This is a genomic window from Xanthomonas sp. DAR 34887 (genome assembly GCF_041245805.1).
GTDB classification, from domain to species: Bacteria; Pseudomonadota; Gammaproteobacteria; order Xanthomonadales; family Xanthomonadaceae; genus Xanthomonas_A; species Xanthomonas_A tesorieronis.
Map to the genome: position 1 here is coordinate 2,031,247 of NZ_CP162490.1, position 112,665 is coordinate 2,143,911.

Annotated in this window: 101 protein-coding genes, 2 tRNA genes and 2 pseudogenes (2 of these 105 cut by a window edge); 69 read left to right on the plus strand and 36 right to left on the minus strand. The window is 66.3% G+C overall.

Features of this window, described 5'->3' with window-relative positions; genetic code table 11:
- Positions 1-581: the 3' portion of a DUF1684 domain-containing protein gene (locus AB3X08_RS08605; RefSeq protein ID WP_369937615.1), read on the plus strand. It extends 352 nt beyond the left edge of the window; 581 of the gene's 933 nt are visible here — the last part of the coding sequence; its start codon lies off the left edge, out of view; it ends in the stop codon at positions 579-581.
- Positions 582-715: 134 nt separating this feature from the next.
- On the opposite strand, the gene AB3X08_RS08610 is transcribed toward AB3X08_RS08605, so the two are convergent.
- Positions 716-1,309 carry an N-acetylmuramoyl-L-alanine amidase gene (locus AB3X08_RS08610; RefSeq protein ID WP_369937617.1) on the minus strand — a complete coding sequence of 198 codons (594 nt, stop codon included), beginning with the start codon at positions 1,307-1,309 and terminating at the stop codon, positions 716-718.
- Positions 1,310-1,331: 22 nt separating this feature from the next.
- Between AB3X08_RS08610 and AB3X08_RS08615 the strand changes: the two genes are divergently transcribed.
- From AB3X08_RS08615 to rlmKL, 5 genes are all read left to right on the plus strand, one after another.
- Positions 1,332-1,823, plus strand: coding sequence for an MOSC domain-containing protein (locus tag AB3X08_RS08615; RefSeq protein WP_369937619.1), 492 nt, complete (start codon positions 1,332-1,334; stop codon positions 1,821-1,823).
- The gene (locus tag AB3X08_RS08620; RefSeq protein ID WP_369937621.1) at positions 1,820-2,347 is read left to right on the plus strand and encodes an alpha/beta fold hydrolase; all 528 of its coding nucleotides are present in this window, start codon (positions 1,820-1,822) and stop codon (positions 2,345-2,347) included. Before AB3X08_RS08615 ends, AB3X08_RS08620 begins: the two co-directional genes overlap by 4 nt.
- Before the next feature lie 46 nt (positions 2,348-2,393).
- Positions 2,394-2,903 (plus strand): GNAT family N-acetyltransferase, encoded by a 510-nt coding sequence (locus tag AB3X08_RS08625; RefSeq protein ID WP_369937623.1) that lies wholly within the window; start codon positions 2,394-2,396, stop codon positions 2,901-2,903.
- Positions 2,904-3,068: 165 nt separating this feature from the next.
- Positions 3,069-4,682 carry an ATP-binding cassette domain-containing protein gene (locus AB3X08_RS08630; RefSeq protein ID WP_369937625.1) on the plus strand — a complete coding sequence of 538 codons (1,614 nt, stop codon included), beginning with the start codon at positions 3,069-3,071 and terminating at the stop codon, positions 4,680-4,682.
- A 201-nt stretch (positions 4,683-4,883) separates the two neighbouring features.
- Positions 4,884-7,064, plus strand: coding sequence for a bifunctional 23S rRNA (guanine(2069)-N(7))-methyltransferase RlmK/23S rRNA (guanine(2445)-N(2))-methyltransferase RlmL (rlmKL, locus tag AB3X08_RS08635; RefSeq protein WP_369937627.1), 2,181 nt, complete (start codon positions 4,884-4,886; stop codon positions 7,062-7,064).
- A gap of 132 nt (positions 7,065-7,196) precedes the next feature.
- Here rlmKL and AB3X08_RS08640 read toward each other — a convergent pair whose 3' ends face one another.
- The 4 genes from AB3X08_RS08640 to AB3X08_RS08655 form a co-directional block, all read right to left on the minus strand.
- On the minus strand, positions 7,197-8,240 hold the full coding sequence (locus AB3X08_RS08640) for an HD domain-containing phosphohydrolase (RefSeq protein WP_369937628.1): 1,044 nt from the start codon (positions 8,238-8,240) through the stop codon (positions 7,197-7,199).
- 58 nt (positions 8,241-8,298) lie between these two features.
- A complete protein-coding gene (locus AB3X08_RS08645) occupies positions 8,299-12,384 on the minus strand; it encodes a CHASE domain-containing protein (protein ID WP_369937630.1) in 4,086 nt (1,361 codons plus the stop codon).
- Between the two features lie 178 nt (positions 12,385-12,562).
- The gene (locus AB3X08_RS08650; protein WP_369937631.1) at positions 12,563-13,864 is read right to left on the minus strand and encodes a DUF445 domain-containing protein; all 1,302 of its coding nucleotides are present in this window, start codon (positions 13,862-13,864) and stop codon (positions 12,563-12,565) included.
- Between the two features lie 254 nt (positions 13,865-14,118).
- The gene (locus AB3X08_RS08655) at positions 14,119-14,979 is read right to left on the minus strand and encodes a plasmid replication/partition related protein (protein WP_369937632.1); all 861 of its coding nucleotides are present in this window, start codon (positions 14,977-14,979) and stop codon (positions 14,119-14,121) included.
- 154 nt (positions 14,980-15,133) lie between these two features.
- Here AB3X08_RS08655 and AB3X08_RS08660 point away from each other — a divergent pair, with 154 nt between their 5' ends.
- Both AB3X08_RS08660 and AB3X08_RS08665 read left to right on the plus strand, forming a co-directional pair.
- A complete protein-coding gene (locus tag AB3X08_RS08660; RefSeq protein ID WP_369937635.1) occupies positions 15,134-15,463 on the plus strand; it encodes a hypothetical protein in 330 nt (109 codons plus the stop codon).
- 61 nt (positions 15,464-15,524) lie between these two features.
- Complete coding sequence (locus tag AB3X08_RS08665) at positions 15,525-15,917, plus strand: DUF2809 domain-containing protein (protein WP_369937636.1); 393 nt, start codon at positions 15,525-15,527, stop codon at positions 15,915-15,917.
- 99 nt (positions 15,918-16,016) lie between these two features.
- On the opposite strand, the gene AB3X08_RS08670 is transcribed toward AB3X08_RS08665, so the two are convergent.
- The 5 genes and pseudogenes from AB3X08_RS08670 to AB3X08_RS08690 all read right to left on the minus strand — a co-directional run bounded on the left by AB3X08_RS08670 (position 16,017) and on the right by AB3X08_RS08690 (position 20,921).
- A complete protein-coding gene (locus tag AB3X08_RS08670; protein ID WP_369937638.1) occupies positions 16,017-16,331 on the minus strand; it encodes an EthD family reductase in 315 nt (104 codons plus the stop codon).
- Between the two features lie 132 nt (positions 16,332-16,463).
- The gene (locus AB3X08_RS08675) at positions 16,464-16,826 is read right to left on the minus strand and encodes a hypothetical protein (protein WP_369937640.1); all 363 of its coding nucleotides are present in this window, start codon (positions 16,824-16,826) and stop codon (positions 16,464-16,466) included.
- A gap of 10 nt (positions 16,827-16,836) precedes the next feature.
- Entirely contained in the window at positions 16,837-18,330 is a 1,494-nt protein-coding gene (locus tag AB3X08_RS08680) for a CoA-acylating methylmalonate-semialdehyde dehydrogenase (RefSeq protein WP_369937642.1), read from the minus strand.
- Positions 18,331-18,355: 25 nt separating this feature from the next.
- Positions 18,356-19,467: pseudogene (gene ald / locus AB3X08_RS08685) on the minus strand (alanine dehydrogenase).
- Positions 19,468-19,532: 65 nt separating this feature from the next.
- Entirely contained in the window at positions 19,533-20,921 is a 1,389-nt protein-coding gene (locus AB3X08_RS08690) for an aspartate aminotransferase family protein (RefSeq protein ID WP_369937643.1), read from the minus strand.
- Positions 20,922-21,167: 246 nt separating this feature from the next.
- Here AB3X08_RS08690 and AB3X08_RS08695 point away from each other — a divergent pair, with 246 nt between their 5' ends.
- Both AB3X08_RS08695 and AB3X08_RS08700 read left to right on the plus strand, forming a co-directional pair.
- Positions 21,168-21,716 (plus strand): cupin domain-containing protein, encoded by a 549-nt coding sequence (locus tag AB3X08_RS08695; protein WP_369937645.1) that lies wholly within the window; start codon positions 21,168-21,170, stop codon positions 21,714-21,716.
- An 88-nt stretch (positions 21,717-21,804) separates the two neighbouring features.
- Positions 21,805-23,307, plus strand: a complete 1,503-nt coding sequence (locus AB3X08_RS08700) for an aldehyde dehydrogenase (protein ID WP_369937646.1) — start codon at positions 21,805-21,807, stop codon at positions 23,305-23,307.
- Positions 23,308-23,561: 254 nt separating this feature from the next.
- Here AB3X08_RS08700 and AB3X08_RS08705 read toward each other — a convergent pair whose 3' ends face one another.
- Complete coding sequence (locus AB3X08_RS08705; protein ID WP_369937647.1) at positions 23,562-24,032, minus strand: DUF1203 domain-containing protein; 471 nt, start codon at positions 24,030-24,032, stop codon at positions 23,562-23,564.
- Between the two features lie 180 nt (positions 24,033-24,212).
- Between AB3X08_RS08705 and AB3X08_RS08710 the strand changes: the two genes are divergently transcribed.
- Complete coding sequence (locus AB3X08_RS08710) at positions 24,213-24,848, plus strand: CPBP family intramembrane glutamic endopeptidase (RefSeq protein WP_369937648.1); 636 nt, start codon at positions 24,213-24,215, stop codon at positions 24,846-24,848.
- A 45-nt stretch (positions 24,849-24,893) separates the two neighbouring features.
- On the opposite strand, the gene AB3X08_RS08715 is transcribed toward AB3X08_RS08710, so the two are convergent.
- Positions 24,894-25,487: a hypothetical protein gene (locus tag AB3X08_RS08715; RefSeq protein WP_369937649.1), complete on the minus strand. Its 594-nt coding sequence runs from the start codon at positions 25,485-25,487 to the stop codon at positions 24,894-24,896.
- Between the two features lie 337 nt (positions 25,488-25,824).
- Entirely contained in the window at positions 25,825-26,922 is a 1,098-nt protein-coding gene (locus tag AB3X08_RS08720; protein ID WP_369937650.1) for a substrate-binding domain-containing protein, read from the minus strand.
- Positions 26,923-27,075: 153 nt separating this feature from the next.
- Between AB3X08_RS08720 and AB3X08_RS08725 the strand changes: the two genes are divergently transcribed.
- From AB3X08_RS08725 to AB3X08_RS08745, 5 genes are all read left to right on the plus strand, one after another.
- Positions 27,076-28,758 (plus strand): OFA family MFS transporter, encoded by a 1,683-nt coding sequence (locus tag AB3X08_RS08725; RefSeq protein ID WP_369937652.1) that lies wholly within the window; start codon positions 27,076-27,078, stop codon positions 28,756-28,758.
- A 22-nt stretch (positions 28,759-28,780) separates the two neighbouring features.
- Positions 28,781-29,620: a formate dehydrogenase accessory sulfurtransferase FdhD gene (gene fdhD / locus AB3X08_RS08730; RefSeq protein ID WP_369937654.1), complete on the plus strand. Its 840-nt coding sequence runs from the start codon at positions 28,781-28,783 to the stop codon at positions 29,618-29,620.
- A complete protein-coding gene (locus AB3X08_RS08735; protein ID WP_369937656.1) occupies positions 29,617-31,965 on the plus strand; it encodes an FdhF/YdeP family oxidoreductase in 2,349 nt (782 codons plus the stop codon). Before fdhD ends, AB3X08_RS08735 begins: the two co-directional genes overlap by 4 nt.
- Entirely contained in the window at positions 31,955-32,203 is a 249-nt protein-coding gene (locus AB3X08_RS08740) for a hypothetical protein (RefSeq protein WP_369937658.1), read from the plus strand. The genes AB3X08_RS08735 and AB3X08_RS08740 overlap by 11 nt, the downstream gene beginning before the upstream one ends.
- Positions 32,204-32,277: 74 nt before the next feature.
- Positions 32,278-33,558 (plus strand): MFS transporter, encoded by a 1,281-nt coding sequence (locus AB3X08_RS08745; protein WP_369937660.1) that lies wholly within the window; start codon positions 32,278-32,280, stop codon positions 33,556-33,558.
- A gap of 22 nt (positions 33,559-33,580) precedes the next feature.
- Here AB3X08_RS08745 and AB3X08_RS08750 read toward each other — a convergent pair whose 3' ends face one another.
- The 3 genes from AB3X08_RS08750 to AB3X08_RS08760 all read right to left on the minus strand — a co-directional run bounded on the left by AB3X08_RS08750 (position 33,581) and on the right by AB3X08_RS08760 (position 37,752).
- Positions 33,581-34,885 (minus strand): diguanylate cyclase, encoded by a 1,305-nt coding sequence (locus tag AB3X08_RS08750; RefSeq protein WP_369937663.1) that lies wholly within the window; start codon positions 34,883-34,885, stop codon positions 33,581-33,583.
- Between the two features lie 100 nt (positions 34,886-34,985).
- The gene (locus tag AB3X08_RS08755) at positions 34,986-36,260 is read right to left on the minus strand and encodes an NAD(P)/FAD-dependent oxidoreductase (protein WP_369937665.1); all 1,275 of its coding nucleotides are present in this window, start codon (positions 36,258-36,260) and stop codon (positions 34,986-34,988) included.
- 112 nt (positions 36,261-36,372) lie between these two features.
- Positions 36,373-37,752: a glutamine synthetase family protein gene (locus tag AB3X08_RS08760; protein WP_369937667.1), complete on the minus strand. Its 1,380-nt coding sequence runs from the start codon at positions 37,750-37,752 to the stop codon at positions 36,373-36,375.
- A 258-nt stretch (positions 37,753-38,010) separates the two neighbouring features.
- On the opposite strand from AB3X08_RS08760, the gene AB3X08_RS08765 reads away from it, so the two are divergent.
- Positions 38,011-38,766, plus strand: a complete 756-nt coding sequence (locus tag AB3X08_RS08765; protein ID WP_369937669.1) for a gamma-glutamyl-gamma-aminobutyrate hydrolase family protein — start codon at positions 38,011-38,013, stop codon at positions 38,764-38,766.
- Between the two features lie 11 nt (positions 38,767-38,777).
- Positions 38,778-40,160, plus strand: coding sequence for a glutamine synthetase family protein (locus AB3X08_RS08770; protein WP_369937672.1), 1,383 nt, complete (start codon positions 38,778-38,780; stop codon positions 40,158-40,160).
- 122 nt (positions 40,161-40,282) lie between these two features.
- On the opposite strand, the gene AB3X08_RS08775 is transcribed toward AB3X08_RS08770, so the two are convergent.
- Entirely contained in the window at positions 40,283-41,113 is an 831-nt protein-coding gene (locus tag AB3X08_RS08775; protein WP_369937674.1) for a hypothetical protein, read from the minus strand.
- Here AB3X08_RS08775 and AB3X08_RS08780 point away from each other — a divergent pair.
- The 10 genes from AB3X08_RS08780 to AB3X08_RS08825 all read left to right on the plus strand — a co-directional run bounded on the left by AB3X08_RS08780 (position 41,066) and on the right by AB3X08_RS08825 (position 54,232).
- Positions 41,066-42,430 (plus strand): aspartate aminotransferase family protein, encoded by a 1,365-nt coding sequence (locus tag AB3X08_RS08780; protein WP_369937676.1) that lies wholly within the window; start codon positions 41,066-41,068, stop codon positions 42,428-42,430. The two genes, AB3X08_RS08775 and AB3X08_RS08780, sit on opposite strands and share 48 nt — an antisense overlap.
- Before the next feature lie 98 nt (positions 42,431-42,528).
- Entirely contained in the window at positions 42,529-43,653 is a 1,125-nt protein-coding gene (locus tag AB3X08_RS08785) for a polyamine ABC transporter substrate-binding protein (protein WP_369937677.1), read from the plus strand.
- A 157-nt stretch (positions 43,654-43,810) separates the two neighbouring features.
- The gene (locus AB3X08_RS08790; protein WP_369937679.1) at positions 43,811-44,938 is read left to right on the plus strand and encodes an extracellular solute-binding protein; all 1,128 of its coding nucleotides are present in this window, start codon (positions 43,811-43,813) and stop codon (positions 44,936-44,938) included.
- A 354-nt stretch (positions 44,939-45,292) separates the two neighbouring features.
- Positions 45,293-46,516 (plus strand): HlyD family secretion protein, encoded by a 1,224-nt coding sequence (locus AB3X08_RS08795; RefSeq protein ID WP_369937681.1) that lies wholly within the window; start codon positions 45,293-45,295, stop codon positions 46,514-46,516.
- Positions 46,513-48,090 (plus strand): DHA2 family efflux MFS transporter permease subunit, encoded by a 1,578-nt coding sequence (locus tag AB3X08_RS08800; protein ID WP_369937682.1) that lies wholly within the window; start codon positions 46,513-46,515, stop codon positions 48,088-48,090. The genes AB3X08_RS08795 and AB3X08_RS08800 overlap by 4 nt, the downstream gene beginning before the upstream one ends.
- Positions 48,091-48,097: 7 nt before the next feature.
- Entirely contained in the window at positions 48,098-49,588 is a 1,491-nt protein-coding gene (locus AB3X08_RS08805) for an efflux transporter outer membrane subunit (RefSeq protein ID WP_369937684.1), read from the plus strand.
- Positions 49,589-49,752: 164 nt separating this feature from the next.
- The gene (locus AB3X08_RS08810; RefSeq protein WP_369937686.1) at positions 49,753-50,877 is read left to right on the plus strand and encodes an ABC transporter ATP-binding protein; all 1,125 of its coding nucleotides are present in this window, start codon (positions 49,753-49,755) and stop codon (positions 50,875-50,877) included.
- Positions 50,874-51,830, plus strand: a complete 957-nt coding sequence (locus AB3X08_RS08815; protein ID WP_369937688.1) for an ABC transporter permease subunit — start codon at positions 50,874-50,876, stop codon at positions 51,828-51,830. The genes AB3X08_RS08810 and AB3X08_RS08815 overlap by 4 nt, the downstream gene beginning before the upstream one ends.
- A complete protein-coding gene (locus tag AB3X08_RS08820; RefSeq protein ID WP_369937689.1) occupies positions 51,827-52,672 on the plus strand; it encodes an ABC transporter permease subunit in 846 nt (281 codons plus the stop codon). The genes AB3X08_RS08815 and AB3X08_RS08820 overlap by 4 nt, the downstream gene beginning before the upstream one ends.
- 195 nt (positions 52,673-52,867) lie before the next feature.
- On the plus strand, positions 52,868-54,232 hold the full coding sequence (locus AB3X08_RS08825; RefSeq protein ID WP_369937691.1) for an NAD-dependent succinate-semialdehyde dehydrogenase: 1,365 nt from the start codon (positions 52,868-52,870) through the stop codon (positions 54,230-54,232).
- A gap of 216 nt (positions 54,233-54,448) precedes the next feature.
- Here the strand turns inward: AB3X08_RS08825 and AB3X08_RS08830 are convergent, their stop codons facing one another.
- The 11 genes from AB3X08_RS08830 to AB3X08_RS08880 all read right to left on the minus strand — a co-directional run bounded on the left by AB3X08_RS08830 (position 54,449) and on the right by AB3X08_RS08880 (position 64,264).
- Complete coding sequence (locus tag AB3X08_RS08830) at positions 54,449-55,441, minus strand: magnesium and cobalt transport protein CorA (protein ID WP_369937693.1); 993 nt, start codon at positions 55,439-55,441, stop codon at positions 54,449-54,451.
- 25 nt (positions 55,442-55,466) lie between these two features.
- A complete protein-coding gene (locus tag AB3X08_RS08835) occupies positions 55,467-56,552 on the minus strand; it encodes a DUF4105 domain-containing protein (protein ID WP_369938486.1) in 1,086 nt (361 codons plus the stop codon).
- A 215-nt stretch (positions 56,553-56,767) separates the two neighbouring features.
- A complete protein-coding gene (locus AB3X08_RS08840) occupies positions 56,768-57,649 on the minus strand; it encodes an HlyC/CorC family transporter (protein WP_369937695.1) in 882 nt (293 codons plus the stop codon).
- A 112-nt stretch (positions 57,650-57,761) separates the two neighbouring features.
- Positions 57,762-58,328 (minus strand): hypothetical protein, encoded by a 567-nt coding sequence (locus AB3X08_RS08845; RefSeq protein WP_369938488.1) that lies wholly within the window; start codon positions 58,326-58,328, stop codon positions 57,762-57,764.
- An 80-nt stretch (positions 58,329-58,408) separates the two neighbouring features.
- Complete coding sequence (locus tag AB3X08_RS08850) at positions 58,409-58,879, minus strand: hypothetical protein (RefSeq protein WP_369937696.1); 471 nt, start codon at positions 58,877-58,879, stop codon at positions 58,409-58,411.
- A 47-nt stretch (positions 58,880-58,926) separates the two neighbouring features.
- A complete protein-coding gene (gene ybeY / locus AB3X08_RS08855) occupies positions 58,927-59,412 on the minus strand; it encodes an rRNA maturation RNase YbeY (RefSeq protein WP_184410341.1) in 486 nt (161 codons plus the stop codon).
- Positions 59,413-59,468: 56 nt separating this feature from the next.
- On the minus strand, positions 59,469-60,341 hold the full coding sequence (locus tag AB3X08_RS08860) for a hypothetical protein (RefSeq protein ID WP_369937699.1): 873 nt from the start codon (positions 60,339-60,341) through the stop codon (positions 59,469-59,471).
- Positions 60,342-60,465: 124 nt separating this feature from the next.
- Positions 60,466-61,026 (minus strand): hypothetical protein, encoded by a 561-nt coding sequence (locus AB3X08_RS08865; protein ID WP_369937700.1) that lies wholly within the window; start codon positions 61,024-61,026, stop codon positions 60,466-60,468.
- Between the two features lie 2 nt (positions 61,027-61,028).
- The gene (locus tag AB3X08_RS08870) at positions 61,029-62,015 is read right to left on the minus strand and encodes a PhoH family protein (protein ID WP_369937702.1); all 987 of its coding nucleotides are present in this window, start codon (positions 62,013-62,015) and stop codon (positions 61,029-61,031) included.
- Between the two features lie 134 nt (positions 62,016-62,149).
- The gene (gene miaB, locus AB3X08_RS08875) at positions 62,150-63,565 is read right to left on the minus strand and encodes a tRNA (N6-isopentenyl adenosine(37)-C2)-methylthiotransferase MiaB (RefSeq protein ID WP_369937704.1); all 1,416 of its coding nucleotides are present in this window, start codon (positions 63,563-63,565) and stop codon (positions 62,150-62,152) included.
- A 72-nt stretch (positions 63,566-63,637) separates the two neighbouring features.
- Entirely contained in the window at positions 63,638-64,264 is a 627-nt protein-coding gene (locus AB3X08_RS08880) for a glutathione S-transferase family protein (protein WP_369937705.1), read from the minus strand.
- A 75-nt stretch (positions 64,265-64,339) separates the two neighbouring features.
- Here AB3X08_RS08880 and AB3X08_RS08885 point away from each other — a divergent pair, with 75 nt between their 5' ends.
- The 8 genes from AB3X08_RS08885 to AB3X08_RS08920 all read left to right on the plus strand — a co-directional run bounded on the left by AB3X08_RS08885 (position 64,340) and on the right by AB3X08_RS08920 (position 70,582).
- Positions 64,340-65,305 carry a helix-turn-helix transcriptional regulator gene (locus AB3X08_RS08885; protein WP_369937707.1) on the plus strand — a complete coding sequence of 322 codons (966 nt, stop codon included), beginning with the start codon at positions 64,340-64,342 and terminating at the stop codon, positions 65,303-65,305.
- Positions 65,306-65,408: 103 nt separating this feature from the next.
- A complete protein-coding gene (locus AB3X08_RS08890; protein WP_369937709.1) occupies positions 65,409-66,347 on the plus strand; it encodes a transglycosylase SLT domain-containing protein in 939 nt (312 codons plus the stop codon).
- Between the two features lie 138 nt (positions 66,348-66,485).
- Positions 66,486-67,109, plus strand: a complete 624-nt coding sequence (gene petA, locus AB3X08_RS08895; protein ID WP_145706523.1) for a ubiquinol-cytochrome c reductase iron-sulfur subunit — start codon at positions 66,486-66,488, stop codon at positions 67,107-67,109.
- Between the two features lie 3 nt (positions 67,110-67,112).
- Complete coding sequence (locus AB3X08_RS08900; RefSeq protein ID WP_184410330.1) at positions 67,113-68,375, plus strand: cytochrome b; 1,263 nt, start codon at positions 67,113-67,115, stop codon at positions 68,373-68,375.
- 4 nt (positions 68,376-68,379) lie between these two features.
- Positions 68,380-68,520, plus strand: a complete 141-nt coding sequence (locus tag AB3X08_RS08905) for a hypothetical protein (protein ID WP_369937711.1) — start codon at positions 68,380-68,382, stop codon at positions 68,518-68,520.
- An 11-nt stretch (positions 68,521-68,531) separates the two neighbouring features.
- Positions 68,532-69,263, plus strand: coding sequence for a cytochrome c1 (locus tag AB3X08_RS08910; RefSeq protein WP_369938490.1), 732 nt, complete (start codon positions 68,532-68,534; stop codon positions 69,261-69,263).
- A 169-nt stretch (positions 69,264-69,432) separates the two neighbouring features.
- Entirely contained in the window at positions 69,433-70,068 is a 636-nt protein-coding gene (locus tag AB3X08_RS08915; RefSeq protein WP_009598113.1) for a glutathione S-transferase N-terminal domain-containing protein, read from the plus strand.
- 79 nt (positions 70,069-70,147) lie between these two features.
- Positions 70,148-70,582 (plus strand): ClpXP protease specificity-enhancing factor, encoded by a 435-nt coding sequence (locus AB3X08_RS08920; RefSeq protein WP_369937712.1) that lies wholly within the window; start codon positions 70,148-70,150, stop codon positions 70,580-70,582.
- A gap of 252 nt (positions 70,583-70,834) precedes the next feature.
- Here the strand turns inward: AB3X08_RS08920 and AB3X08_RS08925 are convergent, their stop codons facing one another.
- The 4 genes from AB3X08_RS08925 to AB3X08_RS08940 all read right to left on the minus strand — a co-directional run bounded on the left by AB3X08_RS08925 (position 70,835) and on the right by AB3X08_RS08940 (position 74,098).
- On the minus strand, positions 70,835-71,179 hold the full coding sequence (locus tag AB3X08_RS08925; protein ID WP_369937713.1) for a DUF3301 domain-containing protein: 345 nt from the start codon (positions 71,177-71,179) through the stop codon (positions 70,835-70,837).
- A 600-nt stretch (positions 71,180-71,779) separates the two neighbouring features.
- Positions 71,780-72,889 carry a DUF2272 domain-containing protein gene (locus AB3X08_RS08930; protein ID WP_369937715.1) on the minus strand — a complete coding sequence of 370 codons (1,110 nt, stop codon included), beginning with the start codon at positions 72,887-72,889 and terminating at the stop codon, positions 71,780-71,782.
- A 64-nt stretch (positions 72,890-72,953) separates the two neighbouring features.
- Entirely contained in the window at positions 72,954-73,832 is an 879-nt protein-coding gene (nadC, locus tag AB3X08_RS08935) for a carboxylating nicotinate-nucleotide diphosphorylase (RefSeq protein ID WP_369937717.1), read from the minus strand.
- Positions 73,829-74,098, minus strand: a complete 270-nt coding sequence (locus tag AB3X08_RS08940; RefSeq protein WP_369937718.1) for a Trm112 family protein — start codon at positions 74,096-74,098, stop codon at positions 73,829-73,831. Before AB3X08_RS08940 ends, nadC begins: the two co-directional genes overlap by 4 nt.
- A gap of 58 nt (positions 74,099-74,156) precedes the next feature.
- Between AB3X08_RS08940 and purE the strand changes: the two genes are divergently transcribed.
- Together purE and AB3X08_RS08950 are read left to right on the plus strand one after the other, a co-directional pair.
- Positions 74,157-74,660 (plus strand): 5-(carboxyamino)imidazole ribonucleotide mutase, encoded by a 504-nt coding sequence (gene purE / locus AB3X08_RS08945; protein WP_184410324.1) that lies wholly within the window; start codon positions 74,157-74,159, stop codon positions 74,658-74,660.
- Positions 74,657-75,808 (plus strand): 5-(carboxyamino)imidazole ribonucleotide synthase, encoded by a 1,152-nt coding sequence (locus AB3X08_RS08950; protein ID WP_369937720.1) that lies wholly within the window; start codon positions 74,657-74,659, stop codon positions 75,806-75,808. Before purE ends, AB3X08_RS08950 begins: the two co-directional genes overlap by 4 nt.
- A gap of 167 nt (positions 75,809-75,975) precedes the next feature.
- Here the strand turns inward: AB3X08_RS08950 and AB3X08_RS08955 are convergent, their stop codons facing one another.
- Positions 75,976-76,554, minus strand: coding sequence for a superoxide dismutase (locus tag AB3X08_RS08955; protein WP_369937722.1), 579 nt, complete (start codon positions 76,552-76,554; stop codon positions 75,976-75,978).
- Positions 76,555-76,682: 128 nt separating this feature from the next.
- Between AB3X08_RS08955 and grxD the strand changes: the two genes are divergently transcribed.
- The 6 genes from grxD to ppnN all read left to right on the plus strand — a co-directional run bounded on the left by grxD (position 76,683) and on the right by ppnN (position 86,423).
- Positions 76,683-77,003, plus strand: coding sequence for a Grx4 family monothiol glutaredoxin (gene grxD / locus AB3X08_RS08960; protein WP_179565437.1), 321 nt, complete (start codon positions 76,683-76,685; stop codon positions 77,001-77,003).
- Between the two features lie 89 nt (positions 77,004-77,092).
- A complete protein-coding gene (locus tag AB3X08_RS08965; RefSeq protein ID WP_369974786.1) occupies positions 77,093-77,740 on the plus strand; it encodes an SDR family NAD(P)-dependent oxidoreductase in 648 nt (215 codons plus the stop codon).
- Positions 77,737-78,336, plus strand: a complete 600-nt coding sequence (locus AB3X08_RS08970; protein WP_184410320.1) for a YhgN family NAAT transporter — start codon at positions 77,737-77,739, stop codon at positions 78,334-78,336. Before AB3X08_RS08965 ends, AB3X08_RS08970 begins: the two co-directional genes overlap by 4 nt.
- 280 nt (positions 78,337-78,616) lie before the next feature.
- Entirely contained in the window at positions 78,617-80,998 is a 2,382-nt protein-coding gene (locus AB3X08_RS08975) for a TonB-dependent receptor (RefSeq protein WP_369937725.1), read from the plus strand.
- A 761-nt stretch (positions 80,999-81,759) separates the two neighbouring features.
- Positions 81,760-84,927, plus strand: a complete 3,168-nt coding sequence (locus AB3X08_RS08980; RefSeq protein WP_369937727.1) for a TonB-dependent receptor — start codon at positions 81,760-81,762, stop codon at positions 84,925-84,927.
- 107 nt (positions 84,928-85,034) lie between these two features.
- A complete protein-coding gene (ppnN, locus tag AB3X08_RS08985) occupies positions 85,035-86,423 on the plus strand; it encodes a nucleotide 5'-monophosphate nucleosidase PpnN (RefSeq protein WP_369937730.1) in 1,389 nt (462 codons plus the stop codon).
- A 37-nt stretch (positions 86,424-86,460) separates the two neighbouring features.
- On the opposite strand, the gene AB3X08_RS08990 is transcribed toward ppnN, so the two are convergent.
- Complete coding sequence (locus tag AB3X08_RS08990) at positions 86,461-87,483, minus strand: sensor histidine kinase (protein ID WP_369937732.1); 1,023 nt, start codon at positions 87,481-87,483, stop codon at positions 86,461-86,463.
- Positions 87,484-87,640: 157 nt separating this feature from the next.
- On the opposite strand from AB3X08_RS08990, the gene AB3X08_RS08995 reads away from it, so the two are divergent.
- Genes AB3X08_RS08995 through AB3X08_RS09020 form a run of 6 tightly spaced genes read left to right on the plus strand, consistent with a single transcriptional unit; the run spans position 87,641 to position 94,119 of the window.
- Positions 87,641-88,231, plus strand: a complete 591-nt coding sequence (locus AB3X08_RS08995; RefSeq protein WP_369937734.1) for a GspH/FimT family pseudopilin — start codon at positions 87,641-87,643, stop codon at positions 88,229-88,231.
- A 5-nt stretch (positions 88,232-88,236) separates the two neighbouring features.
- Positions 88,237-88,707, plus strand: a complete 471-nt coding sequence (gene pilV / locus AB3X08_RS09000; protein ID WP_369938492.1) for a type IV pilus modification protein PilV — start codon at positions 88,237-88,239, stop codon at positions 88,705-88,707.
- The gene (locus AB3X08_RS09005; protein ID WP_369937736.1) at positions 88,704-89,714 is read left to right on the plus strand and encodes a prepilin-type N-terminal cleavage/methylation domain-containing protein; all 1,011 of its coding nucleotides are present in this window, start codon (positions 88,704-88,706) and stop codon (positions 89,712-89,714) included. The genes pilV and AB3X08_RS09005 overlap by 4 nt, the downstream gene beginning before the upstream one ends.
- Positions 89,711-90,244: a pilus assembly PilX family protein gene (locus AB3X08_RS09010; RefSeq protein WP_369937738.1), complete on the plus strand. Its 534-nt coding sequence runs from the start codon at positions 89,711-89,713 to the stop codon at positions 90,242-90,244. Before AB3X08_RS09005 ends, AB3X08_RS09010 begins: the two co-directional genes overlap by 4 nt.
- Before the next feature lie 15 nt (positions 90,245-90,259).
- Entirely contained in the window at positions 90,260-93,640 is a 3,381-nt protein-coding gene (locus tag AB3X08_RS09015) for a pilus assembly protein (protein WP_369937740.1), read from the plus strand.
- A gap of 44 nt (positions 93,641-93,684) precedes the next feature.
- A complete protein-coding gene (locus AB3X08_RS09020; RefSeq protein ID WP_369937741.1) occupies positions 93,685-94,119 on the plus strand; it encodes a type IV pilin protein in 435 nt (144 codons plus the stop codon).
- Positions 94,120-94,159: 40 nt separating this feature from the next.
- On the opposite strand, the gene AB3X08_RS09025 is transcribed toward AB3X08_RS09020, so the two are convergent.
- A tRNA-Asn gene (locus tag AB3X08_RS09025) sits at positions 94,160-94,236 on the minus strand.
- 56 nt (positions 94,237-94,292) lie between these two features.
- Positions 94,293-94,820, minus strand: coding sequence for a GspH/FimT family pseudopilin (locus tag AB3X08_RS09030; RefSeq protein ID WP_369937742.1), 528 nt, complete (start codon positions 94,818-94,820; stop codon positions 94,293-94,295).
- Between the two features lie 146 nt (positions 94,821-94,966).
- On the opposite strand from AB3X08_RS09030, the gene uvrB reads away from it, so the two are divergent.
- The 19 genes and pseudogenes from uvrB to AB3X08_RS09125 all read left to right on the plus strand — a co-directional run.
- Complete coding sequence (uvrB, locus tag AB3X08_RS09035) at positions 94,967-96,988, plus strand: excinuclease ABC subunit UvrB (RefSeq protein ID WP_369937744.1); 2,022 nt, start codon at positions 94,967-94,969, stop codon at positions 96,986-96,988.
- Positions 96,989-97,080: 92 nt separating this feature from the next.
- Positions 97,081-97,155: transfer RNA gene (locus AB3X08_RS09040), tRNA-Val, on the plus strand.
- A gap of 164 nt (positions 97,156-97,319) precedes the next feature.
- Positions 97,320-97,577, plus strand: a complete 258-nt coding sequence (locus tag AB3X08_RS09045) for a hypothetical protein (RefSeq protein WP_369937745.1) — start codon at positions 97,320-97,322, stop codon at positions 97,575-97,577.
- Between the two features lie 35 nt (positions 97,578-97,612).
- Entirely contained in the window at positions 97,613-99,286 is a 1,674-nt protein-coding gene (locus AB3X08_RS09050) for a type IV secretory system conjugative DNA transfer family protein (protein WP_369937747.1), read from the plus strand.
- Between the two features lie 391 nt (positions 99,287-99,677).
- Positions 99,678-100,091 carry a TcpQ domain-containing protein gene (locus AB3X08_RS09055; RefSeq protein ID WP_369937749.1) on the plus strand — a complete coding sequence of 138 codons (414 nt, stop codon included), beginning with the start codon at positions 99,678-99,680 and terminating at the stop codon, positions 100,089-100,091.
- An 81-nt stretch (positions 100,092-100,172) separates the two neighbouring features.
- A complete protein-coding gene (locus AB3X08_RS09060) occupies positions 100,173-101,087 on the plus strand; it encodes a virB8 family protein (RefSeq protein WP_369937750.1) in 915 nt (304 codons plus the stop codon).
- Complete coding sequence (locus AB3X08_RS09065; protein WP_369937751.1) at positions 101,084-101,854, plus strand: TrbG/VirB9 family P-type conjugative transfer protein; 771 nt, start codon at positions 101,084-101,086, stop codon at positions 101,852-101,854. Before AB3X08_RS09060 ends, AB3X08_RS09065 begins: the two co-directional genes overlap by 4 nt.
- Positions 101,851-103,104 carry a TrbI/VirB10 family protein gene (locus AB3X08_RS09070; protein WP_369937753.1) on the plus strand — a complete coding sequence of 418 codons (1,254 nt, stop codon included), beginning with the start codon at positions 101,851-101,853 and terminating at the stop codon, positions 103,102-103,104. Before AB3X08_RS09065 ends, AB3X08_RS09070 begins: the two co-directional genes overlap by 4 nt.
- An 11-nt stretch (positions 103,105-103,115) precedes the next feature.
- Positions 103,116-104,150, plus strand: coding sequence for a P-type DNA transfer ATPase VirB11 (gene virB11, locus AB3X08_RS09075; protein WP_369937755.1), 1,035 nt, complete (start codon positions 103,116-103,118; stop codon positions 104,148-104,150).
- 78 nt (positions 104,151-104,228) lie between these two features.
- The gene (locus AB3X08_RS09080; protein WP_369937756.1) at positions 104,229-105,128 is read left to right on the plus strand and encodes a lytic transglycosylase domain-containing protein; all 900 of its coding nucleotides are present in this window, start codon (positions 104,229-104,231) and stop codon (positions 105,126-105,128) included.
- 61 nt (positions 105,129-105,189) lie between these two features.
- The gene (locus tag AB3X08_RS09085; protein ID WP_369937758.1) at positions 105,190-105,585 is read left to right on the plus strand and encodes a TrbC/VirB2 family protein; all 396 of its coding nucleotides are present in this window, start codon (positions 105,190-105,192) and stop codon (positions 105,583-105,585) included.
- The gene (locus AB3X08_RS09090) at positions 105,585-105,890 is read left to right on the plus strand and encodes a type IV secretion system protein VirB3 (protein WP_369937759.1); all 306 of its coding nucleotides are present in this window, start codon (positions 105,585-105,587) and stop codon (positions 105,888-105,890) included. Before AB3X08_RS09085 ends, AB3X08_RS09090 begins: the two co-directional genes overlap by 1 nt.
- 93 nt (positions 105,891-105,983) lie before the next feature.
- A complete protein-coding gene (locus tag AB3X08_RS09095) occupies positions 105,984-108,449 on the plus strand; it encodes a VirB4 family type IV secretion/conjugal transfer ATPase (protein WP_369937761.1) in 2,466 nt (821 codons plus the stop codon).
- Between the two features lie 39 nt (positions 108,450-108,488).
- Complete coding sequence (locus tag AB3X08_RS09100) at positions 108,489-109,265, plus strand: type IV secretion system protein (protein WP_369937762.1); 777 nt, start codon at positions 108,489-108,491, stop codon at positions 109,263-109,265.
- 91 nt (positions 109,266-109,356) lie between these two features.
- Complete coding sequence (locus AB3X08_RS09105; protein ID WP_369937763.1) at positions 109,357-110,490, plus strand: type IV secretion system protein; 1,134 nt, start codon at positions 109,357-109,359, stop codon at positions 110,488-110,490.
- A 14-nt stretch (positions 110,491-110,504) separates the two neighbouring features.
- Complete coding sequence (locus AB3X08_RS09110; protein WP_369937764.1) at positions 110,505-111,011, plus strand: DUF4189 domain-containing protein; 507 nt, start codon at positions 110,505-110,507, stop codon at positions 111,009-111,011.
- A gap of 239 nt (positions 111,012-111,250) precedes the next feature.
- Positions 111,251-111,613, plus strand: a complete 363-nt coding sequence (locus tag AB3X08_RS09115; protein WP_369938493.1) for a DUF4189 domain-containing protein — start codon at positions 111,251-111,253, stop codon at positions 111,611-111,613.
- Positions 111,614-112,064: 451 nt separating this feature from the next.
- Positions 112,065-112,331 (plus strand): annotated as a pseudogene (locus tag AB3X08_RS09120) (DUF4189 domain-containing protein).
- Between the two features lie 51 nt (positions 112,332-112,382).
- Positions 112,383-112,665, plus strand: partial view of a DUF4189 domain-containing protein gene (locus AB3X08_RS09125; RefSeq protein WP_369937765.1) — the 5' portion only. 269 nt of this gene lie beyond the right edge of the window; only the first 283 of its 552 coding nucleotides appear in the window; the start codon lies at positions 112,383-112,385; the stop codon falls past the right edge of the window.

The window sequence follows — 112,665 nt, forward strand, 5'->3', positions numbered from 1 at the left end:
GGCAGCCGTTCCGCGCCGGTCGCCTCGGCACCGATGCGGCGCACGGCAGCGAGACGCGGCTGGCGCTGGGCGAGCAGGAGTTCTACGTGGTGCGTACCGGCAATCTGTTCGGTTGGCGTTTTCGCGATCCGCATGCGGCTGCGCGCGGCAGTTTCCGCGGCATCGACTATTTCCCGATCGATGCGCGCTGGCGCGTGGTCGCCGACTGGCATCCGGCGCCGCTGCCGCGCGCGATCGTGCTGCTCACCTCGATCGGCACGCCGCAGCCGCTGGCCCTGGCGGGCAGCGCCGAGTTCACCCTGGGCGGCCGCCGCTACCGCTTGCAGGCGCTGCGCGACGACGACGGCAAGCGGCTGTTCTTCCCGTTCACCGACCGCACCAGCGGCCGCGAGAGCTACGGCGGCGCGCGCTATCTGTTCGTGGAGCCGCCGCAGGGCGATCGCATCGTGCTGGACTTCAACCTGGCGCAGAACCCGCCGTGCGCGTTCACCGCACACGTGGTGTGCCCGTTGGCGCCGGTCGGCAATCGGCTGGAGCTGGCGGTGACGGCGGGCGAGAAGAACTACCTCGGTCCGCGCTGAGCGGCGTGAGGCGCGGCAGCAATGTGTGCGGCGTGGCGGGTGCGTCTTTGGCGTCTTTGTAGGAGCGGCTTCAGCCGCGACACACGCCATCAGGTTGCCTGTCGCGGCTGAAGCCGCTGCTACAGAGAACAGCGTCAGCGGTCGAAACGTTCATCCGCCGGCGGCGCATACGGCGTCAGCGTCACCGCCTGCAGCACCTGCGTCCACGGAAAGCGCGGGCCGGGATCGAGCTTGCGCTGCACCTGCAGCGCCGGATCGTCGCTGGCGGGTTCGCGGCTGCGGTCCAGCGCGTCGTGGCCGGCGATGTGGCGCAGCTGCGGCAACTGCGCCTGCAACTGGCGCAGCAGCGCGATCAGCGCCTGGATCTGCGCCGGCGGATACGTTTCGTCCAGCGTCTGGTGGCGCGAATCCAGCCAATGCGGATAGCGACCGCGGTTGACCAGTTCGATGCCCAGCGAGCGTTCGTTGTAGCCGCGCACGTGGTGCGCCGCCCGCTGCAGGGGCACGTAGCGGTGCACGCTGCCGTCGCGGTCGATGTAGAAGTGGCCGCTGTTGCCGGTGCCGGACGGATACAGCACGCGTTCGCCGTAGGCGCGTGCGCTGGCCAGATCGGGCAGTTCGGTGCAATGGATCACCGCCAGATCGATCGCATCCAGGCTGCGCGCCTGCAGCCGTTCGACGTAGGGCAGGGGAGCATCGTGGATCGGCAACGGCGGGGTCTGCGACATGCGCGGATGCTAGCATTCGCCGATGACTCTGAATCCCGATAGCCCGCTGGCGACGCTGCTCGCCACGTTGCCGCGCGCCGGACGCGTGGACTGGATAGGCCTGCGCCCGGCGCGCGACGTGCCGATGCTGGAGGTGGCGCAGGCGGTGGCGCATGCCGATGGCGGCCTGTTCGGCGACCGCTACGCCGGTCGCAACGGCAAGCGTGGGGTGACCCTGATCCAGGCCGAACACCTGCCGGCGATCGCCGCATTGGCCGGCCATGCGCAGGTGGCGCCGGCGACGTTGCGGCGCAACCTGGTCGTCTCCGGCATCCCGCTGATCGCGCTGAAAGGGCGGCGTTTCCGCATCGGCGAGGTCGAGCTGGAAGGCATCGCGCCATGCGACCCGTGCTCGCGCATGGAAGACGCGCTGGGCCCGGGCGGCTACAACGCGATGCGCGGCCACGGCGGCCTGTGCGCGCGGATCGTGCACGGCGGCACGCTGCGGCGCGGCGATGCGGTGGTGGCGCTGTGAGCCGCGGCCACTGCATTCTGGCGCACGGGTTCGAGAGCGGTCCGGAGGCGATCAAGGTCGCGGCATTGGCCGAGGTCGCGCAGCGCCTGGGCTGGAGCCACGAGCGTCCGGATTTCACCGACCTGGACGCGCGCCGCGAGATCAGCCAGCTCGGCGACGTGCCGGCGCGGCTGCAGCGCCTGCTCGCGTTGACTCAGGCCGCCGCGCAGCGCGGGCCGGTGGTGCTGGCCGGATCCAGCCTGGGCGCGTACATCGCCGCGCAGGTGTCGCTGCAGGTGCCGGTGCGCGGCCTGTTCCTGATGGTGCCGCCGACGCGGATGGGGTGGATGCCGGCGCTGGACGCGGCGCCGGTGCCGATCTCGATCGTGCATGCCTGGCACGACGAACTGATTCCCGCCGCCGAGGTGATCGCCTGGGCGCAGGCGCGCGCGGCGCGACTGCTGCTGGTCGACGATACGCATCGGCTCGGCGGCCACGTCGAGACTTCGGCGCGCGCCTTCGCCGAATTGCTGGAGACGCTGTGAGCGGCGTGGTTCGCACGGCAGGCGTCAGCAACAACCGGAGTCACCGATGGAACTGAACATCCGCGCCGAAACCCAGGCCGACCACGCCGCGATCGAGGCGCTGACCATGGTCGCGTTCTTCCGCGTCGCGCACAGCCGCCACGACGAGCAGCAGATCATCGAACGGCTGCGCGCGGACGGCGCGCTGACCCTGTCGCTGGTGGCCGAGCACGACGGCTACATCGTCGGCCATGTGGCGGTGTCGCCGGTGCAGCTGTCCGATGGCGGCCGCGGCTGGTACGCGCTGGGGCCGCTGTCGGTGGGGCCGGGCCACCAGCGCCAGGGCTTGGGCACGCGGCTGGTGCGCGAGGCGCTGGCGCAGCTGCAGGCGCTGGGCGCAGCCGGCTGCGTGGTGCTCGGCGAACCGGCGTTCTACGCGCGTTTCGGTTTCGCGCCGGAACCGGGGCTGGTGTTGCCCGGCGTGCCGGCCGGGTACTTCCAGGCGATCGGTTTCGGCGACCGCCTGCCGCCGGTGGCCGAGGTCGAGTACCACGCGGCGTTCCTGGCCGGCGGCTGAGCGCCGCCGCCGCGGCGCTGCATGGCCGCGCGCATGCGGGTTACCATCGTCTCCCCGATGCCTTAGCCGAGGATGCCTCCGATGCGCCATTGATGCCGCCGTCTTCGACGGCCTTGTCCGTTCCTGCCGAACTCGGCGGGCGTGACCGGCATCGCTGGAGTTCCCATGACGCATCCGTGGCTCGCGCTGGACAGCGCGTCGTATGTCCTGCCCGACGGCAGGACCCTGTTTTCCGATCTCGATTTCGCGCTCGATGCGCGCCACACCGGCCTGGTCGGGCGCAACGGCGTGGGCAAGAGCGTGCTCGCGCGCCTGCTCGCCGGCCAGCTGACGCCCAGCGCCGGGCACTGCCGCCGGCTTGGCCGCGTGCATTACCTGCCGCAGCAGATCGTGCGCGCCGCCGGCGAGACGGTGGCGTCGCTGGCCGGGGTGGGCCCGGCGCTGCAGGCGCTGGCGCGAATCGAGGCCGGCAGCGCCGATCCGGCCGATTTCGACGCGCTCGGCGAGCGCTGGGACATCGCCCAGCGGCTGCGCGCCGAACTGGAGCTGTGCGGGCTCGGCCAGCTGGCGCCGGAGCGGCCGGCGGCCGAACTCAGCGGCGGCGAGGCGATGCGCGTGGCGCTGCTCGGCGCCTGGCTGTCCGACGCCGATGTGCTGATCCTGGACGAACCGAGCAACCATCTCGACCGTGCGCAGCGCATGCAGCTGCAACGGCAACTGCAACGCTGGCCGCGCGGGATGCTGGTGGTCAGCCACGATCGCGCGCTGCTGCAGGACATGCAGCGCATCGTCGAACTGTCGTCGCTGGGCCTGCGCGACTACGGCGGCGATTACGCGTTCTACGCGCAGTGCAAGGCGCAGCAGCAACAGCAGGCGCTGGCCGAGCTGGAACGCTGCAAGTACGAGCGCCGGCGCCAGGGCGATGTGCTGCGCGAACAGCAGGCGCGCCAGCAGCGGCGCAGCGCGCACGGCCGCCGCCAGGCGCAGGACGCCAACCAGGCGCCGATCCTGCTCGGCGGGCAGCGGCAGCGCAGCGAACACAGCGCCGGCAAGCAGCGGCAGCAAACGGCTGCCGCGCACGCGCGGCTGTCCGCGCAGGTGCGCGAGGCGGCGAGCGCGGTCGAGGCCGCGGCGCCGGTCGCCTTGTTCGCGCCGATGCCGGCGGCGGCGGCCGGGCGTCGGGTCGCCGCATTGCGCGGCCTGCGGCTGCCATACGCGCCGCCCGCGCGCGCCGCGCTGGAGTTGTGCATCGGCGGCTGCCAGCGGATCGGCGTGGTCGGGCCGAACGGCAGCGGCAAATCGACCCTGCTGCGGGTACTCGCCGGCCAACTGGCGCCGTTGGCCGGACGCTGCGAGGTGGAGGTGCCCAGCGCCTACCTGGACCAGGCCTTGCACCTGCTCGATCCGACGTCGCCGGTGTTGGCGCAGCTGCAGCAGGCCAATGCCGTTGCCGATGCGGCGGCACTGCGCACGCGGCTGGCCCTGCTCGGTCTGGACGCGCAGCGCATCGGCGTGCCCAGCGGCCGGCTCAGCGGCGGCGAGCGCTTGAAGGCGGCGCTGGCCTGCGCGTTCTACCGCGATCCGCCGGCGCAGTTGCTGCTGCTCGACGAGCCGGACAACCACCTGGACCTGGACGCGCGCGAGGCGCTGCGGCTGGTGCTGTTGCAGTATCCGGGCGCGCTGCTGGTGGTGTCGCACGATGCCGGCTTCCTCGACGGCCTGCGCCTGGACACGCGCCTGCAGGCCGACCCGGACGGCTGGCGGCTGGCGCCGTGGTGAGCGCGCACCGTGCGCCGCGGGCGTCCACTGCCGCGTGCGGACCGCGCCCGGGCTGGTAATGGCGGGCGCGATGGTCGACCATTCGCGTCTTCCCGTCCGTTGCCGCCGCCCGCCCGCCGTGGGCCGCGTGGCCGCGATACGCGCGGGGCGGGCCTGGCGCCTGCCCGTGCATCCCTCCTTCTTCGTGTGGTCCGCATTCCCGTGAAATTCTTCGTCTCCTGCGCCAAGGGCCTGGAATACCTGCTTGTCGACGAGTTGCTCGCGCTCGGCGTCGCCAAGGCCACCGCCACCGTGTCCGGGGTCAATGCCGAGGGCGAGCTGCGCGACGCGCAGCGCGCGGTGCTGTGGTCGCGTCTGGCCAGCCGCGTGCTGTGGCCGCTGGACGACTTCGAGTGCCCCGACGAGACCGCGCTGTATGCCGGCGTGGCGGCGTTGCCATGGCGCGAGCACCTGACCTCGCAGCACACCCTGGCGGTGGACGCGCACGTGTCCGGTACCGCGATCACGCATGCGCGCTACGCCGCGCAGCGGGTCAAGGACGCGGTGGTGGACACGCTGCGCGGCGAAGGCCTGGAGCGGCCGTCGGTGGACGTGGAAGACCCGGACCTGCGTCTGAACCTGTCGCTGCGCAAGGGCCGCGCCACGCTGTCGGTGGACCTGGGCGGCGGCTCGCTGCACCGGCGCGGCTGGCGCCAGGTGCAGAACGCCGCGCCGCTGAAGGAGAACCTGGCCGCGGCGGTGCTGCTGCGCGGGCAATGGCCGCAGTTGTACGCGCAGGGCGGCGGCCTGCTGGATCCGATGTGCGGCAGCGGCACGTTGCTGATCGAAGGCGCGCTGATGGCAGCCGACGTGGCCCCGGGCCTGCTGCGCGGCGATCTGGCCGCCGCACGCCGTGGCGATGCCGGCCCGCTGGAATTCAGCGCCGCGCCGAGCCGCTGGCTGGGCTTCGACCAGGAGGCCTGGCGCGCCCTGCTGGCCGAGGCGAGGCAGCGCGAGGCGGCCGGCCGCGCCGCGTTGCGGCCGGTGATCCATGGCAGCGACATCGATCCGCATGCGATCCGCGCCGCGCGCGAGAACGCGCAGGTGGCCGGGGTCGCCGCGGCGATCGTGTTCGAGGTGCGCGATGTCGCCGACCTGCGCGCGCCGGCGCAGGCGCTGGGCACGGTGGTGTGCAACCCGCCGTACGACGAACGCCTGGCCGCCGACACCGCGCTGTACCGGCGGCTGGGCGAGGCGCTCAAGCGCGCGGTGCCGCAGTGGCGCGCCAGCCTGCTGTGCGGCAATGCCGACCTGGCCTATGCCACCGGCCTGCGCGCGGCGAAGAAATACCAGATGTTCAATGGCGCGCTGGAATGCCCGTTGATCGTATGCGATCCGATCGCGGTGGCGCAGCGTGCGCCGGCCGAGGCGCCGCGCGCGCTCAGCGACGGCGCACAGATGGTCGCCAACCGGCTGCGCAAGAACTTGCGCAAGCTCAAGACCTGGCGCGCGCGCGAGCAGGTCGGCTGTTTCCGTGCCTACGACGCCGACCTGCCCGAATACGCGGCGGCGATCGACGTGTACCAGGAAGACGGCGGCCAGGCGCGCACCTACCTGCACGTGCAGGAATACGCCGCGCCGGAGGAGATTCCCGATGCCGACGTGCGCCGCCGCCGCAACGAGTTGCTGGCTGCGGCGCGCGAGGTGTTCGAGGTCCCGGCCGAGCGGGTGGCGCTGAAGTCGCGCGAGCGCGGCAAGGGCGGCAGCAAGTACGGGCGCTTCGAGCAGCGCGGCGAGTTCCTGGTGGTGCGCGAGCATGGCGCGCTGCTGCGGGTGAATCTGTTCGATTACCTCGACACCGGCCTGTTCCTGGATCACCGCCCGCTGCGCGGGGCGATGGCGCAGCAGGCGCGCGGCAAGCGTTTCCTCAACCTGTTCTGCTACACCGGCGTGACCAGCGTGCAGGCCGCGGTGGCCGGCGCCGATTCCACCACCAGCGTGGACCTGTCCGGCACCTACCTGCAGTGGTGCGCCGACAACCTGGGCTTCAACGGCAAGGGCGGCGCCCAGCACCGCCTGGTGCAGGCCGACGCGCTGACCTGGCTGGAGGCGGAGAAGAACCGCTACGACGTGATCTTCTGCGACCCGCCGACCTTCTCCAACTCCGCGCGGGCCGAGGATTTCGACATCCAGCGCGAGCACGTGCGGCTGCTGCGCGCGGCGGTGGCGCGGCTGATGCCGGAGGGCGTGCTGTACTTCTCCAACAATTTCCGCCGTTTCAAGCTGGACGAAAACGCGGTGGCCGAATTCGCGGCGTGCGAGGAGATCACCGCGCAGACCATCGCGCCGGATTTCGAGCGCAATCCGCGCATCCATCGCGCCTGGCGGTTGCAGCGGCGCTGAGAGGCGCGCTGTTGTAGGAGCGGCTTCAGCCGCGACAGGCTCCACGTTTACGGATCGCGACAGGCTCTACGGATGGGGGTCTGTCGCGGCTGAAGCCGCTCCTACATTGGGTGCGGACAGCGTGCGTGTGGCTCAGCCGTCGCTGTGCCGCGCCGAGGCATGCGCGCTGGCGCGGTGCGGCACGTCGTCGCCCGGTTCGCGTTCGCTCCAGTAGTCCTGGATCTGCAGGATCTGCGGCAGGATCTCGGTGAACAGGCCGACCAGGCGCGGTTCGAACTGGATCCCGGCCTGTTGCTGGAACAGGTCCATCACCTTCGCCAGCGGCCACGGCTCCTTGTACGGGCGTTGCGTGGTCAGCGCATCGAACACGTCGGCCAGGGCCACGATCCGCGCCGACTCCGGAATGCGTTCGCCGGCCAGCCCGGCCGGGTAGCCGCTGCCGTCCCAGTGCTCGTGGTGGTACAGCGCGACCTCGGCGGCGAGCCGGAACAGCGGCGCGTTGCTGCGGCTGAGGATGTCGTAGCCGATCTGCGGATGCCGCTTCATCACCGCCCATTCGTCCGCATCCAGCGGCCCGGGTTTCTTCAGGATCGCGTCGGGGATACCGATCTTGCCGGTGTCGTGCATCGGCGCGGCCTGTTCCAGCAGGTTGGCGTCCTCGCTCGACCAGCCGGCGGCCACCGCCAGCGCGCGGGCGTAGGCCGCCATCCGCCAGATGTGGGTGCCGGTGTCCGAGTCGCTGTAGTGGCCGGCCATGCCCAGCATCTGGATCGCGTCGCGGTGGCTGCTGGCCAGGCTGGCGGCGCTGACCAGCGACAGGTGGGTGCGCACCCGCGCGCGCAGGATGCTCGGCGAATACGGCTTGGTGATGTAGTCCACGCCGCCGGCCTCGAAGCCGATGCTCTCGTCGGCGTCCTTGTCCTTGCCGGTGACGAAGATGATCGGGATCGCCGCGGTGCGCTGGTCCTGTTTCAGGGTGCGAGCGATGGTGTAGCCGTCCAGGTCGGGCAGGTCGACGTCGAGCAGGATCAGCGCCGGGCGGTGCTTGACCACCGCGCGCAGCGCCTCGGTGCCGTTCTTGGCGAAGGTCAGCGCGTAGTCCTCGCGCAGGATCTGACGGATCAGCGCGAGGTTGCTGGCTTCGTCGTCTACGCACAGGATGGGAGGCTGGACCATCGTGGTTCCTTGTCATGTGCGCCCAACGGCAGCCGGCCCGGGCCGGCTGCCGTTGGTGCTACTTGGATGCATCGGCCTGCCAACGCCTGACTTTAGCCTCGGCCTCGCGGAACGAAAAGCTCTCCACCAGCTGGCGCAGGTCCGCCGCCATCGCCGCGGGCAGCGAGGGGGTCAGGTCGTGCAGCACCCGCTCGACGCGGTCCGGGTCGTCGCTGTCCAGGGCCTGCAGCAGGTGCTGCAGGCGCTGCTGCAGCGGGACCGTAGCCGCGGCGCCAGCGTCGGCGAGGGCGGGGACGGCTGGCGCCGCCGGCGCGGCTGCCTCGGCCGCGGCCACGAAGTGCCGGATCGCCGCGGCGGTGGCGCTCATGGCCGTGCCCAAGGCCGCGATCGCGGCGTCGGCCTGGTCCGGCGCGCCACCGAGGCGCTCCTCCAGCGCGGCGCTGGCCGCGACCAGCGCCGGCAGCGCGAGCGAGCCGGCCGAGCCGCGCAGCTTGTGCACGTAGGAGATCGCCGCCGCCGGCGTCTGCGCATCCAGCAGCGTCTGCAGCGTCGCCGCCGGATCGGGGTTGTCCTGCAGCAGTTTCAGCAGGTAGCGCTGGTAGGGTGCGCGCTCGTTCCACAGGCGCTGCGCCTGGGCGGCGTCGAGCAACTGCGGATCGGCGTCCGGCCAGACGTCTTCGGTGGCGGCCGGCAGCGACTCCAGCGGCAGCGGCAGGCGCAGCGGCAAGAACTGGCGGATGACCGCGATTAGCTCTTCGACCTGGAACGGCTTGGCGATGAAGCCGTTCATGCCGCTGGACAGCGCCAGCTCCTGCTGCTGGCGGTAGGCGCCGGCGGTCAGCGCGATCACCGGCAACCCGGTCAGGCGCGGGTCCTCGCGCAGCAGGCGGGTGGCCTCGTAGCCGTCCAGGTTTGGCATCTGCACGTCCATCAGCACCAGCTGGAAGCGGCTGGGATCGCGCCGCAGCCGCTGCAGCGCCTGCTCGCCGTCGTGGGCCAACTCCACCAGCGCGCCTTCGCCCTCGAGGATGCGCTGCGCGACCTCGCAGTTGATCTCGCTGTCGTCCACTACCAGCAGCCGGGCGCCGGCCAGGCGCGGCATGCCATCGCCGCTGAGCAAGGGGACCGGGCCGTCGCCGCGGCGCCGCGCCAGCAGCGTGGCGATGGTGCGGTATAACGCAGAGGCGGTGACTGGTTTGGTCATCACCGCGTCCACGTCGCTGGGCGCGTAGTGCTGCTCTTCCAGCAGACGGCGCTCGTAGGCGGTGACCATGACGATGATCGGTTGCCGGTCCGGCGCCGATTGCGCGCGGATGCGCTGCGCCACATGCAGCCCGTCCAGGTCGGGCATGCGCCAGTCGAGCAGGATCACGTCGAAGCCATCGTGTTCCGGGCCTGCGGCGGCGATCGCATCGGTGCCGTTGGCGACCGCTTCCACTTGCCAGCCGAAGCCGCTGGCGATGCTGCTCAGGTTGCTGCGCACCAGATCGTGGTCGTCGGCGATCAGCACCCGCCGCGCTTCCGGCGGTTCGACCTCGGCGGCCGGCGCCGGCAGCACCGGGAAGCTGATCGCGAAATAGAAATCGCTGCCGCGGCCCGGGGTGCTTTGCACCTCCAGCTGACCGCCCATCAATTCCACCAGGCGCCGGCTGATGGTCAGGCCCAGGCCGCTGCCGCCGTAGCGGCGGCTGGTGGAGGTATCGGCCTGCAGGAACGGCGAGAAGATCAGGCTCTGCTTGTCGCGCGCGATGCCGATGCCAGTATCGCGTACCGAGAAGAACAGCTTGATCTTGCCCGGTTCGCCGCTGGGGAAGCTGCGCACCGACAGCGCCACTTCGCCCTGTTCGGTGAACTTGATGGCATTGCCGACCAGGTTGATCAGCACCTGGTTCAGGCGCAGCGCATCGCCGCGCAGCCAGCGGCAGCCGGCCGGCAGCGGCTCGACGATCATCTCCACGGGCTTGGCGCTGATCGCCGAGGTCATCAGCGCGGCGATGTTCTCCAGCAGCTGGTTCAGGTCAAACGGTTCCGATTCCAGGTCGATGCGCCCGGACTCGATCTTGGAGAAGTCGAGGATGTCGTTGATGATCTCCAGCAGCGCGCGCGCCGACGCGTCGCTCTTCTGGATCATGTCCTTGGCCGCCTGTGGCAGTTCGCTGTGCTGCAGCAGGTACAGCATGCCCAGGATCGCGTTCATCGGCGTGCGGATCTCGTGGCTCATGTTGGCCAGGAAGTCGCTCTTGGACTGGTTGGCGGTTTCCGCCGCGTCGATCGCCAGGCGCAGCTCGCGCTCGTGGCGCTTCTGCTCGGTCAGATCCACCGCGATGCCGAGGTAGCCGATCACCTGGTCGTTGTCGTCGCGCAGCGTGCTCAGCGTCAGCAGCACCGGAAACGGCCGGCCGTCCTTGCTCACATAGGTCCATTCGCGGGTGTCGCTGCGGCCCAGCGTGGACAGCGCGGCCACCGATTCGAACGCCGGTTCCACCGCCATGCCCGATTGCGCGGCCATCCGCTCGGCGCGGCTGGCCAGTTGTTCGGGATCCAGGAACAGGCCGGTGGCCTTACGCCCGATCATCTCGTGCGCAGAATAGCCAAGCATGGTTTCGGCGGCCGGGTTGAACAGGGTGATGGTGCCGTCCGGGTCGGTGGCCACGATCGCATAGCCGGCGTTGGCCAGGATCGCGCGCTGCAATGCGGAATACGTGACCAGTTCGCTGGTGCGCTGTGCCACCTGCTGTTCCAGGGTGGCGTTGAGTTCCATCACCCGCGCCTGGGCGCGAACTCGTTCGGAAACGTCGTGCAGCAAGTGCGAGTGGCCGACCGTGTCGCCGTCGGTATCCAGGATCGGCGAGGCGCTGGCCAGCGCGTTGACCGCATGGCCGTCGCGATGGCGCAGCTCGCGCACCTGCGCGCCACCGCCCTCGCTGACGGGGTCGCGCACCTGCATGCCGAGCAGGTCCTGCAGCGGCTGGCCGATCGCCTGTGCCGGGGTGTAGCCGAAGATGCGTTCGGCGGCAGGGTTCCAGTGGGTGATGCGGCCGTGCAGATCCTCGGCGACGATCGCCTCGCTGGTACTGGAGACCAGCGCAGCCAGCTCGCTCTGTTCGCGCAGGATGATGTCGCGGCGATGGCGGCTGGTCAGGTACAGGTACAGCAGCGCGGCCAGCAGCAGCGAAATGCCGCCGATCAGGCCGCCGGCCAGCAGCGGCGAGGTCTGGTTGAGCGAGCGCACGAAGCCCGGCGTCGCCTGCGCGTTGAGCAACCAACGGCGGCCATAGATCGGCAGGCTACGCTCGGCATACAGCTGCGCGGCCGGGTCCTGTGCGGCGCTGTCGCGATAGAACGGCTGCGTGGGGTTCTCGCTGTCGGCCAGGGTCAACAGCAGTTCGTGTGCATGAGTGGGTGAGGACACCAGCACTTCGGCGATGTTCAGCGGCGCATAGGCCCAGCCGGTGGTGGCCTGCCAGCGCTGCTCCGGGGTCTGCAGCGGCAGGCCTTCGCGGTAGACCGGCAGCAGCAGCAGGAAACCGCTGTTGCCCACGCCCGGCGTCTGCACCAGGCGTACCGGTGCGGTGATGGTCGGTTTGCCGGAGCGCGCCGCGGCGATCGCCGCCGCGCGCCGCGACGGTTCCGAAGCGATGTCGAACCCCAGCGCGGAGTTGTTGAACCGCCGCGGTTGGATATGCAGGATCACGAAGCGGTCGCCGTCGTGCGGCGCCAGCTGGTGGATCTGCAGCGACGGGATGCCGTCGTTGCGCGCCTGCTGCAGGAAGGCGGCTTCGTCGGCTTGCGCGACCCGGCGGATATAGCCGAAGCCGCGCACCCCGGGAAATTCGCGCCGGTATTCGCGCGAGTCGCTGTAGCGCTCGAAGCGTTCGCGCGAGATATGGTCGCCGCCGGAGGCGATGACCGCGCCGCGCGCGCCGCGCAGCCCGTGTTCGTAGATGTTCAGGCGTTGCTGCAGTTCGCCGGTGACGTGGGTGGTCAGTTGCTGGAAGCGGTCGTTGGCCTGCTGGCGGTTGCGTTCGTGTAGGTTGTACGCGAGCAGCGCCGCAGCCAGCAACCCCAGCAGCAGCACCGCCAGCGCGGCGCCGAACGCCGACCGCGCAGGTCCGGCAGCGGGTGTCCAGCGGTTCTTCGACATGCGCCCCTTTCCTTTGGCGAACGCTGATGCACAGGCATCGGCGTCCTTCCACTCCGTACGGGATGGCTTTTACGATTGAAGCGACGGTCCTGCCCCGACCCGCGCATTCAACGCTAGCGCGATCGTTGCGGCTGCACCAGCCCCCGCGGCGTATTGCGGGAGCAACCGTCTACGACCTTCATGGAATCAGCGTGACGGTTGCGTGCAGCGCGACCCCGATCAGGCCGCCGACCAGGGTGCCGTTGAAACGGATGTACTGCAGGTCGCGGCCCACGCTCAGTTCCAGTTGTTCCACCAGATGGCGTTCGTCCCAGCCTTTCACGGTCTGCGCGATGTGCTCGGTGACGCCGCTGCGCAGGCGTTGGGTCAGCTTCTCCGCGCCGCCCAGCAGGTGCTGGTTGAGCGCATCGCGCAATGCGCTGTCCTGGGCCAGCGACTCCCCGAGCGCGGCCAGCGAGCGCTGCAAATGCTGCACCAGCACACCGTCGTTGCGCGACAGGTCCTCGCGCAGGCTGGCGTGGATCTGGTCCCACAGGCCTTGCACGTAGTCCTGCACGCCGGGGTGCTCGATCAGGCGCTGCTTCATCGCCTGCAGCTTGTCGGCGGTGGCCGGGTCGCTGCGCAGCCGTTGCACATAGCCGCCGAGCCAGCGCTCGTAGTCCTGGCGCAGCGGATGCTGCGGTTGCGACAGCACGTCCTGCAGTTCGTCCAGCAGCGCGTGCGCCAGGCGTTCGGCCAGGGTGTCGGCGATGCCTTCCACCGGCTTGACCCATTCCACCGTGCCGACCAGCTTGGGCCATTCGCGGCGCGCGTATTTGACGATCATCGCCGACACGCGCTGCTTCACCGCCGCATCGTCCAGATGCCGGCCGAGCCGGGTCAATGCTTCGTCGAGCAGGGCCTGGTGGCGGCCATCGGCGGTGAGCAGGCCGAGGATCTCGCCGGCGGTCGCCGCGGCGTTCCATTCGCGCAGGCGCGCCACCACGAAGCCATGGATGCGGCGCCGCACCGCGGCCTCGTCGAGCAGGTCCAGCGCCTGCAGCGCCCAACCGCGCGCCAGGTCCGCCAGCTGGCCGGCCTGCGCCGGCTCGGCCAGCCACTGGCCCAGCCGCTTGGCCGGATCGAACGCGCTGAGCTTGGCCAGCAATGCCGCCGGTTCCAGGAAATGGTCGCGCACGAAGACCGCCAGGCTGTCGGCGATGCGCGCCTTGCCATGGGGGATGATCGCGGTGTGCGGAATCGGCAGCCCCAGCGGATGGCGGAACAGCGCCACCACCGCGAACCAGTCGGCCAGCGCGCCGACCGTGGCCGCCTCGCAGAACGCGCCGATCCAGGCCCAGGCGCCGTGCATGCCCATGACGTGGCTGAGCAGGAAGCCGGCCAGCATCGCCAGCAACAACAGCGCGGCCAGCAGTTTCATGCGCCGCAGCTGCGCGCGGCGCGGATCGGGCGGCATCGACGGGTCGGAAGAAACGCTCATGTCGCTCAGTGTACGCAGCGCTGGGTTAGCGGGATTTCATCGTGCGGACGAGGAGGGCCGCGCGTCGCCTGGCAAGCGGGGACGAACGAAGGCCTTTGTCATTGTCATCGATGCGCGCGGGTCTCAGCGGCACGTGTGCGGCGTACCTGTGGGAGGGACTTCAGTCCGACGCGGACCCCCAGAAAAAGCTTCCTGACGGAAATCCCTGCCGCGCAGGTTGCGCATGAACCGATGCGCGGCGGGCCGATGCCGAATCACTCCTGCAATTGCGCGCGCAACGCCGCCACTTCCTCGCGCAGCGCGCGATTCTCGGCGTCCAGTTCGGCCACGCGCACGCGCAGCGTGGCCAGTTCGGTGTCGCCTTGCCCGGCGTCGGCATCGCCATCCTGCCCGGTGGCCGGTGTCTCGCGCGGTTTGCGCTTGGATTCGCGGGCGCGCTTGGCCGCCTGCTTGAGTTCGTCCTTGCCGGCCATGGCCGCGGCGCGCTGTTCGTCCTCGGGCAGGCTGGCCACCGCTGCCGCGGCGTTGATCGAGATCGCGCCGGATTTCACCGCTTCCACCACTTCGGCGGTGGCCTGCTTCTGGATCTTTTCGATCTGCACCACCTGGCTGTTGCTCAGCCGCGCGGCACGCGCCAGGTCGGCGCGGCTCAGCGGCGCCGGCATCGCCTCGCTGCGCGCGTCGTCACCGGCAGGCGCATCGGCCCAGGGCGCAGCGTCGTCGCGCTCGTCGGCCGCGTCGGCAGTGTCGCCGTCGGCGGCGATCGCGGGCGCCGCGGCGGCGCGGCTGCGGCGTTCGGCCAGGATCTCGCGCTTGCGCAGCGCCAGCACGCCGCGCTGGAAATCGGACACGCTGCGCCGGCCCAGGTGCTGGTCGATCATCCACAGGTGCACGTCCTGCAACGACTGGAAACGGGTGTTCTGCACGGTCTGGAACGGCAGGCCGTGCTTCTGGCAGATGCCGTAGCGGTTGTGCCCGTCGACCAGGATCTCGCCCCACAGCACCAGCGCGTCGCGGCAGCCTTCGGCGAGCAGGCTGCGCTCCAGCGCTGCGTATTCGTCGGCGGTGAGCGGATCGATGTAGGCCTTGAGGTCTTCTTTGACGACGATGTTCATCTGGGGGAGGGCACGGCGTTGCGACGGGGGCGGCATTGTAGAGAGTTGCGCGCGGTCGCGCCGGCGGCCGCCGTTGACGCTGTATCGCACGCGGCACAGAATCCGCACGATCCGGCGATCGGAGGATCGCGGCCCTGCCGAAGGAAACGCAACGATGATCTTGTGGGGCTGGGGCGAGCGCAATGTCGCCTGTGGCGTGGAAGAGCGCGAGTTCTGCAAGAACTGCGAGCAGGAGCGGGCATTCGCGATGCGCCTGCACTATTCGTACGGGCACTTCTACCATCTGTTCGGCTGGGTACGCGAAAAGCAGTACCAGCTGGTGTGCCCGGTGTGCTGCCACGGCTGGCTGCTCAACCAGGCCAGCGCCGAAAGCAAGTTGCAGGCGGTGCCGATCCCGTTCCACCAACGCTGGGGCTGGCTGGTGATGCTGGTGCTGGCGGTGCTGATCGCGCTGGCGGCGCTGTGGCGCAGGAGCAGCGCGTAGCCGCGCCAATGCCGCGCAAGTTCTGCTGTAATGCGCGCCCTCCGGCCGCCGACGCTCCGCCATGCCCGTTTCCGCCACCGCGCGCCGCCGCCTGTGCTTGATCGCCGCCATCGCGGCAACCATCGCCGCCGGGCTGGCGTCGCGGCAGTTCCCCTGGCTGTTGCCGTCGTGGCTGGGCAAGTTGCCCGGCGATGCGCTGTGGGCGGCGATGGTCTATTGGGGCCTGGCGTTGCTCGCGCCCCGCGCGCGGCCGCTGCGATTGGCGGCCGTGGCATTGGCCGTGTGCTGGCTGGTGGAAGCGTCGCAGCTGTACCATGCGCCGTGGCTCGACGCGCTGCGCGCGACCACGCTCGGACATCTGGCCCTGGGCTCTACGTTCGTGTGGTTGGATCTGCTCGCCTATGCGGTGGGGGTGGCCGCCGCGGCGTGGCTCGACCGCTGCGCGCGCCGATGAGCGCGCAGCAGGATCCGGTGCTGTGCTACACGCAGTTCGCCTTTGCGAAGGCGGCTGCAAGAGCAGGGCCGCTGCGCCAGCGCGCAACGGCCATCGGGTTCAACCGACCACCACCTCGCTGATCTGCATCACCGGGGTCAGGTCGGTGTAGTGCTTGATGTCGCCGAGGATTTCGTCGGCGTGCGGGCCGAAGCCGGCCTGGAACGCTTCCACCGAGTCGCTGAAGATGTGGCACATGCCGACGTAGGTCGGATCGCTGCCGGGGGCGCCGCCGGACAGGCCCTTGTCCACGGTGTAGTACCTGCAGGCGTCGCCCATGCGCGCCTTGAGCAGCGGCATGTGCGTGTCGCGGTAGTAGTCGTGGTCGAAACGGGCGCCTGCTGTGTACGGATACATCACGCTGACCTTGATCATGGGGCGGCTCCTGGGAATGCGGCGAAGGATGGGAACGCGGCGGCGTGGGGTCGCGCAAGGCTACACCGTCGCCGCACTGTCGCCGTGTTGCGCTGCGGCGTCCGCGCGCGGCCCTGGCGCGCCGCCGGCGCGCTAGGTCCGCGCGTCGCCGCCGGAACGACCGCTCTCGGGCGAGGACGCACGCTTCCAGCACAGGAAGCGCTGGTTCGCGGTCGAGGTCATGGCGGCGAACAGGCTGGCGTTGTCGAAGCCGGGCAGCGTCTGCAGCACGGCCAGGATCTGCTGCTCGCCGTCGGCGCCGCCGGGGTAGACGCAGCCCGTGCCATCGGCGCCGGCAAGAATCCACCACAGGTCTGTGCCCCATGGGCCGCTGTCGTCGGTCTCGATCAGCACCCCGGCGAGCACGGACAGCGCAACCCGTTCGATGGTCCCGTCGGGACGTTCGCTGACGATCACGCCGTCCTCGAGGCGCACGCCGAAGCTGTCGTTCGGCATCGTCGGCGGCCTAACGCATCGTCGGCATCGCGAACTCGGCCTCGCGCGCGGCCGCCGGCCAGCGCGCGGTGACGGTCTTGAGCCGGGTGTAGAAGCGCACGCCGTCGGGGCCATGCACATGCAGCGGGCCGAACAGCGAGCGTTTCCAGCCGCCGAAGCTATGGAATGCCATCGGCACCGGGATCGGCACGTTGATCCCGACCATGCCGGCCTGCACGCGCCGGGCGAAGGCGCGCGCGGCGCCGCCGTCGCGGGTGAACACCGCCGCCCCGTTGCCGTACTCGTGCGCGTCGATCAGCTGCAGCGCGGCGTCGGCATCGGCGACGCGCACCACGCACAGCACCGGGCCGAAGATCTCTTCGCGGTAGATGCGCATGTCGGCGCGTACATGATCGAACAGGCTGCCGCCGAGAAAGAAGCCATCGGCCGCCGCCGGCGTATGCGCGGCGCGGCCGTCCACCACCAGCGTGGCGCCGTCGGCCACGCCGCTGTCGATGTAGCCGCGCACGCGCTCGCGGTGCGCGGCGCTGATCAGCGGGCCCATGTCCGGTTCGTTGGCGCCGGCGCCGAGCGTCAGCGCGGCCACGCGCGGCGCCAGCCTGGCGACCAGCGCATCGGCCACCGCATCGCCCACGCACACCGCCACCGAGATCGCCATGCAGCGTTCGCCGGCCGAGCCGTAGCCGGCGCCGAGCAGGGCCGAGGCGACATCGTCCAGGTCGGCGTCAGGCAGCACCACCAGGTGGTTCTTGGCCCCGCCCAGCGCCTGCACCCGTTTGCCCAGCGCGCTGCCGCGCGCGTACAGGTCCGCCGCGACCGGGGTGGAGCCGACGAAGCTCAACGCCTGCACCTGCGGGTGCGCGAGCAGCGCGTCCACTGCCGGCTTGGCGCCGTGCACCACGTTGAACACGCCGTCCGGCAGGCCGGCCTCGTGCAGCCAGTCGGCCAGCAGCATCGCCGCGGACGGATCGCGTTCGGACGGCTTGAGTACGAAGCTGTTGCCGCAGGCCAGCGCGATCGGCAGCATCCACAGCGGCACCATCGCCGGGAAGTTGAACGGGGTGACCCCGGCGACCACGCCCAGCGGCGCGTATTCGCTCCACGCATCCACGCCGCGGCCGACCTCGACCGAATGCTCGCCCTTGAGCAGCTGCGGGATGCCGCAGGCGAATTCCACCACCTCCATGCCGCGGGTGACCTCGCCGCGCGCATCGGACACCACCTTGCCGTGCTCGGCGCTGATGCAGCGGGCCAGGGTGTCGGCGTGCCGTTCTAGCAGTTCGCGGAAGCGGAACATCACCCGTGCGCGCTGCAGCGGCGGGGTCGCCGCCCAGGCCGGGAAGGCGCGCGCGGCGGCGCCCACCGCCGTCTCCACCGCATGCGTGTGGTCCAGCGGCACGCGTCGCGCCACCGCACCGCTGGCCGGATCGAATACCTCTGCGTACTCGCCAGTGCGGAAACCCATGCGGCGGCCGTCGATGTAATGGGACAGGGTTTCGATCATGGTCGGTGTTCCTCGCAGGAAAGACTCAGCCCAGCGCGTCCAGCGGGCGCACGAAGTCCGCGCCCAGCGCCTGCGCCACCGCACGGTGGGTGAGCTTGCCGGCATGCACGTTGAGGCCGTTGCGCAGGTCCTGGTCGTCGCGCAGCGCCTGCAGGCCGTGTTCGGCCAGTTGCAGCACGAACGGCAGGGTGGCGTTGGTCAGGGCAAAGGTGGAGGTGCGCGCCACGCCGCCGGGCATGTTGGCCACGCAGTAGTGGACGATGCCGTCGACCTCGTAGGTCGGTTGCTGGTGGGTGGTGGCATGGCTTGTCTCGAAGCAGCCGCCCTGGTCGATCGCCACGTCCACCAGCACCGAGCCGGCCGCAGCAACGCCAGTTGCGCGCGCGACACCAGCTTGGGCGCGGCGGCGCCGGGGATCAGCACCGCGCCGATCACCAGGTCGGTATGCGGCAGGCATTGCTCGATCGCATCGCGGGTGGAGTACAGCGTGGTCAGCTGGTGGCCGTACAGTTCGTCCAGGTACTTGAGCCGTTCCAGCGAGCGGTCCAGCACCGTCACCCGCGCATGCAGGCCCATCGCCATGCGCGCGGCGTTGATGCCGACCACGCCGCCGCCGATCACCAGCACTTCGGCCGGCTTGACCCCGGGCACGCCGCCGAGCAGCACGCCGGAGCCGCCTTGCGCCTTCTCCAGCGCATGCGCGCCGGCCTGGATCGCCATGCGTCCGGCGACTTCGCTCATCGGCGCCAGCAGCGGCAAGCCGCCGTGGCCGTCGGTGACGGTCTCGTAGGCGATCGCGGTGCAGCCGGAGCGCAGCAGCGCGCTGGCCTGGGCCGGATCCGGCGCCAGGTGCAGATAGGTGAACAACACTTGCCCCGGGCGCAGCATCGCGCATTCGTCCGGCTGCGGTTCCTTGACCTTGACGATCATGTCGGCCTGCGCGAACACGCTGGCCGCGTCGTCGGCCAGGCGCGCGCCGGCGCGTTCGTAGTCGGCGTCGGTGAGGCCGATGGCCTGGCCGCCGTCGCGCTGCACCAGCACCTGGTGCCCGTGCAGCACCAGTTCGCGGACCCCGGCCGGGGTCAGCCCGATCCGGTATTCGTGGTTCTTGATCTCTTTCGGGACGCCGACCAGCATGAGCGGTTCTCCAGGCATGCGGCGCGCGTGGGGAGCGCGGTGCGGGTTGGGATGGGGGGCGGGAATCAGTGCGTGGTGCGGATCATGTCGGCGAGCACCGCGAAGATGCGGTCGATGTGCTCGCGCTCGACGATCAGCGGCGGCGACAGCGCGATGGTGTCGCCGGTGACGCGGATCAGCAGGTCGCCCTCGTGGAAGCAGCGTTCGAAGATCTCGTAGGCGCGCGCGCCGGGCGCGTCCTTGCGCGGCGCCAGTTCGATCGCGCCGATCAGGCCGAAGTTGCGGATGTCGACGACGTGCGGCAACTCCTTCAGCGCATGGATCGCCTGCTGCCAGTAGTCGCCCAGTTCGATCGCCTTGTCGAACAGGTGTTCTTCCGCATAGGTGTCCAGCGTCGCCAGCGCGGCGGCGCAGGCCAGCGGATGGCCGGAATAGGTGTAGCCGTGGAACAGGTCGATGGCCCCGGCCGGGCCGTGGGCGAACGCATCGTGGATGGCGTGCGAGACGAACACCGCGCCCATCGGCACGCAGCCGTTGGTCAGCCCCTTGGCGGTCGTCATCAGATCCGGGGTGACGCCGAAGCGCTGCGCGGCGAAGGGCTTGCCGACGCGGCCGAAGCCGGTGATCACCTCGTCGAAGATCAGCACGATGCCGTACTTGTCGCACAGCTGGCGGATGCGCTGCAGATAGCCGTGCGGCGGCAGCACCACGCCGGCCGAGCCGGAGATCGGTTCGATGATCACCGCGGCGATGGTGGAGGCGTCGTGCAGCGCGACCAGCCGTTCCAGATCGTCGGCCAGCTCCGCGCCGTGCGCCGGCAACCCCTGCGAGAACGCGTTGCGCTCGATGTCCAGGGTATGCCGCAGGTGGTCCACGCCGGGCAGCAGCGGGCCGAACCATTTGCGGTTGTTGGGCAGCCCGCCGACCGAGATGCCGCCGAAGCCGACCCCGTGATAGCCCTTCTCGCGGCCGATGAAGCGGGTGCGCTGGCCTTCGCCGCGGGCGCGGTGATAGGCCAGCGCGATCTTCATCGCGGTATCGACCGACTCGGAGCCGGAGTTGGTGTAGAACACGTGGTCCAGGCCGGGCGGGGCGAGGGCGGCCAGCCGCTCGGCCAGCACGAACGGCAGCGGCGAGCCCATCTGGAACGTCGGCGCGAAATCCAGCGTGGCGATTTGCCTGGACACCGCCTCGACGATGCGCGGCCGCGCGTGTCCGGCGTTGCAGCACCACAGCCCGGCGGTGCCGTCGAGGATCTGGCGCCCGTCCACGCTGCGGTAGTACATGCCCTCGGCCGAGGCCAGCAGCCGCGGCCGCGCCTTGAACTGGCGGTTGGCGGTGAACGGCATCCAGAACGCGTCCATGGCGTCCGGCGCCTGCGTGGCCTGGGCGCTGTAGCGATCGGCCAGTGCCTGGGAGGAAGGAGGCGACTCGGGACTCATCACAGGCTCCACGCGAGAGAAGTGTTGAAAAAACTTTACACCAACCGGGCTGGCGGTGGCGGCCTGGCCTGCGCTGCGGCACAGGACCACCCAGGCCGTGTCGCAACCAACCGCATCGCGCCGCAACACGAAGCTGCGCGAAGACAGGCCCATGCAGGCACGCACGCCGGGTGCAGCGCGCGGCATCCGGCAAATTGACCGCCAGGGCCGGCTGTGTAAAGTATCCGGCAACACCGCCAAGGCCCTCCTGATCACGCGATGGATATCGGCGCCCGCCTGCATCGGGTTCGCACCGCCCACGGACTGAGCCAGCGCGAGCTGGCCAAGCGGGTGGGCGTGACCAACAGCACCATCTCGCTGATCGAACAGAACAAGGTCAGCCCGTCGGTGAGTTCGCTGAAGAAGGTGCTGGACGGCATTCCGATCTCGCTGGCCGATTTCTTCACCCAGGACCTGCAGATCGGGCCGGCCGATGCGCCGTTCTACGCCGCCGACGAACTGCCCGACGTCGGCAGCGACGGCATCCATTACTACCTGGTCGGGCAGCACCGCCCGCAGCGGCAGATGTGCATACTGCGCGAGGTGATGCCGCCGGGCAGCGATACCGGCACCGCGATGCTGGTGCACGAAGGCGAGGAAGGCGGCGTGGTGGTGGCGGGCGAAGTGGAGATCACCGTCGGCACCCAGGTGCGCGTGCTGCGCGCCGGCGAGGGGTACTATTTCGAGAGCCGGGTGCCGCACCGGTTCCGCAACGTCGGCAGCGAGGCGGCGGTGATCGTCAGCGCCAACACCCCGGCCACGTTCTGAGCGCCGCCTGCGTCGCGGCGCGTGCGCTCGCCTTGCTGCAGCCGTACGACCCGCAGATCCGTTCCTTCCTCCCGACCCGGAGCTTCCGATGACCGCACCCCGCACCCGCGACGCCTGGCAGGCGATGGCCGACGCGCTGCAGCTGCGCACCCAGGCCTTCATCGACGGACGCTACGTCGCCGCGGCCAGCGGCAAGACCTTCGACTGCGTCAGCCCGATCGACGGCCGCGTGCTCGGCCAGGTCGCCGAGGGCGGTGCCGAGGACATCGACCGCGCGGTCGCCGCGGCGCGGCGCAGCTTCGATGCCGGGCACTGGTCGCAGGCCAAGCCCGCGCAGCGCAAGAAGACCCTGATCAGGCTGGCGCAGCTGGTCGAACAGCATGCCGACGAACTGGCGCTGCTGGAGTCGCTGGACATGGGCAAGCCGGTGCGCGACGCGCGCAGCGTGGACGTGGCGGCCACGGTGCGCTGCCTGGCCTGGACCGGCGAGGCGCTGGACAAGCTCTACGGCGAGGTGGCGCCGACCGGGCAGGACGAGCTGGGCCTGATCACCCGCGAACCGCTGGGCGTGGTCGGCGCGATCGTGCCGTGGAATTTTCCGTTGCTGATGGCCGCATGGAAGATCGCCCCGGCGCTGGCGGCGGGCAATTCGGTGGTGCTCAAGCCCTCGGAGAAATCGCCGCTGAGCGTGCTGCGCCTGGCCGAGTTGGTGGCCGAAGCCGGCATCCCCGACGGCGTGTTCAACGTGGTGCCCGGGTTCGGCAAGAGCGCCGGCGAACCGCTGGCGCTGCACATGGACGTGGATGGCCTGGTGTTCACCGGCTCCACCGCGGTCGGCAAGCGCCTGCTGCAATGCGCCGGGCTGTCGAACATGAAACGCGCCTACATGGAATGCGGCGGCAAGAGCCCGAACCTGGTGTTCGCCGACGCGCCGGATCTGGAACAGGCGGCGCAGGCCGCGGCCGGCGCGATCTTCTACAACCAGGGCGAAGTCTGCACCGCGGCATCGCGGCTGCTGGTGGAGCGTTCGATCAAGGACGCCTTCGTCGCCCGCGTGGTCGCCGCCGGACGCGCGCTGCAGCCGCGGCACCCGTTCGACGAGGATGCGGCGATGGGCGCGCTGGTGGACGAGGCGCAGACCCACCGCGTGCTCGATTACATCGCGCGCGGCAACGAGGAGGGCGCGCGCCTGCTGCTCGGCGGCAAGCGCGCGGAGGTGGTCGCCGGCGGCTGCTACGTGGAGCCGACCATCTTCGACGAGGTCGGCCACGAGCACACCATCGCCCGCGAGGAGATCTTCGGCCCGGTGCTGTCGGTGATCGCCTTCGACGACGAAGCGCACGCGTTGCGCATGGCAAACGACAGCGACTACGGCCTGGCCGCGGGCGTGTGGACCCGCGACATCGGCCGCGCGCACCGCGTGGCGCGCCAGCTGCGTGCCGGCAGCGTGTGGGTGAACTACTGGGACGGCGGCGACATGACCGCGCCGTTCGGCGGCTACAAGCAATCGGGCAACGGCCGCGACAAGTCGCTGCATGCGTTCGACAAGTACACCGAGATGAAGGCGACCTGGATCAATCTGGGCGTTTGAGCCGGGATTGGGGATTGGGGATTGGGGATTCGCAAGTGCGCCGCACATGTGTGGTTTTGTAGGAGGGCTTCAGCCCCGACGCGTTACCGGTAACGCGTCGGGGCTGAAGCCCCTCCTACAGAAAAGCGGCTCGGCTTGGAGCGCAAAAGCGTTCTCAAGCGGTGATTTTTCAATCGCTTGACGGCGATCTGCGACAGGGCATCATCCCGATTCCCGATTCCCGATTCCCGATTCCCGATTCCCGATTCCCGAACTCAAACCCGCTCCACGCGGCAGGCGAAGCAGCCTTGGCGCGCATTGTGCAGATGCAGGTAACGCACGCGCGGATCGGCGAAGGCCTGCACGATCGCGGCCGCGACCGTTGCGCCGGGGTGCACGTCGGCGGCAAGCAGCATGCCGTCGGCGTCGTAGCCGCGCAGCGAGATCAAGCGCCTGCGGATCGCGTCGGGCACCTGGTCCGGCACCGGCATCGCAGTCGGTACGTGGCGGCGCACGTAGATCGGCCCGGCGGCGCGGTATGGCGTGTCGGCCGGCTGGTGCAGGTAGTGCAGCAGCAACAGTTCCTCGCCCGGCTGCGCGTCTTCCAGGCTGACCCTGCACGGAAAGCCCGGGGTCTGGTCGGCGTGGATGCGGCGCGCGCCGCGCGCGTGCAGCTGCATGTCGTCGAGTTCGAACAGCGGTGCGAACGGTGCGGCCGGCAGGCCGATGCAGACGAAGCTGGACATGTGCGCTCCAGAAGGCGATGGAGCGCACAGCGTGCGCGCCGTTGCGGCGCCGCGCTGGCCGGTTTCGGACGCGGCAGCCGCATACGACCAGTGGCGGACGGCGCAGGCTTTTTGCAAACTGGACGGGCATGCCTGGCGCGAGGGGGCGACGCGCGACGTTCGGAGCGAAGGAAGAGACCGATGGGACGCAGCCTTATCCTGGTGCCGGGCACGGCATGCGTGCTGCTCGCGCCGCATCTTGGCGTGCCGATGTTCCTTTACCCCGTGCTGGGGCTTGGGCTGTGCGCCGCCATGTTGCATGGCCAAGGCTTGAATTTCGCCGACGTAGGCTTTCGATGGCGCGGGTTGCGCAGCGCTCCGCTGCTGATCGGCGGCGGTCTTGGCGTGGTCTACGCCGCGGCGAATTATCTGGCCGTCGGCCCGCTGCTCGCGCGCCTGCTGGGCGAGCAGCCGGATCTGTCGGACTTCGCCTTTGCGCGCGAGAGCGTTGGCGGCTACGCGCTTGCGTTCGGTCTGGCGTGGGTGGTCGGCGGCCTGTACGAAGAACTCGTGTTTCGTGGGTTCCTGCACACCGTGCTCGCGCGGTTCCTGCCGGCATCGCGCCTGCGGCCGGTCCTCGCGGTCGCCATCGTCGCCGCGGCGTTCGCGGCCTATCACTGGCAGCTCGGGGCGTTCGGCGTCGCCAATGCGTTCGTGTTCGCGTTGTTCGCTGCCGGCGTCAGGCATCGTTGGCCCGACAATCTTTGGCATGCGATCAGCTTCCACGCCTGCGCCGACGTAGTGGCTTTCACATTGATGCGCTTGGGGTATCTGTAGGCCGGCATGGCCGGCACGCCATGCCGGCCAGCGCAGCATCCGGATTCAGTCCGGCACGTACTCGGCAAAGGTGAGCGGATGCTTGGGATCGGCAGCATCCACCTTGTCGGCGGTCTTGCGCAGCGCGTCGGCGTCCGGCGACGGATCCGAATTCAGCTGCCAGCTTTGGCGGATGCGCTTGTGGAACAGCCAGGTCTTGCGCTCGGGTTCGTAGCGGAAGGTGATGAAGTAGGTCCAGTGCTGGCCGCAGGAGACGCCGTTCTGCACGGTGAAGTAGCGGCCCTTGGCCGCGAACGGATCGTCGCTGTCGGTAAACGGATCGCACTGGCCGCCCGCATCGCGCTTGAGCACCACGTGGTCGTTGCGCGCGGCCAGCCGGTAGTGGCCATCGGCCTGCTGCACGAAGATCAGCAGCGGCCGCGCCGGCGCCGGCTCGCGCTCGGCTTCGCCGCGTTGCTGCAGCGCCACCAGGTAGTCGGCGCGGCCGTCGCCATCCAGATCGGCGCGCAGCTGTTCCAGCGGCAGGTAGCCGGCCGGCAACTGGCGCAGCACGTCGGCGGGCAGGTCGGCGGCGCGTGCGCCGTGCGTGGCGAGCAGCAGGAGGCCAGCGACGGCGCCGACGCGGAGCGAGATGGGCATGGGCGGGTTCCGGATGCGAAGGGGCGCAAAGCCTAACCGACGCGGCACGCAAAAGGCGGATTGCGCTGTCGGCGCGCCGGTGCGCGGCGTCTTTCTTGCGCGAGCTTGCCGCAGTGTCCGGGTTCCGAGCAGGCGAGGCCGCCAAAAGCGTCGGGACTGAAGTCCCTCCCACAAGAAGCGCCGAACAGTCCAAGCACAGGTGCCCTGGCGCCGACCCCTAAAACCCAAAACCCAAAGCCCAAAGCCCAAAGCCCAAAGCCCCAATCCCCAATCCCCAATCCCCAATCACCAATCACCACTCCCTAATCACCAATCACCAATCACCACTCCCTAATCCCTAATCCCTAATCCCGAATCCCGAATCCCGAATCCCGACAAACGCCTCCGCGACCCCCTGCACCCGTCCGCAGTCGTGCGCGTCGTAGCCGGGCAGCAGGCCGAGCTCGTGCTGGAAGGTGTCGCTGCGCAGCAGGTCCACGATCGGCGCCAGGCGGCCGCTGTCCAGCGCTTCGCGGCGGCACAGCAGGAAATAGCGTTCGCTGACGATCGGAATGAACTCCAGCCCGTAGCGCCGCGCCGGCGGTTCCAGGCCGAAGCCGGCGTCGGCCAGGCCGATGGCGACGTAGGCGGCGACCGCGGCATGGGTCAGTTCCTCCATGTCGGCGCCATGCAGGGCGCTCAGCGGCAGGCCCTGTTGCGCCAGCAGGCGTTCCAGCAGCAGGCGCGTGCCCGAGCCGGGTTGGCGATGGATGAAACGCACGTCGGCGCGCAGCAGGTCGGGCAGGGCATGGATGCGTTTGGGATTGCCGGGCGCCAGCACCAGGCCCTGGGTGCGGGTGGCCAGATGCAGCACGCAATCGCCGTGCGGATCGAGCCGGTCGCGGTAGTGCGCGAGCAGGTCGTTTTCCAGCTCGCCGATCGGCAGGTGCAGGCTGGCCAGGTCGCAGGCGTCGTTGCGCAGCGCGGCCAGGGCATCGTCCGGGCTGCGGTATTTCAGTTCCAGCGGCGCGCCGGCCAGAACCATGCAACGGCGCAGCGTCTCCACCCCGAAGCCATGCGAGGCGTGCAGGCGCAGCGGCGCCGCCTCCTGCCGGAACACCCGCTCCAGTTCGGTCTCCAGCTCGCTGGCCAGGCTCTGCAACGTCGGCGCCAGGCGCGCGGCGATGCGTTGCTCGGCCCACACCAGGCGTTCGCCGATCGGTGCCAGGCTGGCGCCGCGGCCGCGGGTGGCGCGCAGCAGCGGTTGTCCGAACAGGCGCCGCGCCTCGCGCAGGGTGCCCCAGGCATAGCGGTAGGACAGCCCGGTCTGGCGGCAGGCCGCGGCCAGCGAGCCGGTGTCGCGGATCGCCAGCAGCAGTTCCGCCAGCCGCGGCGGCAGGCGCTGCCCGTCCTCGGTATGCAGTTCCCACTGCGGCTGGATGGTCACCTTGTACATGCGGGTCGCGGCTCAATCGGCTTTCTACAGCCGATTATTAGACCATCCGACGCTCGGCGGCATCGCGCTTTCGTACTACGCTCGCCGCGCGCTTTGCGTCCGCAATATGCGCTCCATCACATAAGTGCCGCGACGCTGCAAGAGGAAATCCCAATGAGCAACTCGAACGGCGCGGCCAACGCTGCGCACATCGCCCGGGCCGGCCTGCTGTCGAAGGAACGCATCGTCGCCGGGCCGGGCTTCAACCGCTGGCTGGTGCCGCCGGCCGCGCTGGCGATCCATCTGTGCATCGGCATGGCCTACGGCTTCAGCGTGTTCTGGCTGCCGCTGTCCAAGGCGCTGGGGGTCACCGAAGCGGTGGCGTGCCCGGCGGACATGGGCTTCCTGGCGCGGATCGTGTCGGCCAGCTGCGACTGGAAGATCAGCGAGCTGCAGTGGATGTACACGCTGTTCTTCGTGCTGCTGGGCTGTTCGGCGGCGCTGTGGGGCGGTTGGCTGGAGCGCGCCGGGCCGCGCAAGGCCGGCGTGGTCTCGGCGCTGTGCTGGTGCGGCGGGCTGGTGATCTCGGCGCTGGGCATCCACCTGCACCAGATCTGGATGCTGTGGCTGGGCTCGGGCGTGATCGGCGGCATCGGCCTGGGGCTGGGCTACATTTCGCCGGTCTCGACCCTGATCAAGTGGTTCCCAGACCGCCGCGGCATGGCCACCGGCATGGCGATCATGGGCTTCGGCGGCGGCGCGATGATCGGCAGTCCGCTGGCCGATGCGCTGATGCGCCATTTCGCCGGCCCGGCCTCGGTGGGGGTGATGGAAACCTTCCTGGTGATGGCCGCGCTGTATTTCGTGTTCATGCTGGCCGGTGCGTTCGGCTACCGGGTGCCGCCGAGCGGTTGGGCGCCGGCCGGCTGGACCGCGCCGGCGGCCAGCGCCAACGCGATGATCACCGCCAACCACGTGCACGTGAAGAAGGTCTGGGGCATCCCGCAGTTCTGGCTGCTGTGGGGCGTGCTTTGCCTGAACGTGTCGGCGGGCATCGGCGTGATCGGCATGGCCTCGCCGATGCTGCAGGAAGTGTTCGGCGGCCGCCTGATCGGCGTGGACGCCGGCTTCGGCAGCCTGGACACCGCACAGCTGGCGGCCATCGCCGCCATCGCCGCCGGCTTCACTGGCCTGCTCAGCCTGTTCAACATCGGCGGGCGCTTCTTCTGGGCCAGCATGTCCGACAAGCTCGGCCGCAAGAACACCTACAGCGTGTTCTTCGTGCTCGGCATCGTCCTGTACGCGGCGGCGCCGTGGGCCGGCAAGGTCGGCGGCAGCGCGCTGTTCGTCGGCATCTTCTGCGTGATCCTGTCGATGTACGGCGGCGGCTTCGCCACCATCCCGGCCTATCTGGCCGACCTGTTCGGCACGCAGATGGTCGGCGCGATCCATGGCCGCCTGCTCACCGCCTGGGCCACCGCCGGCATCCTCGGCCCGGTGGTGGTCGGCTACATGCGCGAATACCAGCTGGGACTGGGCGTGCCGCCGTCACAGGTGTACAACACGACCATGTACATCCTGGCCGGGATGCTGGTGCTGGGCCTGATCTGCAACCTGCTGGTACGGCCGGTGGCGGCCAGGCACTTCATGACCGCGCAGGAACTGGCCGCGGAGAAGCAGCTGGCGCACGAGAAGGTCGGCGGCAACGGCGGCGCGGCGCTGGAGCCGGCGCAGCTGGCGCAGGTCGGCCGCGGCGGCAATCCGCTGCTGGTGGCGCTGGCCTGGCTGGCGGTCGGGGTGCCGATGCTGTGGGGGATCTGGGTCACCTTGCAGAAGGCGTTCGTGCTGTTCCACTGAATTGCGGAAGGGAGGCGTCACCATGTACTCGCGTGCGTCTTCCCGGCCCGGCGCCGTCGCGCGTGGCGTGCGCCGCCATCGCGACGGGCGCACCGCGCTCACCCAGGACCTGGTGGCCGCCGAGGTGCCGGTGGCGTTCGCCTACAACGGCCAGCCGTTCGTGGTGATGATGGCGACGCCGGAAGACCTGCACGACTTCGCGTTGGGCTTTTCGCTCAGCGAGGGCATCGTCGAGGATCCGGCGCAGTTGCGGATCGCCAGCGTGGACACCTTCCTGGAAGGGGTTTCGCTGCAACTGCAGATCCCGCCCGCACATGCCGCGGCCCTGCAGTCGCGGCGCCGCAACCTGCAGGGCCGCAGCGGCTGCGGGGTGTGCGGCAGCGAATCGATCGAGGCGGTGCTGCGCACGCCGCGCCCGCTGCCGGCCGGCGCCGCGATCGCGCCCGCGGCGCTGGCGCGGGCCTTGCGCGAGCTGCGCCAGCAGCAACCGCTCAACGCGATCACCGGCGCCACCCACGCCGCCGGATGGGCCGACGCCGACGGCGGCGTGCGGCTGGCGCGCGAGGACGTCGGCCGGCACAACGCGCTGGACAAGCTGATCGGCGCGCTGGCCAGCGCCGGCCTGGACCCGGCCAGCGGCTTCGCCGTGGTCACCAGCCGCGCCAGCTACGAGATGGCGATGAAGGCCGCGCAGGCCGGCATCCCGCTGCTGGCCGCCATTTCCGCACCCACCGCGCTGGCGATCGCGCTGGCCGACAGCGCCGGCCTGACCCTGATCGGTTTCGCCCGCGACCACGATTACGTCGTCTACAGCCATCCGCAGCGCCTGCACCAGGCCGAACCCGCCGGAGAGCCCGCATGAGCAAGAAAACCATCCAACCGTATACGCAGCCGGCCGGCGGCTGGGGCGCGCTGCGCGCCGTCGCCACCCACCTGCTGCAGCAGGACGTGGCGGTGCAGGGGGCCAAGACCCTGTTGCACGCCAACCAGCCCGATGGCTTCGATTGCCCCGGCTGCGCCTGGCCCGACCGCGACCACACCTCGACCTTCGAGTTCTGCGAGAACGGCGCCAAGGCGGTGGCCGCCGAAGCCACCGCGCGCCGCGCCACGCCGGAGCTGTTCGCGCAGTACAGCGTCGCGCAGCTGGCCAAGTACAGCGACTACTGGCTGGAAGGGCAGGGCCGGCTGACCCATCCGCTGCGCTACGACAGCGCCAGCGACCACTACGTGCCGGTGAGCTGGGACGACGCCTTCGCGCTGATCGCCACGCACCTCAACGGCCTGGCCTCGCCGGACGAGGCGATCTTCTACACCTCCGGGCGCACCAGCAACGAGGCCGCGTTCCTGTACCAGCTGTTCGTGCGCGAGTTCGGCACCAACAACTTCCCCGACTGTTCGAACATGTGCCACGAGCCGTCCGGCACCGCGCTCAAGTCGCAGATCGGCGTCGGCAAGGGCACCGTGTCGCTGCACGACTTCGAACTGGCCGACGCGATCTTCATCTTCGGCCAGAACCCCGGCACCAACCATCCGCGCATGCTCGGCGAGCTGCGCCAGGCGGCCAAGCGCGGTGCGGCGATCGTGTCGTTCAATCCGCTGCGCGAGCGCGGCCTGGAGAAGTTCGCCGATCCGCAGGACAAGCTGCAGATGCTGCACAACGGGTCGACGCGGATTTCCTCGGATTATTTCCAGTTGAAGATCGGCGGCGACCTGGCCGCGGTCAAGGGCATCATCAAGCACGTGCTGGAGCGCGACGCCGAGGCCGCGCGTGCGGCGCAACCGCGGCTGCTGGATCTGCCGTTCATCACCCAGCACACCGCCAACTTCGATGCCTTCGCCGCGGACGTGATCGCCGAGCCGTGGGCGACCATCGTCGAAGAGTCCGGACTGAGCGAGGCCGAGCTGCGCCACGCCGGCGAGATCTACCTGAAATCCGAGCGGCTGATCGCCTGCTGGGGCATGGGCATCACCCAGCACAAGCATTCGGTGGCCACGATCCACATGATCGCCAACCTGCTGCTGCTGCGCGGCCACCTGGGCCGCCCCGGCGCCGGCGCCTGCCCGGTGCGCGGCCACAGCAACGTGCAGGGCGATCGCACGATGATGATCTACGAGAAGCCGCCGGCCGCGTTCCTGGACCGGCTGCAGCAGGTGTTCGGGTTCGATCCGCCGCGCGCATCCGGGTTCGACACGGTCGGCGCGATCGAGGCCATGCTGGACGGGCGCGCCAGGACCTTCTTCGGCATGGGCGGCAACTTCGCCACCGCCACCCCCGATACCGAGGCCACGCACCGCGCGCTGCGCCGCTGCGAACTCACCGTGCACGTGACCACCAAGCTCAACCGCAGCCACCTGGTGCACGGCCGCGACGCGCTGATCCTGCCGTGCCTGGGCCGCACCGAGATCGACATCCAGGAGGGCGGCCCGCAGAGCGTCAGCGTCGAGGATTCGATGAGCATGGTGCACCTGTCGGCCGGCATCAATCCGCCGGCATCGGCGGAACTGCTGTCGGAACCGGCGATCGTCGCGCGCCTGGCCGAGGCCACGCTCGGCGCGCGCAGCGCGATACGCTGGCGCTGGCTGGTGGCCGACTACGACCGCATCCGCGAGCTGATCGCGCAGGTGTTCGAGGACTTCGCCGACTTCAACGCGCGGGTGCGCGTGCCCGGCGGCTTCCGCCTGTCCAATACCGCACGCGACCGCGTCTGGGAGACGCCGGAAGGCCGCGCGGTGTTCAAGGTGCATGCGGTGCCGACCGACAACCCGATCCATCGCGCGCGCCGCCAGCGCCCCGAGCAACCGGTGTTCACCCTGGCCACCACGCGCTCGCACGACCAGTACAACACCACCATCTACGGCCTGGACGACCGCTACCGCGGCGTGTTCGGCGAGCGTCGGGTGCTGTTCATCAACGCCGCCGACATCGCCGACCTGGGCCTGCAGGCCGGCGCCTGGGTGGACCTGGAGAGCCTCGGCGAGGACGGCGTGCGGCGCCAGGCCAAGCGTTTCCTGCTGGTCGAGTACAACATCCCGCGCGGTTGCCTGGCCGCGTACTACCCGGAAACCAACGGCCTGGTGCCGCTGTCCAGTTTCGCCGACGAGGCGCGTACGCCGACCTCCAAGTCGATCCCGGTGGTGGTGACGCCGCACCTGGCCGAGGCCGCCGACGCGGCGCCGCGCGACATCGGCGTGGCGCTTGTCCGCTGATCCGGCGCTGACCCGGGCGCTGTTCGAGGCGCTGGCGCCGGAACCGGAGGGCATCGCCCTGGCGCGGCTGTGCAAGCGCCTGGGGGTGCGCATGAGCGTGCTGTTGCGCACCCTGGCATGGCTGGGCGACGCGAGCCTGGATGGACATCCGGGCCCAGGCTGGATCCGGGTGGAGATGCGCGGCGAACGCGAGGTCGCGGTGCTGACCGCGGCCGGCCGCGCGCAACTGCCGCACTGAGCGCAAGGCGCATGGCGCTGCGGCGCCGCGGCCGATCTGCCAGAATCGGACGGTTTCCCGTCGATGCCGCCTCCATGACCGCTGCCGCGCTTCCTGCCTCGCCCGTCAATTCGCCGCGCCGCGTGCTGTTGGCCAGCCTGGTCGGCACCACCATCGAGTTCTTCGATTTCTACATCTACGCCACCGCCGCGGTGCTGGTGTTCCCGAAACTGTTCTTCCCCGAGGGCGACGCCGACGCGGCGCGGCTGCAGTCGCTGGCCACGTTCGCGGTGGCGTTCGTGGCGCGGCCGGTCGGCTCGGCGCTGTTCGGCCATTTCGGCGACCGCATCGGGCGCAAGGCGACGCTGGTGGCGGCGCTGCTGACCATGGGCCTGTCCACGGTGGTGATCGGGCTGTTGCCCAGCTACGCCAGCATCGGCATGTGGGCGCCGGCGCTGCTGGCGCTGTGCCGCTTCGGCCAGGGCCTGGGCCTGGGCGGCGAATGGGGCGGGGCGGTGTTGCTGGCCACCGAGAACGCGCCGCCAGGCAAGCGCGCCTGGTATGGCATGTTCCCGCAACTGGGCGCGCCGCTGGGCTTCCTGCTGTCCTCCGGGATCTTCCTGCTGCTGGGTGCGGTGCTGGACGATGCGCAGTTCATGCGCTGGGGCTGGCGCATCCCGTTCGTGGCCAGCGCGCTGCTGGTGGTGACCGGGCTGTGGGTTCGCCTGCGCATCCATGAAACCCCGGATTTCCAGAAAGCGCTGGAGCGCAACGCGCGGGTGTCGCTGCCGATGTGGACGGTGCTGTCGCGGCATGCCGGCGCGCTGCTGCTCGGCACCTTCGGCGTGTTCGCGACCTTCATGCTGTTCTATCTGATGACGGTGTTCGCGCTGGGCCACGGCACCGCGGTGCTCGGCTACGGCCGCGAGCAGTTCCTGCTGCTGCAGATGGTCGGCATCCTGTTCTTCGCCGCCGGCATCCCGCTGTCGGCGCATTACGGCGACCGCTTCGGCACGCACCGGGTGATGATCGCGGCCGGCCTGCTCATCGTGCTGTTCGGGCTGGGTTTCGCGCCGCTGTTCGGCGCTGCGCATCCCTGGCAGCTGCTGGCGTTCCTGTCGCTGGGGTCGTTGTTCATGGGCCTGACCTACGGGCCCTGCGGCACCTTGCTGGCCGAGCTGTATCCGGTGCAGGTGCGTTACACCGGCGCCTCGATGTCGTTCAACCTGGCCGGCATCATCGGCGCGGCGCCGGCGCCGTACGTGGCCAGCTGGCTGGCCAAGCACTACGGCCTGCCATGGGTCGGCTACTACCTCAGTGCCGGCGCGGCGCTGAGCCTGCTGGCGTTGCTGGTGATCGGCGCCAGGCGCCGCTGAGGCGGCACGCGCGCGCTCGCGCTCAGGCGGCGTGTTCGACCCGGTTGCGGCCGCCGGCCTTGGCCAGGTACAGGTGCTTGTCGGCCTCGGCCAACAGCGGATGCAGCGCATCGCGGCGCGCGTCGCTGGTGCACACGCCGATGCTGATGGTGATGCGCAGGCTCTGCCCGCCCACCTGCACCTGCAGCGCATCGATGCGTTGGCGCAGGGCCTCGAAATAGGCGCTGGCCGCCGGCGCGTCCAGGCCCGGCACCAGCATGCAGAATTCCTCGCCGCCGAAGCGCGCCACCAGGTCCTGCGGGCGCGCATGCGCGGCGACCGTCGTCGCCACCGCGCGCAACGCGTCGTCGCCGGCCTCGTGGCCCCAGCTGTCGTTGATGTGCTTGAAGTGGTCGATGTCGAGCATCGCCACGCTGACCGTGTCGCTGCGCGCCAGCCATTGCGGCAGCAGGCGCTGGCTCTGCTCCAGGAAATGCCGGCGGTTGGGTAGGCCGGTGAGGAAGTCGCGCGTGGCCAGGTCCTGCAGCGTGCCGATCAATTCCAACTGGTCCACGTTCTGCGACACGCGGCAGAAGAACTCCTCGCGCGAGAAGGGTTTGCGCAGGAAATCGTTGGCGCCGTTCTTGAGGAAGCGCGGCACCAGGGACGGGTCGCCATTGCCGGACAGGCCGATCACCGCCAGCTTGTCGCGGGCGCGGATCGCGCGCAGCCGGCGGGTGAACTCCACCCCTTCCATGCCCGGCATTTCCTGGTCCACCACCGCCAGGCGGATCGCCGGATTGGCCTCCACCGCCTTCAGTCCGGCGGCGCCGTCGGCGGCTTCCACCACCTGGTAGCCGTACATCGCCAGCAGGCTCGCGGCGTAGGCGCGCGCCGAGCGCGAATCGTCCACCACCAGCGCGGCGATGCTGCGGTTGCGCGCCAATCGCTGCACCAGCCAGGCCAGGTAGTCGATGCTGCCGGGCGCGTTCTTCAGCACGAAGTCGATGATCTGCTGGGTCAGCACGCGCTTGCGCAGGCTCTCGTCGTAGACCCCGCTGACCACCACCGTGGGCAGGCCGCGGGCGACGAAGAAATCCACCACCGTGTCGCGGTCACCATCGGCCAGCACCAACCCGGTCAGCGCCAGGAACCAGGAGCCGCCGTCGTCCAGCGCGTGCGCCGCTTCGGCCAGGGTCGAGACCACGGTGACCGGCAATTCCACCCGCTGCTCGATCGCCTCGCGCAGCAGCCCGGTGAACGTACGCGAATTCTCCACCAGCAGGATGCGCTGCTGGGCAGCCGCGCTTTCGCTGGCGATCGGGTAGGCCGGCAACGGTTGCAGCATGCGAGCCGCGCAAGGCGCCCTCGGGGAGTAGACCTCAGTTAGCGGCCGTGCCGCGGGCAACTTTAGGCCGTCGGGCGGCGCGCGCATGCCGCCGGCGCGTTCACCACAGCGCGTCGCGCAGCTTGTACCAGGACATCGCCGCCACCAGCAGCGGCGTGCGCAGCATGCGGCCGCCGGGGAACGGCGCGTGCGGAATCCTGGCGAACAGGTCCAGGCGCTGCGATTGCCCGGCGATGGCCGCGGCGATGGCATCGCCGGCCAGCCCGGTGGCGGCCACGCCATGCCCGGAAAAGCCCTGCGCGAAGTACACGTTCGGGGTCAGCCGGCCCCAGTGCGGCGCGCGGTTGCGGGTGATGTCGACATAGCCGCCCCACACGTAGTCCAGCCCCACTTCGCGCAACTGCGGGAACACCCGGCGCATGCGCCGGGTCATCACCCCGCGCAGGCCCGGCGGCGGCAGCGAGGAGTAGCTGGCGCGGCCGCCGAACAGCAGGCGGTGGTCGCGGCTGAGGCGGAAATAGTCCAGCGCCCAGTTCACATCGGCCACCGCCATGTCGTTGCCGATCAGTTCGCGCGCCAGCGCCGCGCCCAGCGGCGCGCTGGCGCCGATGTAGGTGCCGACCGGCATGATCCGCGATTCCAGTTCCGGCGCGATGCCGCGCAGCCAGGCGTTGCCGGCGAGTACCGCGAAATCGGCCTGCACCTCGCCGTGCGCGCTGCGCAGGATCGGCCGCGCGCCGCGCACCAGCGCGGTCACCGGCGAGTGTTCGTAGATGCGCACGCCGGCGGCCAGCGCCGCGCGTGCCAGCCCGTGCGCGTACTCGAGCGGGTGCAGGTGGCCGCTGGCCGGATCGTACATTGCGCCAAGGTAACGCTCGCTGCGCAGGTGCTGACGCAGCTGGTCGCGGTCCCACCACTGCAGCGGATAGTCGTAGCGCTGCGCCATCTCGACGATCCCGGCCTGCAGCGCGCGCACCTGGCGCGGCTTGATCGCCACATGCGCATGGCCGTCGCGCCAGTCGCAGGCGATGGCGTGGCGCTGGATACGGTCGCGCAGCAAGCGCATGCCGTCGCGCGAGAAATCGAACAGCAGCCGCGCCTCGGCGTGGCCAAGCAGCGCCTCCAGAGTGTGCTGCTCGCAGCCATAGCCGACGATGGCCTGGCCGCCGTTGCGCCCGGACGCGCCCCAGCCCACGCGCTGCGCTTCCACGATCACGACCTGGTAGCCGGCCTCGGCCAGCGCCAGCGCCGCGCTCAGCCCGGTATAGCCGGCACCGAGAATGCACACGTCGGCGCGCACCTGGCCGCGCAGCGGCGGCTGCGGCGGCAGCGGCGTGGCGCTGTCGGTGTACCAGTTGCGGGACGAGTCGGTCATTTAGGCGTGGGGATTCGGGATTGGGAATCAGGGGTTCAAAGCGTTGCGTCATGAAGAAGATCGGGGCTGTGCTTTTACGAATCCCCAATCCCGAATGCCCAATCCCGGCCCCTCACACCGTCCGCAGATACCACCGGTAATCCAGGTCGCTCACCTGCGCATGGAAATCCAGCATCTCGCGGCGTTTTTGCTGGCCGTAGACGTGGCGGAAGCGGGCGCCGAACCGATCGGCGACGAAGTCGCTGGCGAGGAAGCCGGCGATCGCGCCGCGCCAGTCCGGATCGCGGATCTGGGTCTGCGCGTAGGCATTGCCCTTTACCGCTGGGCCGGGGTCGAAGCCATGCTGCAGGCCGTGCTCGATGCCGGCCAGCACCGCCGCGGCGACCAGGTACGGATTGGCGTCGGCGCCGGCGACGCGGTGCTCGATGCGGGTATTGGCCGGATCGCTGTATGGCACCCGCATCGCCACCGTGCGGTTGTTGAAGCCCCAGCTGTCGTTGAGCGGCACGAACGCATTGGGCACGAAGCGGCGGTAGCTGTTGGCGTGCGGGGCGAACAGCAGCAGACAGTCGTCGGCGCTGCGCTGCAGGCCGCCGATGGCGTGGCGCAGCGCGTCGGCCGGCGCCTGCGCGGTGCCGGCGAAGACGTTGTCGCCGGCGTCGTCGAGCAGGCTCACGTGCAGGTGCAGGCCGCTGCCGGACTGCGCCGCGAACGGCTTGGCCATGAAGCTGGCGAGCAGGCCCTGCTGCTGTGCGACCGCCTTGATCGTGCGCTTGAGCATCAACGCATCGTCGCAGGCGGCCAGCGCGTCGGCGCGGTGCTTGAGGTTGATCTCGAACTGGCCGGGCGCGTATTCGGCGACCGCGGTATCGGCGGGGATGCTCTGCGCGCGGCAGGCCTGCGCGACTGCGTCGGTGAAGCTGCGCTGGTCGTCCAGCTCCTGCATGTAATAGACCTGGGTGCTGTCGTTGCGCAGCCCGGTGTGCGCCTGCAACGGCGGTTGCGGCCGGCCGCCGGCGTCGGCGCGCGGATCGAACAGGTAAAACTCAAGTTCCACCGCGATCACCGCGGTCAGCCCGCGCGCGTGCAGCCGCGCCAGCACCCGCGCCAGCACCTCGCGCGGCGCGAACTCCAGCGCCTGGCCGGCGTCGTCGCGCATCGCCAGCAGCAGCTGCGCCGAAGGGACCGGTGCCCACGGCACCGGCTGCAGCGTGCCGGGGACCGGGAAGCACAGCCGGTCCTCGTCGCCGATGTCGTAGCCCAGGCCGGTTTCCTCGACCGTGTTGCCGGTGATGTCGGTGGCGATCAGCGACATCGGCAGGCACACGCCGTCGCGATAGACCTTTTCCAGCGCGTCGCGGGCGATGCGCTTGCCGCGCAGCAGGCCATTGCTGTCCGGCAGCAGCAGATCGATCTGTTCGCAGCCGGGGATGCGCTGCAGGGCCTGGGCGGCATCCGGGGGCAGGGGCGGAGCGGCGTGGGTGCGGGTCATGAGGGCGGCCTGCGGGAGTGCGACGAGCTTAGCAGAGCCGGGTTCGCGTCAAGAATACTCAACAGGCCAGTGCGGCCGACGAGGAATGCACGACGCGCGCTGCGTCGGCGCGCCCGCCGCGTCGCCCTGCAATAGAGGCGCGCTATGCCCGATGCGGCACAGCCGGCATGTGCCGCCCCATCGCCATGCGCCGATGCGGCGTGTTGTAAAAATAAAACGCCCGGGGTAACTTGCGGCGACGCCACACGAGTTCTTCGCATGGCTGTATCGCCTCTGGTCGGCCTGTCGACCGATCGCAAGCTCATCGGCCAGCATCCGTTCCTGGTGGCTGGAGAAAAGTATCTGCGTGCCGCGGTCGACGGTGCCGGGGTAACGCCGGTGCTGCTGCCCTCGCTGCAGCCGCCGGTCGTGCCGCGCGACTGGCTGGCGCGGCTGGACGGCCTGCTGCTGACCGGCGCGGTCAGCAACATCGAACCGCATCACTACAGCGACGAATCCAGTTGGCCCGGCAATCCGCACGATCCGGCGCGCGACGCCAACACGTTGGAGCTGATCCCGCAGGCGATCGCGCTCGGCCTGCCGATCCTGGCGATCTGCCGCGGTTTCCAGGAAGTTAACGTGGCCCTTGGCGGCACCCTTCATCAGAAAGTGCATGCGGTGCCCGGGCTGTCGGATCATCGCGAGGACATCCAGGCGACATTGGACCTGCAGTACGCGCCGGTGCACGAGGTGACCTTGAGCGAGGGCGGCTGGCTGGCGGAAATCGCCGGTAGGGAGCGGGTGCGGGTCAACTCGCTGCACGGGCAGGGCGTGGCCCGGCTCGGCGGCGACCTGATCGTGGAGGCACGTGCGCCGGATGGGTTGATCGAGGCGTTCCGCGGCACCGGTCCGGGCTTTTTGCTGGGCGTGCAATGGCATCCGGAATGGCGCGTGCTCGACGACCCGTTCTACCTGGGCATCTTCCAATCCTTCGGCGATGCCTGTCGCCACTACGCGGCTCGCCGCAAGCACTGAAGCGATTCCTCATGGCCAGCCGACCGCGCTCGCGCAAGAACACTCCCGAACAGCAGGAAAGCTCGCTGCGCCGCTGGCTGAAGGAGCGCCACATCACCGAGGTCGAGTGCCTGGTGCCGGACATCACCGGCAACGCGCGCGGCAAGATCATTCCCGCGGCCAAGTTTTCCCACGATTACGGCACGCGCCTGCCCGAGGGCATCTTCGCCACCACCGTCACCGGCGAATATCCGGACGACTATTACGACCTGACCTCGCCGTCGGACTCGGACATGCAACTGCGCCCGGACCCGGACACGGTGCGGATGGTGCCCTGGGCCACCGACCCGACGGCGCAGGTGATCCACGACTGCTACACCAAAGATGGCCAGCCGCACGACCTAGCGCCGCGCAATGTGCTGCGCGGTGTGCTGCAGGCGTATGCGGCGATCGGCTTCAAGCCGGTGGTGGCGCCGGAGCTGGAGTTCTTTCTAGTGCAGAAGAACACCGATCCGGACTTCCCGCTGCTGCCGCCGGCCGGCCGCTCGGGGCGGCCGGAGACGGCGCGGCAGTCGTACTCGATCGACGCGGTCAACGAGTTCGACCCGATCCTGGATCTGATGTACGACTACTGCGACGCGATGGAGCTGGACGTGGACACCTTGATCCACGAATCCGGCGCGGCGCAGCTGGAGGTCAACTTCACCCATTCCGATGCGCTGTCGCGCGCCGACCAGGTGTTCCTGTTCAAGCGCACGATGCGCGAGGCGGCGATGCGCCACGGCGTCTACGCCACGTTCCTGGCCAAGCCGATGGAGAACGAGCCGGGCAGCGCGATGCACATCCACCAGAGCCTGGTCGACCGGCACGGCAAGAACGTGTTCAGCGGGCGCCGCACCGGCGAGTACAGCCGCACCTTCGGCCATTACCTGGCCGGCCTGCAGAAATACGTGCCGATGGCGATGGCGCTGCTGGCGCCGAACGTCAATTCCTACCGCCGGCTGATGTTCGGCGAGGTGTCGCCGAGCAACGTGCTGTGGGGCTTCGACAACCGCACCTGCGGGCTGCGGGTGCCGATCGACACGATCGAGAACATGCGGGTGGAGAGCCGCTTCGCCGGTTCCGACGCCAATCCGTATCTGGCGATGGCGGCGACGCTGGCCTGCGGGTTGCTGGGCATCCGCGAGAAGCTGGAGCCGACCGAGCCGATCAGCGGCAACGGCAAGGAGATGGGCTACCAGTTGCCGCGTTCGCTGGGCGAGGCGCTGGACGAGCTGGAGCGCTGCGCGCCGCTGCACGAGTTGTTGGGGCCGCGTTTCGTGCGCGCCTACATCTCGGTCAAGCGCAAGGAGTACGAGACGTTCTTCCGGGTGATCAGTTCGTGGGAGCGGGAGTTCCTGTTGTTGAACGTGTGAGTCCGCCCTTGCTTGCGATGGCGGATCGGGAAGGCTGAAATCGCCGGCCGTTGCCGTTGCCGTTGCTGTTGCTGTTGCTGTTGCTGTTGCTGTTGCTTTGCTTTTTGATCTGCCGGGCCCCCTCAGCGCGGCAGCCCCGGCGGGCGAATACCCGAAGGGCGGCGCGCAGGATGCGCGACGTTTTTCGTTGGCACATGGATGTGCCATCGAAAAATGCCCGTCGGGGCTGCGGACCCGGAGCGCGCAGCGCGGAGGGCGCGCTGCGGGGTGTGCTTTCTTTTGGTTACTTTTCTTTGCACAAGCAAAGAAAAGTGACTCGCCGCAAGGCGAAAGCTTTGCTCCTGATTTGAAGCTTTGGCGTTGGATGCATGTTGTAGGAGCGGCTTCAGCCGCGACGCTTTCTCGTAATGCCTGTCGCGGCTGAAGCCGCTCCTACAAAAGAGCGGCAGAGCAAAAGCTTTCGCGCTTTGGCGCGAGTCACTTTTCTTTGCTCGCGCAAAGAAAAGTAACCAAAAGAAAGCGCGCCCTGCCGAGCGCCTTCCGCGCTGCGCGCTCCAGGTCCGCGTCCATGACGGGGATTCGCGGAAGGGGCATCCTGCCCCTGCCGCGAACGGCGCACATCCATGTGCGCCGCCCCTGCGGGGTTTTTCCCCGCCATGGCCGCCGCTCGGAAGGGAACCCGGTAAGTCAAAAGCAAAAGCGAACGGCAACGGCCAAAGCAACGGCCAAAGCAACAGCCAAAGCAACAGCCAAAGCAACAGCCACGGCAACGGCAACGGCAACGGCCACAGCAACGGCAAGAGCAACGGCAAGAGCCAGGGCGAAAGCTGAGGCAGCGGCCACAGCCAAAACGACAGTAATAGCGACAGGCATAGCACCAGCACAGCAACGAGCATGGAGTGGACATGGATCGGATAGACACGCGGGCCCTGCAGGACCTGGATGCGGCGCATCACCTGCACCCGTTCAACGACAACGCCGCGCTGGCCGAAAAGGGCACGCGCATCCTCACCCGCGGCGATGGCGCCTACGTCTGGGATGCCGACGGCAACAAGCTGCTCGATGCCTTCGCCGGGCTGTGGTGCGTCAACCTCGGCTACGGGCGCAAGGAGCTCGGCCAGGCCGCCGCGCGGCAGATGGAACAGCTGGCGTACTACAACAGCTTCTTCCAGTGCACCACCGAACCGACCATCCGCCTCGCCGCCAAGCTCGCCGAACTCACCCCCGGCGACCTCGACCATGCCTTCTTCACCAACTCCGGCTCCGAGGCCAACGACACCATCCTGCGCCTGGTGCGGCACTTCTGGGCCGTGCAGGACCAGCCGCAGAAGAGCATCTTCATCGGCCGCCACGACGGCTACCACGGCACCACCATGGCCGGCGCCAGCCTCGGCGGCATGAAGGGCATGCACCGCCAGGGCGGCTTGCCGATTCCCGACATCCACCACATCGACCCGCCATATCCGTTCGGCGACGGCGGCGACATGGACCCGGAGGAGTACGGCCTGCTGGCCGCGCGCCGGCTCGAGGACAAGATCCTGGAACTGGGGCCGCAGCGCGTGGCCGCGTTCATCGGCGAGCCGATCATGGGCGCGATCGGCGTGTACATCCCGCCGCGCAGCTACTGGCCGGAGATCGAGCGCATCTGCCGCCGCTACGACGTGCTGCTGGTCGCCGACGAGGTGATCTGCGGCTTCGGCCGCACCGGCGAATGGTTCGGCGCGCAGCACTTCGGCTTCCAGCCGGACGTGATGACCATCGCCAAGGGCATCACCTCCGGCTATATCCCGCTCGGCGCGGCGATGTTCGGCAAGCGCGTGGCCACCGTGCTGAAGGAGCAGGGCGGCGAGCTGGCGCACGGTTGCACCTATTCGGGGCATCCGGTGTGCGCGGCGGTGGCGCTGGAGAACCTGCGCCTGCTGCAGGACGAGGGCATCGTCGCGCGCGCGCGCAGCGAGATCGCGCCGTACCTGGCGCAGCGCTGGGCCGAGCTGGGCGAGCACCGGCTGGTCGGCGAGGCGCGCATCGTCGGCATGATCGGTGCGCTGGAACTGGTCCCGGACAAGCCGGCCCGGCACTATTTCCCCGAGCGCGGCAAGGTCGGCGCGCTGTGCCGCGACCATGCGCTGCGCCGCGGCCTGATCCTGCGCGCGACCAACGATGCGATGCTGCTGTCGCCGCCGCTGATCCTCAGCCGCGCCCAGGTCGACGAACTGTTCGACAAGGCCTGGCTGGCGCTGGAGGACACCGCCCAGGCGCTGGGCAAATAGCCCGGCGCTGGTTAGTCTGGATGCGTAGTCCCGAGTCGGCCGCGCGACGCCGCGGCGTGTATCTTCCGATCTTCCCCATGGACCTGCGGAGACCTGCAATGAAGCTGCGACTGCTCACCCTTTCCCTCTCTGCGGCGCTGCTCGCCTCCTGTGGCGGTTCCGGCGGCGGCGAAGGCGGCAAGCCTGCGGCGGGCGAGGACCAGGTCCTCAACGTCTACAACTATTCGGACTACATCGCCGAGAACACCGTGCCCGAATTCGAGAAGGCCAGCGGGGTCAAGGTCACCTACGACGTGTTCGACAGCGACGAGATGGTCGAGACCAAGTTGCTGGCCGGCGGCAGCGGCTACGACGTGGTGGTGCCGACGCTGAACTTCTTCGGCCGGCAGATCCAGGCGGGCGTGTTCCTGCCGCTGGACAAGAGCAAGATCCCGAACCTGGCCAACCTGGATCCGGAGATCATGCAGCGCATCGCGCAGCAGGATCCGGGCAACAAGTACGGCGTGCCGTACATGGTCGGCACCACCGGCATCGGCTACAACGTGGACAAGGTCAAGGCCGCGTTCGGCAGCACCGACATCGCCAACAGCTGGGACCTGGTGTTCAAGCCTGAGAACATCGCCAAGCTCAAGGATTGCGGCGTCACCATCCTGGACACGCCCTCGGACCTGATCCCGATCGCGCTGCACTACCAGGGCGAGGATCCGCACACCACCGATGCGGCCAAGATCGAGAAGGCCGCGGCGCTGATCAAGAGCATCCGCCCGTACGTGCAGAACTTCCACTCCTCGCAGTACGTGACCTCGCTGGCCAACGGCAGCACCTGCCTGGCGGTGGGCTGGTCGGGCGACATCATCCAGGCGCGCGACCGCGCCGAGGAAGCCAAGAACGGCGTGCACGTGGCCTATTCGATCCCCAAGGAAGGCGCGCCGCAGTGGTTCGACATGTTGGCGATCCCCAAGGATGCCAAGCATCCGGAGAACGCCTACAAGTTCATCAACTATCTGCTGGCGCCGGAAGTGGCCGCGGCCAATTCCAACTTCATCCACTACGCCAATCCGGTGCCGAAGGCGACGCCGCTGGTGGACGAGGCGATCCGCAACGACCCGACCATCTACCCGCCGCCGGAGGTGGCGGCGAAGATGTTCACCTATTCGATCAACCCGCCCGAGGTGGACAAGCTGTATACCCGCCTGTGGACGGAGATCAAGACCGGCCGCTGAGCCGGTCGCGTCCGTGGTCCATGGCGCGGCGCTTCGGCGTCGCGCCTGCACGCAGTACGGCCGCGCCGCGCGCGGCCGCCAAAGGGGAGGACCACCGGGACGCGCACCAGCGGCGTCCCGCCAACCGCTGCCCGCAACGGGCGGCATGGAGACGACGATGAAGCGGCGAGCGATAGCGGGGATGGTGGCGGTGCTGGGCCTGGCGGGCTGCGGCGGATCGGGCCAGGGCGATGGCGCGGCGGAGGCGGCCGGCGGCGAAGCGAAGCAGTTGAACGTCTACAACTGGTCGGACTACATTGCCGAAGGCACCGTACCCGGCTTCGAGCGGCACAGCGGTATCCACGTCACCTACGACGTGTTCGACAGCAACGAGGTGCTGGAGGCCAAGTTGCTGGCCGGCGGCAGCGGCTACGACGTGGTGGTGCCGTCGCTGAGCTTCCTCGGCCGGCAGATCCAGGCCGGCGTGTTCCTGCCGCTGGACAAGAGCAAGATTCCGAACCTGGCCAATCTGGACCCGGCGATGATGCAGCGCATCGCGCAGCAGGATCCGGGCAATACCTACGCGGTGCCGTACCTGTGGGGCACCACCGGCATCGGCTACAACGTCGACAAGATCCAGGCCGCGTTCGGCAACACCGACGTGGTCGCCAGCTGGGACCTGGTGTTCAAGCCGGAGAACCTGGCCAAGCTCAAGGACTGCGGGGTGACCTTCCTCGACACCGCCTCGGAGATCGTGCCGACGGTGCTGCATTACCTGGGCGAAGATCCGAACAGCACCGACCCGAAGGTGATCGAGAAGGCCGCGGCCAAGCTCAAGGAAATCCGTCCGTACATCCAGAATTTCCATTCCTCGCAGTACATCGACGCGCTGGCCAAGGGCAGCACCTGCCTGGTGGTGGGCTGGTCCGGCGACATCCTGCAGGCGCGCGACCGCGCCGAGGAAGCCAAGAACGGCGTGCACATCGCCTATTCGATTCCCAAGGAAGGCGCGCTGCAGTTCTTCGACATGCTGGCCATTCCCAAGGACGCCAAGCATCCGGAGCAGGCCTACCAGTTCATCAACTACCTGCTGACGCCGGAAGTGGCCGCGGCCAACACCAACTTCGTCAGCTATCCGAATGCGGTGCCCAAGTCGCTGCCGCTGATCGATGCGGCCATCAGCGGCGACCGCACCATCTACCCGCCGGCGGAGGTGCAGGCCAAGTTGTTCGCGCTGGCGGTGATGCCGCCGGACGTGGACCGCCAGTACACGCGGTTGTGGACGGAGCTGAAGACCGGGCGCTGAGGCGCCTCGCCGCCGCAAGGTGGATTCCCCTCTCCCGTCGGGAGAGGGGTAGGGGTGAGGGTACGGCGCAAGCGCAAGGCCCGAACCCCGCGCTGCGCTAAATGCGCCCGACCACACGCCAGCAGCCATCGCTGCATCGACGGACACCACCCGGGATAAAGAAAGCCGCTCACAGAGCACGCCTGAACGCCGCCGCCCGCCACGCTCACACAATCTGGACCCGCCGGTACAGATACTTGTAGAGTCCGCCGTACGCCACCGTCTGGTGGACGCGCCGCCTGGCCGTGCAGTGCTGTCCCCGCACCGTCAAGCGCACCGGCGAGGATTGGTCCCAACTCCCAGGAACCTGCGACTTTGAGCAACCACGACCCAGATCCCACGCAGACGCAACGGCCGGCGGCTTCGGACGAGGCGCGCGCCGCGCCCGCCCAGGACGACGCCAAGCAGCCCGACAAGCAGTCGCCGCTGAAGAATCCCAAGGTGAAATGGACGCTGCTGCTGATCGGCCTGGTGGTGCTGATCGGCCTGGTGGCGTGGCTGATCTATTACCTCACCACCGGCCGCTACCTGCAGGAAACCAACAACGCCTATCTGCAGGCCGATTCGGTGGCGGTGGCGCCGCGGGTCAACGGCTACGTGACCGGCGTGTTCGTCGGCGACAACCAGACGGTCAAGGCCGGGCAGCCGTTGCTGCAGATCGACGAGCGCACCTACCGCGCCACGCAGCAGCAGGCGCAGGCGGTGGTCGCGGTGCGCCAGGCCGATATCGCCGCCGCCGAGGCCGGCCTGCAGGCGCAGCGTGCGACCCTGCTGCAGGCGCGCACCCAGGTCACCGCGGCCGCGGCCAGCCTGCGCTTCGCCCAGGGCGAGGCCAGGCGCTTCGCGCCGCTGGCCGCGTCCGGCGCCGATACCCACGAGCACTACGAGAGCATCGTCCATGACCGCGATCGCGCCCAGGCGCAGTACGACGCGGCCAAGGCGCAGGTGGTCGCCGCCGAAAGCCAGGTGCAGGCCGCCAGCGCGCAGCTGGACCAGGCCCGCGCCGGGCTGCAGCAGGCGCAGGCCGACGCCGATCAGGCGCAGGTGGCGATGGAAGACACGCGGCTGACCGCGCGCATCGACGGCCGCATCGGCGACAAGACCGTGCAGGTCGGCCAGTTCGTCGCCGCCGGCACCCGGCTGATGAGCGTGGTGCCGGTGGATGCGCTGTACCTGAGCGCCAACTTCAAGGAAACCCAGGTCGGGCTGATGCGGCCCGGGCAGCCGGCGCGGATCGAGGTCGATGCCTTGTCCGGGGTCGAGCTGGACGGCGTGGTCGAAAGCATCGCCCCGGGCACCGGCTCGCAGTTCGCGCTGCTGCCGCCGGAGAACGCCACCGGCAACTTCACCAAGGTGGTGCAGCGGGTGCCGGTGCGGATTCGCCTCAAGGCCGGTGCGGAGGCGCGCAAGGTGCTGGTGCCGGGCATGTCGGTGACGGTCACCGTCGATACGCGCAGCGCCAAGGACGCCAAGGAGCGGGTGGAGGAAGAGGACGCGCAGGGCCAGGATGCGGTCGCCCCGCGCGGGCGCAACCCGTGAGCGAAGCGGCCGCGGCGGCCGGTGCGCAAGCGCCGGGCAAGGCCGACGCCGGCGCCTGGCTGGCGGTTGCCGCCGGCACCATCGGCTCGTTCATGGCGACGCTGGACATCTCCATCGTCAACGCCGCGCTGCCGACCATCCAGGGCGAGGTCGGCGCCAGCGGCACCGAGGGCACCTGGATCTCGACCTCCTACCTGGTCGCCGAGATCGTGATGATCCCGCTGACCGGCTGGTTCGTGCGCACCCTCGGGCTGCGCAACTTCCTGTTGATCTGCGCGCTGCTGTTCACCTTTTTCTCGGTGGTGTGCGGGCTGTCCAACAGCCTGACGATGATGATCCTCGGCCGTGTCGGCCAGGGCTTCGCCGGCGGCGCGCTGATCCCCACCGCGCTGACCATCGTCGCCACGCGCCTGCCGCCGGCGCAGCAGACGCTGGGCACCGCGTTGTTCGGCATGACCGTGATCCTGGGCCCGGTGATCGGGCCGCTGCTGGGCGGCTGGCTCACCGAGAACGTCAGCTGGCACTACGCGTTCTTCCTCAACGTGCCGGTCTGCGCCGGCCTGGTGGCGCTGCTGCTGCTCGGGCTGCCGCACGAGCGCATGTACCTGCGCGGGCTGCTGGATGCCGACTGGCTCGGCATCTTCGGCCTGGCCGCAGGGCTGGGCGCGCTGACCGTGGTGCTGGAGGAGGGCCAGCGCGAGCGCTGGTTCGAATCCACCGAGATCGTGCTGCTGAGCGTGGTGTCGCTGGTCGGCTTCATCGCCCTGGTGGCCTCGCAGTTCTTCAGCCGGCAGCCGGTGATCCGCCTGTCGATCCTGCTGCAGCGCAGTTTCGGCGCGGTGTTCGTGATGGTGATGGCGGTGGGCATGATCCTGTTCGGGGTCATGTACATGATCCCGCAGTTCCTGGCGGTGATCTCCGGCTACAACACCGAACAATCCGGCTACGTGGTGCTGCTGTCGGGCATTCCCACGGTGCTGCTGATGCCGATGATGCCCAAGCTGCTGACCACGGTGGACGTGCGCGTGCTGGTGCTCGGCGGACTGACCTGTTTCGCCACCGCCTGCTTCGTCAACATGCATCTGACCGCCGAGTCGGTCGGCATGCACTTCGTCGCCGGGCAGCTGCTGCAGGGCTGCGGGCTGGCGCTAGCGATGATGTCGCTCAACCAGGCGGCGATTTCTTCGGTGCCGCCGGATCTGGCCGGCGACGCCTCGGGCCTGTTCAATGCGGCGCGCAACATGGGCGGCTCGATCGGCCTGGCGCTGATCTCCACCTTCCAGGAGCGGCGCATGGTGTTCCATACGCAGATGATCGGCAGCGGCACCAGCGCCAATTCGTCCCTGGCGCAGGATTACCTGCATGGCCTGGCCGCGCAGCTGCAGTCCACTTCCGGCGCCGGTGCGGCGATGCAGTCGGTGGCGCAGCTGGCGCGGATGGTGCAGCAGCAAGCGCTGGTGATGACCTACAACGACCTGTTCTGGATCTTCGGGGTGATCGTGGTGTGCACGATCCCGCTGGCGTTCCTGCTCAAGCCGCTGCCCAAGGGCGGCGCTCCGCTCGCGATGCATTGAGGATTCCATGGCCCAGCGTTTCTCCCGCGTTCTCGTCGCCGCCGCGCTGCCGTCGCTGCTGTCGGCCTGCATGCTCGGCCCGAACTACGTGAAGCCGCCGCCGGTGGCCGAGGCGGCGCAGGCGCAGCCGCAGCTGCATCGCGCCGATGCGGTGGCCGCCGCGGCCGGCGTGGTGCCGGCTGCGCCGCCGCAGCGCTGGTGGGAGGCGCTGCAGGATCGGCAATTGAACAGCCTAGTCGAGCAGGCGCTGCAGAACAGCCCGAATCTGCGCGCCGCGCAGGCCAAGCTGCGCGCCTCGCGCGCACTGGTGCAGCAGCGCCATGCCGAGCAACTGCCCAGCGTCGGCGCCAATGCCGCCTATCTCAGCGCCAGGGCGCCGGACGCCCTGGTCGACGGCCTGGGCAGCGTCGCCGCCGGCAGCGGTCAGCAACTGTCCATCGATCCGCATGCGCAGCTGTACAGCGTCGGCTTCGACGCGAGCTGGGAACTGGATTTCTTCGGCCGCCGCCGCCGCGCGAGCGAAGGCGCGCTGGCCGACGCGCAGGCCGACGAGGCGGAACTGGCCGATACCCAGGTCCAGCTCGCCGCCGAAGTGGGGCAGGCCTACCTGGGCTATCGCGGCACCCGCGAGCGCATCGCCATTGCCGAGCGCAACCTGCAGGCGGCGCGGCAGACCCTGCAACTGACCCGGCAGCGCCGCGAGCGCGGCGCCGACGCCGACCTGCAGGTGGAACGCGCGCAGGCGCAGCTGCAACAGCAGGAAGCGGCGTTGCCCGACCTGCAGGCCCAGGCGAAGGAAGCGCTGGACCAGCTGGCGCTGATGATCGGCCGCGAGCCGGGTGCGCTGGATGCCGCGCTGGCCGAGGACCGGCCGCTGCCGACACTGCCGGCGGTGGTGCCGGTGGACGATGCGGGCGCGCTGATCCGCCGCCGCCCGGACGTGCGCCGCGCCGAACGCCAGCTGGCGTCCTCGTCGGCGCAGATCGGGCAGGCGCTGAGCGCGTACTTCCCGCAGGTGACCCTGCTCGGCAACATCGGCATGGCCGCGACCTCGCCGGGCGATCTCGGCAGCGATGCGATCAACAGCGTGGTGGCGCCGTTCCTGCGCTGGTCGATCTTCGATTTCGGCGCGACCAAGGCCAAGGTGGAGCAGGCCCGCGCCGGCAACGAAGCGCGCCTGGCCGCCTACGAAGGCACCGTGCTGGCGGCGCTGCAGGACGCCAACAGCGCGCTGGCGCGGTTCGGCGCCGCGCGCCAGCAGGCACTGGCCGCGGCCAAGGCCGAAGCGTCGGCGGACCGTTCCGCGGCGCTGCTGCAGCAGCGCTACGCGGCCGGCGCCTCGTCGCTGATCGATGCGCTGGACGTGCAGCGCCAGCAGGCCTCGGCGCAGGACAGCGCGGTGCAGGCACGCACCCAGGTGCTGTTGCGCTACGTGGCGCTGCAGAAGAGCCTGGGCCTGGGCTGGGCGCCGCCGCCAGCGCAGACGCAAACGCAATAAACGCCTGAGCCGCGGTATCGTCGATGCGGCGGCCGCGGCTACACTGGGCCGCAACCGCACTGGCGTCGGCCGCGCGCTCCCGGCAGCATCGGCACGCGCGCCGCAGTGTCTTCCACGGGGAGCAACAGATGGCGTTGAGCGAAGCGAGATCCGACCTTCCGCCGATGGCGATCCCGCCCGCCGCGGTGGCGCCGGCCAAGGGCAGCGGTTACCTGTCCATCGCCGGCCTGCGCAAGGAGTTCGACGGTTTCGTCGCGCTCGACGACGTCGACCTGGATATCCGCAAAGGCGAGATCTTCGCGCTGCTCGGCGGCTCCGGCAGCGGCAAGTCCACCTTGCTGCGCTGCCTGGGCGGGTTCGAACAGCCCAGCCGCGGCCGCATCGTGCTCGACGGCCAGCCGCTGGACGGCCTGCCGCCGTACGAGCGCCCGCTCAACATGATGTTCCAGTCCTACGCGCTGTTCCCGCACATGACCGTGGAGCAGAACATCGCCTTCGGCCTGAAGCAGGACGGGCTGTCGCGCGCGGCCATCGCCAAGCGCGTCGGCGAGATGCTGGAGCTGGTGCAATTGGGCAAGCTCGGCAAGCGCAAGCCGCACCAGCTCTCCGGCGGCCAGCAGCAGCGTGTGGCGCTGGCGCGTTCGCTGGCCAAGGGGCCGAAACTGCTGCTGCTGGACGAGCCGATGGGCGCGCTGGACAAGAAGCTGCGTTCGCAGATGCAGCTGGAGCTGGTCGGCATCATCGAGACCTCCGGGGTGACCTGCGTGATGGTCACCCACGACCAGGAGGAGGCGATGACCATGGCCACCCGCATCGCACTGATGGACGCCGGCTGGATCCAGCAGGTCGGCACCCCGGACGAGATCTACGAGCAGCCGGCCAATCGCTTCGCCGCCGAGTTCATCGGCTCGGTCAACCTGATCGACGCGGTCATCGACGAGGACCTGCCGGACTACGTGACCCTGCGCACCGGCGCGTTTCCCGACGCCATCTACGTCGGCCACGGCATTACCGGCATCACCGGGCAGCCGGTGTCGTTCGCGGTGCGCCCGGAGAAGCTGGGCATCGGCAAGGAGGCGCCGGCGCAGGCGCACAACAAGGCGCAGGGCACGATCGAGGACATCGCCTATTTCGGCAGCCATTCGGTCTACCACGTGCGCCTGCCCAGCGGCTTCAAGCTGATGGCCAACTTCGCCAACCGCCAGCGCTGGGCCAGCGACGAGCTGACCTGGGGCGACGCGGTGTGGGTGTGGTGGGGCGACAACGACGGCGTGGTGCTGACCGCATGAGCGCGCCCGCCGCCGTACCTGCCGTGCCGCCGCGGCGCAGCGTGCTGCAGCGCCTGCGCACGCGGCGCCTGCCCGGCGCGCGCTGGCTGGTGATCGCCGCGCCGTACCTGTGGCTGCTGCTGTTCTTCGCGATCCCGTTCCTGATCGTGCTGCGCATCTCCTTCGCCGAGCAGGCGATCAGCAGCCCGCCGTACAGCGACCTGCTGAACTACAAGGACGGCGTGCTGACGCTGAAGTTCACCCTGCAGAACTACCTGGCGCTGGTGCGCGACAACCAGTACATCGAAGCCTACTGGGGCTCGATCAAGATCGCCGGGATCTCCACCCTGTTGACGCTGTTGATCGGCTATCCGATGGCCTATGTGATCGCGCGCCTGTCGCCGTCGGCGCGCAACATCGCGATGATGCTGGTGGTGCTGCCGTCGTGGACCTCGTTCCTGATCCGCGTCTACGCCTGGATCGGCATCCTCGACAGCAACGGCGTGCTCAACCGCGCGCTGCTGGCGCTGGGCCTGATCGAGCAGCCGCTGCGCATCCTGTACACGCCGATCGCCGCCTATATCGGCATCGTCTACTGCTATCTGCCGTTCATGGTGCTGCCGCTGTACGCCACGCTGGTGAAACAGGACCACCGCCTGCTCGAGGCCGCCTACGACCTGGGCGCGCGGCCGTGGAAGGCGTTCGCCACCATCACCTTGCCGATGTCGCGCCCGGGCATCGTCGCCGGCTGCATGCTGGTGATGATCCCGGCGGTGGGCGAGTTCGTGATCCCGGAAATGCTCGGCGGCCCGGACACCTTGATGATCGGCCGGGTGCTGTGGGGCGAGTTCTTCAACAACCGCGACTGGCCGGCGGCGTCGGCGGTGGCGATCGCGATGCTGTTGTTGCTGATGGTGCCGATCCTGATCTTCAACCGCTACCAGCAGCGCCAGCTCGCGGGCGGCCAGGCATGAGCGCGCTGCGCGGCGGGCGCCTGCTGCGCTGGACGGTGCTGACCGGCGGCTTCGCCTTCCTGTACCTGCCGATCCTGCTGTTGATGGTGTATTCGTTCAATGCCTCCAAGCTGGCCACGGTGTGGGCGGGGTTCTCCACCAAGTGGTACGGCGAACTGCTGCGCGACCGGCAGATCCTGCAGGCGGCGTGGATCAGCCTGAAGGTGGCGTTCTGGACCGCGACCGCGTCGATGGTGATCGGCACGCTGGCGGCGATGGTGATGACCCGCTTCCGCCGCTTCCCCAGCAAGAGCCTGTTCGGCGCGCTGGTGACCGCGCCGCTGGTGATGCCGGAGGTGATCATCGGTCTGTCGATCATGATGATGCTGGTGTCGATGGGCGGGCTGCTCGGCATCCCGCCCAAGGGCGTCACCGCGATCTGGGCCGCGCACGTCACCTTCACCCTGTCCTTCGTCACCGTGGTGGTGTCCTCGCGGCTGCAGGAACTGGACCGCTCGCTGGAAGAGGCGGCGATGGACCTGGGCGCGAACCGGCTCAAGGTGTTCTTCCTGATCACGCTGCCGATCATCGCCCCGGCGCTGGTCTCCGGCTGGCTGCTGGCCTTCACCCTGTCCCTGGACGACGTGGTGATCGCCAACTTCGTCGCCGGCCCCAACTCGACCACGCTGCCGATGACCGTGTTCTCTTCGGTGCGAATGGGGCTGAAGCCGAAGATCAACGCGCTGGCCACGCTGATGGTGCTGGCGGTGTCGATCGCCGCCTTCGTCGGCTGGTGGCTGATGGCGCGCAACGAGAAGCGCCGCCAGCGCGACATCCAGCTGGCGCTGCAGCAGGGCGGTTAGCGCGCCCTGTGTTCCTGTAGGAGCGGCTTCAGCCGCGACAGGCAGCGTCGATAAGCCCTGTCGCGGCTGAAGCCGCTCCTACAAAAAGCGGCAGTCGCCGCAGAACGCTGTGGTCCATCGCGCCGGCGCCATCGCCACGCCGCCGCAACCTTCGCGGCGCTAGGCTGGGCGGACTTTTTCCAGGAGTCCGTCGCGATGCCTTACGACACCGTCAATCCCGCCACCGGCCAGGTCGACTACAGCCTGGAGCTGATGGATGCCGCCGCCGTCGAGCAGCGCCTGGCTGCGTCCGCGCTGGCCTTCCCCGCGTGGGCGGAAACGCCGCTGGAGCAACGCGGCGCGCTGTTGCGGCAGGTCGGCGCGCAGTTGCGCGCGCGCCGCGAGGAACTCCAGCGGGTGATGACCGCGGAGATGGGCAAGTTGCGCAAAGAGGCGCTGGCCGAGATCGACAAGTGCGCCGATGCCTGCGACTACTACGCCGAGCACGCCGCCGACTATCTGCGCGAGCAGCCGATCGCCACCGATGCGCAGCGCAGCTACGTGCGCTACGAGCCGCTGGGCTGCGTGCTGGCGGTGATGCCGTGGAACTTCCCGCTGTGGCAGGTGTTCCGCTTCCTGGCGCCGGCGCTGATGGCCGGCAACGTGGCCTTGCTCAAGCACGCCAGCAACGTGCCGCGTTGCGCCGATGCGATCCATGCGGCGCTCACTGCAGCCGGCGTGCCGGCCGGCGTGTTCGACGTGCTGCACATCGACAACGACCAGGCCGCCGAGGTGCTGCGCGACGCGCGCATCGCCGCGGTGACGCTGACCGGCAGCGAGCGCGCCGGCCGCTCGATCGCGGCCAACGCCGGCGAGCAACTGAAGAAGTGCGTGATGGAACTCGGCGGCAGCGACGCCTTCGTGGTGCTGGACGATGCCGATCTGGATACGACCGTGGCGGCGGCGGTGAAGTCGCGCTTCGACAATGCCGGGCAGACCTGCATCGCGGCCAAGCGCTTCGTGGTGGTCGAGGCGATCGCCGAGGAATTCGTGCGCCGCTTCGTCGCCGCCGCGGCCGAGCGCCGGCTCGGCGATCCGCAGGACGAAGCGACCACGCTGGCGCCGCTGGCGCGCCAGGACCTGCGCGATGAACTGCACAAGCAGGTGCAGGCCAGCATCGCCAAGGGCGCCAAGCCGCTGCTCGGCGGCGCGCCGGACACCGCCACCCATGCCGGCTATCCGGCCTCGATCCTCGACCACGTGATGCCGGGCATGCCGGCCTACGACGAAGAACTGTTCGGCCCGGTCGCCGCGATCCTGCGCGTGGCCGACGAGGCCGAAGCGGTGCGCGTGGCCAACGACACCAGCTTCGGCCTGGGCGGCAGCGTGTGGAGCGCCGACCGCGCGCGCGGCGAGCGCATCGCTCGTCAGCTGCAGTGCGGCGCGGCCTTCGTCAACGCCATCGTCAAGAGCGACGTGCGCCTGCCGTTCGGCGGCATCAAGCGCTCCGGCTTCGGCCGCGAACTGGCCGAGCACGGCATCCACGAGTTCATGAATATCAAGTCGGTGTATGTGGGGTGATGCCGGGATTGGGGCGTCGGGATTGGGGATTCGCAACAGCGAATCCTCGGCCCGGCGCCGGCGCTTGCAACGTCAAGCAATGCCACGCACAGCTGCCGCTGCTACGACCCCAATCCCAATCGCAATCCCAACACAGATGGTCGTAACTCGCTAAGCGGCGTCAGCACACGCAACGCCGCTCTTACGAATCCCCAATCCCAACTCCCCAATCCCGGCTCACAGCCACTTCGCCCGCTTGAACGCCACATACAGCCCCAGGCACACCGCGGCCACGCCGCCGACCATCAGCGGGTAGGCCCAGGGCCATTCCAGTTCCGGCATCTGCTTGAAGTTCATGCCGTACCAGCTGGTGATCAGGGTCGGCGCGGCCAGCAGTGCGGCCCAGGCGCCAAGGCGCTTGACCGTCTCGCCCTGGGCCAGGGTCACCAGCGACAGGTTCACGCTCAGCGCGGTGCCGAGCATCTCGCGTAAGGTGTCGATCGCCTCGTTGGTGCGCACCGCGTGGTCGAGCACGTCGCGCACGTACAGCCGCACCTCGTCGGGGATCAGCGGGCCGGGGTTGCGCTTGAGGTGGGCCAGCACGTCCTGCAGCGGCGCCACGCCCAGGCGCATCTGGTTGAGCTCGCGCTTGAGTTCATACAGGCGGATCGCGGTGTCGCGCCGGTAGGCCTCGGCGAAGATATCCGTTTCCAGGCGTTCCAGGCTCTGCCGGAATTCGTCCAGGATCGGCTGGTAGTTGTCGACGATGTAGTCCAGCACCGCGTACAGCGCGTACGACGGGCCCAGCTGCATCAGCGCCGCCTCTCGCTCCAGCCGCTCGCGCACCGGCGCGTACGGCAGCGAGGCGCCGTGGCGCACGGTCAGCAGGAAGCGTGCGCCGAGGAAGGCGTGGGTCTCGCCATAGACGATGCGCTCGGCGATCACCTGCGCGGTGTGCACCGCCAGGAACAGCGAATTGCCGTAGGCCTCGACCTTGGGCCGCTGGTGCGCCTTGCGCGTGTCCTCGATCGCCAGATCGTGCAGCTGGAATTCTTCCTGCAGCTTCTGCAGCACGTCGTCGGCCGGTTCGTACATGCCGACCCAGACGAAGCCGTCGTCGCCGGCCAGCACGTCGCTGATCTGTTCCAGCGCGATGTCGTGGCGGCGGCCGTGGCCGTCGTAATGCACGCAGTTGATGACGCAGGCAGGATTGGCGGGAACGGTGGCCATAAGCGGCAATGGTGTGCGGGCGGGATCAGCGCTGCAAGCGGCGCCGTGTGAACGCCCAGGCCAGCGCGGCGTGCACCGGCAACAGCAGGGCGATCCACTGCAGGTTGAATTGCGGCTGCAGCATCGACAGCCAATGGATCAGCAAGGCCGCGCCGGCCAGGGCGACCACTGCCCACAGCGCGATGCCGAACCAGCGCCCCGGCTGGCGGCCGCGCAGCTGCGCGATGGCGCCGCCGATCAGCAACAGGCACAGCGGGTCCAGCAGCAGCAGATTGCGATTGGCCCAGGCCGCGCGGTGGTCGCTGAAGCCCCACAGATACACCAGCACGCCGCCGCCGAGCGCGCATAACAGCCAGAACGGCAGCGCCAGCGCGGCCAGCGCGCGTGGCCGGCGCGCCAGGGCGACCACGCCGGCGGCGACCAGCAGCCCGACCAGCAGCCACGGCCACCAGTGCCGCGCCTGTTCGCGCGGTTCCGGCGCCAGCCGCTGCGGCAGCAGCTGTTGCCGCGCCTGCACCAGCGGGCGCCCGGCGTGGTTGCGCACTTCGCCCAGGCTCTCGGCAAGGCGCATCGGCACGAACGCCTCTTCCCAGCGCGACAGCGGCTTGTCGGCGAACGGCCCAAGGCCCAGGTCGAAGCCCAGCCACATCCACGGCGCCGGCGAGGCCAGGCGCACCGATTCGCTGCGGTAGGTGTTGCCGCGCGAACGCCCGGACAGCTGCGCGTGCAGGCTGCCGTCCAGCGCCCGGTCCAGCGCGTCGCGGACCATCGTGGCGCAGTTGGCGGTGTAGTAGTCGTAGCGGTAGCGCGCGTTTTCCGGGCGCGCGCGCCAGGCCAGCGCCTGCTGCAGCGCACGCGCCTGCGCCGGTTCCATGTCCAGCCACTGGATGTCCACGCCGCGGCCGGCGTCGCGGTACTGCGCCAGGTCGTCCTGCAAGGGCAGGGCGACCAGGTAATACATCATGTCGCCGGCGGCGAAGCGGCTGACGAAGTCCGGTTCGCTGGGGTCGAAGAAACCGAAGTTGTACGAGGTGGCCTGGCCGCTGCGCGGATCCACCACCACGATCGCGTCGTGGCCGAAGCGTTCGAAGAACACCTCGCCCGGTTGCATCGTGGCCACGCCGATGCGTGGCGCGGGCGTCGACGCATCGTTGCCGGGCGGAGCGGCGACGGGCGCCGCAGCGGCAGCGGGGGCCAAGGCCGGCGGTGCGGCCAGGTCCGCGTTGCCGGCCTGAGCGAACGCGAACGCCGCGCAGCAGGCCAGCAGCGTGCCCAGCAGCCACTGCGGCCAGCCGCGTGCCGGCCTGCGCGACGGCGCGCGCGCGATCAAGCGTCTTCCTGCGGGTCGGGCGGCAGGACGGTGACGTGGAAGGCCTGCACCCGGCGCGCGTCGGCGCGCGCCACGCGGAACGCGAAGCGTCCCAGGGTCAGCTCCTCGCCGGTTTCCGGCAGGTGGCCGATGGCCTCGGTGACCAGGCCGCCGACGGTGTCGTAGTCGTCGTCGGAGAAGTCGGCGCCGAAGCGTTCGTTGAAGTCCTCGATCGGGGTCAGCGCGTCGACCACGTACTGGCCGTCGGCCTGCGCGGCGATCAGCGAGGCTTCGTCCTCGGCGTCGTCGTGCTCGTCGTCGATCTCGCCGACGATCTGCTCCAGCACGTCCTCGATGGTGACCAGCCCGGCGACGCCGCCGTACTCGTCGACCACGATCGCCATGTGGTTGCGCGAGAGCCGGAACTCCTTGAGCAGCACGTTGAGCTTCTTGGATTCGGGGATCAGCACCGCCGGGCGCAGCAGCTCGCGCACCGTGCCCGGACCGTGGTCGGCGACCACGCCGCGCAGCAGGTCCTTGGCCAGCAGGATGCCGAGGATGTCGTCCTTGTTCTCGCCGTGCACCGGGAAGCGCGAATGGCCGGATTCGACCACCTGCCTCATCAGGTCGAGAAAGCGCGCTTCGGCCGACAGCGACACCATCTGCGAGCGCGAGACCATCACATCGCCGACGGTGAGTTCGGAAACCGACAGCGCGCCTTCCATCATGCGCAGGGTGTCGGCGGCGATCAGCCCGTCGTGCTGGGCGTCGCGCAGCACCTCGACCAGGTCGTCGCGGGTGTGCGGATCGCCGGAGAAGACCGAGCTCAGGCGTTCCAGCCAGCCGCGGCGTTTTTCGTGGGTTTCCGGAGGGGAGCTACTAGAGTCGTCTTCTGACATGTTCTATGGATACGGCACCCGGCTTGCCGGGCGATGTGCGCAAGTCTAGCAGGGCCAATGGGACAGAGCCGCGACGCCGGCGGCGGCCGCGGCGGCGCGCGCGGGGACGGGTTCAGCCGCCGCTGGCGGGCGTGTGCAGCGGGTCCGGCGCCGGCGGCGCGTCCGGGTCCTCCGGCAGGTCCAGGCTGTAGCTGCAACCGGCCAGGGTCTGGCCCGGATGCGACTTCACCGTGGACACGCTGAGGATGATCGATTCGATCATCGGCTCGCCGGTCTTCGGATCGGTCACGTCGCGGCTGACCACCTCGCGGCCGAACATCGCCTTGTCCGGCGTGTCCACCGCCGCTTCCAGCTGCAGCTGCTTGGCCAGCGGGCGCGGATCGGGCAGGTCCAGGATCGCCATCGCGCTGGCGCCGGCGAAGGCGATGCGCGTGGTGCTGTGGCCGAACACCTGGATCGGCCGCACCAGCTCGTATTCGCGCATGAACAGGTTGGACTGCGGCAGCGGCCGCCAGCCCTGCGCCACCGCCTTCAGCGGATCGGCCAGCAGCGGCCCCACGGCGGCGAAATCGGCCACGCGCTGGCGGCATTCGAGCAGCGCCGGCAGGTCGATCGCCGGTGCCGGGGCGGAGCCGGGATCGGCGGCAGCAGCGGGCAGCGCGGCCGCGAGCGCGAACAGAAGCAACGATGGACGGATCAACGCGCTGGACCTCGGGCCGGGAAGCGGGGAGTTGCGGCCGCAGCGGCCGCGCGGCAACGTTAGCGCCCGCGCCAGCGCTTGACCAGCCAGCGCTGCGTGCTGGACACGGTCAGCAGCGCGCTGGCCAGGTACAGCACGGACAGCGCAGCGAGCGCGCCGCCGCTGTCGAACTGGGTGCTCAGGTGCCGGCAGCACAGCCACGCGCCGATCGACAGCGGGCACAGCAGCGCGACCCGTCCGGCCCGCGCGGCGACGCGCACCGGGCCGCCGATGCGCTGTTGCCGCCGGCGCAGGTAGAACCAGCGCCAGGCGCTGGGCGTGGTCGCCAGCACCAGCAGGGCGAGTGCGCCCAACCAGGGCAGCAAGGGCTCGGGCAGGCCGCCGCTGCCGGCGAACAGCGGCGCCGGGCGGATCAGACCCAGATAGAGATAGGCGGCCAGGCCGGCGCCCCATAGCGCCACGGCGATGCGTTGCAGCCGTGCCGCGCCTTGGCCGATCGGTTCCTGTGCTGGTTGTTCTGGTTCGAGCATCCGTGTTCCCCAACAACTGTCGAAAAAAGTGCCGCGTGCGGCAGGCCTCAGCGTTCCCCGGCGTAGGGGTCGCCCACGCCCAGGTCGGCCAGGATCTCGCGCTCCAGTTGCTCCATCGCGTCGGCCTCCTTGTCGTCCTCGTGGTCCCAGCCGAGCAGGTGCAGCACGCCGTGCACGGTGAGGTGCGCGTAATGGGCGTTGAGCGGCTTGCCCTGTTCGGCGGCCTCGCGCGCCACCACCGGCGCGCAGATCACCAGGTCGCCGAGCAGCGGCAGCTTGACCCCCTTGGGCAGGCCTTCGGGCAGCTCGGCGGGGAAGCTCAGCACGTTGGTGGCGTAGTCCTTGCCGCGGTAGTGGTGGTTGAGCGAGCGGCCTTCCTTGGCGTCGACCAGGCGGATCGCCAGGTCGGCTTCGCGGATGCGGCCCTTCAGCGCGGCGGCCACCCATTTGCGGAAGCTCGCCGCCGCCGGCAGCCCGGCGCGGGGCAGGGCGTAGCTGACGCCGACGTCGAGGTGGACCGGACCTTTGGTCATGGCGATACCGGCATTTCAGAGCGGACAGGAGCCGACAGTATCGCGCGTGCGGCGCATCACTGCGACTTCCAATCGTCGGCAGCGTAGGCGATCTCGACCACGTCGTTCGCGTCGGCCGCATGCGCGAGGCCGGTGTCATTGGCCGAACCGTGGCAGTTGAACCCCAGCTGCAGGCTGGCCTGGCGCGCCAACTCCACCGCAGCGCGCTCGGGCGTGTCGTTCGTGTCGATGTGGATGGTGGCATCCGCACAGGCGCCGATATTGGCCACCTCGATGGCCGGGACGAGCGTGCGCGCGGCCTGGTCGGCGAGCGCGTCGAAGCTGTCCTGCGCCAGCCCTTGCTGCGCGGCGGATACGCGCACCTTGAAGTAGTAGAGCTGCTTGTAGAACAGATAGCCGTTGGAGAACAGCGGCATGTCGTTCGAGGTCAGCTGCAGGCTGAGCCGCAGTCTTTCCCCTGCCATCCGTTCGGCGTCGGCGATGGCCGCAAGGACCGCGGCATCGACGTCGTTGGCAGGCGGCGGAGCGGGAGCGGCGTCGCCGCTCAGCACGAAGGGCGCATGGTCCAGCTCGTCCAGGTGCGAATAGGTACCCTGCGTCACCGCCGCCGCCAGGTCGCGGCGAAAGGCGGTCAGGCCTTCTTCCAGGGCCTTGGCAGGCTCCTGCCGCCCGGCCGGATAGACGAAGACATCGATCGCCACGTCCGGATGTTCGGCCATCGCGTAGTGGAACCCGGCGCCGGCCGACTTGGCGGCCGGGTCGTATTTGCTGCGGGTAAGGCGGAACTCGCCCGCCGTCTTCGGCGCGATCAGGTAACTGGTTTCGATGTAGGCGCGCGCCGGCGCGGGCGGCCGTTTCGGTTTGGCGGACGCCGCATCCGCGAACAGCACCAGCAGACAAACGGACAGCAAAGCGCGGTCGCGGATCATGGCACCTCCCCTGTGCATCGGATGGGCGCAGTGTACGGTGCTGGTGCCGCGATCTGGAACGGGTGCGACGCAGGTGGCCGGTGTCCCTCCGCGCCGCGCAGGCACCGGCGCCGCTATGGCCGGGTCAGGTGACGCACTCGATCAGCATCAGCAAGGGCGGGCCACCGTCGGCGACGCGATAGGACACATTGCCCATCGGGCCGTGCTGACAGCTGGGATTGAAATGCGCGACCTCGACCGCTGCGGCGAAACCGGACCGCTGGCGCGCCCACACCGCGGCCTGGCCGCGCTCCAGCAGTTGGCCCACCAGATACAGGCTGTCGCTGGGCGCCTTCTTGGCGGCGACCGGGGCGCAGCCGAAGCGGTCGCCACCGTCGCCGGCAACGTCCAGCAGCGCCTGCGCGCGCCGCCCGGCGATCCAGGCCAGCCGCTGCGCTTCGTCGTCATGCGTTGCGTTGGCGGAGGTGCGCCGCGCCTGCGCTGCGCGCTCGAGTTCGGTCCTCGACAGGACGATGGTCGCCTGTTCGACCGCCACCGACACGCATGGCGGCGCAATGGTCTGAGGGAGGGCGACGCGTTGCCGCCTCGTCGGGGTCTGCGCATCGGCCTGTGCCAGGCACACGCTGCTGCAGGCCGCGCCGAGCAGCACGGCGTATGCGAGATGCGGCCAACGCGGCCTGCGCATGGTTACACCGCCGGCCCGGTCGACTTGTCGGTCAGGTCGCGCTTTTCGTAGGCGGTGACGATGCGCGCCACCAGCGGGTGCCGCACCACGTCGCGCGCCTCGAAGAAGGTGAAGCTGACGCCCTCGACCTCGTGCAGCACTTCGATCGCGTCGCGCAGGCCGGACTTGACGTGCTTGGGCAGGTCGATCTGGGTCAGGTCGCCGGTGACCACCGCGGTGGAACCGAAGCCCAGGCGGGTCAGGAACATCTTCATCTGCTCGATGGTGGTGTTCTGCGCCTCGTCCAGGATCACGTAGGCGTCGTTGAGCGTGCGCCCGCGCATGTAGGCCAGCGGCGCGATCTCGATGACGTTCTTCTCCAGCAGCTTGATCACCTTCTCCACGCCGAGCATCTCGTACAGCGCGTCGTACAGCGGGCGCAGATAGGGGTCGACCTTCTGGCTCAGGTCGCCGGGCAGGAAGCCTAGCTTTTCGCCGGCTTCCACCGCCGGGCGCACCAGGATCAGGCGCTGCACGCGCGACTCGTTCAGCGCCTCGACCGCGCTGGCCACGGCCAGGAAGGTCTTGCCGGTACCAGCCGGGCCGATGCCGAAATTGATGTCGTGGCTGGCGATCTGATGCAGGTACTTCGCCTGGTTGGCGCCGCGGCCGCGCACGGTGCCGCGCTTGACCTTGATCGCCACCTCCTGCGGTTCGTAGGCGCGCTGCGCGACGCGGTCGACGTTGGCCTGGTTCAGCCGCAGGTGGATGGCCTGGTCGTCGAACACCACGCTGTCGGCTTCGGCGTACAGGGCGTGCAGCAGGACCTCGGCGGCGGCGACCGCGCTGGACGGGCCGGTGATCCGGAACACGTTGCCGCGGTTGGAGATCTCCACGCCCAGGCGCAGTTCGATCTGGCGCAGGTGCGCGTCGAACGGCCCGGCCAGGTTGGCCAGACGTTCGGTGTCGGCGGGTTCCAGGGTGAAATCGCGTTGGGCGGGGATGGTCATTCGATGCGGACGCGGCGCGCGCGTGGCGACCGGCGTCGTTCAGGACTAGGGAGGGAAAGCGTAGCGCGCGTGGTGGTGAAGGGCCAGTCGCGTCCGCGCGGACGGCGCGGCGCGGCCGGCACCGCGCGCTGCGCTCAGTCGGCGTCGACCAGCAGGCGCCCGCGCAAGGAATTGCTCAGCGCCTCGGTGATGGTGACGTCCACGAACTGGCCGATCAGCCGCGGATGGCCCGGGAAGTTCACCGAGCGCATGTTCTCGGTCTTGCCGGTCAGCTCGGCCGGGTTCTTCTTCGACGGGCCCTCGACCAGCACCGTCTGCACGCTGCCGACCATGCCGCGCGAAATCTGCAGCGAGTGCGCGTTGATGTGCGCCTGCAGCCGTGCCAGCCGCGCGTGCTTGACCGCCTCGGGCGTGCTGTCTTCCAGGTCCGCCGCAGGCGTGCCCGGGCGGCGCGAGTAGATGAAGGAGAAGCTCTGGTCGAAGCCCACGTCCTCGATCAGCTTCATGGTCTTGTCGAAGTCGGCATCGGTCTCGCCGGGGAAGCCGACGATGAAGTCCGAACTGATCGAGATGTCCGGGCGTACCGCGCGCAGCTTGCGGATCTTCTGCTTGAATTCCAGCGCGGTGTAGCCGCGCTTCATCGCGCTGAGGATGCGGTCGCTGCCGGCCTGCACCGGCAGATGCAGGTAGTTGGCCAGCTGCGGCACGTCGCGGTAGGCGTCCACCAGCGAGTCGCTGAACTCCAGCGGGTGCGAGGTGGTGAAGCGGATGCGGCCGATGCCCTCGATCTGCGCGATGCTGCGGATCAGCAGGCCCAGGTCGGCGTACTGCGGCTCCTCGCCGGCGTCGGCGTCGGCGTACGGCCCGCGGTAGGCGTTGACGTTCTGGCCGAGCAGGTTGATCTCGCGCACGCCCTGTGCGGCCAGCTGCGCCACTTCCACCAGCACGTCCTCGAACGGCCGGCTGATCTCCTCGCCGCGGGTGTAGGGCACCACGCAGAACGAGCAGTACTTGGAGCAGCCTTCCATGATCGACACGAACGCCGACGGGCCTTCGGCGCGCGGTTCCGGCAGGCGGTCGAACTTCTCGACCTCGGGGAAGCTGATGTCCACCTGCGACCTGCCCGATTCGCGCCGCGCGCGGATCAGCTCCGGCAGCCGGTGCAGGGTCTGCGGGCCGAACACCAGGTCCACGTAGGGCGCGCGCTTGACGATCGCCTCGCCCTCCTGCGACGCCACGCAGCCGCCGACGCCGATGATCACCGGCTTGCCGCCGGCCTTCAGCGCTTTCCAGCGACCGAGCTGGCTGAACACCTTCTCCTGCGCCTTCTCGCGGATCGAGCAGGTGTTGACCAGCACCACGTCGGCTTCTTCGGGGTTGTCGGTCAGCTCCAGGCCTTCGGCGGCGGCGAGCACGTCGGCCATCTTGGCCGAGTCGTACTCGTTCATCTGGCAACCGTGGGTCTTGATGTACAGCTTGCCGCGGACCGCGGGCGCGGTGGCGGCCGGGGTGCCGACGGAGGGCAGGGGATGCAGGGCGGTCCCGGGCATGGCGCTTAATCCAGGCGGGTGGCGAAAGGAGAGCCGGCTAGTCTACCTGGGCCGGCGCCGCCGCGCAGGCGCTCAGGCCGCCTCGGCGGCCGCGTCGATCGCCTGCGCACGCTGCACCGCCGGCCGCGCCGCCATGCGTTCGACGTAGGCGCGGGTCGGCGCCGGCGGGTCGAGCAGGCCGAAACCGATCATCCAGCCCAGCGCGCTGCCCCACAACACGTCGGCGGCGCTGCATTGCGCGCCCAGCAGATAGTCGCCGCGCGCCAGCTGGTCGTCGATCACGCCCATGACGGTGTCGCAGTCGACGTACGGCGACATCGCCCGCGGCGGCGCCTCGCGCTTGAGCGCCCGGTCGATCACCGCCGGTTCGAACGCGGAGCCGTAGAACGCCAGCCAGCGCAGGTAGGGACCGCGGCGCGGATCGCCCATCGCCGGGGCCAGCCCGGCTTCCGGATACAGATCGGCCAGGTACTGGTAGATCGCCACCTGCTCGGTGACCACCGCGCCGGCATGCACGATCGCCGGCACCTTGCCCATCGGGTTGATCGCCAGGTACTCCGGTTCCAGTTGCGCGCCGCTGGCGAAGTCGATGCGTTGCAGTGCGTAGTCCGCGCCCAGCTCCTCGAGCAGGATCAGCACGCCTTTGGAGCGGGATTTGGGGTTGTGGTACAGGGTCACATGGCGGTCGGCGATGGGCATGGCGGCGCTCCTTGGTGATCGAGCGTCCATGCTAGGCGCTGTTGCGGACGGATTCTGTCCGCAATACCGTGCGCCATGGTTTCTGCCGCCTCCCGCACCCTGCGCCTGATCGGCCTGCTGCAGACCCGCCGGGTCTGGTCCGGCGCGGAGCTGGCCGAACGCCTGGACGTGGACCGGCGCAGCCTGCGCCGCGACATCGAACGCCTGCGCGCCCTGGGCTACGCGGTCCAGGCCTCGTCCGGGGTCGGTGGCGGCTACCGGCTGGCGGCCGGTGCGCAGATGCTGCCGCTGCTGTTCGAGGACGACGAGGCGGTGACGGTCGCGGTGGCGCTGCGCGCGGCCGCAGCGAGCATGGGCGGTCTGGAGGACACCGCACTGCGGGTGCTGGCCAAGCTCGACCCGCTGCTGCCGGCGCGGGTGCGGCAGCGCGCCGGGGCATTGCAGGCGGTCACCCTGTCGTTGGGCCAAGCGCCGGCGGCGGACACCCAGGTGCTGATCGGCATCGCCAGCGCCTGCCGTGATCGGCGCCTGCTCGGCTTCGGCTACCGCGACCATGCCGGACGCAGCAGCCAGCGCCTGATCGAGCCGTTGCGCCTGGTCAACTACGGGCGCCGCTGGTACCTGCTGGGCTGGGACCGTGCGCGCGCCGACTGGCGGACGTTCCGCGCCGAGCGCATCGTGCCGCCGCTGCAGCCTGGCGAGACGATCGCGCTGCGGCTGCCGCCGCGTGACCCGGCGGCGATGGTGCGCGATGCGATCCAGCATAGCCCGCTGCCGCAGCAGTTCGGGCTGAGCGTGCGGCTGCGCGGCAGCGTGGCCGAGCTGGGTCCGCGTATTCCGTCCTGGTGCGGAACCCTGGAGGCCGAGCAGGACGGCCATTGCCGGCTGAGCATGCTGGCTGACGCGCTGCCCTGGCTGGCCGCGCAACTGCTCACCCTGGGCGTGCCGTTCGCATCGCTGCAGGCCGACGCGGCGGTGATCGCCGGACTGCGCGGCGCGCTGGCCGACCTGCTGGCGCAGTTGCCGGCCGGCCCCGAATGAACCGGCCAGGTACGAGGCGGGCCGCCTGGGGAAACGGGCGGCCGGTCCCGCCGCTGCTGCCACGCACTTGGCAAGTGCCGGCGAAGTTGGGACACTCGCCGCCATGAAGGGGATGGTGGGGCTTCTGGGGCTTGCAATCGCAACGCTGTCGGCAACGCCGGCCAGCGCCGGCACCCTGTACAAGTGCATCGGCGGCGACGGCGTGCCCAGCTACGTCAGCAAGCGCGTGGCCGGCGCCAGTTGCAGCGTGGTCGGCAGCTATGTGCCCGATCGTCGTGCCTCCCGCCCGGCGCCCGCGGTTAACGCGGTCCCGGCCGAGCGTGCGGCCAATCGCGGTGTCATCACGCTGGCCGCGCCGCAGTCCGGCGCGCCGGCCACCATCATCAGCGCGCCGGTCGCCGCCAGCGTGGCGCCGAAGAGCGTGGCACCCGTGCCTGCGACGGCCGGGACCGCGCCGCGGCGGGTGGTCAGCGGCCAGGTCTATTCCTATATGAAGGACGGGGTACGCCACTACACCAGCGCGCGGCCGACCCAGGTCGCCAGCCTCGGCGCGGTGCGCACCATCCGCTACAGCTTTATCGAGACCTGCTATGCCTGCGCCAACCCCGGCCTGAACTTCGGTGCGGTGCGGCTGAACACCACCGCCTACCAGAGCGAGATCGCCGCCGCGGCGCGCGAGTACGGGGTCGACGAGGCGGTGGTGCGCGCCATCATCCATGCCGAGTCGGCATACAACCCGATGGCGCTGAGCCGCGCCGGCGCGCAGGGCCTGATGCAGCTGATGCCACCGACCGCACGCCGTTTCGGAGTCAGCGATTCGTTCGATGCCTCGCAGAACATCCGCGGCGGCGTGCAGTACCTGGCCTGGCTGCTGAAGCGCTTCAACGGCAACCTGACCCTGGCCGCCGCCGGCTACAACGCCGGCGAAGGCGCGGTAGACAAACACGGCGGGGTGCCGCCGTACAGCGAGACCCAGCGCTACGTGCAGCGTGTCGGCGTGCTCGCCGACCGCTACCGCGGCGTGCTCGCGACGGCGCATTGAGGCATGCTTGTCGCCGTCGCGACGATGCATTGTCTGCGCGTTAAGGGTTCCGCTACACTGCAGTGGATTTTATGCGGTTCGACCCCCACCGAACCGCTGGCAGCCTAATGCTACCCAATCAAAAAATCGGAGTGCCGGATGGCCAACGATGGGGTCAACGATTCTGTTAATGCAGGACGCCGCCGCTTTCTCACCGCCACCACGGCGGTGGTGGGCGCGGTGGGTGCGGGTTTCGTCGCGGTTCCTTTCATCAAGTCCTGGAACCCCAGCGCCAAGGCCAAACTGGCCGGTGCGCCGGTCACCGCGGACATCAGCGCGTTGCAGGAAGGCCAGCGCCTGATCCTGGAGTGGCGCGGTCAGCCGATCTGGATCGTCAAGCGCTCCAAGGCGATCCTGGACGCATTGCCGACCCTCGATGGGCGGCTCAAGGACCCCAAGTCCGAGGTCACCGACCAGCAGCCGTCCTACATCAAGGGCGAGGGCCGTTCGATCAAGCCCGACATCTCGGTGCTGGTCGGGCTGTGCACGCACCTGGGCTGCTCGCCGGAGATGGTCGCCGAGATCCGCCCCGAACCCTACGATCCGGAATGGAAGGGCGGCTATTTCTGCCCCTGCCACAAGTCGCGCTTCGACATGGCCGGCCGCGTGTTCCAGGGCGTGCCTGCGCCGATCAACCTGCTGGTGCCCCCGCATCACTACCAGGACGACAACACGCTGATCATCGGCGTCGATCCCAGTTCGTCCGCGAAGGGGGCAGCGTAAGCCATGGCCGACAATCTCCTTACCCGCACCGCGGGCAACGTGTTCGACTGGGTCAACGAGCGCGCGCCGGGGCTGATGCCGTTCTACCGCAAGCACGTCGGCGAGTACTACGCGCCGAAGAACTTCAACATCTGGTACTACTTCGGTTCGCTGGCACTGGTGGTGCTGGTCAACCAGATCGTCACCGGCATCTTCCTGACGATGCACTACAAGACCAGCGCGGCCGAGGCGTTCAACTCGGTCGAGTACATCATGCGCGACGTCGAGTGGGGCTGGCTGATCCGCTACATGCACTCCACCGGCGCCTCGCTGTTCTTCATCGTGGTGTACCTGCACATGTTCCGCGGCCTGCTCTACGGCAGCTACAAGAAGCCGCGCGAGCTGGTGTGGATCCTCGGCATGCTGATCTACCTGGTGCTGATGGCCGAAGCGTTCATGGGCTACGTGCTGCCGTGGGGGCAGATGTCGTTCTGGGGCGCCAAGGTGATCATCTCGCTGTTCGGCGCGATCCCGGTGATCGGCAACGGCCTGACCGAATGGATCATGGGCGACTACCTGCCCTCCGACGCCACGCTCAACCGTTTCTTCGCGCTGCACGTGATCGCGCTGCCGCTGGTGCTGTTGCTGCTGGTGGTGCTGCACCTGGGCGCGCTGCACGAAGTCGGTTCCAACAACCCCGACGGCGTGGAGATCAAGAAGGGGCCCAAGGGCAACCGCTGGGATCCGAACAAGCCGGCCGACGGCATTCCGTTCCACCCCTACTACACGGTCAAGGACATGGTCGGCGTCGGCTTCCTGCTGCTGATCGGCGCCTTCATCATCTTCTTCGTGCCCGCGTTCGGCGGCCTGTTCCTGGAGCACGACAACTTCACCGAAGCCAATCGCCTGGTCACGCCCGAGCACATCAAGCCGGTGTGGTACTACACGCCGTACTACGCGATGTTGCGGGTGGTGCCGAACAAGCTCGGCGGCGTGCTGGTGATGTTCTCGGCGATCGCGATCCTGTTCCTGGTGCCGTGGCTGGACCGCGCCAAGGTCAAGTCGATCCGCTACCGCGGCTGGATTTCCAGGGTGATGCTGGGCGTGCTGGCGGTGTGCTTCGTCTGGCTCGGCGTGATCGGCTCCGGTCCCGGCACTGATGCCAGCGAGACCATCATCGGCCGCGTGCTGACCGTGCTGTATTTCGGATTCTTCCTGACCATGCCGGTCTGGACCACGTTGGACCGGACCAAGCCGGTGCCGGAGCGGGTGACGACCCATGACTAAGCCCATGATCGCCGCGCTGTGCTGCTTCGCGGGCGTCTCCCTGTTGTCCGCCATGAGCTACCTGCTGCCGTTGGGGCAGATCGTGTTCTGGGGCCGGCAGGCGCTCGGCTCCTTGTTCGGTGCAATGGCGGAGGGATCCCTATGAGCAAGCGCCTGATGTCCATCCTGGCCTGCTTTGCCTGCGCGCTGCTGTTGTCCGCCTCGGCGCTGGCCGCCGAGGGCGGCGCCACCCAGCAGGCCGGCAACGACCTCGGCGACCGCGCCTCGCTGCAGCGCGGCGCCAAGCTGTTCATGAACTACTGCTCCGGCTGCCATTCGCTGAAATACCTGCGTTACTCGCGCATGGCCGAAGACCTGGGCCTGAGCGAGGACGAGGTGATGGCCAACCTCAACTTCACCGGCGCCAAGGTCGGCGAGCACATCGAGGCGGCGATGCCGCACGATGCGGCCACCAAATGGTTCGGCAAGGCGCCGCCGGACCTGAGCCTGATCGCGCGGGTGCGCGGCACCGACTGGGTCTACACCTACCTCAAGTCGTTCTACCTGGACCAGTCGCGCCCGCTGGGCTGGAACAACAAGCTGTTCGCCAACGCCTCGATGCCCAATCCGCTGTGGGAGCTGCAGGGCCTGCAGCAGCCGGTCTACGGCAAGGCAGAGCAGCCTGGCGTGGACAAGCCGGTGGAGCGGTTGCAACTGGCCTCGCCGGGCAAGGAAACGCCGGCGCAATTCGACCAGACGGTGCGCGACATCAGCAACTTCCTCGAATACGCCGGCGAACCCGCCGCGTTGAAGCGGCAGAGCCTGGGCGTGTGGGTGGTGCTGTTCCTGGCGCTGCTGACCTTCCTGGCCTATCTGCTGAAGAAGGAATACTGGAAGGACGTGCATTGAGCGTCGGCCGCAGGCCGGCGTGTTGTCTGCATCGTTGCTGACCCGATCCCCTGTTCATCCTATTGGCTTTTGCGAGCGAGGGTTGCACACTCAGGGGCCGTGATGACCGTCAGCAGGGTGTTGGCGGCATCGATGCGGCCGGCGGATTCCGGTCGTCGGAGAGCCTTGAATGGCGGCGAGTGTGCGTATGCGAAATACCTTGACGTTGTTTTCTTCCACCGATGACGTGCTGTGCCACCGCGTCCGTCTGGTGCTCGCCGCAAAGGGCGTGACCTACGATTTCGTGGCGGTGGATCCGCAGAACCCTCCCGAAGACCTGATCGATCTCAATCCCTACCACTCGGTACCGACCCTGGTCGAGCGCGAGTTGGTGCTGTACGCCGCCTCCGTGGTCAGCGAATATCTGGACGAACGCTATCCGCATCCGCCGCTGATGCCGGTCGATCCGTTGTCGCGTGCGCGCCTGCGTCTGGCGATGCTGCGCATCGAGCACGACTGGGTGCCGCAGGTGCAGGCGATCCAGCTTGGCAACAAGGCCCAGGCCGAGGCCGGGCGCAAGCGGCTCAAGGAGCTGCTGACCGCGTCGGTGCCGCTGTTCAAGGCCAGCAAGTTCTTCCTCAATCCGGAAATGAGCCTGGCCGATTGCGCGATGGCGCCGATCATCTGGCGCCTGCAGGCGCTGGACATTCCGCTGCCCAAGGACGGCAAGGCGATCGAGGACTACGGCAACCGCATTTTCCGCAATCCCGGTTTCATCCGCAGCCTGACGGATCAGGAAAAGAAGCTGCGCGACCTGCCGGCCTGATGCTGCGGCCGCGCGTGGCGCCTCCGATGTTTTCCGCGTTGCGCCAGCGCCAATGCGTGCCGGCGCGTAGAATTGGCGCATGACCGACGATATTTCCCGCATGACCAGCCATCGCCCGTACCTGTTGCGGGCGCTGGTGGAGTGGATCAACGACAACGGCATGACCCCGCACATCCTGGTGGATGCGGGCCTGCCCAACGTGCAGGTGCCGCCGAGTGCGGTCAAGGACGGCAGGGTGGTGCTCAACATCGCCGAGCGCGCGGTGGTGCGCCTGCAGATCGACAACGAAGGGGTCAGCTTCACCGCCCGCTTCGGCGGCGTCAGCTATCCGGTGCAGGTGCCGATGGCCGCGGTGCTGGCGGTGTACGCGCGCGAGACCGGGCAGGGCATGGCGCTGCCGGACGATATCCATGGCGCCACCGAGCCGCCGGGCGACGACACTCCGCCGCCGCGCCCCAGCGGTTCCGACGATGGCGCTGGCGGCAAGCGCCCGCATCTGCGCGTGGTGAAGTAACCACGGCTTCTGGTTTGCGCCGGCGAGGATGTGGCCGGTGCGAACGTCCGATCCGCTGCGGGCGTCGCCACCCGGCGGATCGCGTCCAGCGTCGGTGCCGCGCAGCATGCGCCACGGCTCACGCGTCTACCTCAACTTGGATCGAGCCCCTGTAGGAGCGGCTTCAGCCGCGACCGATATCCACGTGGAGCGTCTTGTCTGCCTGCGGAGACCCCGCCCGCGCAGAGCGCGTCTTCGCGAACGGCGGGCCCCTCACTCGCGCGGCGCACGTCCCTCATGCAGCGCCGTCACCGTGGCCACCGAGGGTCCGGTGAAGGCGATCAACTGGTCGCCGAGCAGCACCAGGCGGCCGCTGTGGCGATCGACGCCATCGTAGGAATAATCGAAGCGAAAGGTCCGCTCGAAGCCCAGCCAGCCGCTGGGCAGGCGCCGCAGGCGCAGGCCGGTGCCGTGCACGCTCTGGTCCAGCCACTGCACGTCGGCGGCCTTGCAGGCATTGCGGCCGAGGCTCTCGGCGCGTTCGGCGGCAGCGCGCGACGCGTTCCAGAACGCGAACGCCGCGGCGCCGGCAATCATCAGCAGGATCAGGCTAGGCATGCGTCACTGTAGCGAGACGCGGGGTGGAGCGGCAATGCTTGGTTGGGGAATCGGGAATCGGGAATGGGGAATGGGGAATCGGCTTGGACTTGATGCCGTGTGAGGCCGAGGCTCTAGAAGCACGGATGGCGAGCCTGATTGTTTTCGTGTGTGGCTCACGGCTTCTTGCGGGAGCGCCTTCAGGGCACTCCGATAACCCCGAAAAAGCATGTCGATGCCACGGCGAGCGGCCGATGCGCCGGGCCGGCAGGTTCCGGCATCGAGGCGTTGAAGATGCGCTGAGATGGTGAAGGCGCATTGGCGATGGGGAGCCGATGCCGGTGCGGCCGCGTTTCCCATGGATGCCTTGCACCATGGCCACCTCGTTCTCCTGTCGCGGCTGAAGCCGCTCCTACAGCGTGCGCGCCGTGCCCGTGTAGGAGCGGCTTCAGCCGCGACAGGAGAACGACACGTCATCGCCGCCGCAGCCTGCAGCTTCCGGACTGCAGTCATTCAAGGTGCCATCAAGTCGCGATGGGCCCGGCCGGCAAAACTCGCTGCGACCGATGGCGCCTGCCGAGGCGACGCAGATCCTGGAGGTCGCACGCACTCGATAAGACGCTAGCGCTGCCCCGGCGGTTCGGTCGCTTGCGGTTGCGGCGCCGGTGTTGCCGATGCAGCGGGCGAGGCGGCCGGTGTAGCTGGCGTGGCGGGCACGGTGCCGGATGCGGCTGGTGGCGCCGGCGGCGTAGTCGCCGGTAGCGGGGCTTGCGGCGTGCCCGGGTCCACGGCGGGAGCAGCATCCGGCATCACCGGCGGCAGCAACTGCGCTTGCGGCTGCAGTTGCAACAGCGCCGCCCAGTCCTGTCGGTTGAAGTCGCACAGCTCCTCGTGGCCCGGCGTGCACTCCAGGCCGGCGCCGTCGTCGCCGACCTGGTCCTGCGCCAGCGGCGCCTCCAGTTGCAGGCGCCCGGCGCGGTCCAGCGGCAGCTTGCGCATGGTTACCGCGTTGAGCACGTTGCCGCCGATCAGGTACAGCGTGTGGTCGCCGCCGACGTTGGCTGCGACCACGATGTCGCAATGCGATTCCCACGGCAGCGCACCGCCGCGCGCCAGCGCCTCGCGCAGCCCGGCCGCGCCCAGCGGTTGCTTGCGCCCGCGCAGGAAGCACAGCAGGTCGCCCGGCGCGGGCTTGTCCTGCTGCGGGTCGGCGTAGCGATAGGGCAGGCCGTTCGCGCCGCCCTGGTAGGCGGCGCGGATGTAGTCGATGTGCCGCACCGAGGTGTGGAAGCCGCCGACGCCGGCGCGCACCATCACCCAGGACACGAACGCCGCCGACCAGGGGTTGTCGACCAGGAACGCGCGGCAGTCCGCTTGCCGGTAGCGCGAGCCGTCCAGTTGCTGGCAGCTGGCGGCGCCGTCGCTGCCGCCCATCGCGCCCAGCGTGCCGCTGTCGCGCCAATAGGCGGCCACGCGCTGCCAGGCCTCGATGCCGTGATCGGCGAGATAGCCGCGCTCGGCCTCGGTCACGCGCAGGCCGGCGAGCCGGCCGTCGCGGTCGATGAACGGGCGCCACCACAGCCGATGTTCGTTGCAGGCGGTGCGCACGATGGCGACGGCGGCCGGGCTCAGGCCGAAGCGTGGCGGCAGGTCGCACACCTCCGCGGCGGCCGCGCGGCCGGCGGGAAACAGGGCGGCGGCACACAACAACGCGAACCAGGGGCGGGCCATCGGCGAACTCGGTGAATGGGGGATGGGTGCAGCGTCGCAGAGCGGCGTGGCCGCGGCCGTGAAGTCAGTGCGGCGGCGGACCCAGCTTCAGCGACAGGTCGACCGCGTGCACGTGCTTGGTCAGCGCGCCGATGGAGATGCAGTCCACGCCGTCGGCGGCGATCGCGCGCACGCCCTCCAGGTCGATGCCGCCGGACACTTCCAGCGGGATCGCGCGGTTGAACGGCGCGGCGGCGGCGATCGCCACCGCCTCGCGGCGTTGCGCCGCGTCGAAATCGTCGATCAGGATGCGGTCGCAGCCGACCGTCAGGGCTTCGCGCAGTTGCGCCAGCGTTTCCACCTCGACCACCAACGGCAGGTCCGGCCATTGCGCGCGCGCGGCCTGCACCGCCGCGCTCAGCGAACCGGCGGCGTGGATGTGGTTTTCCTTCAGCATCACCGTGTCGTACAGGCCGAAGCGGTGGTTGCTGCCGCCGCCGCAGCGCACCGCGTATTTCTGCGCCAGGCGCAGGCCGGGCAGGGTCTTGCGCGTGTCGAGGATGCGCGCGCCGGTGCCGGCGACCGCGGCCACGTAGGCGGCGGTCGCGGTCGCGGTGGCGGACAGGGTCTGCAGGAAGTTCAGCGAGGCGCGTTCGGCGCTGACCAGCGCGCGGCTGCGCCCGTGCAGCAGCGCCAGCACCGTGCCGGCGGCGACGCGTTCGCCTTCGGCGATGCGCCAGTCGATCCGCACCTGCGGGTCGAGCACGCGGTGACAGGCGTCGAACCAGGGCCGGCCGGCGATCACCGCGTCCTGCTTGCACAGCAGGTAGGCGCTGTCGGCACGGTCGGGCAGCAGCGCGGCGGTGACGTCGCCGCTGCCGATGTCCTCGGCCAGCGCGCGCGCAACGTCGGCGTCGATCGCTGCCTGCGCCGGCGGCTGCAGCGGCGCCGCGGCGCCGCTCATTTGCCGGGGAAGTCGGCGAGCTGGGCGGTGCCGATCGCTTCTTCGGCCAACAGCACCGGGATGCCGTCGTCGACGCGGAACAGCTGCTTGCGGTCGCGGGTGATCAGCGCCTCGCGCAAGGCTTGCGCCTGCGGGCTGCCGTCGGCGCGCTGCACGCCGCCGGCGGCGATGGCGCGGTTCAACGCCTCCAGGCCGCGCGCATCCAGCAGGGACAGCGGTTGGCGGGTGTCGGGCGAGCACAGCAGGTCGAGCAGTTTGCGATCCATCCGGTCTTCGTCTTGCGTGGAAGATGGCTAGAATACGTCTTTAAGGCAGGGGACGGCCATGACCGCCAAGCAAACCGCGCCGCTCGTCGGCATCGTGATGGGCTCCCGCTCCGATTGGGAGACCATGCAGCATGCGGCGCAGAAACTCGATGCGCTGGGCGTGCCCTATGAAGTGAAGGTGGTGTCCGCGCACCGCACCCCGGACGTGCTGTTCGCTTATGCCGAGGCGGCCTCCGGTCGCGGCCTGCGCGCGATCGTGGCCGGCGCCGGCGGCGCGGCGCACCTGCCGGGCATGCTCGCGGCCAAGACCGCGGTGCCGGTGCTCGGCGTGCCGGTGCAGTCCAAGGCGTTGAATGGCATGGATTCGCTGCTGTCGATCGTGCAGATGCCGGCCGGCATTCCTGTAGCCACCTTCGCGATCGGCAATGCCGGTGCGGCCAATGCCGCGCTGTTCGCCGCGGCGATGCTCGCCGCCGAGCATGCCGACATCGCCACCGCGCTGGACGGCTTCCGCCAGCGTCAGACCGACGAGGTGATGGCCAAGGACGACCCGCGCCAATGAGCACCACTGTCGGAATCCTCGGGGGTGGCCAGTTGGCGCGGATGATGGCCGTGGCCGGCGCGCCGCTGGGACTGCGCTTCGTGATGCTGGATACGGTGGCCGACGCCTGCGCCGGACAGGTCGCGCCGCTGCAGGTCGGCGATTACCGCGACGAGGCGGCGCTGGCCGCGTTCGCGGCCAAGGTCGACGTGGCCACGTTCGATTTCGAGAACGTGCCGGCGACCAGCGCCGAATGGCTGGCCGGGCAGGTGCCGGTGTTCCCGAACCCGCGCGCGCTGGCGGTGGCGCAGGATCGGTTGGCCGAGAAGACCCTGTTCCGCGAACTGGGCATCCCGGTGCCCGATTTCGCCGCGATCGGCAGCCGTGGGGAACTGGACGCGGCGCTGGCGCAGATCGGCACCCCGTGCATTCTCAAGACCCGGCGCCTGGGCTACGACGGCAAGGGCCAGTTCCGCATCAAGTCCGCGGACGATGCCGATGCGGCGTGGGCCGCGCTGGGCGCGCAGGCGGCCAGCGTGGGCCTGATCGTGGAAGCCTTCGTGCCGTTCCAGCGCGAGATCAGCGTGGTCGCGGTGCGTGGCCGCGACGGCGAGTTCCGCACCTGGCCGCTGACCGAGAACTGGCATGTGCAGGGCGTGCTGTCGGCCAGCCTGGCCCCGGCGCAGGCCGACGCCGCGCTGGCCCAGGCCGCCATTGCCTACGCGCAGGCGCTGGCCGAGCGCCTGCAGTACGTGGGCGTGTTCGCGCTGGAGCTGTTCTGCCGCGACGGCGAACTGCTCGCCAACGAGATGGCGCCACGGGTGCACAACTCCGGCCACTGGACCATCGAAGGCGCCGAGACCTCGCAGTTCGAGAACCACCTGCGCGCGGTGCTGGGCCTGCCGCTGGGGTCCACGCGCATGCGCGGCCATGCCTGCATGCTCAACTGGATCGGGCAGATGCCGGACGCGGTGCCGGTGCTGGCGCAGCCCGGCGGGCATTGGCACGACTACGGCAAGGAGCCGCGCGAGGGCCGCAAGGTCGGCCACGCCACGCTGCGCGAGGACACCCCGGCGGCCCTGGCGCAGGCGTTGCAGACAGTGGGCGCGCAGTTGCAGCGCGACGACCAGGTCGCGCCGGTGATCGAGACGCTGCGCGCGCAGGGCTGAGCGGGCCGATGATGCCGCGCCCAGGCCACTCCTGGGCGTCGTGGCCCAAAAGCGCCAGCCCGATACGCGATTACACGTCCGCCGTCACTCGTCCAATCCCGAAACGCTCACCACGGCCGCAGGCCGGTCATCCCCCAATCCCCAATCCCGAATCCCCAATCCCGGCCTCACCGCAGATTCGCCGCCACGAACTCCCAGTTCACCAGCTTCCAGAATGCTTCCAGGTAGCGCGCACGGTCGCCGCGGTAATCGATGTAGTAGGCGTGCTCCCACAGGTCGCAGGCCAGCAGCGGGAGATCCTCGCCGGTCAGCGGCGAGCCGGCGTTGACGGTGGTGAGCAAGGCCAGCGTGGCGTCCGGGCGCTGCACCAGCCAGACCCAGCCAGAACCGAACACCGCCAGCGCCATGCGTTCGAACTCCGCCTTGAAGCGGGCGACGTCGCCGAAGCTCTTGGCGATGCGCTCGGCGATTTCGCCGCCCGGCTCGCCGCCGCCGCGCGGGCGCAACCCGCGCCAGTAGAACTCGTGGTTCCAGACCTCGGCCGCGTGCTGGAACAGGCGGCCCTGGCTGCGGCGCACCAGATCCTGCAACGGCAGGTCGGCGAATTCGCTGCCGGCGATCTGCGCATTGAGCCGTTCGACCAGCGCGCGTTGGTACTGGCCGTGGTGCTGGTCCAGGGTCTCGGCGGACAGGTGCGGCGCCAGCGCCGCGCGGTCGTACGGCAGGGGAGCGAGTTCGATGGCCATGGATCCTCGGGAGCGGTTTCGGGGGCGCGTTTCGGTACTGCCGTGCGCAGGGCTTACACTATGCGGCTACGCGAAAGTCTAGCCGACCGCCGAGGTCCGTTTTTTCGCCCAAGCAGGAGAAATCCCCCATGCAGGTGATGGAGCGCATCCAGGCCGACGTCGAACACCACCCCATCGTGTTGTTCATGAAGGGCACGCCGCAATACCCGATGTGCGGCTTTTCCAGCCGCGCGCTGCAGGCCCTGTTGGCCGCCGGCGCCGACCGGCTGCACACCGTCAACGTGCTCGACGAGCCCGAGATCCGCGCCAATCTGCCGCGTTATTCGAACTGGCCGACGTTCCCGCAGTTGTTCATCCACGGCGAACTGATCGGCGGCTGTGACATCACCATGGAGCTGTTCGAATCCGGCGAATTGCAGCGCATCGTGGCCGAGGCCTACCAGCCGTGACAGCGCAGGCGACGCCGCACGCGGGCGCGCTGGCGCAGCGCGTGGTGCTGGTGTGCGGCGCCGCCGGCGGGCTGGGCAGCGCCGCGGCAATGGCCTGCGCCCAGGCCGGCGCCACGGTGGTGTTGCTCGGGCACAAGCCGGCGCGCTTGAACCGGGTCTACGACGCGATCGCCGCCGTCGGCGCGCAGCCGCTGCTGTATCCGCTGGACCTGCTCGGCGCCACCCCGGACGACTATGCGACGCTGGCCGAGCGGGTGCAGGCAGAGCTAGGGCGGCTGGACGGACTGCTGCACTGCGCCGCCGATTTCGTCGGCCTGACCCCGTTCGAGCACGCCGACCCGGCGCAGTTCGCGCGCGCCATCCACGTCAACCTGACCGCCCCGGGCTGGCTGACCCAGGCCTGCCTGCCGCTGCTGAAACAGGCCCCGGATGCGGCGATCGTGTTCGCGCTCGACGACCCGGCGCGCGTCGGCCAGGCCTACTGGGGGGGCTACGGCGTGGCCCAGCATGGCCGCCGCGGCCTGCTGGCGACCCTGCACGGCGAACTGGCCGCCTCGACGGTGCGCGTGGCCGGGTTGCAGCCCGGACCGATGCGCACCGCGCTGCGCGCACGCGCCTACACCCACCAGGAAGACTTCGACGCGGTCGATGCGGCGCACTACGCCGCCGCCTGCGTGGAACTGCTGTCGCCCGCCGGCGCCGCGCATCGCGGCGCGATCTGGAATCCCCTGGCATGACCATCCTGTCGGCAGCCCTGCTGCTGTTCCTGATCCTCGACCCGCTGGGCAATATCCCGGTGTTCCTCAGCGTGCTCAAGCCGCTGCCGGCCAGGCGCCAGCGGGTGGTGCTGGCGCGCGAACTGCTGATCGCGCTGGGCGTGCTGATGGCGTTCCTGTGGGGCGGCAAGTACGCGCTGGAAGTCATGCACCTGCGCCAGGAATCGGTGGCGATCGCCGGCGGCATCGTGCTGTTCCTGATCGGCATCCGCATGATCTTCCCGCGCCCGGAAGGGCTGATGGGCGAGATTCCCGACGGCGAGCCGTTCATCGTGCCGCTGGCGATTCCGCTGGTGGCCGGGCCGTCGGGCATGGCCGCGGTGATGCTGATGGGCAGCAACGAGCCCACCCGCCTGGGCGAATGGAGCCTGGCGCTGATCCTGGCGTGGCTCGGCACGTCGGCGCTGCTGTTCTCCGGCACGCTGCTGTACAAGCTGCTCGGCATGCGCGTGCTGACCGCGGTCGAGCGGCTGATGGGCATGCTGCTGGTGGCGATCTCGGTGCAGATGTTCCTGGATGGCCTCAGCGCCTATCTGAAGCTGCCGGTCGCCGGCTGAGCGGGCGCGCACGGCCTTGCCGTGCCTGTCGTTACTCGCCAACGCTGCGACACGCCACGCGTTTGCGGCAATTCGATGACATCTGCGGCGCTTTTTTGTGCCGGCGCGTGTCGCCGCGTGTCGCCGGATTAAGTTTTTGTAAACGCCCGAGGCATACGCGGGCGAAATGGCCCGCCTACCGTAGCGCCTTCCGAAGCGGTGGGCGCGCGTGCGCCGTGTCCATGCCAGTCGCGCCACCGCTCTCTGCCGCTCCCACGTTAGCCACAGAGGCGCTTGCCCGATGAAGTCCCGTTCCGCACACCGTATTTCCGCTCTTTCCCTGGCGCTGGCGACCGCGCTTGCGGCGCATCCGGCCCTGGCCCAGGACGCCGGCACCGATACTGCGGAGCAGCGCGTCACCGCCTCCAGCACCTCCAATACCACTGCCGCCTACGAGACCAAGCGCGTGCAGCAGCTGGACAAGGTCAACGTCAGCGCCGACAAGAGCAGCTATGTGCTGGGCGGTGGCAACATGACCGTGCAGACTGCCAGCAAGGCGATTTCCACGGTGACCCGCGAGGCCATCGCGCAGGCCTCCGGCGGCAGCAACTTCACCCAGATGATCGATGCGATCCCGGGCGTGGACGCCGCCACCAGCGACGTGACCGGACTCAACAACGGCAACTACAGCCTGCGCGGCTTCGACTCCTCGGCCATCGGCGTCACCGTCAACGGCGCGCCGGTGACCGACAGCGGCAGCTACTCGGTCTACGCCACCGAATACGGCGATGCCGAGAACTACAACGACATCACCGTCACCCAGGGCACGCCCAACGTGGACCAGCCGGAAATGGGCGCCACCGGCGGCCAGATCGCCTGGTCGACGATCGACCCCAGCCACACCTTCGGCGTGGACTTCACCCAGAGCTTCGGCAGCAACGACTATCGGCGCAGCTTCGTGCGCGTGAACACCGGCGATACCGGCGCGGTGCGTTCGTGGGTGTCGTTCTCGACCAACAGCGCCGACAAGTGGAAGGGCAACGGCGACATGTCGGTCAACAAGATCGACGGCAAGAGCGTATGGGACATCAGTCCGGGCAACTCGATCAGCGCCTCGTTCCAGTACAACCGCCAGTCCAACTACTCCTACAACACCGCCAGCAAGGCGCAGCTGGCCGGCGATTACGCGTACGACTACAACGACAGCTGGGGCGGCGGCGGTACCTCGAACGACCAGTCCTACTGGAAGCTGCGGCGCAACCCGTACAAGAGCCTGCTGGCCAGCCTGGATGGCGAGTTCACCCTGAGCGACAGCCTGCGCCTGTCGGTGGTGCCGTACGTGTGGTGGGGCGACGGCGGCGGCTCCAGTGCCGCGTCGGTGTATCCGTCCACCAGCAGCGCCAATGTCTATGGCTACTCCAGCGGCGTGAGCGGCAGCCGCGACGTCGATTACACCTATTCGGCTTCCAGCACGGTGCGTCCGGGCGTGGTCGCCAAGTTCTTCCAGGACATCGGCATGGACCACAATCTGGTCTATGGCCTGTGGTACGACCGTTCGCGCAAGAGCCAGAACAACAGCATCGTCAAGACCGACCAGAGCACCGGTCAGGCCTGCGACATCTGGGCCGACAGCGACGATTGCTTCCTGACCTACGCCGATGGCCAGGTGCAGCAGAGCTATCGCACCTACACCGTCACCGACGTGCAGAAGTACTTCGTCCAGGACAACTGGACCCCGGCCGACGATTGGGCGGTCAACTACGGCGTGTCCTGGATCCATGCCACGCGCAAGGGCCACAACTACCAGTGGCCGGATACCGCCAAGGAGATCGGCGTGGACTTCGACAACAGCTACAGCAAGCTGCTGCCGGCCTTCGGCATCAAGTACGCCCCCGACAGCCGCAACCAGTTCTATTACGGCGTGGCCAAGACCTTCCGCGTGCCGGCGACCAACTCGATCTCGGTGAACCTGTCGGCCGCGCAGGAGATTCCGGAGCCCGAATCGGCGTGGACCAACGACCTGGGCTGGCGCTACTACGGCGACCGCTTCTCGCTGTCGACCATGCTGTATCAGAGCAACTACAGCAACAAGCAGATGTCCAGCTACGACCAGGCCACGGCGCTGACCACCTACATCTCGATCGGCAAGGTACGCATGCGCGGTTTCAACGGCGAAGCCAGCTACAACATCACCGACAATCTCAAGCTGTACGGCTCCTACACCTACACCCAGGCCAAGATCCTGAGCGACACCTTGGCGGTGGGCACCTCCAAGGGCACCTACGACTATGCGGTGGGCGGCAAGCAGTTGGCCAATACGCCGAAGAACCTGGCCAACCTGCGCCTGAGCTACAGCATCGGCGATTTCTGGGTCGCGGTGAAGGGCCGTTACTCCGGCTCGCGTTACGGCGACTACATGAACACCGAACGGGTGGGGGGCTATACCACCTTCGGCGCCGATGCCGGTTACGCGTTCGCCGACTGGGGCTGGCTGAAGAAGCCGTCGATCAAGCTCAATCTCTACAACCTGACCGACAAACAGGCGGTCACCTGGGCCAGCACCACGCAGGTGTTGGCGGCCTCCGGCGCCAGCGAGTATCCGGATGTGGTGTCCACCGGCACCCCGTATTACTCCGTGCTGGAGCCGCGCGCGTTCGCGGTCACTTTTGGCGGTTCGTTCTGAGGAACCATCGCGCCCCGCAGCAGGGCTGAAAAAAAGCAAAGCAGCGCAAACGGCCGGGGCCTAGCCCCGGCCGTTTGCGTTTATGCGGGTCTTGCTCCGGCGCCTGGCCGTGCCGCGCGCGCTGCAGGCTGTTCGCAGTGTGCGGATATCTGCATCGGATTCTTTGGGGCCGCTGCCCATGGCTGGCCCTGGCAAGTCGTTTCCGGGTGGGCCGGCTGCTTGGAGGGGGCGGCCGGCACCACGCGGCATGCCCGAGAGGAAGCTGCCGCTGTGTTCGTCGCGGAGCGGGGTGTGCGGGCGTGTGAGCCCCGGCCGCCAGTCCGGGCCAGACGAACTATGGGGCGCTGTGCACCACCGCTCGGGTGTCCGCTAAGGGAGGTCGGGTCGCCTTGTCCTTGGCATGTCGAGCCGACGATTGCGGGTGAATGCTCCGCGCCGGCCGCTACCGGCCAAGCCATCCAGCAGCTGGACTACCTGCACCTCGCGATGCGGCCTCGAAGCGTGTGCGATGGCGTCATTCGGTGTCCTGCGCCGACATGGGAACTGCAATCCATGTCGTGTCGTGTCCGTTTATGCCAGTTTGTCACGTTTCGGCAACAAATCGGCCCTATGGTGTTAAACTCACGTTAACCCTTGCGGGGGATCCAGCAAGGGGGCACGAACCACATTCCGCTGCCGTGCGCCCACCAGCGCGGCGAGCTATGCGCATTTCGTCAAACTCCATCGAGGCTATTGCAATGACTCAACCCCGCCGTCTCCGGATGTCCAAGCTCACCCTTGGCCTCGTTGCTGCGCTCGCCGCCGCCCCCGTGTTCGCCCAGAGCACCTCCGCCGGCGTCGGCGGCCTGGTCACCCACGATGGTCAGCCTGTCGCAGGCGCCGACGTGACCATCACCCACGTCGAGTCGGGAACGGTCAGCCGCGCCACCACGGACGCCAGCGGCCGCTACAACGCGCGCGGCCTGCGCGTCGGCGGCCCGTACACCATCACCATCACCAAGCCCGGCGAAGGCACCAAGACCGAAGACGGCGTGTACCTGGGCGTCAACCAGACCGCCAGCGTCAATGCGGCGCTGACCGGCGACCTGACCACCCTGGAGACGGTGAACGCGGTCGCCGTGGCCGGCGGTTCGGAAGTGTTCCGCGCCACCAACACCGGCTCGGGCACCCAGATCAGCCAGGAAACGATCACCGCGCTGCCGTCGATCAACGGCAACATCCAGGATTACATGCGCCTGGATCCGCGCGTGGCCTTCGTCGATCGCGCCTCGGGCTCCATCTCCGCCGGTGGCCTGAACCCGCGCTACAACTCGATCAACATCGACGGCGTGGCCGCGAGCGACACCTTCGGCCTGGAAGGCAACAATATGGCGACCCGTCGCCAGCCGGTGTCGATGGAAGCCATCGAAGCCCTCGACATCAACCTGTCGAACTACGACGTCAGCATCGCCAGCGCCGCCGGCGCCACCGTCAATGCCGTGACCAAGTCCGGTACCAACGAATTCCACGGCTCGGTGTACGGCAGCTATCGCGACGGCGACTGGTTCGGCGACAACCCGGACGGCACCCCGTTCAACGGCTTCACCAAGGAGAAGACCTACGGCATGACCCTGGGTGGTCCGGTCATCAAGGACAAGCTGTTCTTCTTCGCCAACTACGAGAAGTTCGAGCAGGGCGCTCCGGGCGCCGACCTGGCCAGCACCGCGTACGGCAAGGCCAATGCGGTCATCAACGACGCCTACATCGCCCGTGCCCAGCAGATCGCCCAGAACTACGGCATCGATGCCGGCTCGCTGAACAGCAACGGCAACACAGACCTCGAAGAGTACGCGCTGAAGCTGGACTGGAACATCAACGACCAGCACCGCGCCAGCCTCCGCTACAGCAAACTCGACCAGAGCAAGCTGCGCATCAACGGCATGACCAGTAGCTCGGTTTCGCTGAGCTCGTACTGGTATCAGCACGACAAGTCGATCGAGAGCTACGTCGGCCAGCTGTTCTCCGACTGGAGCGACAACTTCTCGACCGAGTTCAAGGCGTCCTACCGCGATTACTCGGCCATCCGCAACACCCCGACCACCGCGCCGAGCATCCAGATCCAGCAGGGCAACGACTCGCTGTATCTGGGTACCGAGCTGAGCTCGCAGAACAACATCCTCACGACCAAGACCTGGAACTACTACGGTGCCGGTACCTGGACGCTGGGCGACCACGACCTGAAGTTCGGTGTGGACTACAGCACCAACGAGATCTACAACTACTTCGCCCAGAACGGTTGGGGCGCCTATATCTTCCAGGGCCTGGACAACTTCGCCGCCGGCACCTGGTCCAGCTACCGCCTGGCTGCCGAGACCTCGCCTGGCTCGATCCCGGCCGATTACAAGTACAACAGCCTGGGCCTGTTCGTGCAGGACACGTGGTACGTCAACAGCAACCTGACCCTGACCCTGGGCCTGCGTGGCGACCGTCCGGACACCACCCCGTCGCCGACCTACAACGCCGCGGCGTCGAACACCTTTGGTTACAACAACAGCAAGCTCTTCGACGGCGACTTCCTGATCCAGCCGCGTTTCGGCTTCAACTACACCTTCGACAGCGAGCGCCCGATGCAGCTGCGCGGTGGCGTGGGCCTGTTCCAGGGCGACTCCCCGCAGGTGTGGATCGGCAACAGCTACTCCAACACCGGCCTGAACTACACTTCGTACAACCAGGCCAACTACAACGCCGCCGTGCCGTTCTCGCCGGATGGCCTGAACCAGCCGATCCCGACCGTGGCGGGTTCGCGCCTGCAGAACGTCAACTTCGTCGGCAACGACTTCAAGCAGCCCTCGCTGTGGAAGGCGAACCTGGCGATCGACAGCGAACTGCCGTGGTACGGCATCGTCGCGTCGGCCGAGCTGCTGGTGACCAAGGTCAAGGACGGCCTGTACTATCAGTCGCTGAACCTGGGGCCGGGCTACACCGGTCCGGACGGCCGCACCCTGTACTGGACCCCGGGCAAGGTCAGCTGGACCGCGTCGGAAACCGGCAGCAACTCGGCCGCCAGCCGCTCCGGTCGTTACAACAGCTACGACTCCGTCTACCTGATCGACAACACCGACAAGGGCAAGACCTCGCAGTTCACCGTGTCGTTGACCAAGCCGTTCAGCGAGAACAGCGACTGGTCCTGGACCCTGGGCTACACCTACACGCACGCGACCGAAGTCGGCCCGCTGACCAGTTCCACCGCCAGTTCGGGCTGGGCGTACCAGTATGCCTTCGACGTGAACTCGAACACCGAAACCACCTCGCGCTACGAGATCAAGGATCGCATCAGCGGTTCGCTGGACTGGAAGCACAAGTTCTTCGGTGACTACGAAACCCGCATCGGCCTGGTCTACGAAGGCCGCAGCGGCCGTCCGTTCAGCTACGTCTTCGCCAACGACTTCAATGGCGACGGCCGTACCTACAACGACCTGTTCTATGTGCCCAACGGCGACGTGCTGTTCGGCAGCGTGAGCAGCGCCGGCCGCTTCACCCCGGATGCCGCGATGGCCGCCAACTTCAATGCGTGGCTCGCCGCGCATCCGGAACTGGCGAAGTACGCGGGCAGCTACGCTCCGGCCAACGGCTTCCGCTCCGGCTTCGTCAACACTTTCGACGTGCGCATCAGCCAGGAGCTCCCGGGCTTCTACAAGGGTCACAAGTCGCAGATCTGGCTGGACATCCAGAACGTGGGCAACCTGATCAACAAGGATTGGGGCCACATCGTGGACTACGGCTTCTACGCCGACGCCTCGGTGGCACGCCTGGCCGGCATCTACAACGGCCAGTACGTGTACAACTTCACCGGTGCCAGCCAGCCGACCGCCGCCAACTCGGACGCCGACGGCTTCAACGTCGGTGTGTCGCAGTGGTCGCTGCAGGTGGGCTTCCGCTACCAGTTCTGATCGCTGGCATATCGCTGGAACAAGAGACGGCCGGGGCAACCCGGCCGTTTTCTTTTGCGGGGGCTGACGCTAAAGTCGCCGCTGACGACAACGACAAGAATTCCGATATGACGACGAGCAATACGGCGGCGCGGGCGCTGCCGGTAGTGGATGCGCGGATCTACCCGCGCGGCGGCCTGGACATCCTCTCGCGTGCCGAAGTGGCGCGCCTGCGCGACGCCTCCAGCGGTGGCCTGCACGAACTGCTGCGGCGCTGCGCGCTGGCGGTGCTGACCAGCGGCAGCGCCTCCGACGACCCGCGCGCCGCGCGCGACCTGTACCCGGACTTCGACATCCAGGTCGCCCAGCGCGACCGCGGCGTGCGCATCGACCTGCTCAACGCGCCGGCGATGGCCTTCGTGGACGGGGAGATCATCAACGGCGTGGCCGAACTGCTGTTCGCCGTGATCCGCGATCTGGCCTACATGGCCATCGAACTCGGCCCGGACTCCGCCGCCGATCTCCAAACCAGCGAGGGCATCACCAGCGCCGTGTTCGGACAGCTGCGCAACGCGCGCATCCTGCAACCGGCCGATCCGAACCTGGTGGTGTGCTGGGGCGGGCATTCGATCTCGCGCGACGAGTACCTGTACACCAAGCAGGTCGGCTACGAGCTGGGCCTGCGCGGTCTGGACATCTGCACCGGCTGCGGCCCGGGTGCGATGAAGGGGCCGATGAAGGGCGCCACCATCGCCCATGCCAAGCAGCGCAAGCACGACAACCGCTACATCGGCGTCACCGAGCCGGGCATCATCGCCGCCGAGTCGCCGAACCCGATCGTCAACCATCTGGTGATCATGCCGGACATCGAGAAGCGGCTGGAGGCCTTCGTCCGCATCGGCCACGGCATCATCGTGTTCCCGGGCGGCGTCGGTACCGCCGAAGAAATCCTGTACCTGCTCGGCATCCTGCTGCGCGACGAGAACCGCGGCCTGCCGTTCCCGCTGATCCTGACCGGCCCGACCATCGCCGCGCCGTACTTCGAGCAGATCGACCGCTTCCTGCGCCTGACCCTGGGCGAGGCGGCCACCTCGCGCTACCAGATCATCGTCGGCGATCCGGTCGCGGTGGCGCGCAAGATGGCCGAGGGCATCCAGGAGGTGCGCATGCACCGCAAGGAGCAGAAGGACGCGTTCTACTTCAACTGGTCGGTGGACATCCCGCTGGAGTACCAGCGCCCGTTCGTGCCCACCCACGAGGCGATGGCTGCGCTCGACCTGCACCACGGGCGCCCGCCGCACGCGCTGGCGGCGGACCTGCGCCGCGCCTTCTCCGGCATCGTCGCCGGCAACGTCAAGGAAGACGGCATGCGCCGCATCGAGGAGTACGGCCCGTTCGAGATCCACGGCGACGCGGACATGATGCAGGCCCTGGACGAGCTGCTGCGCGCCTTCGTCGAACAGCGCCGGATGAAGATTTCCGGCGAGTATCGGCCTTGTTACCGGGTCATGGCCTGAGTCGATCGATACGACCGGTGTCGGGTTGCCGCAGGGATCAGGGCGGTTTGGGCAACTCGAGCAGGCTGACGAAGGTGTCGTCGGTCCCGCGCTGGGTGCTCAAGCGTCCGTTGCAGATGCTTTCCACGCGTGCGCGGACCGCTTCCAGGCCGATCCTGTGCCCGCCGCCGGCGGCCGCCTCGCCGCTCGCCGGCAAGGAATTGACGATCTCGATCCTGACCCAATGCGCGTCCTGTTCGACCCGAAGGCGCACATGGCCGCCGCTGGTGCTGGGCTCGATGCCGTGGCGGACGGCGTTCTCCACCAAGGGCTGGATCGAAAGCGTGGGGACGTCGATCGTCGGAAGAGGGTCGGACAGTTGCCAATCCACGCGCAGGCGTTCGCCCAGACGCATCTGCTCGATGCCGAGATAACGCCGCGCAAGCGATAGCTCCTCTTCCAGGCTCAGCCGATCGGGACCGGCGAGCGCCGCTCTGAACAGATCGGCAAGATCCAGCAGCAGGCGCTCTGCCTGTTCCGGCCGAAAGCGGGCAAGCGCCGCGCCGGTGTTGAGCGTGTTGAACAGGAAGTGGGGCTGGATGCGTGCGCGAAGCGCTTCGAGCTGGGCTTGCTTGGCCTGCACTGCCAGTTGTTGGACGCGCCAGTGGTTCTGGAATGCCAGCAGCGCCATCAGGCCCAGGGTCAGGGCGATGGTTCCGACCTTGAGCAGGAACGTGTGCCATCCTCCCTGCAATAGCGACAGCTCTTTCAGCGCCGCCCACGCGATTGCGTGCACGGCGATCGCGACGACCACCAGCAGTGCCACCGCCAGATAGGCGATCTGCTGCGGACGGCGACGTTCCAGCTGGCTGCGCAGCAGATAGAGCAAGGCCAGGGTGGTCAACGCGGTCCACTGCAGCAGCAGCGAGACGAGCCCGAAATGGACCCAGCCGCTCGCGGACTGTCCCGGCGCCAAGGTCAGGACGACAGCGACCGCCTCGCCGGCCAGCAGCACCCAGATCAGGGTCGTGGGCTGCCACAAGATGTCGAGCGGCGGGGCAGGGGTGGGGGCTGGGCGCATGGAATCGGGCAGGGGGACGCTGGGCGCATGATGCCTCGGATTCCCTGCCGCATGTCGCCGGCCTGCCGTTCAGCTACGATCTGCCACCGCCCATCGGTCCCTGCTGGCATCGGTCCGGATGGCGTTCTAGCTTAGCGTCGGGAAAAGGGGAGACGACATGCAGCGCTTTCACGCCGCGCGACCGCGCTACTTCGAGCGGTGCCGACGGATCGGTGGTTTCAGCTTGATCGAATTGATGGTGACGGTCGTCGTGCTGGCTGTGGCGATGAGCATCGCCATCCCTAGCTATACCTATCTGGTCAATACCAACCGGCTGTCGTCCGCGGCCAACGAAATGGTGGCATCGCTTCAGCTCGCGCGCTCGGAGGCGATCCGGCTCAACCGGAAGGTCGCGGTGTGCCGCAGCGACAACGGCACCAGTTGCGCGACCGGCAGCGCGTGGAACCAGTGGATCACCATCGTGGTCACCGGCTCGACCGTGCTGCGCGTCAGCGCGGTGAAAGCGCCGGTCCAGCTGAGCGTGAGCAGCGCGGTCAGCGGCAACAGCGATCGCATCGTGTTCAGCCCGGACGGGTTTGCCCGCAGCAGTGCAGGAACCTTGCTCAATGCAGGATTCTCCAGCTGCATCGCGACGACACGCCCGAGCGACAACCTGCGGGTCGTCTACATCGTCGGTGGCAGCCGCGTCGGTTCCGTCACCACTCCCGGCAACATCGCATGCCCTGCGCCATCAGACTCTCCTCCGTGAACGCCATGCATACCCCTTCTCCGCGGTCCGTTTCAGTCGCTTCGCAGCGCGGCGTCAGTTTGATCGAGGTGATGATCTCGGTCCTGATCATGGGCATCGGCATGCTGGGCGTGGCCGCCTTGCAAGCCACCGCACTGCGCAACAACCAGAGCTCCTTCGAGCGCAGTCAGGTGGTAGTCGGCACCACCGGCGTCCTCGATGCGATGCGCGCCAACGTGACTGCCGCCCGCAATGGCAACTACAACATGGGCATGACCTGTGTTGCGCCGACCGGCACGTCGCAGGTGGTGGTCGATCAGCGCAATTTCCTCAACTCGTTGCAGGCGATCATGGGGGCGTCGGCGTGCGGCGCGATCAACTGCAGCGCCACGGCGTGCCGGGTGACCGTGCAGTGGGACGACAGCAGGGGCAGCCATGCGGCTGCCGATGCGACCGCAGTGCAGACCCAGCAGTTCCAGACGGTGACCAGGCTATGAGCCGCATGCGACGGGGAACAGCGCCCGGCAGGCGCCACAGCGCGGGCCTGAGCCTGATCGAACTGATGATCTCCCTGGTGCTGGGGTTGCTGGTCGTGGGCGCGGCCATCGGCATCTTCCTCACCAACCGACGCACCTACGCCGCCACCGAGAACCTGGGGCGCGTGCAGGAAAACGTGCGTACCGCGTTCGAGATGATGACGCGCGACATTCGCGAGGCGGGCGGGAACCAGTGCAACAGCAGCGACAACATGGGCATGTCGAACGTCATCAACACCCCTGCGTCGCGCTGGTGGACGAACTGGTCGGGCAACCGGCTGGTGGGCGTGTCGGCCAGCGGCAGCTTTCCGGATACCGTATCCAACCGCGTCGCCAACACCCAAGGTCTGATGCTGTTGTCTTCGGGTGACGCGACTGCGATCGTCACCGCGCATACTCCGGCTTCCGCGCAGTTCACGGTGAGCGCCAACACCCACGGTTTCAGGAACGGCGACTTTCTGATCGCCTGCGGTCCGAACTCGGAGGCCACGGGAGTGTTGCGCATCGGCACCCTGTTCCAGATGAGCAGCGGGCAGGGCAGCACGACCATCGGTCACGCCGCATCGGGTTCGCCTGGCAATTCCAGCAGCAACCTGGGCATCAACGGCGCGGTCTTCACCTACGGGCCGAACACGATGCTCAGCCGGCTCAACGCATCGCGCTGGTTCATCGGCACCAACCCGAGGGGCGGACGTTCGTTGTATCAGGGTGTGCTCACGAATACAGGCGGTACTCCGGCGATCGTCGATCAGGAGGTGGCCGAGAATGTGCAGAACATGGCGATCACCTACCTGATTCCCAGCGACGGTGGCTACGTCAGTGCCGCCACTGTAGGGACACGCTGGGACCAGGTCACTGCCGTCAATCTGTCCTTGACCTTCCAGACCCAGGACGCGATCGGAACCAACGGCCTGCCGGTGACGCGCACGATCAGCAACGTCATCACCTTGCGGAATCGCAACGAATGAGCACAACTTCATATCCGGCGCGGGTCGCGCGCCAGGCTGGCGTTTCCCTGATCGTGGTGCTGATGCTGCTGCTGGTGATGACGCTGCTGGGCCTGGCGGTCGTGCGCGGAACGCTGATGCAGGAGCGGATGAGCGGCAACCTGCTCGATCGCAGCGTGAACTTCCAGGCTGCCGAGTCGGCCTTGCGCGAAGGCGAGGCGCTTGCGGCAGCGCAGACGGTGGTGCCTACCGGCACCGGCTGTAGTGCTGGCGTATGCGGGCAGCCCGTGGCCACTCAAGCCGAGCGCTGGCGTGATCCGAGCTTCGCTGGTTGGATAGACGCCAGTACCACCAGCCGCAGCGCTGCAGCCTCCAGAACACGGTTCTATATCGAATACATGGGCACTTCCGAAGCCTGGTTCGAATGCAACAGCGACGAGAAATACACGGGGCAGCCCATCTGCGTGCGGCCGATGTATCGGGTTGTCGCGCTCAGCGAAGCCGCTGGCCGTGCCAGCGTCATCCTTCAATCAAGCTATATCGCGCCGTAGGACGGAGTCATCGACATGAGCCATTTTCACGACGAACGTCTGCGCCGGCACAGTGCCTTAGCCAGCCTCAAGGTCTCTGCAGTGGCTTTCGCCTGCACGATGATCGCGCTACCCGCCAGCGCTGGCATCGTGGTTCCCAGCTATCCGCTGCAATCCGGCGGACGCATCGCCCCCAACGTGCTGTTCATCCTGGACGACTCCGGCTCGATGGAAGGCACGGCCATGCCGGATGTGGTGCCGCAAACCACGGTCGATGGCACCAATTTCAACATCAGCAACTCCGCTTACACGCGTAACACCATCTATTACAACCCGGCCGTGGATTACGAGCCCTGGGTGGATGCGACGGGTGCATCGATGACGGGGGGCATGGATTACACGAGCGTCTACAACGACACGCATGATCTGACGAGCAATGTGGATCTTTCCACCGCCGTCAGGCAATTTTTCGTTCCAAAGGATCTAAGCAATACGACCGAAACCTATCTTTCCAATACCGCCAACTACTATCGCTACCAGATCCGGACGGATGGCACGATCATTCGCAGCGAGCTGTTGAACAACGTCCTGAATCAGCAGGGCCTTGCCAATCAGGGTTGCAGCAATAGTGCCAATGGCTGGCAGTGGAAGAACTGTACCCGGGCAACGCCCACCGGTCGCAGCGAAGCGGCCGAGCGCACCAATTTCGCCACCTGGTGGTCCTACAGCCGCACCCGCATCAAGGTGGCCAAGGGAAGTGCCGGGCATGCGTTCAGCGATCTCGGCACCAACGTGCGCGTCGGCTTCCGGACGATCTGGCGGAGAGAAAATACCGGCAACGCCATCACCCAGGCCAAGCCCATTCCGGTGGACCAGAACGATGGCTTGTTCGACAATCCAAACGGGATCAATGGAAGCAACAACAATCGTAAGCTCTGGTACGATCGCTTGTATGCGGCGTACGGTTCCGGTGCTACCCCATTGCATGGCGCGCTCAACGACGCTGGCCTTTACTTCAGCAGCACCTCGGCGACTGGTCCGTACGGTCCGCAGTCCGGCGCCGCGCAGCTTGCGTGCCGGCAGAACTTCACCATCCTGACAACGGATGGCTACTGGAACGGCAAGGACAATTACCCGTCTAGCGCAGGGGGAGGAATAGCCGGCGAGCAAGACAATGCGGCGGGATCCGTCATTTCAGGGCCGACCGGCAATACGTATACCTATGCGCCGGTACGACCTTATGCGAGTCCCGACTCCGATACACTCGCCGACGTTGCAATGCGTTATTGGAAGTCGGACCTGCGCACGGATCTCCCCAATTCCGTTCCAACCAATTCGTCCGATCCGGCCTTCTGGCAGCACATGACCACGTTCGCGATTTCCATCGGCGCGAAGGGGACGCTGGATCCGGCGACGGATCTGCCCGCGATCACTTCCGGCGCGAAGAACTGGCCGACTCCGATCAATAATACGATCTACAATATCGACGATCTGTGGCACGCCGCTGTCAATGGCCGCGGTAGCTTTATCGTGGCCAGCAACCCCAACGAATTCACCCAGGGCCTGAAGTCGGCGCTCGGGTCGATCGTGGAGCGCACCGGGACCGCCGGCAATCTTGCTGCCAATTCCAGCAGCCTTACCAGCAGCACGCACGTCTACCAGGCCAGCTTCGTGTCGGGGACATGGACCGGCGCGTTGAAGGCGATCCCCGTTACCAGCACCGGTGTGGACGCGACCAATCCAAGTTGGGTAGCGAGTCTGCCCAGCACGGGTCGCAATATCCGTACGTGGAATGGCACTACGGGCGCATCCTTTCCCACCTCCGCACAGCAAACGGCATTGACGCGTGCGGCGACATCGACCGCTGCCGCGGTGACCGGGGCCAACAATGCGGCCTACATCGCGGGAACCCAGGACCTCGAGCTGAACCGTCCCAACGGTTATCTGCGCACCCGCAGCACGTTGATCGGCGACATCGTCAATTCCTCCCCGGCCTACGACAGCGCCAGTGGGACGATTTTCGTCGGCTCCAACGACGGCATGATGCATGCGTTCAATGCCAGCACTGGCGTCGAGCGCTTCGCCTATGTCCCCGGCAGCCTCAACTTCACCGACCTGGCGACGCTCAGTGCGTCCGACTACGACCATCGTTTCTTCGTGGATGGTCCGATCAGTCTTTCCCGCAGCGATCAGTTGAGCAGCCAGACGATCCTGGTGGGCACCCTTGGACGAGGTGGCAAGGGCATCTATGCGCTGGACGTCACCACTCCCGACAGTTTTTCCAACAGCAATGTGCTCTGGGAAAAGGTCGGCGACAATCAGGTATCCACCACCGCCGACAACAACATGGGCCTGAATCTGGGCGCTCCGGTCATCGCCAAGCTCAACAACGGCGAGCTTGGGGTGATCGTGGCCAATGGACCCAACAGTACCAACGAGCATGCGGTCCTGTTCGTGTATCGGCTCAGCGACGGTGCCTTGCTCTCCGAAATCGACACGGGCGTCGGTTCTTCCACCTCTCCAAATGGACTGTTCGCGCCGGCGGTGCGCGACATCGACGGCAACGGCACGATCGACTATGTCTACGCTGGCGACATGCAGGGAAATCTCTGGCGCTTCAACCTTTCTGCTGCGACTCCGTCCAGTTGGAACACTGCAAGCAACCGCCTGCGCATGTTCACCGCGACCAACTCTGCCGGTACCGCGCAGCCCATCACGTCGGCGCCGGCGATCGCGCGTGACCCGGCGACTTTCTCTCTTTGGATCTTCTTCGGTACCGGCCGGTTCCTGACCACCGACGACGTGACCAATACGACGGTGCAGACAGTCTATGGCATCAAGGACTCTACGACGACCGTCGCCAAGTCCGACCTGCAGCGACGGAAGTTCGCAGCCAGCGGCGTGGTCAACAATCAGAACGTGCGGGTCATGGAAGCCAACAGTGCGCTGGGAGCCGGCAAGAAGGGCTGGTATCTTGATTTGATCGACCCGCCTGTGGCCGATCCTGCGCCTGCGACCGCCAGCGGTGAGCGTGTCTATACTGGCGTGAATGTCATTTCCGGCGTGCTGACCTTCACCAGCAACATTCCCGACGATGATCCGTGCCTGCCAGGCGGCAAAGGGCAGGACAACGCCATCGACGCTTTCACCGGCTCCAGCCTCGGCCAGTCGTTCTTCGATCTCAACCAGGATGGATCGTATGCCGACGAAACCCTGACGGTGAACGGCGTGACGATTCCGGTTGCTTCGGTTGCCTTGGGTGGCTTGGGCAGCGCAAGCAACTACTTCACCGGTGGCTCGGGCGGTAGCGGAGGTCTGGCTTGCCTCAACATCAACGATGGCAGCGCGGTGTGCAAGAAGATCCGCGAGATCCGCAAGGTGGGGCGTGTGCAGTGGAGAGAGGTCATCCAGGAATGAGTGCGCTCAGTTCAAACGTCCCCCCCATCCATCGGAGTCATGGCATGCGTAATCGCCGATTTTCAAGCCAGCGCGGTTTCAGCTTGATCGAGATCATGATCACGGTAGTGATCATCGCGGTTCTTGCCGGTATCGCCATGGCCAGCTACAGCTGGGCAATGATCAAGGCGCGGCGTTCGGCCGCAGCGGGATGCGTGCAGGAGGCGGCGCAATACATGGAGCGTTTCCATACCACGAACATGAGTTACGTGAACGCAGACGGTAGCGCGCCGGCGCTCCCGGCATGCAGTGCCGACGTGACCAATTTTTACACGGTCAGCTTGGCGTCCAGCAGTGCTACAAGCTTCACGATCACCGCAGTGCCCATCGCCGGAAAGCCGCAAGCGAAGGATAGGGAATGCGCAACGCTGCAGATCGACCAACGGGGTACGCGTTCGGCCAGCGGCACCCTTTCCTCGACTCCCGCGAAGTGCTGGTGAGGCAAAAAAAACCGCCGATCAACGGCGGTTTTTTTAAAGGTGGCGCCCGAAGTTGGACTCGAACCAACGACCCCCTGATTAACAGTCAAGTGCTCTAACCGGCTGAGCTATTCGGGCGAGGCGCGTATTGTAGGCACATCTTTCCTGGCTGGCAAGCGCCCGGTTTCCGCTTCTCATGGTGTACAGGGCGCCCCGTCGTTCGGACGTGTTGCGCGTGCCCGCCCTGTGGCACTGACGACCACCTCGGCCACGAGGACCTGATCGTCGCAAAGCCGGAAGGTGAGATTGTTGCCCGAACTTCTTCCATCGGGGAGGTAGCGCATCTGCGGGCGTCCGGAGGACGTCAGGATGCGCAGGCCGGGGCTTCCCGGCGCTGCCGATGCCGTCAGGACGTCGTTGTTGCCATTTGGTTGCCGATCTCCGTCCGGGTCGGCGTAGATGATCCATTCGCCGCTCCACTCGACGCGGCTGTCGCATTGTTGGCGGTCGTTCGACGGACACAGGGCCACGGATTGTCCTCTGGCAATTGCCCAGCTCCGTGCGAGCGCCAATTGCGCCAGCATTTCGTTGGTGGCCGCAAGCCGCCGATGCCTGTCCAGCAACTGACCGAAACTGGGTATGCCGATGCACAGCGTGACTAGGGCGACCGCCATGGCGGTCAATGTCTCCATCAATGTGAAGCCTCGGATCCTTGCGTTCATGGCGCTTCCTCGATTGGCACTGCCAGCCTGAACTTGGGCGCGGCGCGAGAGCATCGCCAGACTGCCGATCGGCCTGTAGGGGTTTTCCAGACGCGGCTGTCATCCGGCGCTCGCTATACTCATCTGTCGTTTCAAGGTGATGAGCCATGTCCGACCGTTTCCAACTCGTATCGCCGTACTCGCCCGCCGGCGACCAGCCGCAGGCGATCGAGAAGCTGGTGGCCGGCTTTGAGGCCGGACTGGCCAAGCAGACCCTGCTCGGGGTAACCGGCTCGGGCAAGACCTACACCATCGCCAACGTGGTCCAGGCGATCCAGAAGCCGACCCTGGTGATGGCGCCGAACAAGACCCTGGCGGCGCAGCTGTACGGCGAGTTCAAGGCGTTCTTTCCGAACAACGCGGTCGAGTACTTCGTCAGCTATTACGACTACTACCAGCCCGAGGCCTATGTGCCGTCGTCGGACACCTTCATCGAGAAGGACAGTTCGATCAACGAGCACATCGAGCAGATGCGCCTGGCCGCGACCAAGACGTTGCTGTCGCGCCGCGACGCGCTGGTGGTGGCTACGGTCTCGGCGATCTACGGCCTGGGCGCACCGGAGGACTATCTGTCGCTGCGCCTGATCCTGTCGATCGGCGAGCATGTCGAACAGCGCCAACTGATCCGCCACCTCACCGACCTGCAATACACCCGCAACGAATACGAGCTGCACCGCGGCACGTTCCGTGTGCGCGGCGAGGTCATCGACGTGTTTCCTGCCGAGTCGGACAGCGAAGCGCTGCGCATCGAGCTGTTCGACGGCGATGTCGAGCAGCTGACCCTGTTCGATCCGCTGACCGGCGAGACCATGCGCAAGCTGCAGCGCTACACGGTCTACCCGAAGACCCACTACGCCACCACCCGCGAGCGCACGCTCAGTGCCGTGGACACCATCAAGATCGAGCTGAAGGAACGGTTGGAGCAGTTGTACGCGCAGAACAAGCTGGTCGAGGCGCAGCGGCTGGCGCAGCGCACCCAATTCGACCTGGAAATGATGGCCGAGGTCGGCTATTGCAACGGCATCGAGAACTACTCGCGGCATCTCACCGGCAAGGCCGCGGGCGAACCGCCGCCGACCCTGTTCGACTACCTGCCGGCCGACGCGCTGCTGGTGGTCGACGAGTCGCACGTCACCGTCCCGCAGATCGGCGCGATGTACAAGGGCGACCGTTCGCGCAAAGAGACGCTGGTGGAATTCGGCTTTCGCCTGCCGTCGGCGCTGGATAACCGGCCGCTGCGCTTCGAGGAATGGGAGGCGCGCTCGCCGCGCAGCATCTATGTGTCGGCCACGCCCGGCCCGTACGAGCTGCGCGAGTCGGCGGGGGAGATCACCGAACTGGTGGTGCGCCCGACCGGGCTGATCGATCCGGAAGTGGAGATCCGCCCGGTCGGCACCCAGGTCGACGACCTGCTGTCGGAGATCAACCTGCGCGTGGGCCTCGGTGACCGTGTGCTGGTCACCACGCTGACCAAGCGCATGGCCGAGAACCTCACCGAATACCTGGGCGAACACGGGATCAAGGTGCGCTACCTACACTCGGACATCGACACGGTCGAGCGCGTGGAGATCATCCGCGACCTGCGCCTGGGCAAGTTCGACGTGCTGGTCGGCATCAATCTGCTGCGCGAAGGCCTGGACATGCCCGAGGTGTCGCTGGTGGCGATCCTGGATGCCGACAAGGAGGGCTTCCTGCGTTCCACCGGGTCGCTGATCCAGACCATCGGCCGCGCCGCACGCAACCTGCGCGGCAAGGCGATCCTGTACGCCGACCGGATGACCCGCTCGATGCAGGCAGCGATCGACGAGACCGGGCGTCGCCGCGAGAAGCAGGTGGAGTACAACCTCGAGCACGGCATCACCCCGAAGTCGGTGGCGCGGCCGATCGTCGACATCCTGGAGGGCGCGCGCGCCGATGGCGCGGCCGAGACCAAGTCCGGCAAGGGCAAGGGGCGCCGGGTGGCGGAAGAGCCGGCCGACTACCGCATGCTGGAGCCGGCGGAGGTCGCAGCCCGGCTCAAGGCCCTGGAGCAGAAGATGTACCAGCACGCGCGCGACCTGGAGTTCGAGGACGCGGCGCGGGTGCGCGATCAGATCAAGAAGCTGCGCGACGCCAGCCTGGTCGGCTAGCCGCACGCCAGCGGGGTCCTCGCGGCTATTGTTCTTGGCCGCAAGGTGGGCTAAGATTCGCGCCCCTGCAGCGGTATGGCCGCAGCAGCGATGGGCGGTTAGCTCAGCGGTAGAGCACTACCTTGACATGGTAGGGGTCACAGGTTCGAACCCTGTACCGCCCACCACTACATGCAAGCAATGCATGCGTGGAACACGACGAAGCCGGCGCATGCCGGCTTTTTTGTTGCCCGGCATTTGGGCGGGAGGCTGGCGCGCCCCGTGCGGCGGTGGCTCTGGCGCCTGGGTTGTTTTAGCATCGGTGCGACGATCAGGCAGGAGGGCCGTACGCATGATGGAATATCATCATACGATTCAAGTCAAAGGACGCTACCAGCTGGTGGCGTTGACGCGCGAACCGGAATACAACCCCGCCAACGTGGTGGGCTACACCGTCACCACCGAGGGTGGCGCGCGCCTGGACCCGCACGACATGTCCTGGGACGAGGCGCGGGTCTGGATGGATACCCTGGTCGAGCGGGATGGTGGCGGCGCCAGCGTCGAAAAAAAGCCGTCGCAGACCAAGCCGAGTACCCGGCGCCGGAGCTAGAATAGCCGCCAAGGTGCATCAGGGAGGATAGGGGCTTGTCCAATCGTAAGATCGTTGCGGCTGCGGTTGTCGTCGCACTCACTGCCGTTGTCGGCTATTTCCTGTCCGGTTATCTGGTGCTGCTGCTGCTCAAGCTGGACACGCGCCTGTTCGGTCTGGGGACCTATTACGAATATGTGCATGCCGTCGGCCTGCCGCAGGTCGCGCCCTTCGTCGGCAAGATCAAGTGGGCCGGCTACCTGGGCTTCGGTTTGCCCGGGTTGCTGTGCCTGCTGACCCTGGTCTTGATGTTCAAGCCGCGCAAGCAGGCCTTGCACGGCGACGCCCGTTTCGCCGGTGCCGCCGACCTGGCCAAGCACGGCCTGTTCAAACAGAGCGGCAACGGCATCGTGGTCGGCAAGTTCCGAGGCAAGCTGGTGCGCCTGAGCGGGCAGCAGTTCGTCATCCTGGCCGCACCCACCCGTTCCGGCAAGGGCGTCGGCGTGGTGATCCCGAACCTGCTCGAGTACCAGGAATCGGTGGTGGTCCTGGACATCAAGCAGGAGAACTTCGACCTCACCAGCGGCTGGCGCGCCAGCCAGGGGCAGGAGGTGTTCCTGTTCAATCCGTTCGCCGAAGATCGGCGTACGCATCGCTGGAATCCGCTCAGCTACGTGTCCGACGACCCGGCGTTTCGCGTCTCCGATCTGATGAGCATCGCCGCGATGCTGTATCCGGATGGGTCGGACGACCAGAAGTTCTGGGTCAGCCAGGCGCGCAATGCGTTCATGGCGTTCGCGCTGTACCTGTTCGAGAACTGGGACGACGAGCGCAACATCGGCTTCCCGGGCGGCCTGGGCACCCCGACACTGGGAGCGATCTACCGCCTGTCCTCGGGCGACGGCAGTGACCTGAAGAAATACCTGAAGTCGCTGTCGGAGCGACGCTTCCTCAGCAGCAACGCCAGGTCGGCGTTCTCCAACATGCTGTCGCAGGCCGAGGAGACCTTCGCCTCGATCCTGGGAACGTTGAAGGAGCCGCTCAACGCCTGGATCAATCCGGTGCTCGATGCGGCCACCAGCGACAACGACTTCCTGCTGACCGACCTGCGCAAGAAGAAGATGACCATCTACATCGGCATCCAGCCCAACAAGCTGGCCGAGAGCCGCCTGATCATCAACCTGTTCTTCAGCCAGATCATCAACCTCAACACCAAGGAGCTGCCCAAGAGCAACCCGGCGTTGAAGTACCAATGTCTGCTGCTGATGGACGAGTTCACCGCGATCGGCAAGGTCGACATCATCGCCTCGGCGGTGTCATACATGGCTGGCTACAATGTCCGCCTTCTGCCGATCATCCAGAGCATGGCGCAGCTGGACGCGACCTATGGCAAGGACGTGTCGCGGACCATCATCACGAACCATGCACTGCAGATCCTCTACGCTCCGCGCGAGCAGCAGGATGCCAACGATTACTCGGAGATGCTCGGCTACACCACCTTCCGCAAACAGAACGTGACGCGCGGCAAGGACGTGACCCGCAGCGTGTCGGAGGAGAGGAGGGCGTTGATGCTGCCGCAGGAACTCAAGGCAATGGGGAACGATCACGAGGTGTTCCTGTACGAGGGCATCCCGCATCCTGTGAAGTGCGACAAGATCAAGTACTACAAGGACAGGTACTTCACCTCGCGTTTGATGGACAAGGTCGATGTGCCTAAAATTGCACTGTAGGGACGTGGAGCTTGAAGAGTGTGACGCTTGTCGCCTTATGCGGATCGGCACTGCTAAATTCGTGACTTAATTCACCTACGGCTTGACTCCCGGGTTAGCAGTAGGCACATTAAGCTCGCATCAAGCTTTCATTTGAACGGAACAGGGGCGCCGCTGAGACAGGGCGCAGGATGGGATGTACATGGAAAGTAAAGTTAAGATGGACTGCGTAAAACTTGACTTTTCTTCGAAGGCTAGAGCAGCTGCTGTTTTTGCAGGCTCTGGGTCTCGACGCTTGCTGCCTGATTATATCTACGGTCACTCTTAATTCCAGTGGAGTTAGGGGGGAGCGTTGCTATGCGCGCTTCCTTAACGCGACAAAATATTTGTCATTATTGATGGAGATTAAAGCGTGAATCAAGCGCGTTTATTGAAGCTGTTTGGTGTCTTGGCAGCGACTGTCGTGTTAGGCGCTTGCGCTACTAAGCCAGCTGCCGATTTCCGTGGCCGTTGGAAGCCCGTGAATCGGTTTGCTGATGCTCCAATGGAGTTGCCCCTTTATTCGTCGTACGTCTATCAGCCAACGCCGATGGATGGGACACTAAAAACCATGTTGGAGCGCTGGGCGAAGGACTCCAATATGACCCTGGCATATAACGTGGCGTCCGACTATACGTTGTATTCTGCAGTCACAAAAATTGGCACCACAAGTATCAAGCAGGCGGTAGACGAACTGAGCGCTGTCTACGCCGCTCAAGGTATACGGGTAACAGTGGCAGGTAATCAAATCGTGGCTCAGCCTGCTAGTTCTCAGGTGGTCAACTAGATGCTCTTGTGGTCCGAACGGCATTGTCGTCGCTCGGAGCGCCGCTGGTTTTTGCAAAATTAAAGTAGAAGCGGATAACCCATGTTCCGTAAGAAAGATTCTAGCAGTGAAAAACTGGACCAAGTGGTCGCGAAAGGAGTCAGCTACGAGCTGACCATCGCGGATCTGGCGCAGCGCAGCCAGCGCCGTGCTTGGACGGTTGCGACAATTTCATTGGCCGTATCAGTCATGTTGGCGGGTGGCTACTACTACATGTTGCCATTGAAGGAGAAGGTGCCATATATCGTCATGGCCGATGCCTATACCGGCACCGCTACGGTCGCACGACTGCAAGGAGATTTTTACAACCAGCAGATCACTTCGAGCGAAGCAATCAATCGAAGCAACGTGGCGCAATACGTGACCGCGCGTGAATCTTACGATTCTGAAATAATGTCGCTGCGGGATTGGAACCTGGTTTTCATTATGTCTACACCCGCGGTCGGGGCTGGACATAGGCAGCTTTATATGGAGAACAACCCAGACAGTCCATATGTGAAATATGGGAAAGGCCGGGCGATACGAGTAAAGATCCTTAGTATCACCCCATTGGGGATGCGTCCTAACGGTGGTTTCCGCGGCGCGGCGGTGAGAATACAACGTAGTCTTTATGAAAAAAGCACGGGCGTCTCGACATTTTTGGATAACAAATTGGTTACGATGGCATTTACCTATAACGACAATCTGAAGATGGACGAGCAAGATCGTCTGCAAAATCCTCTGGGTTTCCAGGTGACAGAGTACCGTGTAGACAACGATTACGATAAGGCAATTCCGACCATTGAAAATCGTGCCGCTGGTGCGCCGGCAGCTGCTGCGCCGCCTGGCGTCAGTCCCTCTGCTGCCGCACCTCAATCTGCTCCAGCTATCGGTACCGAAGTCCCTGCTGCATCTGCGAACGGAACGGCGCCAGCAGAGGGAATCTCTATTGGAAATGACGGAGCACAAAGGCAATGAAGCATAGGCAAAAGCTGGGGCTGCGACTGTTGTTGATGGTCATGTCGATCTGCATGGTCGGCACTGCGGCTGCGCAAGCGGTCGACTATTATGATTACAAGGCCGATCAAATCTACCAGGTTCGTGCTGGCCTCGGCATTACCACGCAAATCGAACTCAATCCAAATGAAAAAATTTTGGATTACAGCACTGGCTTCACCAGTGGCTGGGAATTGACTCGGCGTGACAATGTTTTCTATCTAAAGCCAAAGAATGTCGACGTCGATACCAATATGATGGTTCGGACGGAGACGCACTCTTACATTTTCGAACTCAAGGTCGTCGCCACCGACTGGCGGCAGCTGGAACAAGCTCGCCGGGCGGGTGTTCAGTATAAGATCGTCTTTAATTATCCCAGCGATACCCAGTTTTCTACCGCTCAAAGTGAAGCTAAAGAAGAGGCGAAGCCTCTGCTCAGTACTGAGTTGGCCAAAGACAGAAAGTATTACTTCGATTATTCGTATTCTACCCGTAGCCGCTTGGCCTGGCTTGTGCCGGTCAGCGTCTATGACGATGGGCGCTTTACCTATCTGAAGTTGACGGACTCCTCCGAGTTTCAAACCGGGAATTTCCCGGCGGTTTTCGGACGTGAGAAAGAGCATGGCGAGGATTTTGTCGTCAACACCACGGTTGAAGGAAATATGCTTGTTGTTCACGGCACCTATCCTTACTTGGTCATTAGGCATGGAAACAATGTTGTTGGTCTGCGGAGGAATGTGAAAAAATGAGCCAGAATAATCCTCCTGAAAACAATCAAAATCGTCCTGATGCTGATGGCCGCGATGATGATTATCGCAACCAGCCCTCTCAGCACGAGGCGCAAAATCCTTATTATGCGCGGGCGCAAGCTCAAACCGTTCCAGATCTCGATGCTTCCGCACCAGAGCTACGCTCAGTAGAGGATCGGCGCCTCAATCGAAAGGCTCTGTTCTTTCTGGCCGCGATTGTTTTGGTGCTGGTGGTGCTGGCATTTTTTCTGTACCAGAACGCAATAAATCGCAATGCCACTGAAGTAAAGAAAGAGCCGACGACGGCTATCTCTGCTCCTAGCCTGCCCAAGATGGCTGATGTACCGCCGCCCGTTGAGCAGCAGCAGGCGGCCCCGCCGATCGACTTGGCGCCGCCGCTTCCGCCTCAGGACCCTACGACGTATTCCGCTCCGGTTCGTCAGGAGCGTGAACGGCCTGCTGGTCCTACGTTGGCTGAGCGCCGCATGGCTTCTGCTGGTGGAGCTTCGCCTCAGGCATCAGGCAATGGGGAGATGACTGCCGAGCAATATTCCAATTCTCTTTTGGGCGGTCTCGCGCCAGCTCAGGGACAGGGCGATCAAGTTGGCGGCGATGCGGGCGCTAGCGCCCAGAAAATTTCCAATGCTCAGTTCATCCGGCACCCTGACGCTCTGTTGGTACGCGGCACGTACCTTCGTTGTATTTTGGAGACTCGTGTAATTACCGATCTGGCTGGTTTTACTTCATGCCTTATAACAGAGCCCGTTTATTCGATTAACGGCCGCACATTGCTGCTTCCTAAGGGATCGAAGATCTATGGGAGCTATGGTGGCGCTCCGACCGGTAAGCGCGTTGCAGTGGTGTGGGACCGGATCACCACACCTACAGGCATAGATGTGGCGATGTCGAGTCCAGGTACCGATAACCTTGGCGGCGCTGGTCACCCTGGCCAGTACAATGCGCATTGGGGCGCGCGCATTTCGTCGGCGCTGATGATCAGCCTGTTGAGCGACGCATTTAAATATGCCGCGGCCGAGTATGGTCCTGAAACTACTACTGTATCCACTTCAGGCGTGGAAGTTCAGTCTCCCTACGAAAGTGCGACTGCTCGAACGATGGAGCGTATAGCCAACGAAGCTGTCTCTGAGAATATGAAGCGTCCACCGACAGTGACCATCAATCAGGGGTCTCTGATCAACGTCTATGTAGCAAAGGACGTTGATTTCACCAACGTGCTGCCGAGAAAATAAAGAGATCCAACGTGGACGCTGAAGTCTCGCCATTGTCTAGCGCATCTAGCGATTTCCTGGATTACCAGTACAGCGTACTGGGAATCCAGGAATTCATGACTTCGCCTGACGTGACCGAAATCTGTATCAATCGGCCCGGCGAGGTCTACCTGGAGACGCGCAAGGGATGGCAGCAGATAGAGGTGCCGGGATTGACGTTCGAACGTGCGCGTCAATTTTGTACGGCAGTCGTCAACGAAAGTAATACTGGGCAACGAATCACGGATGCCGATCCAGTGGTTTCGTTGACGTTCCCCACGGGGCAGCGAGCGCAATTCGTGATACCTCCGGCCTGCGATGTAGGCAAGGTGTCAATTACGATTCGGCTGCCTTCAAAGCATACAAAAACACTGTCCCAATACCAGGAAGACGGCTTCTTCAATCAAATATTGGAGCATACCGGGGAAATAAGCCAGCATGACAAGGAGCTTCTCATGCTCCGTCAGTGCCGAAACTATGCTGAATTTTTTAGGCAGGCGGTGCTGTATAAAAAGAACATCGTTGTTTCCGGAGCAACCGGCAGCGGTAAAACGACGTTCATGAAGTCGCTGGTGAACCATATTCCCGCAAGTGAACGTCTTGTGACCATTGAGGATGCGCGAGAGTTATTTATTTCGCAACCCAATGTAGTGCACTTGCTCTATTCCAAAGGTGGACAAAGTACCAGCAACGTGACCGCGAAGAGCTGCATGGAGGCATGCTTACGGATGAAGCCAGACAGGATCATTTTGGCCGAACTTCGTGGCGATGAAGCATTTTATTTCATTCGTAACTGTGCATCAGGTCACCCGGGGTCGATCACCAGCTGTCATGCCGGTAGCCCTGATCAGACATGGGACCAGCTAGCGTTAATGGTTAAGGCATCTGCAGAGGGCTCTGGCTTGGAGTTCAACGTTATCAAGCGCCTATTGATGATGACAATCGATGTGGTCGTTCATATCAAAGCCCACGAAGGGAATCGTTACATCACCGGAATTGATTTCAATCCAGAGAGGAGCTTTCAATGATCCGTTTCAATCATCGATCGCTAACTTTCCCTGTAGTAGGAGATTCGATACACGTCGCTGGAGCCGGGAGTCAGTGCCATGCTTCCAGGATTTGAAATGCTTGCATGCGGTGACATGGCGACGCCGATGTCGGTGATGCAACATGTCGTACACGTGGAGTCGTCCTATAATCCATACGCCATAGGCGTAGTGGGCGGACGGCTTGTACGTCAACCCCAGAATCTTGCAGAGGCTCTTTCCACCGTTCAGATGCTGGAAGACAAAGGCTACAACTTCTCGGTGGGCCTTGCCCAGGTCAATCGTTACAACCTTACCAAATATGGTTTGCAGACGTACGAACAGGCATTCCAGCAATGCCCTAACCTGAAGGCGGGTTCGGCGATCCTTTCCGAATGCTATCGGCGTTCGGGAAATGACTGGGGTAAAGCGTTCAGTTGCTACTATTCCGGTAACTTTGTGACGGGCTTTCGTCATGGTTACGTGCAGAAAATATACAATTCGATTGCCAGAAACACCGCGCAGAATGGTGTTGCGCCAATTCCTTTGGCGGGCGCGAACGTGGTCCGGCCTGGCAAAGCAGTGACAACAATCGCTCCTAATCGCGCCTTGTCGCGTGTGGTAGGTGATAAGTCCGCCGAAATTGATGCGCCGCCTGATCCTGCGCAGGTTTTTGCAGCACAGAAGCAGTCTGTGGCTCCAGCGCTGACGCAGCTTTCGAGTAGTGAGAATTCCCATTCAACGGGCGCCGAGGCCACCAATGGGAGCGTTGACGCCAAGTCAGCGGGCACGCGAAATGGCTTGGGAGCAGTGGGCGGTGCGGCCGGAGGCGAGGAAGTGGCTATACTCATGGGGTCTACTCAAGCTCCCGTCATGCTGGGGGCGGCTTCTGCTAAACCAGTCGCACAGCCATCAGCTCCGGTTGTCACACCGTCCCAAAAGCCAGCCGTAATCAGGGGGGATGCAGCGTTTGTTTTCTAGTTCCGGGAACGGCCGACCCGGAGCTTCATCAAAAAGTTGGGCCTAACAAGGAGAAACAAAAATGAAGCGCGCTAATTTCAATACTTCTGAAGCTCGCAACGCTGTCAAAGCGTTCCTCAAGGCTGCGGTTTTTGTCGCCGCGCTGACGGCGCCCACCGCCTTCGCTAGCGGTACCTTTGGTGGAACGGATACCAAGACTTGTGAATTTTTCACAAACATAATGGGGCTGTTGAATATTGCATCGATTGCGGTCGTGACCATCGCCGTGATTTTCGCCGGTTACCAAATCGGATTCGCTCACAAGCGAATTGGCGACGTTGCGCCGCTTCTCATTGGTGGCGTTTTGATTGGTGCCGCAGGCCAGATCGCTCGCATGCTGCTGGGCAGCAAGGCCGGCGGCACTTGCTCTGCGGTTGACGCCTACATCTCGCATGCATTGCCATATTTGAACGTCTGATGAAAAAGAACGTTGTGTTTCGCGGCTGTACGCGCCCTGCGATGCTTCTCGGGGTCCCTTATGTTCCTTTTTTTATAGGGGCGGGCGGAACGTTGGTTTTTTCTATGTATACAAATATGTTGTACATGTTTTTCATTCCAGTCATCATTTTAATTTTGCGACAGATGGCTAGGCGTGACGAGATGATATTTCGTCTGCTGGGCTTGCGCTGGCAATTCAAGTTCAGGGCCAGAAATATTCGGTTCAATTCAGGGAAGTGGGTTTTCACACCCAACAGCTACCGGAAATCCCCACCTCCACGATAACGGAGGTGGGGATCGAGGTTGGGAAGTCGTCGCCAGTAGGCGTCGACTTCCTTATTGCATTAAAGAATCATCCACAGGGGTTTAGGTAAAGCGATGTTCAACCCGGATACTTCCATCAGCGAATTCGTGCCATTGTCGTCCCATGTTTCGACCCATGTGGTCAAGACAACGGGGGGCGACTTTCTCATTACTTGGCACCTGGAAGGATTGCCGTTCGTGGGAAGAGACGAATGGGAGCTCGAACATCGCCATAATACGTTTAATCGGCTGCTGCAGACGCTACGAGCGCCTGATTTTGTAAATGTTGCTTTTTGGACGCACGATGTTCGCCGCCGCAGGAAAATCACCCAGCGAGGTGAATACAACAACGTATTCAACAGACAGTTGTCGGAGCAATACTTCGGGATGCTGTCTTCTCAACGTCTGATGCAAAACGAATTGTATCTCACCATGATTTATCGCCCGCTGGTGAGCGGCAAGAGGTTTGCCGAAAAGTCTTCGGATGTCAAACGGTTGAAGGCGGAGCAAGATCAGGCTGTTTCTAAGCTGCTTGAGCTGGCGGGCAACGTGGAAGCAGTAATTCGCGATTACGCGCCTTATCGGCTTGGAATCTACGAGGCAAAAAACGGCGTTGTGTTCTCCGAAACATTGGAGTTCTTTGCTTATCTCATCAACAGAATCGATGAGCCCGTGCCGGTATTGTCCGCGCCGGTAAATGAGTATTTGCCGGTAAGTCGGCATATGTTCTCCGCCAAGAGCGGTGATTACGTAATAAATACCCCGAATGGCGTTAATCACTTCGGTGCGATTCTGAATATCAAGGAGTACGCGGAAGGCACGTACCCTGGAATTTTGAATGGGCTGAAGTATCTGGATTTTGAATACGTCATTACCCATTCTTTCAGCCCGATTGGACGGCAGGATGCCTTGCGTGTTTTGGATCGTACCAAGGGTATGATGATTTCGTCCGGCGACAAAGCTGTGAGCCAGATCATCGAGCTAGACATGGCGATGGATCAGATCGCATCCGGCAATTTCGTTCTGGGCGAGTATCACTTCACAATAGCCGTCTATGCAGACAGTCAGGACACACTAACCCAAAATATCGCCTCGACACGGGCGGAGCTGTCTAACGGTGGTTTCGTGACCGCCAAGGAAGATCTTGCAGTCGCCTCTTCTTTCTATTCCCAATTGCCCGGAAATTGGCGTTATCGCACGCGAATTGCCAACGTAAGTTCGCTGAATTTTCTTGGCCTCTCTCCGCTGCACAATTTTGCCACGGGTAAGCGCACGAACAACCCCTGGGGAGACTGCGTTACGACTCTGCAGACTACCAATGGTCAGCCATACTTCTTCAATTTTCATGCTACTCATCCTAGCGAGAATTCGCTTGGTGAAAAGGCTATTGCCAATACCATGGTGATTGGTAAGTCTGGTACGGGTAAGACGGCGCTTATTAATTTTTTGCTTAGCCAGGTGCAGAAGTATGATCCTGCGCCAACTATCTTCTTCTTCGACAAGGATCGCGGCGCTGAGATTTTTGTACGCGCCTGTGGTGGCAATTACCTGGCGCTGGATAATGGTATGCCCACTGGCTTCAATCCATTCCAGTGCGAGCGAAACGAAAGTAATGTCCAGTTCCTTGCCGACCTCATCAAGGTTTTGGCTGGCAAGCGTGAATATAGTTCCCGTGACGAGGAAGATATTTTCCGCGCCGTCGAGAATATGCTCGACACGCCCATGCATTTGCGAAACATGACCAACTTCCAGAAGAGTTTGCCCAATATGGGGGATGATGGTCTATTTGCGCGTATGCGGCGTTGGACCGCGGGTAACTCGTTGGGCTGGGTGTTTGATAATCCCGTGGATACGATCGATTTGTCGCGGGCGAACATCATTGGGTTCGACTACACGGATGTTATCGATAATCCGGAAGTGCGTATTCCTGTGATCAATTATCTTTTGCACAGGCTTGAGTCGCTGATTGACGGACGGCCATTGATTTATGTAATGGATGAGTTTTGGAAGATCCTCGATGGCGGTGGCGCCCTGAAGGAATTCGCCAAGAACAAGCAGAAGACCATTCGTAAGCAAAACGGGCTAGGTATCTTCGCTACGCAGAGTCCCGAGGATGCGCTGAAGAGCGACATCTCCGCGGCGCTGATCGAGCAGACCGCAACCCTGATCTTGCTGCCGAATCCGAATGCGGATCGCGAAGACTACATCGAGGGTCTTAAGCTGACCGAAGCTGAATATCAAGTCGTGATCAGTCTCGATGAGCGGTCGCGTTGTTTCCTAGTCAAGCAAGGTCATGCGTCGAGCGTCTGTCAGTTGAATCTGCGCGGTATGGACGATGCACTCGCTGTAATTTCCGCTTCGACCGATAATATCGAAATCATGCACGAGGTTGTCAGTTCCGCGGCATCACGGTTGCGAGTCCCCGTGAACGATGTGCCGCCTGAGGAATGGTTACAGGAGTTTTATAACAATCGTAAGGGTTCAGGGAAGAGTAAGCCGAGTAGTCGCTCTTCGAGCGCTACAGCGGTTAGCACACGTTAGTAATATTATTGTTAAATTGTCAATGATAGGAGTCATCCCATGAAACAACAGTCTAAGCGCGGTTTTGCCAAGATCAAGTCCAAGGTGCTTGCGGTTTCCGTCTCCGCTTGCATTGGCCTGGCCGTGGTGCCGTTCAACGCTGGTGCCACTGGCGTCCCTGTCGTTGACGTCGCGGCCATCAGCCAAAGCATCCAGAATTTTATTGCGCAGGTGAAGCAGTGGGGCTCCGAATACACGCAGTATATGGATCAATACAACCTGCTGAAGCAGAATCTTGTGACGTTGCAGTCAATGATCAGTAGTTTCGGGCTGCCAAGCGGCGTCGATCTAAAGCCTGTCAGCGAAAGCTACGGTATCGAACGTTGCGGCTCGGGTTTGAGTCTGAATATCGGTTCCATCACCAGCATGCTTGGTGGATCTGGTGGCGCGTTCGAAAGCAGCAGCCCACGCGAGCAACAGAAGCAATTGTGTGTTGCAATTCAATATATGAAAAACAAGCGTTATAACTACGTAATCGAATTTCTGCAGAAGACTGTCCCCGGCATTCAAAGCGATCTGAACAAAATTTTGCAGCAAAGAAACAGCAGTCAGAATCCTGGCATTGTTCAAGGGTCTCAGTTCTCTGTTAGCGATACTAATGCGCGGATGTCGGTAGCGTTTGAAGAGGTCAATACCCGACTCAAGGGTTACGACACGTACATTGCAGCGCTTGAAGACAACCAACGTGCTGTTACCCAGGAGATGTTGCGTGGCAAGCAGAGCCTTTTTGGGACTGTGGTTAAAACCGCTATTCTTGCCGAAGCTCTGGGCGACTGAAACGGAAAAGTGCAGGGATGTTTATTGATCGCTCGGAAATGTTGATTGAGGTGTTGTGATGGCAAATGGAATTTCTAATTTCGGGCAATGGATGAACTCCCTGCATATCCAGGTGTTCAATCCCTATCCTGCGGTGTCTTCGGTCGGCGATTTTATTTTCTATCGCCAGATCATGTCTTATTTGACGACGCGGATTTCCGACTTCGAAACCGCCCTGTTGGGTAGGTTTACGCTTTGGGTGTCGGGGGTCGCCATGATCGTGCTGACCGTCTGGATCATGATCCAAGGCTTCAATATGCTTACCGGACGTAGCCGCGACTCGATGGCTGCGTTTATCGTCACAATGTGCAAGAACGCGTTGATCGTGACCGCGGCCGCTTCGATCGGCATGACCAGCCCATACATTCAAAAGTTCGTCAACGACGACGTGAAGCGTGAGATCGCGTATGCGATCACCGGCGAAAACAAGACCCCGGAAGATCAGGTCGACGAAAGCCTGGGCTGGATGCAGGTCGCTTTGTCGAGTATCGACGTGCTGGACGTAGTGCATGATGCGACACTGGATTCGCAAAAGTCGCGAGCGATGTGGATGGTTGGCGTCGGTACCGGAGGACCCGCAGTAGTGGCTGGTTCGATGATGCTGTTGTACCGCATCGCGATGGCGCTGTTCGTCGGTTTTGGTCCGCTTTTCATCTTGTGCCTGTTATTCGAGCAAACAAAGTCTTTGTTCCAGCGATGGTTGTTCTATGGTATCGGCACGTTCTTTTCAATGTCGGTATTGGCTGTCATGACCTCGATTGCGTTGGATATGGTGGCGAAGGTGGCGACCGCGTTTTGGGGTGCATCACTTGTAGGCGCGCTGATTGGCGAGGATTTCAACTCCGGCATCAGCAGCCAAGCGCTGCAGCAAGGAGGAATGGGTTTGATCCTGACCACCTTGATTTTGACGGCGCCTCCGATGGCGGCGATGTTCTTCCAAGGAACGTTGGGCGGCTTCACTCCGTACGCGGCGATGGGCGCGGCTACTGCGTCGAGCAGCCCAGGTCCGCAAGGCCAGCCGCCAGGAACTTATGTACCACAACAATATGTACCACAGCAGGTTGGTCGTGATGTGACCGCCCCAAGTCAGGTTGGAAGCGTTCAGATCAGCACGCCTAGGTTGAATACTGGCGTTGCGTCGACTGATACTCGACCACAAACCGGTGAACGTGGCAATGCTGTGTGAACTCGAGGTTCACTATGAAAATTAAAATTTATTTTTATCCTTTGATTTTTTTTGTTGCATTGCCAGTGTTCGCTCAGACCGCTTGCCCAATCGGTGTTGCTGCTGGAAGCGCTGCTTGCGGTCCAACTCCTTCCCAGGGGGGAGCGGGTTACTCGCAACCGCCAGCCCCCACACCGTCAGGGGAATGGATTAAGACTTGGGGGGCCGTAGCCGTTGCTGGTTCTACGGGAGACGTAGGTCTAGCTGTTGGTAAAATGTCTAAAAAGCAAGCGGAAAATGAAGCGCTGGTTAAATGTGCTCAAAATGGAGCGCTTGATTGCAAGCAGGGTCTCTCTTCTTATCGTAACCAATGCGTTGCTCTCGCTTGGCCCAATACAGCCGGTGAAAAGTATATTGTGAGCCATGGTCCTAGTAAGGATGCTGCTGCTCAAGACGCTTCCTCGACATGTGACAAGAGTGCATCTACAGGTTGTAGAGTTGTATATTCTGAGTGCTCAGAGCCTATTTTTAGGAAATACTAATTTTAATGGTTCTTCTTGGTCGAATTTTTCAGCGCTGCGGTAGATGTTTTGGCGGGTATGTTGATGAAAAAGTTCGGTTTTGGAATATGAACGTTTTTAAGTTTAGTTGTTTTTTGCTGCTTTTGACGCCCTCCATCTGTTTTTCTCAAACAGCCTGCCCAATAGGCGTCGCAGCAGGAAATGCTTCCTGTGGCCCTTCTCCTTCAGGAGTTGGCCAAGGTACGGATTCTGGAAGTTATATGACTGCTCCCCCTCCAGCGCCTTCGGGTAAATGGATAAAGACCTGGGGTGCCATAGCTGTCGCTGCTTCTACAGGCGATGTGGGAGCTTCTGTGGGGAAAACGTCAAAAGCTCAGGCGGAAAGGGACTCTGTGCTGCAATGTCAAAGATCGGGAGCGAACGATTGTAAGGCGTTCAGTTATCATAACCAATGCGCTGCACTGGCTTGGCCAAATCAAGTGAATGGCAGTCCTTCTGTTGGCTACGGGCCCGATAAGTCGAGCGCAGGGTCGATAGCAGTAAAGGAGTGTATCTCTCCCGATCATGAAGCATGTAAGGTTGTTTATTCAGATTGTACTGCTCAGCTTTTCCAAAGCTACTGATTCGTGGGCCACTGATAGCGTACAGGCGATAGGCGGATGCGTTGAGCGATACTCCGCTAAAGCTATTTACTGCACGTGTCTTCTAAGTGGCGGTGATGGTCATCGAATTGGGCATAGATGTCCAATCGTAAGCAGATTTTCATGCCGAACTAGCCTTCATTTTTTGCTTGATCAAAATCGGCGCAATTTTGCGCAATTTGAGGTGTATCGCGGAGGGTAAAATATGTTTCTATCTCTTTTCATTTTTTTTGTTGCATTGCCAGTGTTTGCTCAGACCGCTTGCCCAATCGGTGTTGCTGCTGGAAGCGCTGCTTGCGGTCCAACTCCTTCCCAAGAGGGAGCGGGTTACTCTCAACCCCAAGCCCCCACACCGTCAGGTGAATGGATTAAGACTTGGGGCGCGATAGCTATTGCTGATTCTACCGGAGACGTAGGTCTGGCTGTTGGTAAAATGTCTAAAAGGCAAGCGGAAAGTGAAGCGTTGATTAAATGTGCTTAGAACGGAGCGCTTGATTGCAAGAAAAGCCTCTTTACGTACCGTAATCAGTGCGCTGCTCTTGCATGGCCCAATACAGCAGGTGAAAAATATATAATGAGTAGCGGCCCTAGCAAGGATGCCGCTGCTCAAGATGCTTCCTCGACATGCAATAAGAGTGCGTCTACCGGTTGTAAAATTGTTTATTCTGAATGCTCAGAGCCTATTTTTAGGAAATACTGAAATTGATAATTTTTCTCGCCGCATTTTTTCAGCATTGCAGCAGATGTTTTGGTGGACCATATTGATGGCAAAAACGGGTTTTGGGATATGACCTCCGTTAGGATTGGTTGTTTTTTGCTGCTTTTAGCACCCTTCGGCTGTTTTTCTCAAACAGCCTGCCCAATAGGTGTCGCAGCAGGAAATGCTTCCTGTGGCCCTTCTTCTTCAGCAGTTGGCCAAGGTATGGATTCTGGGAGTTATATGAATGCTCCTCCTCCAAGGCCTTCGGGTGAATGGATTAAAACTTGGGGTGCTATTGCTCAGGCCCCTAATGGAGACACAGGCGTCAGCTCGG

What these genes read in the sequence shown, in the direction of transcription:
- AB3X08_RS08610 (WP_369937617.1), bottom strand. Translation starts at nt 1,309, where the DNA reads ATGTCGCAGACCCCGCCGTTGCCGATCCACGATGCTCCCCTGCCCTAC.
- AB3X08_RS08615 (WP_369937619.1), top strand. Translation starts at nt 1,332, where the DNA reads ATGACTCTGAATCCCGATAGCCCGCTGGCGACGCTGCTCGCCACGTTG.
- AB3X08_RS08625 (WP_369937623.1), top strand. Translation starts at nt 2,394, where the DNA reads ATGGAACTGAACATCCGCGCCGAAACCCAGGCCGACCACGCCGCGATC.
- AB3X08_RS08630 (WP_369937625.1), top strand. Translation starts at nt 3,069, where the DNA reads ATGACGCATCCGTGGCTCGCGCTGGACAGCGCGTCGTATGTCCTGCCC.
- AB3X08_RS08640 (WP_369937628.1), bottom strand. Translation starts at nt 8,240, where the DNA reads ATGGTCCAGCCTCCCATCCTGTGCGTAGACGACGAAGCCAGCAACCTC.
- AB3X08_RS08645 (WP_369937630.1), bottom strand. Translation starts at nt 12,384, where the DNA reads ATGTCGAAGAACCGCTGGACACCCGCTGCCGGACCTGCGCGGTCGGCG.
- AB3X08_RS08650 (WP_369937631.1), bottom strand. Translation starts at nt 13,864, where the DNA reads ATGAGCGTTTCTTCCGACCCGTCGATGCCGCCCGATCCGCGCCGCGCG.
- AB3X08_RS08655 (WP_369937632.1), bottom strand. Translation starts at nt 14,979, where the DNA reads ATGAACATCGTCGTCAAAGAAGACCTCAAGGCCTACATCGATCCGCTC.
- AB3X08_RS08660 (WP_369937635.1), top strand. Translation starts at nt 15,134, where the DNA reads ATGATCTTGTGGGGCTGGGGCGAGCGCAATGTCGCCTGTGGCGTGGAA.
- AB3X08_RS08665 (WP_369937636.1), top strand. Translation starts at nt 15,525, where the DNA reads ATGCCCGTTTCCGCCACCGCGCGCCGCCGCCTGTGCTTGATCGCCGCC.
- AB3X08_RS08670 (WP_369937638.1), bottom strand. Translation starts at nt 16,331, where the DNA reads ATGATCAAGGTCAGCGTGATGTATCCGTACACAGCAGGCGCCCGTTTC.
- AB3X08_RS08675 (WP_369937640.1), bottom strand. Translation starts at nt 16,826, where the DNA reads ATGCCGAACGACAGCTTCGGCGTGCGCCTCGAGGACGGCGTGATCGTC.
- AB3X08_RS08680 (WP_369937642.1), bottom strand. Translation starts at nt 18,330, where the DNA reads ATGATCGAAACCCTGTCCCATTACATCGACGGCCGCCGCATGGGTTTC.
- AB3X08_RS08695 (WP_369937645.1), top strand. Translation starts at nt 21,168, where the DNA reads ATGGATATCGGCGCCCGCCTGCATCGGGTTCGCACCGCCCACGGACTG.
- AB3X08_RS08700 (WP_369937646.1), top strand. Translation starts at nt 21,805, where the DNA reads ATGACCGCACCCCGCACCCGCGACGCCTGGCAGGCGATGGCCGACGCG.
- AB3X08_RS08705 (WP_369937647.1), bottom strand. Translation starts at nt 24,032, where the DNA reads ATGTCCAGCTTCGTCTGCATCGGCCTGCCGGCCGCACCGTTCGCACCG.
- AB3X08_RS08710 (WP_369937648.1), top strand. Translation starts at nt 24,213, where the DNA reads ATGGGACGCAGCCTTATCCTGGTGCCGGGCACGGCATGCGTGCTGCTC.
- AB3X08_RS08715 (WP_369937649.1), bottom strand. Translation starts at nt 25,487, where the DNA reads ATGCCCATCTCGCTCCGCGTCGGCGCCGTCGCTGGCCTCCTGCTGCTC.
- AB3X08_RS08720 (WP_369937650.1), bottom strand. Translation starts at nt 26,922, where the DNA reads ATGTACAAGGTGACCATCCAGCCGCAGTGGGAACTGCATACCGAGGAC.
- AB3X08_RS08725 (WP_369937652.1), top strand. Translation starts at nt 27,076, where the DNA reads ATGAGCAACTCGAACGGCGCGGCCAACGCTGCGCACATCGCCCGGGCC.
- fdhD (WP_369937654.1), top strand. Translation starts at nt 28,781, where the DNA reads ATGTACTCGCGTGCGTCTTCCCGGCCCGGCGCCGTCGCGCGTGGCGTG.
- AB3X08_RS08735 (WP_369937656.1), top strand. Translation starts at nt 29,617, where the DNA reads ATGAGCAAGAAAACCATCCAACCGTATACGCAGCCGGCCGGCGGCTGG.
- AB3X08_RS08745 (WP_369937660.1), top strand. Translation starts at nt 32,278, where the DNA reads ATGACCGCTGCCGCGCTTCCTGCCTCGCCCGTCAATTCGCCGCGCCGC.
- AB3X08_RS08750 (WP_369937663.1), bottom strand. Translation starts at nt 34,885, where the DNA reads ATGCTGCAACCGTTGCCGGCCTACCCGATCGCCAGCGAAAGCGCGGCT.
- AB3X08_RS08755 (WP_369937665.1), bottom strand. Translation starts at nt 36,260, where the DNA reads ATGACCGACTCGTCCCGCAACTGGTACACCGACAGCGCCACGCCGCTG.
- AB3X08_RS08760 (WP_369937667.1), bottom strand. Translation starts at nt 37,752, where the DNA reads ATGACCCGCACCCACGCCGCTCCGCCCCTGCCCCCGGATGCCGCCCAG.
- AB3X08_RS08765 (WP_369937669.1), top strand. Translation starts at nt 38,011, where the DNA reads ATGGCTGTATCGCCTCTGGTCGGCCTGTCGACCGATCGCAAGCTCATC.
- AB3X08_RS08770 (WP_369937672.1), top strand. Translation starts at nt 38,778, where the DNA reads ATGGCCAGCCGACCGCGCTCGCGCAAGAACACTCCCGAACAGCAGGAA.
- AB3X08_RS08780 (WP_369937676.1), top strand. Translation starts at nt 41,066, where the DNA reads ATGGATCGGATAGACACGCGGGCCCTGCAGGACCTGGATGCGGCGCAT.
- AB3X08_RS08775 (WP_369937674.1), bottom strand. Translation starts at nt 41,113, where the DNA reads ATGCGCCGCATCCAGGTCCTGCAGGGCCCGCGTGTCTATCCGATCCAT.
- AB3X08_RS08785 (WP_369937677.1), top strand. Translation starts at nt 42,529, where the DNA reads ATGAAGCTGCGACTGCTCACCCTTTCCCTCTCTGCGGCGCTGCTCGCC.
- AB3X08_RS08790 (WP_369937679.1), top strand. Translation starts at nt 43,811, where the DNA reads ATGAAGCGGCGAGCGATAGCGGGGATGGTGGCGGTGCTGGGCCTGGCG.
- AB3X08_RS08805 (WP_369937684.1), top strand. Translation starts at nt 48,098, where the DNA reads ATGGCCCAGCGTTTCTCCCGCGTTCTCGTCGCCGCCGCGCTGCCGTCG.
- AB3X08_RS08810 (WP_369937686.1), top strand. Translation starts at nt 49,753, where the DNA reads ATGGCGATCCCGCCCGCCGCGGTGGCGCCGGCCAAGGGCAGCGGTTAC.
- AB3X08_RS08815 (WP_369937688.1), top strand. Translation starts at nt 50,874, where the DNA reads ATGAGCGCGCCCGCCGCCGTACCTGCCGTGCCGCCGCGGCGCAGCGTG.
- AB3X08_RS08820 (WP_369937689.1), top strand. Translation starts at nt 51,827, where the DNA reads ATGAGCGCGCTGCGCGGCGGGCGCCTGCTGCGCTGGACGGTGCTGACC.
- AB3X08_RS08825 (WP_369937691.1), top strand. Translation starts at nt 52,868, where the DNA reads ATGCCTTACGACACCGTCAATCCCGCCACCGGCCAGGTCGACTACAGC.
- AB3X08_RS08830 (WP_369937693.1), bottom strand. Translation starts at nt 55,441, where the DNA reads ATGGCCACCGTTCCCGCCAATCCTGCCTGCGTCATCAACTGCGTGCAT.
- AB3X08_RS08835 (WP_369938486.1), bottom strand. Translation starts at nt 56,552, where the DNA reads ATGCAACCGGGCGAGGTGTTCTTCGAACGCTTCGGCCACGACGCGATC.
- AB3X08_RS08840 (WP_369937695.1), bottom strand. Translation starts at nt 57,649, where the DNA reads ATGTCAGAAGACGACTCTAGTAGCTCCCCTCCGGAAACCCACGAAAAA.
- AB3X08_RS08850 (WP_369937696.1), bottom strand. Translation starts at nt 58,879, where the DNA reads ATGCTCGAACCAGAACAACCAGCACAGGAACCGATCGGCCAAGGCGCG.
- ybeY (WP_184410341.1), bottom strand. Translation starts at nt 59,412, where the DNA reads ATGACCAAAGGTCCGGTCCACCTCGACGTCGGCGTCAGCTACGCCCTG.
- AB3X08_RS08860 (WP_369937699.1), bottom strand. Translation starts at nt 60,341, where the DNA reads ATGATCCGCGACCGCGCTTTGCTGTCCGTTTGTCTGCTGGTGCTGTTC.
- AB3X08_RS08865 (WP_369937700.1), bottom strand. Translation starts at nt 61,026, where the DNA reads ATGCGCAGGCCGCGTTGGCCGCATCTCGCATACGCCGTGCTGCTCGGC.
- AB3X08_RS08870 (WP_369937702.1), bottom strand. Translation starts at nt 62,015, where the DNA reads ATGACCATCCCCGCCCAACGCGATTTCACCCTGGAACCCGCCGACACC.
- miaB (WP_369937704.1), bottom strand. Translation starts at nt 63,565, where the DNA reads ATGCCCGGGACCGCCCTGCATCCCCTGCCCTCCGTCGGCACCCCGGCC.
- AB3X08_RS08880 (WP_369937705.1), bottom strand. Translation starts at nt 64,264, where the DNA reads ATGCCCATCGCCGACCGCCATGTGACCCTGTACCACAACCCCAAATCC.
- AB3X08_RS08885 (WP_369937707.1), top strand. Translation starts at nt 64,340, where the DNA reads ATGGTTTCTGCCGCCTCCCGCACCCTGCGCCTGATCGGCCTGCTGCAG.
- AB3X08_RS08890 (WP_369937709.1), top strand. Translation starts at nt 65,409, where the DNA reads ATGAAGGGGATGGTGGGGCTTCTGGGGCTTGCAATCGCAACGCTGTCG.
- petA (WP_145706523.1), top strand. Translation starts at nt 66,486, where the DNA reads ATGGCCAACGATGGGGTCAACGATTCTGTTAATGCAGGACGCCGCCGC.
- AB3X08_RS08900 (WP_184410330.1), top strand. Translation starts at nt 67,113, where the DNA reads ATGGCCGACAATCTCCTTACCCGCACCGCGGGCAACGTGTTCGACTGG.
- AB3X08_RS08905 (WP_369937711.1), top strand. Translation starts at nt 68,380, where the DNA reads ATGATCGCCGCGCTGTGCTGCTTCGCGGGCGTCTCCCTGTTGTCCGCC.
- AB3X08_RS08910 (WP_369938490.1), top strand. Translation starts at nt 68,532, where the DNA reads ATGTCCATCCTGGCCTGCTTTGCCTGCGCGCTGCTGTTGTCCGCCTCG.
- AB3X08_RS08915 (WP_009598113.1), top strand. Translation starts at nt 69,433, where the DNA reads ATGGCGGCGAGTGTGCGTATGCGAAATACCTTGACGTTGTTTTCTTCC.
- AB3X08_RS08920 (WP_369937712.1), top strand. Translation starts at nt 70,148, where the DNA reads ATGACCGACGATATTTCCCGCATGACCAGCCATCGCCCGTACCTGTTG.
- AB3X08_RS08925 (WP_369937713.1), bottom strand. Translation starts at nt 71,179, where the DNA reads ATGCCTAGCCTGATCCTGCTGATGATTGCCGGCGCCGCGGCGTTCGCG.
- AB3X08_RS08930 (WP_369937715.1), bottom strand. Translation starts at nt 72,889, where the DNA reads ATGGCCCGCCCCTGGTTCGCGTTGTTGTGTGCCGCCGCCCTGTTTCCC.
- nadC (WP_369937717.1), bottom strand. Translation starts at nt 73,832, where the DNA reads ATGAGCGGCGCCGCGGCGCCGCTGCAGCCGCCGGCGCAGGCAGCGATC.
- AB3X08_RS08940 (WP_369937718.1), bottom strand. Translation starts at nt 74,098, where the DNA reads ATGGATCGCAAACTGCTCGACCTGCTGTGCTCGCCCGACACCCGCCAA.
- purE (WP_184410324.1), top strand. Translation starts at nt 74,157, where the DNA reads ATGACCGCCAAGCAAACCGCGCCGCTCGTCGGCATCGTGATGGGCTCC.
- AB3X08_RS08950 (WP_369937720.1), top strand. Translation starts at nt 74,657, where the DNA reads ATGAGCACCACTGTCGGAATCCTCGGGGGTGGCCAGTTGGCGCGGATG.
- AB3X08_RS08955 (WP_369937722.1), bottom strand. Translation starts at nt 76,554, where the DNA reads ATGGCCATCGAACTCGCTCCCCTGCCGTACGACCGCGCGGCGCTGGCG.
- grxD (WP_179565437.1), top strand. Translation starts at nt 76,683, where the DNA reads ATGCAGGTGATGGAGCGCATCCAGGCCGACGTCGAACACCACCCCATC.
- AB3X08_RS08965 (WP_369974786.1), top strand. Translation starts at nt 77,093, where the DNA reads ATGGCCTGCGCCCAGGCCGGCGCCACGGTGGTGTTGCTCGGGCACAAG.
- AB3X08_RS08970 (WP_184410320.1), top strand. Translation starts at nt 77,737, where the DNA reads ATGACCATCCTGTCGGCAGCCCTGCTGCTGTTCCTGATCCTCGACCCG.
- AB3X08_RS08975 (WP_369937725.1), top strand. Translation starts at nt 78,617, where the DNA reads ATGAAGTCCCGTTCCGCACACCGTATTTCCGCTCTTTCCCTGGCGCTG.
- AB3X08_RS08980 (WP_369937727.1), top strand. Translation starts at nt 81,760, where the DNA reads ATGTCCAAGCTCACCCTTGGCCTCGTTGCTGCGCTCGCCGCCGCCCCC.
- ppnN (WP_369937730.1), top strand. Translation starts at nt 85,035, where the DNA reads ATGACGACGAGCAATACGGCGGCGCGGGCGCTGCCGGTAGTGGATGCG.
- AB3X08_RS08990 (WP_369937732.1), bottom strand. Translation starts at nt 87,483, where the DNA reads ATGCGCCCAGCCCCCACCCCTGCCCCGCCGCTCGACATCTTGTGGCAG.
- AB3X08_RS08995 (WP_369937734.1), top strand. Translation starts at nt 87,641, where the DNA reads ATGCAGCGCTTTCACGCCGCGCGACCGCGCTACTTCGAGCGGTGCCGA.
- pilV (WP_369938492.1), top strand. Translation starts at nt 88,237, where the DNA reads ATGCATACCCCTTCTCCGCGGTCCGTTTCAGTCGCTTCGCAGCGCGGC.
- AB3X08_RS09005 (WP_369937736.1), top strand. Translation starts at nt 88,704, where the DNA reads ATGAGCCGCATGCGACGGGGAACAGCGCCCGGCAGGCGCCACAGCGCG.
- AB3X08_RS09010 (WP_369937738.1), top strand. Translation starts at nt 89,711, where the DNA reads ATGAGCACAACTTCATATCCGGCGCGGGTCGCGCGCCAGGCTGGCGTT.
- AB3X08_RS09015 (WP_369937740.1), top strand. Translation starts at nt 90,260, where the DNA reads ATGAGCCATTTTCACGACGAACGTCTGCGCCGGCACAGTGCCTTAGCC.
- AB3X08_RS09020 (WP_369937741.1), top strand. Translation starts at nt 93,685, where the DNA reads ATGCGTAATCGCCGATTTTCAAGCCAGCGCGGTTTCAGCTTGATCGAG.
- AB3X08_RS09030 (WP_369937742.1), bottom strand. Translation starts at nt 94,820, where the DNA reads ATGAACGCAAGGATCCGAGGCTTCACATTGATGGAGACATTGACCGCC.
- uvrB (WP_369937744.1), top strand. Translation starts at nt 94,967, where the DNA reads ATGTCCGACCGTTTCCAACTCGTATCGCCGTACTCGCCCGCCGGCGAC.
- AB3X08_RS09045 (WP_369937745.1), top strand. Translation starts at nt 97,320, where the DNA reads ATGATGGAATATCATCATACGATTCAAGTCAAAGGACGCTACCAGCTG.
- AB3X08_RS09060 (WP_369937750.1), top strand. Translation starts at nt 100,173, where the DNA reads ATGTTCCGTAAGAAAGATTCTAGCAGTGAAAAACTGGACCAAGTGGTC.
- AB3X08_RS09065 (WP_369937751.1), top strand. Translation starts at nt 101,084, where the DNA reads ATGAAGCATAGGCAAAAGCTGGGGCTGCGACTGTTGTTGATGGTCATG.
- AB3X08_RS09070 (WP_369937753.1), top strand. Translation starts at nt 101,851, where the DNA reads ATGAGCCAGAATAATCCTCCTGAAAACAATCAAAATCGTCCTGATGCT.
- AB3X08_RS09080 (WP_369937756.1), top strand. Translation starts at nt 104,229, where the DNA reads ATGCTTCCAGGATTTGAAATGCTTGCATGCGGTGACATGGCGACGCCG.
- AB3X08_RS09085 (WP_369937758.1), top strand. Translation starts at nt 105,190, where the DNA reads ATGAAGCGCGCTAATTTCAATACTTCTGAAGCTCGCAACGCTGTCAAA.
- AB3X08_RS09090 (WP_369937759.1), top strand. Translation starts at nt 105,585, where the DNA reads ATGAAAAAGAACGTTGTGTTTCGCGGCTGTACGCGCCCTGCGATGCTT.
- AB3X08_RS09095 (WP_369937761.1), top strand. Translation starts at nt 105,984, where the DNA reads ATGTTCAACCCGGATACTTCCATCAGCGAATTCGTGCCATTGTCGTCC.
- AB3X08_RS09100 (WP_369937762.1), top strand. Translation starts at nt 108,489, where the DNA reads ATGAAACAACAGTCTAAGCGCGGTTTTGCCAAGATCAAGTCCAAGGTG.
- AB3X08_RS09105 (WP_369937763.1), top strand. Translation starts at nt 109,357, where the DNA reads ATGAACTCCCTGCATATCCAGGTGTTCAATCCCTATCCTGCGGTGTCT.
- AB3X08_RS09110 (WP_369937764.1), top strand. Translation starts at nt 110,505, where the DNA reads ATGAAAATTAAAATTTATTTTTATCCTTTGATTTTTTTTGTTGCATTG.
- AB3X08_RS09115 (WP_369938493.1), top strand. Translation starts at nt 111,251, where the DNA reads ATGACTGCTCCCCCTCCAGCGCCTTCGGGTAAATGGATAAAGACCTGG.